Raw genomic sequence first — 111,175 nt, forward strand, 5'->3', positions numbered from 1 at the left:
TTGACCGAACCCTTCCACTTGTCGATCTCGGCGGCCTTGTAGCCGTAGAGCGTGGTCAGGGCGTGGTCGGCGGCGGCCTTGACCTCGTCGGTGGCCGCGTTGTCGACATAGGCGAGATTGCCGGAGCCGGAGTTGGGCTTGCTCACCCAGTGATTCACCGCACCGACGATCGCGAAGGCCAGCAGCAGGGCCGACAGCGCCGCACAGACGGTCGCGATGCCCCAGTTGGGCCAAAACCCGCCCTGCCCGGTCAGCTTGGAATACTGTTGCGAGGCACGGTCTTTGGCCGGGCCCCGGCCGCGGATACCGGCCCGGACCCGACCGCGCGGGGTGGCGCGCGAGGCGGTGCTGTCGGAACGCTCGGTGGTGGACCGGGCGTTCACATCCGCGGCGGTGGTCCGCGACGCGGTGCCGCGCTGAGCGGCCGGGCGGCGCGGGGTGACGCGATTGACGGGTCGTTTCCGGTTGGCCATGGTCACTCCCTCCTAGTTGCCCGGCTTGGGCGCCGTGGTCGGCTGCTGGGCGGGCTGTCCGGAGCCCAGCGGCACCGGTTCGCCCAGGTTCTGCGCCTTCTCGGCCTTCCAGGTGCTGCCCTGCTTGACCAGATCGAGGGTCCACAGCTGGCGGAACGAGGCGGGCTGGCCGCCGGGCCAGCTGCGGGTGATCTTCAGGACCGCGAAGGCCGAGGCGTGGTCGCGTTCACTGTTGAGCGAGGTGAGCGTGATGCCCTCGACCGCGGACTCGATCCGGGTCTTGGACTCCTGGGCGGTCTGCTTGAGCTGTTCCTGCCCGTCCTCCTGCTGCTTGAGCAGGTCCCCCGTCATCGATGACCGGATGTTCGCCAGCGACCCGTCGATATCGTCGGGATTGATCGACATGAGGTTGACCGCGGCCTGGCGGGCGTCGGTGAGGGCGGCGTCGCGGGCCTCGGCCCGGGACTCGTCCTTGCTGTCACCGATCCACAGGAACCCGATCACACCGGCGGCGACGACCGAGACGGCCAGCAGACCGGCCGCGCCGATCCGGGCCAGTTTCCGGGGGTCGCGAGGTTCGGTGGTGACGGCGTCGGCCTGGGACGCGTCCGGGGTCGTGTCGGGAACCGGCTCGACCGCCGGCTTCTCGAGGTTCGCCCCCGATTCGCTGTCCTTGTCCTGGCTCACGCCGCCACCATACTTTCCTCTCTTGCCGGTCAGTGCTTGGGAGTGATGCCCATGAGGGTGGACAGCTGGGTGGCCACCGGGTTCAGGTTGAGCTTCTCCGGGTCGTACTTGGGCTTGTCGTCCCACGGCTGCGCGACATTGGGGTCGGCCAGTTCGGCACGGGCCCCGCCACGCACGGTGGTCTCGCTGCCCTGCGGCACCGCGCAGGTGGCCGCGGTATTGAGCGGGAAGTCGTCGCGGGTGTCGTCGAAGTTGGGGTTCTGGGCCTTCATCTGGTCCAGGATCCGTTGCGTGCCTTCGTATCCCAGCGTGCAGGCGGGCGGGTTGTTGGTCTCGAGCACCAGGCCGAAGTGGGTGGTGCCGTCACCGGGCGCGGTGGAGGAACCGCCGAGCGGCAGCAGCGGCAGCATGGCCAGCACCGGGCCGAGGGCGTAGAACTTCGGCGAGATGGCGTGCAGCAGGACCCGCAGGTTGGTGAGGTCCTTGGTGAGGGCCGGGCCGCTCTCCTGCAGCAGGCGGTTGATCGAGGAGCCCGCGTCGGTGCCGGTGCCGATGAGGCGGCGGATGTCCGGGTCGCTGGACTTCAGCTGCGCGGTGAGCTTGTCCAGGCCGTCGCTGAACTGCAGGATCGCCGGGGACTGTTCGGCCTGGGTGCCCAGCACGGTGTGGGCGGACCGGATCAGGGCCAGGGTCTGCTGCAGGTTGTCGCCGCTCGCGGTGGCGGTGAACTTGTTGAGCGAGTCGATCAGGATCTTGAGATCGTCGCCCTTGCCGTCGAAGGCCTTGCCGAGTTCGGTGATGGTGGTGGACAACGCCTTCAGGTCGGTGGTGCCGGCGAAGGTGTCGACGCTGGTGAGCAGGTCCTCCACGTGGATGGGCAGCTGCGCGCCGGTGATGACCGAGCCGTCCTTCAGATACGGCCCGCCGTCGCTGGAGGGCAGCAGGTCCACGAACTGCTCGCCGATGGCGGAGCGGTCGGCGACCACGGCCTTGGCGTTGGCGGGGACCTTGGGCTTGGAGGAGTTCATCTCCAGGGTGATGAGCACGCCGTCCGGGGTGATGTCCAGGTCGCCGACCCGGCCGACCGGGACGCCGCGGTAGGTGACCTCGGCGCCCTTGGACAGGTTGCCGGTCTCGGTGGCCTGCACCTTCACCTTGTACAGCCCGAAGCCGAGCATATTGTCCAGCCGCACGTACTTGGCGCCGACGAAGACGACACCGAGCACGGCGATGATCGCGAAGGCGATCAGCTGATTACGCACCAGACGAGTCATCGCGGACCACCCACTCCCAGCTGCTCGAGGATCGATCCGAGCGGATCGGTCGGTCCCGGCTGCCCGGTGGGCCGCGCCACGGTGGCCGGCAGGGGCAGCAGCGAGACGGTCGGCCAGCCGCCGCGCGGCCCGTTGCCGTTGTAGTACGGGTTGGTCGGATCCACGTTGACCTGGCGGCCCGCGGGCGGCAGGTACTGCGGATCCGGCTTGCCCACACCGAGATTCGACAGCAGGCCGCCGATCTGCAGGTCCACCGAGAGCCAGGTGTTGACCTGGCCGCCGAACGCCGACTTGATGGCCTCGTCCGGGAACGGATAGGTGGGGATGAGCGGGAACGCCGTCACCAGGTCACCGGCCGACGCGCCCAGCGCCTGCAGCGTGGGCCGCAGCGAGGACAGGTCGGTGATCAGGTTCTCCTTGGACTTGTCCAGCACGTCGATCCCGGCCTGGCCGACCCGGTCCAGCTGGGTCAGCAGCTGGATCAGTTGCGGCCGTTGCTCGTTGAGGATCTTGATGCCGGCGGGCAGCTCGTCGAGGATCTTGGTGATCTGGGTGGTCTGGGTGCTCACCCGGCTGCTCAGCGTGTTCAGGCTGTCCAGTGCGCGGGTGATATTGCCGACCTGGTCGTCGAGGCCCTTGATCAGGGTGTTGGCCTGGTTCAACAGGTCTCGGACCTTGCCCTCGCGGCCGTCCAGAGTCTTGTTGAGCTCCACGATGATCGGCTGCAGCTGCGCCACGCCGCCGCCGTTGAGGAGCAGCGACAGCGCGCCGAGCACCTGCTCCACCTCGGTGGCGGTGCGGGTGTTCTCGACGGGGATGCGGGCCCCGTCCTTCAGACGCGCGGAGTCGGCGTCCTTGGCGGGCGCGGACAGCTCGATGTACTTCTCGCCCAGCAGGTTGGTCTGCTTGACCTCGGCGCGGGCATTGGCGGGCAGGTTCACGTCATCGTTGACCAGCACCTGCACGCTGGCTTCCCAGGCGTTGTCGGGGGCGATGCGGATCTTGTCGACCCGGCCCACGGCCACGCCGTCCACCTTCACCGTGGACTGCGGGACCAGGTCCAGCACGTCGGCGAAGCGGATGTCGAGGTGCAGCGGATGCTTGCCGATGTCCGGGCCGCCGGGCAGCGGGATGCTGTCCGCGCTACAGCCCGCCGCCACCAGCGTCACCGCGCCGAGCGAGGTGGCGACCAGCGCCGCGCGCCGGATCCGGTTGGCGCTCATCGCTGTCCACCTTCCTGCTGCGACGGCGGCAGCTGGTCGGACGGATTGCCGGGCACCGAGCCGGGCACCGCGTTGCGCTGTTCGTTCTCGCCGCTGAGGATGCCGAAGGGCAGCACCAGCGACGGCGTCTTCACGCCCGCGGTGAGCTGGTCGGTGATCAGCTTGCAGTTGTTCAGGATCGGGCCGAGCTGCCGCGAGATGGCCTCGAACTTGGGGTCGCCGGGACGCAGCTTGCCCAGGTCCAGCATCTTGCAGATGACGCCGAAAGGATCCTGCAGATCGGTGAAGTTGGGGCGCATGTCGAGCGTGCCGCTCTCACCGTTGTGCACGTTGATCAGGTTGCTCAGCGCGGTCGGGATGAGCGGCAGCGCCTTGGCCAGATCGTCGCGCTGATCGGCGAGGGTCTGGGTGAGCTTGGTCAGCGCGTCCGCGTTGGACTGCACCAGGTCCCGGTTGTTGTCGATGAACCGGGCCACGTCGCCGAGCGCGACCGAGAGCAGGCTCAGCGCGTCGCCGAGGGTCTGGCGCTCGTCGGACAGGAACCCGGCCAGCGAGGCCAGCTGGGTGTTGAAGGTCCGGACCTGCGCGTCGTTGTCGGCCAGGGTCTGCACGAAGGTCTGCAGGTTCTTGACCGTGTCGAAGATGTCGGTGCGCGAATCGGAGAGCGCGTGCGCGGCCTTGGACAGCTGGGTGAAGCTGTTGCCCAGCGCGTCGCCGTTGCCGGCCAGGTTCTCGGCGCCGGTGCGGGCCAGCTGGTTCAGCGCGCCGTCCTTGTTGGCGCCGTTGGGGCCGAGCGCCTCGGACAGTTCGGTGATGCTCTTGTAGAGGCGGTCCACCTCGACCGGGGTCGCGGTGCGCTCCTTCGGGATGGTGGCGTTGCGCCCCATCTTGGGTCCGCCCTTGTAGGCGGGCGCGAGCTGGATGTACCGGTCCGACACCACCGAGGGGGTGATCTGGGCGGCCTTGGCGTCGGCGGGGATGTCGTACTTGCGGTCGACCTTCATGACGACCTCGACCACGTCCCCCTTGGGGGTCACCGAGTCCACACGGCCCACCGGCACGCCCAGGACCCGGACGTCCGAGCCCTTGTAGATGCCAATCGACTTGTCGAAATACGCGGTGATCTTGGTGGTTTCGAGCCGGTCGTAGCTCCACCACGCGACACCCGCGAGCACGACCGCCAGGGCGGCCACCACGGCGATGATCTTGCTCTTACGGCTGGTGCCGCTCAACGCGGTCAGCGGATTCTTCGCCACGGGTTAACCTCCCAACTTGCGAATCGGATCGCGGTTGCCCGGAATATCGGGCAGCGCGGGCGGAATCAGGTTCGTGATGACCGCGTCGAACCAGCGGCCGGTGCCCAGCACGTTGGAGTACAGCCCGTAGAAGGGCGCCGCCAGCGTGAGGGTCTTGGACAGGTCGGCCTGATGGTCGTTGAGCAGGTCGATCGTCTTGTTGAGGTTGGTCAGCGCCGGGCCGATCTGCTCCTCGTTGTCCTTGACCAGCGCGGTCAGTTCCGCCGCAACGGTTTTCGCACCGGTCAGCAACTGGTGGATGGCCTGTTGGCGGACATTGAGCTCCGCGATCAGCTGGCCGCCGTTGGCGAGCAGCCGCTCGAACTCCTGATTGCGGTCGGCCAGCACCTTGGTGGTGGTCCGGGTCGCGGCGAACAGCTTCTTGAGCTGGTCGTCACGCTTGGCCAGCGACTCCGAGAGCCGGGCCACGCCGTCGATGGACCCGCGCAGCTGCGGCGGGGTCGCGGAGAAGGCGTCCGACAGCACCTGGAAGCTCTGCGCGAGCTGCCCGGTGTTGGTCTCCTCGATGTTCTTGGCGGCATCGCTGAAGGCGTCCACCACGTCGTAGGGAGACACGGTGCGCGACAACGGAATCCGGTCACGCGGATTCGCGGTGCGGTCACCCTTGGGGTCGAGCGCCAGGTACTTCTGGCCCAGCAGCGTCTTGATCTGGATGGACGCGCTGGTCTCGTTGCCGATCCAGGCGTCCTGGGTGCGGAAGTCCACCAGCACCTTGTCGCCGTCGAGGCGGACATCGGAGACCGCGCCGACCTTCACGCCGGCGATGCGGACCTCGTTGCCCTTCTTCAGGCCCGCGGCCTCGGAGAACTCGGCGGTGTACTTGGTGCCGGCCCCGATCAGCGGCAGCTTGTCCAGGTTGAACGCGGACAAGGTCACCAGCAGCACCAGGATCAGGCCCAGCCCGCCCATGAATGCCGGACTGCGCTTGCCCATGACAATGCGGTCATCCATCAGCGGCCTCCCTTCCCGTGGCAGCGCGGCGCCGGATTCGTGTAGATCGGCTGATTCACCGTCGGCATGTTCTGGAGCGCGGGCGGGAAGTTCAGCTGCGGCGCGTCCTTGATGCCCGGCCCCGCGACGATGTCGATGCCGCACAGATAGAACTGGAACCAGGAGCCGTAGGAGGCGGCGCGGCCCAGCTTCTCCATCTTGATGGGCAGGTTGGTCAGGCCCTCGTCGACCTCGTCCTTACGGTCGTTGAGGGTGCCGGTCAGCTGGTTCAGGCCGGCGATCGCGCCCTGCAGGTTCGGCCGGACCGGGACCAGCAGGTCGGCGGTGGCCTGGGCCAGACCGCCCAGCGAGGAGACCGCGGAACCGATGGTGCCGCGCTCGGCGTTCAGGCCGGAGACCAGCGCCTCGGTGTTCACGATCAACTGGTCGAGCTGGTCGCCGCGCGAATTGATGCTGTCCAGCACCAGATTCAGGTTCTTGATCAGCTCACCGATCACCGCGTCCTTGTCGGCGATCTTGTTGGTCAGCGAGGCGGTGTTGGCCACCAGGTCCGCGATGGTGCCGGACTCGCCCTGGAAGACCTGGATGATCTCGTAGGACAGCTTGTTGACGTCCTCGGGGGTGAGGGTCTGGAACAGCGGGCGGAAGCCGTTGAACAGCTCGGTCAGATTGACCGCGGGCTTGGTGCGCTCCAGCGGGATCGTCGCGCCCTTGTTCAGCTTGCGGCCCTGCTGCCCGGTCCCCTGCTCCAGCGCGATGTAGCGCTGGCCCACCAGGTTCCGGTACTTGATGGTCGCCGTGGTCGAGGCGGGCAGCCAATCCCGGTCGGTCAGTTCGAATTCCACATTGGCCAGGCGCTTGTCCACGATGGCCACATTGGTCACCTTGCCGACGCGGACACCCGCGACCCGGACCTCGTCACCCTTGTTCAGGGAGGTCACGTCGGTGAAGCGGGCATTGAACTTGGTGCCGCCGCCACCGTAGTTGGCGATGGTGAGCGCCAGCACGCCCGTCAGGAAGACCGTGACGAGAATGAAGGCGATCAGTTTGGTCAGCGTCGGCCCGAGACCGCGCAACAGATCCTTCACTTGACGCTCACCTCACTGCCGCGGAAGGCGGGCGCGGCGATCTTGGTGACCCAGCTGGGCACCTCCTCGGGCGAAACGCCGTGGGCGGCACCGTAGATCGTGCCCAGCGCCTGGGACTCCTGCGGCGAGTACGCGGTCGTCGGCGTCTGGGGCCCGTACACCTTGTACTGCGGCGCCTGCATCCGGCCGATGTTCTGGTCACCCGGGTTCCGGCTCGGCGGCTGGTAGGAGCCGTCATTGGCGGAACCGTTGGTGTACTGACCCGGATCGGTGAAGGGCGGGTACATCGGAACGCAGAGCGGGCCACGCTGATCGAACCACCGCGGCTCGTCCTGGTTGGGGACGTAGCGGCCGCGCGGATTCACGATCGAGACGCTCACCCGCGAACCCGGCAGGTCGGTGCCCTTGCCGAAGATCTGGTCGATGCGGGGCTTGAGCTCGGCGAAACCGGCCAGCGCGCAGCTGTAGCTGGGCGAGTACCTGGCCAACTCCACCAGCGCGGGCCGCGAGTCCGCGGCCACGTCGATGATGTTGTCGCGGTTGAGCAGCAGGAAGTCGGCGGTGGTGGTGGCGCTCGGGGTGAGCGTCGCCAGCAGGGTGTCGATCTGCGACTTCTTCTGCACCACGGTCGCGTTGGTGGTGCGCAGGTTGTCCAGCGCGGACACCAGCTGCGGCGCGGCGTCGGAGTAGGTGGTGGCCACGTCGGCCAGGCTCTTCAGATCGTCCTGCAGGGTCGGCATCACGCCGTTCACCTGTGTGACGATGTCGTCGAGCCGGTCGATGGTCTTGCCCAGCTCCTCGCCCTGACCCTGCAGCGCGTTGGACAGCGCGCCCAGCGTGGAGGACAGGTACTGCGGCGGAATCGCCTGCAGCAGCGGCAGGATGTGGTCCAGCAGCTGGCTCACCTCGACGGCGTTGCCGGAGGTGTCCTGGTGCAGGGTGAGGCCCTCGGTGAGTTTGCCCTGCGGGCTGTCCGGCCACACCAGGTCGATGTAGCGCTCACCGAACAGCGTCTTGGGCAGCAGCCGCGCGGTCACGTTGGACGGGATCTTGTCCGCCTTGGCCGGGTCGATGGCCAGGTCCAGGTGCACGTTCTTGCCGTCGTAGCTGCTCGAGCGCAGCTCGCCGACGGTCACGCCGCGGACCTTCACGTCCGCGTTGCGGGTCAGCGCGTTGCCGACCGTGTCGGTGATCAGGTTGACCCGCACGGTGTCCACGAACTGCTTGTTGTAGATGGCGATGGTGGTCCACAGGAACAGCGCGACGAGCGCGAAGAACAGCACGCCCAGGGTCCGCTTCTTGAGCGTCTGCCCGCGCTCCGGGTTGCTCATCCGGCCACCCGCACCGTCGTGGTCGTGCCCCAGATCGCCAGGGACAGGAAGAAGTCCAGCACGTTGATCAGCACGATCGCGGCGCGCACCGCGCGGCCCACGGCTACGCCGACGCCCGCGGGACCGCCGGTGGCGTTGTAGCCGTAGTAGCAGTGCACGAGGATGATCACGAACGCGAAGACCAGCACCTTCACGAACGAATAGAGCACGTCCTCGGGTGGCAGGAACAACGCGAAGTAGTGGTCGTAGGAGCCGCTCGACTGCCCGTTGAAGTAGATGCTGATCAACCGCGAGGCCAGGTAGGTGCCCAGCAGGCCGACCACGTACAGCGGGATCACCGCGAGGAAGCCCGCGATGGCGCGCGTGGTCACCAGGAACGGCACCGACGGCACCGCCATCACCTCGAGCGCGTCGATCTCCTCGGAGATCCGCATGGCGCCCAGCTGGGCGGTGAAACCACAGCCGACCGTCGCCGAAAGTGCCAGTGCCGCAACCAGGGGCGCGAGTTCACGGGTGTTGATGTACCCGGTGAGGAAGCCGGTGAGCACGCCCGAGCCCAGCGCGTCGAGCGCCTTGAAGCCCTGCAGGCCCACCACGACGCCGACCGAGGCCGACATGAACACGATGACGCCGATGGTGCCGCCGATGACCGCCAGCGCGCCCGACCCGAAGGTCACCTCGGCCAGCAGCCGGGTGACCTCCTTGCGGAAGTGCACGATGGTTCGCGGGATGGCGCCGATCGCCCGCGAGTAGAACGACATCTGGTCGCCGGCCTTGTCGACCATGTTGACCGGAGCCATGAGCGCGGGCTTGACCCGGCGCGCCGACCGGGAGAAAACGGTGGAGCGCTGCGAAACGACCATTGTCACGCGCCCTTTGCGGGTACGACCTGAAGATAGATCAGGGTGAGGATGAGGTTCAGGAAGAAGAGCACGAGGAACGTGATGACCACCGACTGGTTCACCGCGTCGCCCACGCCCTTGGGTCCGCCCTTGGGATGTAAGCCCTTGTAGGCGGCGATGACGCCCGCCACCACACCGAAGATCAGTGCCTTGATCTCACCGATCACCAGGTCGGGGATTTGCGCGAGGGCGGAGAAGGACGCCAGGTACGCGCCCGGGGTGCCGCCCTGCAGCCCCACGTTGAAGAAGTAGCCGCCGCAGATGCCGACGACCGAGACCAGGCCGTTGAGCAGGAAGGCGACCAGCATCATGCCAAGCACGCGTGGAACCACCAGGCGCTGAATGGGATCGATGCCGAGGACTTCCATGGCGTCGATCTCCTCGCGAATGGTGCGCGAGCCGAGATCGGCGGCCACGGCGGAGCCGGCGGCTCCGGCGATGATCAATGCGGTGACCACCGGTGCGGCCTGCTGGACCGTGGCCAGCACACTGGTCGCACCGGTGAAGTTCTCCGCCCCCAGCTGCTTGATGAGCGAGCCGGTCTGCAGGGCCACCACGGCGCCGAACGGGATTGCCACCAGGGCGGCGGGGAGGATCGAGACACTCGCGATGAACCACGATTGCTCGATGAACTCCCGCCACTGGAAAGGCCGGCGGAACGTCTTCCGGAGCACGTCGAGAAAGAGTCCGAAAACATTGCCGGCCTGGGCAAGTCCCGACTCGACCGAGGTGCGCAGTCGCGTCGAGGAGGGGTTCACGGGCCGTATGTTACCCGTTAGTTAGGTTCTGTCGAACCGTGGCGTCGTAGCCACCCTGATACGACGGCATCACCTGCGTGTCGTCATCGCCGTTGGCGGCCATGGACTCCCGGATCGCCTCCTGCGCGGTGGGCGGCAGGGTGTGCATGATCTGGCGAACGCGCTCACGGCGACGATGCACCGCGCCACGCACCGGCATACCGGGGGTGGCCACCATCTGCGGGATGATGCCCTCGATCTCCTCGGCGCCACCGGCGTGGTGACCCGAGTCGAACATGGCCTGCTCGCGGGCCATCTGGGCTTCGTCCTTCTCCTCGGACATACCGATCGGACCCTGCATGCGGCCGTTGAGGAACTGCTTGACCACCGGCTCGTCCGAGGTCAACAGCACCTCACGGGGACCGAACATGACCAGGTTGCGGCGGAACAGCATGCCGATGTTGTCCGGCACCGTGCGGGCCAGGTTGATGTTGTGCGTGACGATCAGGATCGTCGCGTCGATCTGCGCGTTGATATCGATCAACAGCTGCGAGAGGTAGGTCGTACGAACGGGATCCAGACCGGAGTCCGGCTCGTCGACGAGGATGATCTGCGGGTCCAGCACCAGCGCGCGGGCCAGGCCGGCACGCTTGCGCATACCACCGGAGATCTCGCCGGGGAGCTTGCCCTCGGCGCCGAGCAGACCGGTCAGCTCGAGCTTCTCCATGACGATCTTCTTGATCTCGGATTCGCTCTTCTTGGTGTGCTCGCGCAACGGGAAGGCCGTGTTGTCGAACAGGTTCATCGACCCGAACAGCGCGCCGTCCTGGAAGAGGACGCCGAACAGCTTGCGGATCTCGTAGAGCTCCTTGTTCGAGCAGGTGGTGATGTCGGTGCCATCGATGTAGATCGAGCCCTTCTCCGGACGGAGCAGACCGATCAACGACTTCAGGAAGACGGACTTACCGGTACCCGAAGGGCCGAGCAGAGCGCTTACTTCCCCCGACGGCAGCGTCAGCGTGACGTCCTGCCAAATACGCTGGGATCCGAACGACTTCGTGATGCCTTCGGTCCTGACCTCGACGCCCACGCCAACCTCCACTTTCTCCGACGAGCGCCCTACATGTGGGACGATCCGCCACAAATTTCGCGCGGTGTGGCGCGTCACAGTAGGTCCGGTCACTGTATCGCATGGAGACCGTCTCGGACACTGGGACCTGACCGGTCGGTAGCAATATCTGGAATACCCACCCGATCACGCGCCAATCACGGCAGCAGAATACGCGAAAAGGGCGGTACCACAATGGGTACCGCCCTTTTCACAATATCGACGCGGCCGGGGTGTGACCCCGGCACACCATCAAGTGAATTACTTGATGGTGATCTTGGCGCCGGCCTCTTCCAGCTTCGCCTTGGCAGCCTCGGCGGCGTCCTTGGCGACCTTCTCCAGGATCGGCTTCGGGGCGCCCTCGACCAGGTCCTTGGCTTCCTTCAGGCCCAGGCCGGAGACGATCTCACGCACGACCTTGATGACCTGGATCTTCTTGTCGCCGGCACCCTCGAGGATGACGTCGAACTCGTCCTGCTCCTCGGCGGCCTCGGCCGGGGCGCCAGCGGCACCCGCGACGGCGACGGCGACCGGAGCGGCAGCGGTGACCTCGAACTTGTCCTCGAACGCCTTCACGAACTCGGACAGCTCCAGCAGGGTCATGCCGGCGAAGGTCTCGAGCAGCTCATCAACGTTGGCCATTGATATTTCCTTTCGGTAGTTCCGTCACCGCGCGGCGGTGACGAATAGGTTTGGGGTAGTGACTTATTCGGCGTCGGCAGCAGCGTCGGCGGCCGGAGCGGCAGCGCCACCCTCGGCCTGCTTCTTCTCCTGCAGCGCGGCCATGAGGCGCGCGACCTGGTTGCCGGGGGCGGCGAACAGGCCGGCAGCCTTCGACAGGTTGCCCTTCATGGCGCCGGCCAGCTTGGCCAGCAGCACCTCGCGCGACTCGAGGTCGGCGATGCGCTCGACCTCGGCCACGGACAGCGCGGCGCCGTCCATGTAGCCGCCCTTGATGATGAGCGCCTTGTTGTCCTTGGCGAACGCCTTCAGCGCCTTGGCGGCCTCGACCGGCTCGCCGGTGATGAAGGTGATAGCGGTCGGACCGACGAACAAGTCATCCAGGCCAGCCACGCCCGCCTCGGCGGCAGCGCGCTTGACCAGGGTGTTCTTGGCGACGGAGTAAGTAGCGTTCGCGCCGAGCGCACGACGCAGCTCGGTGATCTTGCTGACCGACAGACCGCGGTACTCCGTGACAACCGTCGCGGTGGACGCCTTGAACTGCTCGGTGATCTCCGCGACCGCGGTGACCTTCTCAGAATTCGCCATACTTCGCCTCCTCTCTGGATGGTCGGTTCTCGTATGAACTACCGAGTTCCGCCAACAGGGGCCGGCGACAAAGCTAACGCCCCGGTCGCAGAGCGAACCCGGGGCGCACAAGAAACGATCGCGATCTCTCGCGGGTTTCCCGACCTCGGCTCTCCCTGCGTGGGTCGCCGGCAATATCGCCGGACCTTCAGCCGCCTGACGGCAGCAACCAACGGTCTTCGGTAGAACGATGTGGGGTGATCACCGAAACTCCGGAGAGCATGTCGATGACCGCCGTCCAATATAGCGGACCAGCATCGATACGCCAAAACGGGGTGCGGAGAGCAACGCAGGAGTCGGCGCGTGTCAGCGCACCCCGCTCAGGGTGCTACTGCCCGAGAAGAAGGCGTACATCAGCTGACATTGCGGTGTGGTGGAGCGAGGAGCGTCCCAGTATCCGCAGCCCAGCAGCTCGGCGGATCCCAAGAATGGAATCCCCACCAGCACCGCCCCCGGCAGCAGGTACAGCAGTGACCCGTCGCCCCAGTTCGTGGGGATGGCGGATCCGGAATCGGCGACCGGTGCCGGCACCAGCGTGACAGGCTCGGCCACGGCGGCTGGGGTGGCCGACAGTCCGGCGAGGAGGGCGGCTGCGGTGAGGGTCAGGGCGAAGCGGCGCATGTGGGCACCCTGTCATCGAATTTCCGGACGCGACAGACTGTAAAAATAGGGTATTTCAAACTGGCTGATCTCGGATAGTGTCGGCGCACATATTTCCAGGAGGAAGCTATGTCCCGATTGCTCACCAAAACCCTTGCCGCCATTACCCTTTCGACCGCCCTACTGGGCGCGGGTCTCGGCCCCGCTCAGGCCTCCCCCACCGCGGACACCCCCGCGACCCCCGTCGCCGACTCCGGATCCGCGTCCGGCTCGGGCGGATCCGGATCGTCACTGACGCCCCTGTTCACCTTCCCATTGGGCGCGCTCTACATCGTGCTCTGCAAGGCCGAGCCCACCACCAGCCCGCTCTGCGCCCTGATCTTCAAGATCGGCAGCGGCAGCGTCGAGCCGGATCCGGTGTAACCGCGATACCAGCGCGGTCCGCCGTCTCGGCGGGGTCGATCTGTCACCGTGGAAAAGCGAAGGGCCGGTACGAGATTCGTACCGGCCCTTCGGGCTTTCATGCGTTGCTACGCGTTACCGCGTCGAGGAATCAGTCTTCCTCGGCGAAGTTACGGGTGCGGTTCGGATCCACCGGGATGCCCGGTCCGGTGTTCGTCGAGAACGTCACCTTCTTGACGTAGCGGCCCTTCGCGGTGGAGGGCTTGACACGCAGGATCTCGTCGAGGGCGGCGCCGTAGTTCTCGGCCAGCTTCTTCTCGTCGAAGGAAGCCTTGCCGATCACGAAGTGCAGGTTGGCCTGCTTGTCGACGCGGAAGTTGATCTTACCGCCCTTGATGTCGTTGACAGCCTTGGTGACATCGGGGGTGACCGTGCCGGTCTTCGGGTTCGGCATCAGGCCACGCGGGCCCAGCACGCGAGCGATACGACCGACCTTGGCCATCTGGTCCGGGGTGGCGATCGCGGCGTCGAACTCCAGCCAGCCGCCCTGGATGCGCTCGATCAGGTCCTCGGCGCCCACGGCGTCGGCACCGGCGGCCTCGGCCTCGGCGGCCTTGTCACCGACGGCGAACACGATGACGCGGGCGGTCTTACCGGTGCCGTGCGGCAGGTTGACGGTGCCGCGGACCATCTGGTCGGCCTTACGCGGGTCGACACCCAGACGGACGGCAACCTCGACGGTCGCGTCGGTCTTGGTGGTGGCGGTCTCCTTCGCGAGCCGCACGGCGGCCAGCGGAGCGTAGAGAGCAGCGCGGTCGACCTTGGCGGCCGCCTCGAGATAAGCCTTGCTTCGTTTTGCCATGTTGATCTGTCCTTGTCTAAGTCAGAAGTGGTGCGGGACAGGCGGTCCCTCCCACCGAGCCGGAAGGCTCTTACTCCGCGATGGTGATACCCATCGAGCGGGCAGTACCAGCGATGATCTTCGCCGCGGCGTCGATGTCGTTGGCGTTCAGGTCTTCCTGCTTGGTCTTGGCGATCTCACGGACCTGGTCCATGGTGATCTGCGCGACCTTGGTGCGGTGCGGCTCGGCGGAGCCCTTCTGCACACCGGCGGCCTTCAGCAGCAGACGCGCGGCGGGCGGCGTCTTCAGCTTGAAGTCGAACGTGCGGTCTTCGTAGACCGTGATCTCGACCGGGATGACGTTGCCACGCTGCGACTCGGTCGCCGCGTTGTACGCCTTGCAGAACTCCATGATGTTGACGCCGTGCTGACCCAGCGCCGGACCCACCGGCGGAGCCGGGTTGGCCTGGCCGGCCTGGATCTGGAGCTTGATGAGCCCAGCGACCTTTTTCTTCTTCGGGGGCATCTTTCTTCCTTGGTTAGGTTCCTTACGGATCACCCGTAAGCCTTATCCGGGACTTGCGCGCCCAGGGCAGCTCGAGATCAGGCCCTAGGCACAACCCGGCAAGTCTACGTGAACGCGAAAAAGGCGGTGACACCGGGTGAAACCCGGGCCACCGCCTCCTTGCGACTAAATCTTGGCGACCTGCGTGAACGCCAGTTCGACCGGGGTCTCGCGGCCGAAGATCGAGACCAGCACCTTGAGCTTCTGCTGCTCGGCGTTGACCTCGGAGATGCTGGCCGGCAGGGTCGCGAACGGGCCGTCCATGACGGTCACCGACTCGCCGACCTCGAAGTCGACCTCGATGATCGGCTTCGCGACGGCGGTGTCGCCACCGGTCGTGGCGGCGGCAGCGGCGGTGGCCGGAGCGGCGGCCTTCTTCTGCTGCGCGGCCGGGACCAGGAACTTCACCACGTCCGGAATGGTCAGCGGCGAGGGACGCGAGGTGGCGCCGACGAAACCGGTGACACCGGGGGTGTTGCGCACCGCGCCCCACGACTCGTCGTTCAGCTCCATACGGACCAGGATGTAGCCCGGCAGCACCTTGCGGTTGACGTTCTTCTTCTGGCCGTTCTTGATCTCGGTGACCTCTTCGGTCGGCACCTCGACCTGGAAGATGTAGTCCTCGAGACCGAGGTTCTGCACGCGGGTCTCGAGATTGGTCTTCACCTTGTTCTCGTACCCGGCGTAGGAGTGCACGACGTACCAGTCACCGGGCGCGCGACGCAGCGCGGCGGTCATCTCGGCGACCGGGTCGGCGGGCTCGTCGGAGATCTGGGCCGCGGGCTGCGCGGGCTCGGCCTCTTCGGCGTCGGCCGCGAACTCGTCGGCGTCGGCGAAGCCCTCAGCGTCCTCGACGTCCGCGGTGGTCTCTTCGATCACCACGTCATCCACCGGGAATTCCTCGGTTGTGCCGTTCTCCGGGGTGCTCACTGGGGCACTCGCTTCCTTAGTCGTCACGTAATCCTCTGCGCGCCGGGGCAAGGCATAGCCCGGCGGATGTTCCCGCTCCCCGCCTCTGCCCGGGGGCCGGTCACCGGCCGCGACGGTCAGACGCGGTCACCGTGCCGCCTAGCCGAAGAGCCAGTTGACACCCTTGATGAACGCCACATCCAAACCGCTGATGTACGCGATGATGAAAATCACGAACACCAGGACAACGCTCGTATAGGTGACCATCTGCTTGCGGTTGGGCCAGATGACCTTGCGAAGTTCCGCGATGACTTCCTTGAGGAACTTCATCAGGCTCTTGAAGGGATTGCCCGAACCGCTCTGCCCGGCCTTCTTGCCTTTGCCGGACTGCTTGGTGGCTGCCTTGGCCGAATCCGACGGTCGTTCGATCGTCGCGACGGCGCCGGACGACGCGGCGCGGGTGCGCCGGGCGGACCGCTTGCCGCTCGGACGAGCCACCGCGGCGGTGTCGTCGCCATCTTCGTGGCGAGTGTCCCGCTCGTCGCTCACGTCGATCCTCTCTAAGTCGGCATCCAGGGCAGGGGCGACAGGACTTGAACCTGCAACCTGCGGTTTTGGAGACCGCTGCTCTGCCAGTTGAGCTACGCCCCTTCGGCTGGACGGGGTTGCTTCCAGCCTCTGTTCTTTTTCAGTTGTACTACAGGGTCATTTCATACAAACACGCGCCGCTCCTCGGAGCAGCGCGCATCGGCTGGTGACCCCAGATTTTCGAGTGTACGTTACCCCGACTGACGATCGCCAATCGGGGTGTCGCGGCCTATCCCGGTTTCCGGTCAGCCGAGCTGCACCGTCGCGGTGGCGCGACCGAAGATCTTGCGGCCCTCCGACTTCGCCACGATGGCGACCACCGCGGTGCGGGTCTCGGGGTCCACCGACTTCACCTTGCCGGTGTACTCGATCTCCGCGGGACGGTCGATCGGGACGTACACGGGGCTGGTGAAGCGGACGTTGTACTCCTTGACCGAACCCGGGTCGCCCAGCCACGAGGTGACGAAGCCGCCACCCAGGCCCATGGTCAGCATGCCGTGCGCGACAACGTTTTCCAGGCCGACCAGCTTCACGACGTCGTCGCTCCAGTGGATCGGGTTGGCGTCGCCGGAGACGCCGGCGTAGTTCACCAGGTCGCCGCGGGTGAGCTGCACGGTGCGGGAGGGCAGCTCGTCGCCGGCGGCGACATCCTCGAAGCGGCGGGTCTGCGCGCTCGCGATCACGGCGCCGGTCGACAGCGCCGCCACGGACTGGTCGGGGGTGTCGATCTCGATGGGCTCGCCCGCGTCGGCGGCGTCCGGGCCGACCCCGTGCATGAGCACATTGCGCACGGCGTCACCGATATTGGGGTCGATGTCACCGCCGCTGCGGCCGATCAGGGTGGTGTAGGTGGTGAGCACCAGTTCGTCGTTCTGGGCCAGCACGTCGTTGCGGGTGACGATGATGTCGCCGCCGAAGGCCTGGCGGAACGAGTGCAGGTAGACGACGCAGGACAGCTGGTCCCCGGCCCTGATCGGACGGTGGAACTCCAGGATCTGGTCCGTCTGCATGATCTGGCTCAGGTCATAGCCGGTGACGATCTGCTCGAAGAGCTTGCGCTGGGCCAGGATTCCGACCAGCGAGATGAAGGTGAGGGGGGCGACCAGGCCGTCGTGACCGTGCGCGGCGGCGGCGTCCTCGTCCCAGTGCACCGGGTGGTAGTCCTGCACCGCGCGGGCGTACTCGCGCACCTTCTCGCGGCCGACCTCGTAGTAGTCCTCCACGCGGTAGTGATGGCCGACCATGGCGGCGGCGTGCGCGGCGGGGTCGAAGAGCTCTGATTCGACCATGTCGGCCTCGATATCGATATCGGTGTTGATCGTCACGGCAGGAAGTCCCTATCTGCTCCCACGAAACGGGAACGGGGCGAGAGCGCAGAACCACCGCTATATACGCCAAGTGCCGGACCGGGTCCCTTGTCCCTTTCTAAGAGACGAAGTGACTTACCGATCCGGCACTCTGTCCACGCGGTTGTTCGCGCGGGTTTAAGTTAGCGAGACTCGCGATGCGCCCGGTGGGTACCGCAGTTCGGGCAGAACTTCTTCAGCTCGAGACGGTCCGGGTCGTTACGCCGATTCTTCTTGGTGATGTAGTTGCGGTGCTTGCACTGCTCGCAGGCCAAGGTGATCTTTGGCCGGATATCAGTGGACTTCGCGGCCACGATTGCCTTCTTTCCGGTCAGCCTGATTGGGATATCAGTATGTAGCGATGGCCGGACTTGAACCGGCGACACAACGATTATGAGTCGTTTGCTCTACCGACTGAGCTACACCGCCATCTGGTGTCGGTACTTGACGGCGGGGAGGTCCCGGGTCCTGCTAGGAGAAGCCGAGCCGTTCACCACCGGCAATCCGGCGAGCCCCCTAACGGAATCGAACCGTTGACCTTTTCCTTACCATGGAAACGCTCTGCCGACTGAGCTAAGGGGGCGTGTCTGTCTTGCTCCGGTCTGGACCGGGGCGCTGACGACTTGAACGAGATTACACACATCCCCGCGCACTCTCCAAACCGGCTGGTCATCGGCCGTTTTCGAGACCGGGTAGCTGCCGTGACACTCGGTGCCGGAGGGGCCATCCGGGGTTGCGCCGCGAACCCGCCCGATCACCACGCCCTGACCCCTGGAACGCAAAGAGCCCCTCAGACTCTCGTCTGAGGGGCTCCAGCTGTGGCGGATGAAGGATTTGAACCTCCGAAGCATTACGCGGCTGATTTACAGTCAGCTCCCTTTGGCCGCTCGGGCAATCCGCCAGGGTACGCCTTCCAGCGCTTCAGCAGAATACCCTGAACCCACGCCCGGAATGCAAACCGGCTGGATACAGCCATGCCGGAGCGGCTAGCGTCGGCGTTGGAACATCCCGAATATCCGATCTCGGACAGGAGAAGAGTGTGGCGGATTCGTCGTTCGATGTGGTCAGCAAGATCGATCGCCAGGAGGTGGACAACGCCCTGAACCAGGCTGCCAAGGAGCTGAGCCAGCGCTACGACTTCCGCGGCACCGGAGCGAGCATCGAATGGTCGGGCGAGGAGAAGATCATCCTCAGCGCCGAGTCCGAGGACCGCGTGAAGGCGGCTCTGGACGTGTTCAAGGAGAAGCTGATCCGCCGCGACATCTCGCTCAAGGCGTTCGACGCGGGCGATCCGCAGGCCTCCGGCAAGGTGTACAAAATCACAGGAAACCTGGTGCAGGGCATCACCACGGAGAACGCGAAGAAGATCGCCAAGAAGATCCGTGACGAGGGCCCCAAGAGCGTCAAGGCGCAGATCCAGGGCGAGGAGCTGCGCGTCAGCAGCAAGAACCGTGACGATCTCCAGGCCGTCATCGCGCTGCTCAAGGGCGGCGACTTCGATATCGCCCTGCAGTTCGTGAACTACCGCTAGCTAGTAGTTCCGGTTTCCACCGGCCAACTCCTCGAGGCGGGCGATGCGGTCCGCCATCGGGGGGTGGGTGGAGAACCAGCGGGCCATCTTGTCGCCGGCCCGGAAGGGGTTGGCGATCATCAGGTGGGACTGGGCGGTCAGCTGCGGTTCGGGGGGCAGCGGGGCGGCCTGGGTGCCGCGTTCCAGTTTGCGCAGGGCCGAGGCGAGCGCCAGGGGGTCGCCGGTGAGTTCCGCGCCGTCCTGGTCGGCCTGGTATTCGCGGGAGCGGGAGACGGCCAGTTTGATGAGCGAGGCCGCGATCGGCCCCAGCAGTGAGACCAGCAGCAGCGCAATGACATTCGGCCCCTCGCCATTGCGGTTGCCGCCGCCGAAGGCGCCAGCGAAGAAGGCCAGGTTGGCCAGGCCGGAGATGACCGAGGCGAGCGCGCCCGCGACCGACGAGATCAGGATGTCGCGGTTGTAGACGTGGGACAGCTCGTGTCCCAGCACCGCGCGCAGTTCCCGTTCGTCGAGGATCTGCAGGATGCCGGTGGTGCAGCAGACCGCGGCATTGCGCGGATTACGGCCGGTGGCAAAGGCATTGGGCGCGTTGGTGGGGCTGATGTACAGGCGCGGCATGGGCTGGCGTGCGGCCGTGGCCAATTCGCGCACGATGCGGTACATCGCGGGAGCCTCGAGCTCGGTGACCGGCTGCGCGTGCATGGCCTTCAACGCGAGCTTGTCGCTGTTGAAGTACGCGTAGGCGTTCATGCCCACCGCCAGCACGATCGACAGGATCAGGATCGTGGGATTGCGGAACAGCGCTCCCACGAACACGATCAGTGCCGACATCCCGACCAAGAGTCCGAACGTCTTCAACCCGTTCGCATACCCGTGACTGTGCAATTCTTGCCCTCCGCTTCGCTCCGGGCGGGTTCGCGGCCCTGGAGGTCTCGTTCTTCCCTCCCTCCGCTCCTCCGCTTCGCTCCCCCGCTCCGCTCAGTCCAGAACGAGACGGGCCGCGAACCACCAAGTGGTGCCCATACGGGTCGTTACACCTGGTCAACGATACGGGCCGGGAACAGGTTCCCCCGGGAGCGTCAGCCCACGCGTTCGATGGTGTAGCGGACCAGCTGCTCGAGCGCGTCGTTGGCCGGGCCGCCGGGCAGGGCCGAGAGTTCGGCGTGCGCGAGGTCGGCGTAGCCGTGCAGTTTCTCCTTGGCCAGCACCAGGCCGCGCGACCGCGACAGCAGGTACAGGGCCTCCTCCACGTCGGCGTCGGTCTGCGGCGGCGTGGCCAGCAGCTTGCGCAGGCGGTCGCCCTCGTCGCCCTCCTCGCGCAGCGCGTAGAGGACGGGCAGGGTGTGCACGCCCTCGCGCAGGTCGGTGCCGGGGGTCTTGCCGGACTGCTCGGACGCCGAGGAGATGTCGATGATGTCGTCGGCGATCTGGAAGGCGGTGCCCACGGCGTCGCCGAGGCGGGCCAGGCGTTCCACGTGGTCCAGGCTCGCGCCGGAGAAGGTGCCGCCGAAGCGTCCGGCCGCGGCGATCAGCGAGCCGGTCTTCTCCCACACCACGCGCAGGTAGTGCTCGACCGGGTCCTGGGACTGACGGGCGCCGATGGTCTCGCGCATCTGGCCGGTGACCAGCTCGGCGAAGGTCTCTGCGATGATCCGGACCGCGTCCGGGCCGAGGGTGGAGACCAGGCGGGAGGCGTGCGCGAACAGGTAGTCGCCCGCGAGGATGGCGACGGAGTTGCCCCAGCGGGAGTTCACGCTGGGGGCGCCGCGGCGCATGGAGGCCTCGTCCATGACGTCGTCGTGGTACAGGGTGGCCAGGTGCACCAGCTCCACCACGGTGCCGGCGACGACCAGGTCGGGGCTGGTCGGGTTGGGGCCGAGCTGACCGGTGAGGATGGTGAACAGCGGGCGGAAGCGCTTGCCGCCGGCCTTGGCCAGGTGCAGCGCCGCTTCCTGCAGGAATTCCTCGCCGTCGGACAGCTCGGTGATGAGCAGGTCCTCGACCTCGATCAGGCCCTTGCGCACTGTGGCGGCGAGCTCGGGATCGCCAAGATCCACCCCCGCGACCACGGTGCTCTCATCGCTCACAGCTGATGCGCTCATTTCTTCTCCCAGTGCCGCGTCCGACCCCACGCCAAAGAACCTAGCGTGTGCGTCGCTCACCCCCTATGGACACCACCGTAGTGCGACCAACGAAACACCCGCCACGCGAATCGAAACGCCTGGACGTGAACCCCGGGGCAAATATGCGCACGCGGTGATGTGCTGCGAGTATTGGTCGCATGGGTTCATCGGAAGTCGCGCCCGAGCAGGGGAAATCGTCGGATGTTCTGCCCGCGCACGCCGATATTCTGGTCGTCGGCGCTGGTCCCGCCGGGTCGGCCGCGGCCGCGTGGGCGGCGCGCGCGGGACGGGACGTGCTCCTGACCGATTCGGCGCTGTTCCCCCGCGACAAGACCTGCGGCGACGGGCTCACCCCGCGCGCCACGGCCGAGCTGGAGCATCTGGGGCTCGGCGACTGGGTGCGGGCGCACACCGTGAACCGGGGCCTGCGGATGGCCGGGTTCGGCCGCGAGGCCCTGCTGCCCTGGCCGAACGGGTCCTTCCCCACCTACGGAAGTGCCGTTCCGCGAACCGAACTCGACGACAAGCTGCGCGAGACCGCGGTGAAATCGGGGGCGCGGATGGTGGAGGGCGCCAAGGTGATCGAGGTGGCCCGCGAGGGCGACCGGGTCACCGGCGTGACCATCAAGACCGACAGTGGGCTGCGCGCGGTGTCCTGCAAGACGCTGATCGTGGCGGACGGGGTCCGCTCCCCCGTCGGCAAGATGCTGGGCCGTACCTGGCACCGGCAGTACGCGTACGGGACCGCGGCGCGGGCGTACATCAAATCCGAGCGCAGCGACGACGAGTGGATCACCTCACATCTCGAATTGCGTGATGCGAACAATGAATTGATTCCCGGCTACGGCTGGGTCTTCCCGCTCGGCAATGGCGAGGTGAATATCGGCGTCGGTTCGCTGGCCACCGAAAAGCGACCCTCGCATATCGCGTTGAAACCGTTGCTGCAGCACTATGTGTCGCAGCGGCGCGCGGAATGGGGTTTCGAGGGCGAGGCGCGGGCGGTGGCGTCGGCGCTGCTGCCGATGGGCGGCGCGGTGTCGAACCTGGCCGGGCGCAACTGGGCGCTGGTCGGCGACGCGGCGGGCTGCGTGAACCCGCTCAACGGCGAGGGCATCGACTACGGCCTGGAGGGCGGGCACATGCTGGCCGCGCTGCTGGACCAGCCGGACCTCACCCACATCTGGCCGGACCTGCTGCGCGAGCGCTACGGCCGCACCTATTCGGTGGCGCGGCGACTGGCCGGGCTGGCCACGCATCCGCGCACGGTGCCGCTGGGCGGGCCGCCGCTGATGCGGTCGAAGCTGTTGCAGCGCACCGCGGTCCGGGTGATGGGCAACCTGGTCACCGACGAGGACCTGGATCTGACCGCCCGCTTGTGGCGAGGCGCGGGCCGGGCCTCGATGCGGATCGACAAGCTGCGGCCGTTCTCGTGAACGCCCGGCCGGTTCCCGAGGAGCTGCTGCCGCATCTGCGGCGAGCGCGGGATCTGGCCGACCGGCAGTACGCGGAACCGCTGGACCTGGACAGTCTGGCGGCGGCCGCGGGGGTGTCGAAGTACCACTTCCTGCGATGTTTCGCGGCCACCTACGGCAAGACGCCCGCCCTGTATCTCGCCGAGCGGCGGATCGAGCGGGCGCAGGACCTGCTGCGCGCCACCAATGTGACGGTGACCGAGGCCTGCATGCTGGTGGGCTACTCCAGCCTCGGATCGTTCAGCCGGAAGTTCACCGACCTGGTCGGGATGTCGCCCTCGGAGTATCAAGCGAAGTTCGCGGCCGAGGGCGCACCCCATATCCCGGGCTGCTACGTCTTCATGCACGGGCTCTCGGATCGGAAGCGCGGGGACTGACGGGTCTCATCGAGACGGCAGCACGTGGATTCCGGTCTTGTCGGTGGAGAGGGCCAGCGAGCTGATGTACTGGATCTCGCCCTCCGGTCCCGCCACCGCCGAGGCGATCATGTCGGGGCGCTCGAACTCCATGCCGGTGACGACGCAGGTCAGCGTCTCCCCCGACGGGTTGCCGTGCTCGTCGAACATGGGCAGGTCGATGCCGTCGTGGTCGCGTCGCAGGTAGTACTTGCCCTTGGTCAGGACCGCGGTCAGCGGGGTGGCCAGGAACGAGACCACCACGGCCACGATCGGCGAGTACGGCTTCAGGGTCTCACCGAACAGGCCGAAGAAGGTCATGATCGACAGCACCGCCGACAGGCCGAAGCCGACCAGTCCGACCGGGTTGAAGTCGTAGAGCATGCCGCGGCGGAACTCCGGCTCCTTGGGCGAGAGCTTCAGCACGTATTTGTTGATCGCGATATCCGTTGCGACGGTGACGATCCAGGCGATACCGCAGTTGGCGTAGAAGCCGAGGATGTTGTTGAGGAAGTCGAACATGTTGGCTTCCATCAGGATCAGCGCGATGGCCAGGTTCAGGCCGAGGAACACGATCCGGCCCGGGTAGTTCTTGGTGACGCGGGTGAAGGAGTTGGTCCACGCCAGCGAACCCGAATACGCGTTGGTCACATTGATTTTGATCTGGCTGATCACGACCAGCACCACGGCCAGGGTCATGGCCAGCCAGGACGGCATCATGTCGCGGTAGATCTCGAGGAACTGGTGCACCGGCTGATTGGCGATGTCCTGCGCGCCGGGCAGGTTGGCGATCAGGTAGACCGCCAGGAACAGGCCGACGACCTGCTTGATGGCGCCGAACAGCACCCAGCCCGGTCCGGCCAGCAGCATCCAGCCCCACCACTTGCGGGCGTTGTCCGGGGTGCGGGGCGGCATGAAGCGCAGGTAGTCGATCTGCTCGGCGATCTGGGCGATGAGCGAGAGGCAGACGCCGGCGGCGAGCAGCGCGCCGGACAGGCTGACGCCCTTGCCGTCCTGGCCGCCGTAGGACAGGAAGGCGCCCACCGAGTCGGGGTGGCGGACCAGTAGGAAGCCGAACGGCAGCACCATCAGGATCAGCCACAGCGGGGTGGTCCACACCTGCAGTTTGGCGAGGGTGTTCATGCCGTAGATGACCAGCGGGAAGATCATCACCGTGGACACCAGGTAGCCGATCGGGAGCGGCACGTGCAGGCCGAGTTGCAGGCCCTGCGCCATGATCGAGCCCTCGAGCGCGAAGAAGATGAAGGTGAAGGAGGCGAACACGATGTTCGTGACCACCGACCCGTAGTACCCGAAGCCGCTGCCGCGGGTGATCAGGTCCAGGTCGACGTTGTAGCGGGCCGCGTAGTAGGCCAGCGGGAAGCCGGTGATCATGATGACGATCGCGAAGATGCCGATGCCCAGCAGCGCGTTGCCGGTGCCGTTGGCGATGCCGATGTTCGCGCCGATGGAGAAGTCGGCCAGGTAGGCGATGCCGCCGAGCGCCGAGACGCCGACCACCGCCGGACTCCATTTCCGGTAGCTGCGGGGCGCGAACCGCAGCGTGTAATCCTCCAGCGTCTCCTTGGACGCGGCCACCGCGTTCGCCGTGGGGGTTTCGACTTGAACCACCGGCACTCCTCGTTCGGGCTCGTCGCGAGCTGTTTTCCGATTCGAGGGTGCGCAGTGATTGTTGATCTTGGCTTTCCGGCCGATTGCGCGGCTGTTACGGCAGCCTCACTGAGGTTCCGAGTGTGTGAACTCAGCAATCCGGGCGTGAATCGCGCAATTTCGGAGAAGCCCGCGGCGGGGGCTCGTCCATAGCCTGGAAACCATGACGACCATTACCAATGTCTCGCTCGTGACCGTCTATGTGACCGACCAGTCGGCCGCCAAGGCCTGGTACATCGACAAGCTGGGTTTCGTGGAGGGCAGCGATGTCACCATGGGCGACAACGGCTTCCGCTGGGTGACGGTGGCGCATCCGGATCATCCGGAGCTGGAGGTGACGCTGATGATCCCGGGTCCCCCGCTCGACGACAATCTCGCCGAGGCCGTCCGCCGGTCGCTGGCCAACGGCACGCACGGCGCGCTCGGCCTGCGAACCGACAACTGCCAGAAGACTTTCGACGAGCTCACCGCCAAAGGCGTGGAGTTCGTGCAGCCGCCCGCGGAGCGCCCCTACGGCGTCGAGGCCATCATCCGCGACAACTCCGGCAACTGGCTCGTACTCACCGAGCCTCGCGAGTTCGATCCGAACTTCGGGCAGTAGCGACCGGGACCGTGGATGCGGGACCACCCCCGCATCCACGGATAACCGGGATCAGGCGTTCTGCGCGGCGAACCAGGTTTCGACGGACTTGCGTTCGCTGTTCATGACCTTCTTGAGCAGGTTCTCGACCAGGGGTTCGATGGCGCCGCCGACCAGCGGGACCTTCACGTCGACCGTGCCGGTGACCTCGATCTCGGAACCCTCTGCGGTGGGCCGCAATTCGAACGCGCCCGCCATCTCGGTGGTGATGCCGCCGGAGCGGCCGCTGAAGCTGCCCCGCGCGACACCGTCGGTCAGCGGACCCCAGGAGTCGGTGCGCTCGAGCATGAGCTCGCTCTTGAGGACCTTCTTGACGATGCCGGGAATCTGGTCCTCGGGCGCCTTCTCGGTCATGTGGATCTGGATGGTGCCGGGCCCGTCCGGGTGGGTGAGCTCCAGCTTGGCGGTGGGCGCCGCGGCGAAGCGGGCCTGCCACATCTCGTCATTGTTGAGTGCCCGGTGAAGCTCTTCGACCGGGATGCTGTACTGCACGGTGAAGCTGAATTTTCGGGACATGGCGAAGACCGTAGCCCAGCGATGGAATAGCCTGCTGAAGTGTCGGAAACTAGCCAGTCTCCCAGGACTGAACAGCGGCAGGCGGTTCGGTGGCGGCGGACTCGGCTCGGGATCGTCATCGCCGCGGCGACGGTCAGCTTCCTGGCCGTGCTGCTGGTGCTCGCGGCCTGGCGCGACGACCATCTCATCAATAGCGATCGGGGCGTGACCAGCGCCGAAGTGCTCTCCGCGGGCACCCTGCGGTCCGCGGTCATCTTCGTCACGCCCGACGGCGAGACCCACAATCCGAAGACCGGCGTGCTCTACCCGACCAAACTGACCGTCGGCGAGCGCATCAATGTCGAATATCGGCGCAGCGACCCCGATCTGGTTCGGGTGGCGGGTCGCGATGCGCGGGTCGCCGTCATCCCGGCGCTGTCGGTGATCGTGGTCGCCTGGGCCATCGCCATCCCCGCGCTCTGGCTGCTCGGCTCGCCCCCGACCCGCTGGTATCGCGCCGTGCGGGCGCGACTGCGCGGCGAGCGGACGCGATCGTCGCGCGACCACGTGGCCGGTTAGGGTGCGAAGGTGGCGAAAATCAGGCAGCGGGAGTCTTTTCGGGCCCAGCTGGACAAGCAGCCGAACGAAGTCGCGTCGATGTTCGATGGCGTGGCCAAGCGGTACGACATCACCAATACGGTGATGACCGGCGGCATCGACCGGTACTGGCGGATGGCGACCCGGAAAGCCCTGGCGCTGCGCCCCGGCGAGCGGGTGCTGGATCTGGCCGCCGGAACCGGTGTCTCGACGGTGGAGCTGGCCAAATCCGGGGCCTGGTGCCTGGCCGCCGACTTCTCCCAGGGCATGCTCGCGGCCGGACGCTGGCGCAATGTGCCCATGGTCGCCGGTGACGCCATGGCCCTGCCCTTCGCCGACGACTCCTTCGACGCCGTCACCATCTCCTACGGGCTGCGCAATGTGTCCGACCCGGACCTGGCGCTGCGCGAGATGCTGCGGGTGACCAAGCCCGGCGGGCGGCTCGTGGTGGCCGAGTTCTCCACCCCCACCCTGCCGCCGTTCCGGACCGCCTACATGGAGTACCTGATGAAGGCGCTGCCGCGGGTGGCCAGCGCGGTCAGCTCCAACCCGGACGCCTACGTGTACCTGGCCGAGTCCATCCGGGCCTGGCCCAACCAGCCGCAGCTGGCCCTGCGGATCGCGGACGCGGGCTGGTCGGCGGTGAAGTGGCGCAATCTCACCGGCGGCATCGTGGCGCTGCACCGCGGCTACAAGCTGGGCTGATACCCGCCGCCGGCCTGTGGCGTTGCTCACGGTAGCGTCCCGACCTGCGCCTCACAGCCGCGAAAAACGGCTGTGAGGTGGATTGTCATCTGCCGATAACGTTCGGTAAATCCCCCGCAACTCGGGGTGGCTTAACTCGGAACCATGCCCGAACAGCCGACGCCCCCGACGAGCACCCGGACCGCGTGCTCGTACTGCGGGGTGGGCTGCGGCATCACCGTCGAAACCAAGTCCGGCCCGCTCGGGCTGCCGGTGATCGCCAAGGTCAAGGGCGACAAGGACCACCCCGTCAATGCCGGGCGGCTGTGCACCAAGGGCAATACCCACGCCGAGCTGATGGCCGCGCCCGGCCGCATGGAGACCGCCTACCGCCGCCCCGAACGCGGCCAGCCGCCCGTGCCCATGCCGGTCGACGAGGCCGTTCACGAAGCCGCCCAACGGCTTCGCGTGATCCTCGACACGCACGGACCGGACGCCGTCGCGCTGTACGTATCCGGTCAGCTGTCGATCGAGGCCCAGTACCTGGCCACCAAACTCGCCAAGGGCCACCTGCGCACCGTGCACATGGAAGCCAATTCGCGGCTGTGCATGGCGAGCGCGGCCAGCGGCTACAAGCTGTCGCTGGGCGCGGACGGGCCGCCGGGCTCCTACGACGACCTCGACCACGCCGACCTGTTCTTCGTGATCGGCGCCAATATGGCCGACTGCCACCCGATCCTGTTCCTGCGCATGGCCGATCGGCTCAAGGCGGGCGCGAAGCTCATCGTGGTGGACCCGCGGCGCACCGACACCGCCGCGCGCGCCGACCTGTTCCTGCAGATCAAGCCGGGCACCGATCTGGCGCTGCTGAACGGGCTGCTGCACCTGCTGGTCGAGAACGGCGACATCGACGCCGACTTCATCGCCGAGCACACCGAGGGCTGGGAGGACCTGCCCGAATTCCTCTACGCCTACACCCCGGACCTGGTCGCCCAGGTCACCGGACTCGCCGAGGCCGACATCCGCACCGCCGCCGAGTGGATCGGCGCGGCCGGCGAATGGATGTCGCTGTGGACCATGGGGATCAACCAGTCCACGCACGGCACCTGGGCCACCAACGCCATCATCAACCTGCACCTGGCCACCGGCGCCATCTGCCGCACCGGCAGCGGGCCGTTCTCCCTCACCGGGCAGCCCAACGCCATGGGCGGACGCGAAATGGGTTACATGGGACCGGGACTGCCCGGCCAGCGCAGTGTGCTCGCCGACGCCGACCGGGCCTTCGTGGAAGCCGAATGGGGGCTGGAACCCGGCACCATTCGCGCCGAGCCCGGCCCCGGGTCGATCGAGATGTTCCGCGGTCTGGCCGACGGGCGGATCAAGGCCTGCTGGATCATGTGCAGCAATCCGGTCGCCTCCATGGCCAACCGGCGCACCGTGATCGCCGGGCTGGAAGCCGCCGACCTGGTGATCGCCCAGGACGTGTACACCGACACCGCCACCAACGCCTACGCCGACCTGCTGCTGCCCGCCACCCTGTGGGCGGAGGCCGATGGGGTGCAGGTGAATTCGGAACGCAACCTGACCCTGCTGCAGCGCTCGGTCGAGCCGATCGGCGACGCCCGGCCGGACTGGCAGCTCATCGCGCAGATGGCGACGGCGCTCGGCTTCCCCGGCTTCGACTACGCCTCCAGCGCCGAGATCTTCGACGAGATCCGCCGCTTCGCCAACCCGGCCACCGGATACGACCTGCGCGGCATCGACTACGACCTGCTGCGCGCCGGGCCCGTGCAGTGGCCGTGCCCCGATCCGGCCCGGCGGCGCAACCCGATTCGCTATGTGAACGACGGCGTCAGCCAGACCCGCTTCACCGACGCGGAGGGGAACACGCCGCGCCTGGCCTTCGCCACCGCGAGCCGCAAGGCCGTGTTCTGGCCGCGCCCGCACCTGCTGCCCGCCGAGATGCCGAACGAGGACCACCCGTTCGTCCTCAATACCGGCCGCCTGCAACACCAGTGGCACACCATGACCAAGACCGGGAAGGTGGCGAAACTGAACAAGCTCAACGGCAAGCCGTTCCTGGAACTGCATCCCGACGACGCCGCCCGCCTCGAGGTCCGCGACGGCGACCAGCTCGAGATCGCCTCCCGCCGCGGCCGCGCCGTACTGCCCGCCCTGCTCAGCGACCGCGTCCTGCCCGGCAGCTGCTTCGCGCCCTTCCACTGGAACGACGAACAGGGCGAATACCTGACCATCAATGCCGTCACCAATGACGCGGTGGACCCGATCTCGCTGCAACCGGAGTTCAAGGCCTGCGCGGTGCGCCTGCGCAAGGTCGCGGCGCTGAGCACGGCGACGACCGGCGACCCCGAGACGGAAACGGATGCCGCCGAACGGGTTCCGTCCGCACCCGAGAGCGGCGGCGCACCCGTGCCCGCGTCCGGCGTGGCCCTCGGCGGCCCGCATCCGCTGGCGGTCATGCTCGGACTGGAGACCGCCACCGCGCCCACGCTCAGCGAGGTCGAGCGCATCTACCTGGGCGGGTATCTCGCGGCGCTGCAGAGCCTGCCGGTCAGCGGGGTGCCGGTGCTGCCGGCGACCGCGCCGATCTCCGAACGCAGCCGGGCGTGGATCGACGGCCTGCTGGGCGGGATGTACTCCCGTGGCGCGCAGCCGCTCCCGGCCGGGTTCGCGGCGGATTCGATCGGCTTCGCGGCGGACGTGAGCACGGATTTCACCGGCCGGTCCGAGGGCGGCGAGAGCGCGGAGGCTCCGGCGCGGACCGTCACGATCCTGTGGGCCTCGCAGACCGGGACCGCGGAGGATCTGGCCGCGGCCCTGACGACTCATCTCGTGGAGTCGGGCTTCGCGCCGCGGCTCCTGGACATGGACTCGGCCGAATTGTCCGATCTCACCGGCGATGTGCTGGTCATCAGCAGCACCTTCGGCGACGGCGGGCCGCCGGACAATGGCGCGGACTTCTGGGAACGATTGAACGACAGCGCGATCCGGCTGACCGGGATGCGCTTCGCGGTGTTCGCACTCGGCGACTCCGCCTACGACGACTTCTGCGGCCACGGCCGGAAGCTGGACGAGCTGCTCGCCAAGCGCGGCGCGACCCGCTTGCTGCCCCGCGTGGACAACGAACCCGACCACGAGGACGCGTCCGCGGCCTGGTTCGACGCCGTGACCGGCGTGCTCGCGAACGCGGCGGGCGACACGGCCATCGATGCCGGGAACCGAGGCGGGTCCGGGGCGGGACCGCGAGGCGGAAATTCCACGCCGCCCTTCGGCGCTCCGGGCGGCCGAGGTTCCGGCGGGACGTCCGTTGGCGACACACCTACCTGGAACGCCGCCGGTAGTTACGACGTGCGTGGCGGTGTGGGCGCCTCGAGTCCGCTCGGACGCGGTGCCGGCGGGCCCGGAAGCGCCCGGGGCGCAACGGCTGTCGCTCCGGGTCGGGCACGCGCCGCGGCGCCTTTCACCCGGAATTCTCCGGTGCTCTCGAAACTGGTTCGCAATGAATTGCTTTCCCGCGAAAGCTCCGGGAAAGAGGTGCGGCAGTTCGGATTCGATCTGAGCGATCCGGAGACCACCTACGAGGTCGGGGATTCGCTGGGCATTCGGCCCGCGAATTGCGAGTCGCTGGTGCGGGAATGGCTGGCGGCGACCGGTCTCGAGGGGCACCGGCTGATCGAGATCGACAATGGCGAGGTTCCGCTGGCCGAGGCGCTGCGCACGCATTACGACATCACGCGGGTGAGCGCGGATCTGTTGTCGTTCGTGGCCGAGCACAATGCCAATCCGCGGCTGGCCAAGCTCTTGCGGCGCGACAATCGCAATGAGCTGGACGGATATCTGTGGGATCGGCAGGCGGTGGACGTACTGCGCGATTTCCCGGTGCGGGCCGATCTGGTGGAGTGGCTGGGCACGCTGAAGAAGCTGCAGCCGCGCCAGTATTCGATCTCGTCGAGTCCGCTGGTGAGCCCGGACGAGGTGCAGCTGACGGTCGGCGTGGTGCGCTACGGCGATCCGGCGGCGATCGGGTCGGCGGCCCGGCGCGGCGGCGTGAGCTCGACCTTCCTGGCCGATCGCGCGGACGCCGAGGTGCCGATCTTCCTGCAGCGGGCCCCGCACTTCCGGCCGCCGCTGGACCCGACCGCGCCGATGATCATGGTGGGCCCGGGCACCGGCATCGCGCCGTTCCGCGGCTTCCTGCAGGAGCGCCGGGCGCTGGGGTGCACGGGCCGCAACTGGCTGTTCTTCGGCGATCAGCACGCGAAGGACAATTTCTATTACCGGGCCGAGCTGGAGGACATGTTCCGCTCCGGTTTCCTGACCCGGCTGGATCTGGCGTTCTCGCGCGATCAGCGGGAGCGGATCTACGTGCAGCACCGCATGATCGAGCACGGCGCGGAGTTGTGGGCGTGGCTGCGCGAGGGCGGGCATTTCTACGTGTGCGGTGACGCGGCGCGAATGGCGAAGGATGTGGACGACACCCTGCTGAAGATCGCGCGCATTCACGGCAAGCTGAGCGAGGACGGCGCGCTGGCGTTCAAGAAGCAGCTGGTGGCGGAGAAGCGGTACGTGCGCGACGTGTACTGACTGGTTCGATTCCGGCACCCGGAATGTGAAACTGTGGTATTTGTAACTCGCCCGTCCAGTCTCACAGGCGGGCGAGCCGTCCCCGCGACGGCTGCCAGCAGCACGAAGGGCCGGGAGCGTGAACGGTCGGATCAGTCGAATCACCGGACGAATCGCGGTGGCGGCCCTCGCGGCCGCCGCGACCCTGAGCCTGGGCGGCGTGCCCGCCGGCGCGGAACCCACCACCCCCGCCGCCCCGGTCGCCCCCGGCGCCAGCGTCCCCGACTTCAAGACCGAGGACGGCTCCTACATCAAGAGCGTCGCGGCCACCGACAGCCGCCACGTCGTCTTCACCGTCTACTCCGCGGCCATGAACCAGACCTTCCCGGTCGACGTGCAGCGCCCCGAGAACATCGACGACGCCCGCCCCACCCTGTACCTGCTCAATGGCGCGGGCGGCGGCGTGGACGCCGCCACCTGGCAATTGCGCACCGACGCACTGGATTTCCTGGCCGACAAGAACATCAATGTCGTGCAGATCATCGGCGGCGCGTTCACCTGGTACACCGACTGGGCGCAGGCCGACAAGTCGCTCGGCGTCAACAAGTGGTCCACCTACCTCGGCAAGGAACTGCCGCCGCTGATGGACGCGGCGCTGGGCAGTAATGGCAACAACGCCATCGCCGGGATCTCCATGGCCGGTCTGCCCGTGCTGAACTCGGTCATCTTCAATCCCGGCCTGTTCAAGAGCGCGGCCGTGTACAGCGGCTTCTTCCAGACCATGACGCCGATGGGCCGCGAGGCCATCAAGATGGTCACCGAGATGTACGGCGGCGGCAAGGTCGAGAACATGTGGGGCCCCGAGGGCAGCGCCCAGTGGGCGGCCAACGACCCCACCCTCAATGCCGAGAAGCTGCGCGGCACCAACCTTTTCATCTCCACCGGCAACGGCATCCCGGGCGCGTTCGACATGCCCGGGGCGCGCGGCCGCATGGAGAAGCCCGAGGACACCGCCAAGACCGTCGCGCTGGGCTCGCTCATCGAGGCCAATTGCGAACTGTCCACGGTGATCCTGCAGAAGCGCCTGGAATCCATGCGCATTCCCGCGACCTTCGAATTCCGCAGCAGCGGCACCCACATCTGGGGCTACTGGCAGGACGACCTGAAGGCGTCGTGGCCGGTGCTCGCGCAGGGTCTGTTCCCGCCCGCGTAACCGCCTACACGACAGGCGGATTGACGCGCGCGAAGTCCCCCAGCCGGTAGTACGGGTAGTAGGGGTAGGGCGGCGTCACCGCGCTCGCCTTGTCCAGCCGGGCGATCTGCTCGGCGTCGAGGCTCCAGCCCACCGCGCCCAGGTTCTGGCGCAACTGCTCCTCGTCGCGCGCGCCGACGATGACGGTGGCCACGGTCGGGCGGCGCAACAGCCAGTTCAGGGCGATCTGCGGGACGGTGCGGCCGGTTTCGGCGGCGATCTCGTCGAGCACGTCGACCACGTCGTAGAGCAGCTCGTCGTCGACGGGCGGCCCGGCCTCGGCGGTCTTGTGCAGGCGGCTGCCGGGCGGAAGCGGTTGGCCGCGACGGATCTTCCCGGTGAGCCGCCCCCAGCCGAGCGGGCTCCAGACCACCGCGCCGACACCCTGGTCCAGGCCCAGCGGCATGAGCTCCCATTCGTAGTCGCGCCCGGCGAGCGAGTAGTAGACCTGGTGCGCGACATAGCGCGGGAAGCCGTGCCGGTCCGCGGCGGCCAGGGATTTCATCAGCTGCCAGCCCGCGAAGTTGGAGGCGCCCACGTAACGGATCTTGCCGGAGCGCACCAGCGAGTCGAGGGCCGAGAGCACCTCCTCGACGGGGGTGCCCGCGTCGAAGGCGTGCAGCTGGAACAGGTCGATGTGCTCGACGCCGAGCCGGCGCAGCGACCCCTCGACCGCCGAGATCAGCCGGGTGCGACCGGATCCCGCGTCGGCCGGGCCCGGTCCGGTGGGCAGGGTGGCCTTGGTCGAGATCAGCACGCGGTCGCGGCGGCCCCGGATCGCCTCGCCCAGTACCTCTTCCGAGGCGCCGTCCGAGTAGACGTCGGCGGTGTCGAACAGGGTGACGCCCGCGTCCAGGCTGATGTCCACCAGGCGGCGGGCCTGGGCCGCGTCGGTGTCGCCCCAGGCCGAGAAGAGTTCGCCGCGGCCGCCGAAGGTGCCCGCGCCGAAACTCAGGGCCGGGACCAGCAGGCCGGATGCGCCGAGCCGACGGTATTCCATGATCACCACTCCTAACGGAACCACAGTTTCATTAACACCGAGGACGCTACACTCGTCTCGCCGCAAACGGAACTGGAGACCCGTTATGAATCAGGACACAACGAGCCCCGGCTCGGTCCGCCCCGGTGGACGCACCGCGCGCGTCCGCGAATCCGTGCTGCGCGCCGCGGGCGACCTGCTGGCCGAATACGGCTACGCCACCCTCGATCTGGCCGAGGTCGCGGCCCGCGCCGAGGTCGGCAAGACCACCGTCTACCGTCGCTGGCGCAGCCCCGCCGGACTGGTCGCGGACCTGCTCGCCGATATGGCCGAAACCTCACTCCCCCACAGCGATACCGGCACCCTGCGCGGCGACCTGCTCGCCAATGCGCGGCTGGTCGGGAAGACCCTCACCGACCCCCGGCAGGGCCGCCTGTTCCGGGCCGTCATCGCGGCCGCCACCAGCGACGACACCGCCGCCGCGGCGCTGCGCGCCTTCTACGACACCCGGCTCACCGAATGGTCGCCGTGCGTCGAAGCCGCCGCCGCCCGCGGCGAGGTTCCGGCCGGAACCGACCCGCGCGCAGTGCTTTCCGCCGTCTCCGCCCCGCTCTACTACCGCCTGCTGGCCAGCGGCGACCCGGTCGACGAGGCCACCGTCACCGCCGCGGCGACGGCCGCCGCCCTCGCCGCCGAACAGGGCGTATTCGTCTCCGGCACCGGGCGATCCGCGCCCTGAGTCTGCCGTCTCGGATCGTGGGCGCGACCCCTCGCCGCGCCCACGCCCCGGCTCCGAGCCCCGATCAGTCCCGGGTCCAGGCCGGATCGCGGCCGGTCAGTCCCAGGACGCGGTCCAGCAGCGGCGCCTCGGCCGGAATATCGACCACCGGCCCGAAGAGTCCCGGGATGCCCTCCCGCGGGGTGTCGCGCAGCATGCCCAGCAGCACCGCGAGATCCGCGGCGGCCGGGTCGTAGGGACGCGCCGCCGCGCGGGCCAGATCCCAGCCGTGCACGATCAGTTCGTCCAGCGCGAACTCGGCCATCGTCCGAGCCGGGGCGAGGACGCCGCCGACCTCGGTCTCCCCCGACCACGCGGCCGGTTCGCGCCAGGCCGCCACCAGCGCCTTCAACTGCGCGGGAACGCGGTCACGCCAGTCCTCGGGCAGGGTCCCGACACCGGGCTCGGGCGGCTGCGAGCGGCCGATCATCTCCTTGGTGGCGCCCTGCCGGAAGCCCTCGGTGAAGCCGAGCACGTGGACCAGCATGTCGCGAACGCTGATGCCGGACGGCGTGCGGCGCTCGAGGTCGGCGTCGGAGACGGCGGCGACCACCGCCTCCAGCCCACCCGCGGCGGCTTCCAGATCGAATTCCGGAGTGGTCATGGTTCCTCCCGGAGGCATGCCGAACCGCCGGTGCGGCCCGGTCGGTCATAAGGACGGCGCGGGGCCGCGGAATTCATCGCCGGCCGCGCGAATGTGCTTGCACCGCCGCGTCGCAACCGGTTCGTTAGGTGCGATCAGCGGCGAAAAGCGCTGGTGGGGAGGAGAATTGATAGATGAAGGGTGATCGTGTGGAGATCGTCGTCGACACCGGCGACGGGTCTCGGAACTACGAAATCGTGGCCACCAGAGCGGGCCGCCGCATCGAAACCCGCATCGCGCGCGGGATTGTCGAAGTCAGTGAGGTGACCAGAACCGGGGGGCCGGTACGTACTGCCCGCTTCATGGCCGGGCGGGTGCTCGCCCTCGTGGAGCATCCCGCCGACGACGGCCCGCAACCCGGCGAGTGACGCCCGGCGGCGGTTGCCGAACGCGGTGAGCAGGGGCATTCTCGAAGGTGGCCGCCTGCACGACCCCACCGGCAGAGAGGAGCCAGCGATGATCGATCGAATCGACGCGGTGCCCGAGGCCGACTACGTCGAACAGCACATCCCCGCCTTCCCGGCGGACGAGCCCTACCCCGATACCGACGCCTACCCGGACCGCGACGTCCTCGCCGACCGGGTCCTCCAATCCGACTCCGAGATCACCCCGCTGCCCGCCGACGACAACGGCTGGACCGCGTCCGAAGGCGACCTCGTCGAGCAGGCGATCCCCGTCCCCATGGGTGACGACTGGGACCTGCCCGGCTAGTTCGACACTCCCGCGCGCACGGTGGCGTGCAGTTCCCGCAGGCTCGACCGCTCGGTCGCGACCTCGAGCACCCGGATGCCGTGCGCGCGCCCGGTCAGCTCGTCGGCCAGCTGGGACGGGTCGACCTGGCGGTGCGGAATCCGATAGGCGGCGCACAACGCCGCCAGATCCATGCCGTGCGGGGTGCCGAAGACCCGCTCGAACACGCCCGCGTACTGCGGGTCGCCCTGTTCGAGCAGTTCGAAGATGCCACCGCCGTCGTCATTGGCGACCACGATGGTGAGATCCTCCGGCCGCGGCTCGCCCGGGCCGATGAGCAGGCCGGACGCGTCGTGCAGGAAGGTCAGGTCGCCCATCAGCGCGATGGTGCGGCCGGGATGGGTGAGTGCCGCGCCGACCGCCGCCGAGACGGTGCCGTCGATGCCGGCCACGCCGCGATTGGACAGCACCCGGATGCCGGGGCGCGGGTGCGCGACCAGGGCCGCGTCGCGCACCGGATTGGACGCGCCGAGCAGCAGCTGGTCGCCGTCGTGCAGGGCGCCGAGCACCACCGCCGCGACGTGCAGACCGGTCGGCTTCGGGTGCCCGGCCAGCTCGGCCCGCACCACCGACACGGCCTTCTCGTTCAGATCCCGGCACAGCTCCAGCCATTCCGGCCGGGGCGCGCCGTGCGTCACCGCGCGGGTGCCGGTGCCCACCACATTGCCGGAGACATCGGGCCAGCGCGGGCCCGTGGTCAGCGCGAACACCGTGACCTCCGGATCGGCGAGGACCTTGGACACCTGCCGGTGCAGGGTCGGCCGCCCGGTGATGATGGCCTGCTTCGGCCGCAGCAGCGGCAGGGCCAGCGGGTGCAGGGCGGGGCCGTGCATGGGCGCGGTCGGCTCGGCCACGGTCGGCAGCGCCGCGAGTTCGGGACGATGGCCCGCGCCGTGACCGGAGATGACCACGGTGTCCTGGGTCAGGTCGATGTCGAGCGGCACGTCCAGGGTCGCGTATTGGGTTGCGGTCCAGGGCTGTTCGCCCGCCCGGCCGGCGGGCAGCGAGTCGCCGGCGGCCAGATCCGGGACCAGCGGTTCGCGCAGCGGGATGTCGAAGTGCACGGGTCCGGCATTGCCGGAGCGGGTGCCGCGGGCGGCGGCCAGCACCCGGCACACCGCCGAGCGCCACACGCTGTTCTGCTTCGGGTAGAGCTCGGCGCCGGGTTCGTCCTCGGCCAGGCCGAGGCTGATGGCGGCGCGCACCTGGCTACCGAACAGACCGAACTGCTCGACCGTCTGGTTCGCGCCGGTGCCGAGCATCTCGTAGGGCCGGTTGGCGCTGAGCACGATCAGCGGGACGCGAGCGTAGTTGGCCTCGAGCACGGCGGGCCCGAGATTGGCGACGGCGGTGCCGGAGGTCATGACGACGGGCACCGGGCGACCGCTCGCCACGGCCAGGCCGACGGCGAGGAATCCGGCGCTGCGCTCGTCGATGCGCATGTGCAGCCGGATCTTCCCGGCCTGGTCAGCGGCCTGTAAGGCGAAGGCCAGCGGTGCGTTTCGCGATCCCGGGCACAGGACCACGTCTCGCACTCCGCCGCGCGCGAGCTCGTCGACGACGACGTGCGCCTGTGCTGTCGATGGATTCACGCCTCCAGCCTCTCAGACAGCCCGGCCCGGCGCTGCGTCGGCCCGATCACACCTATACCGAAAAGTTAGGGTTTGCTAACCTAATCGAATGGCGAAGCGCAGCAAGCATGTCAAGCCCGAACACCGGGAAATCCTCACCGCCGAAGTTCTGGCCAGCAAACGGATCAGCCCGCACTTCGTGCGGGTCACCCTGGGCGGACCGGGCCTGGCGAGCTTCACCGCCATGGGCTTCGACCAGTGGTTCCGGCTCTTCATGCCCGGCCGCGACGGCGACCTGCGCCTGCCCACCTCGGCCACCAATCTCGGCTGGTACGCGCAGTACCTGATGATGGGCAAGGAACACCGGCCGCTGGCCCGCAACTACACCGTCCGCGACTACCGGGCCGCCGGATTCGGCGAATTCGGCAGTACCGCAGAGATCGACGTCGACTTCGCCATCCACGGCGACGACACCCCCGCCTCGGTGTGGGCGAACACCGTCACCCCGGGCTGCAAGGCCGGACTGCTGGACGAGGGCATCACCTTCCAGGCCCCCGATCACTGCGAGTGGACGCTGCTGGTCGGCGACGAGAGCGCGCTGCCCGGCATCGCGGGGGTGCTGCGCTCGCTGCCGCGCGAGGCGAAGGGCGCGGCCTACATCGAGATCCCGTCCGACGAGGACAAGCAGGAACTGGGCGAACCCGCGGGCGTCACCGTGAACTGGCTGGTCCGCACCGACGCGCACGGCGAGGTCGGGGTGCTGGCCGCGGAGGCCGTGCGGCAGGCCGAGATTCCCGGCGCCGGCGTCTACGCCTTCGTGGCGGGCGAGCAGAAGTTGGCCGCCGGCGTGCGGCGGCATCTCGCGCAGGAACGCGCGATCCCGAAGGCGGACATCACCTTCACCGGCTACTGGCGGGTCGGCAAGTCCCAGGGATGAATCGGTCGCGAGTGCCCCCGAACCACCTCGCGGGCATTCGCACATGACCTCGATACGGACCCCGTTCGCGGCCCCTCGTCGGGCCGCGAACCGGTCAGTTTTTAGCCAGCGTGACGCTGAACCAGCTCACCCAGACGCGGAAGCGCCTCGGCGACATGCTTCTTCGCCGACGACCGCATCGAGTTGTAGACCTTGGTCAGCGCCGGACGCGACGACGACTCGGCCCGCGCGTCGGTGACCGACAGGAGCGCGTCGGCGACCTCGTCCTGCTTGGACACCAGCAGGTCCGCGAACGAACCCGTGCCGCCGTTCTGGTACTCGGCCCAGTACGGCTCGAGCTGCTCGACGAACTTGGGCACGAAGGACTCCAGCGCGTCACCCACGATCGAGGGGCTGACCTTCTTGATCGCGGCGTAGCCGCCCTTGACGACCAGGCCCGACGCGCCGCCCTTGTCCGACACCTCCTCGTCCAGAACCTTCTCCGCATCCGCGATGAAGGCGGGACGCTTGGCGTCATCGAGCAGGGATTCAGACAGTGCTGCAACCACTTTCAGGTTCCTCCGGATAGTTTTTCGATGAACGAGCGCACGCAACTATACGCACCGGTGTCCCCGCACACACGATGCCAATGCGCTGCTACTGCCACAGCAGCAACAGCACTGTAAAGCACCCGCAATCGATTGGCAGCGTTTCACTTTCGGCGACTGTTCCCCGGTCGTTCATTTCCCCGCTGGTAACAAGTGACCGCTTTGGCCTTCGGATGGTCCATCGGCTAATGATCAGCGCCCTTGCCGGATGGCCGAATTCCGCTGCCGCAATTCCGGGCGACCTGCGAAACACCGCGCCGAACTGCGGTGGGTCTTCACCACGGCGAGAGCCGGAACAGTATGTTCACTCCCGTGACCTTCAATGCGACGCTGTGGCGGCCCGTTCCGGGATTCGAGAACCTCACCGACATCACGTACCACCGGCACGTCGAGCAGGGCACGGTCCGGATCGCCTTCGATCGCCCCGAAGTCCGCAACGCCTTCCGGCCGCACACCGTCGACGAGCTCTACCGCGCCCTCGACCACGCCCGGATGACCTCCGACGTCGGCGCGGTCCTGCTCACCGGCAACGGCCCCAGCCCCAAGGACGGCGGCTGGGCCTTCTGCTCCGGCGGCGACCAGCGCATCCGCGGCCGCAGCGGCTACCAGTACGCCTCCGGCGAGACCGCCGACACCGTGGACGCCGCCCGCGCCGGACGCCTGCACATCCTCGAGGTGCAGCGGCTCATCCGCTTCATGCCCAAGGTGGTCATCGCCCTGGTCAACGGCTGGGCCGCGGGCGGCGGGCACAGCCTGCACGTGGTCTGCGACCTCACCCTCGCCTCCCGCGAGCACGCCCGGTTCAAGCAGACCGACGCCGACGTGGGCAGCTTCGACGGCGGCTACGGCAGCGCCTACCTGGCGAAGATGGTGGGACAGAAGTTCGCTCGCGAGATCTTCTTCCTGGGGCGGCCGTACACCGCCGAGGAGATGCACGCCATGGGCGCGGTCAACGCGGTCGTGGATCACGAGCAGCTGGAGGACGTCGCGCTGGAGTGGACGGCCGACATCCTGGGCAAGTCGCCGCAGGCCATCCGGATGCTGAAGTACGCGTTCAACCTTCAGGACGACGGACTGGTCGGTCAGCAGCTGTTCGCGGGCGAGGCGACGCGCCTGGCCTACATGACCGACGAGGCGGTCGAGGGCCGTGACGCGTTCCTCGAGAAGCGCGACCCGGACTGGACGCCGTACCCCTACTACTTCTGACGCTCCGGAACTCGCGGGCCCCGCGCCCCCGAACCTTCGGGTGCGGCAAACGACAAGCTGTCATGCTGCACTCATGGAGATACTGAGCAGTCGGGTCATTCTCCGGCCGAGCGATTACGAGCGAACCCTGGCCTTCTATCGGGATGCGCTGGGGCTGGCCATCGCTCGCGAGTATCCGGGCGGGACGGTCTTCTTCGCCGGGCAGGGACTGCTCGAGGTGGCCGGGCACGGGCGCGCGGGCGACGCGCCGAGCGGGTTCGCGGGGGCGATCTGGTTGCAGGTGCGTGACTGCGACGACGCCGCCGCGGAACTCGCGCTGCGCGGGATCGCCATCGACCGCGCGCCCGTGCGCGAACCCTGGGGACTGATCGAGATGTGGCTGCGCGACCCGGACGGCGTGCCGCTGGTGCTCGTGGAGATCCCGGCGGATCATCCGATCCGGCGGGACATCCGGGGCGACGACTGAGGCTCCACGGGCCTTAGCACGAAGGTAACTGTGAAACACGTCCGGGGCACCGGTTAACAGACCGTAAAGACCATGACGCAAACTGATCGGTGTGTCTGCCGAACTGCTCGTTCTGCTGATCGTTGTTTGCACAGCCTTGGCGTTCGACTTCACCAACGGATTCCATGACACCGCGAACGCGATGGCTACCTCCATCGCCACCGGGGCGTTGCGGCCGCGTACCGCCGTACTCCTGTCCGGGGCGCTGAATCTCATCGGGGCCTTCCTCAGCGTGGCCGTCGCGGCGACGGTGGCCTCGGGCATCGTCGACCTGTCGGAGGTGAGCGGGCGGGCCCTGCTCGACATCGTCTTCGCGGGTCTGGTCGGCGGCATTCTGTGGAATCTGTTCACCTGGCTGTTGGGTTTGCCGTCCAGTTCCTCGCACGCCCTGTTCGGCGGCATCATCGGCTCGACCCTGGCGGCCCTGGGCCTGCACGGCGTGATCTGGACCGCGGGCAGCAAGGGCGTCATCGCCAAGATCATCATCCCGGCGGTGCTCTCCCCCGTCGTGGCCGCGCTGGTCGCCTCGGCCGCCTCCTGGCTGGTGTACCGGATCACCCGCGGCAGCAACGAGAACACCGTGTCCCGCGGCTTCCGCTGGGGACAGATCGGCACCTCCTCGCTGGTCTCGCTCGCGCACGGCACCAATGACGCGCAGAAGACCATGGGCATCATCTTCCTGGCGCTGATCGCGCACGGTTCGGCCAAGGCCACCGATCCACTGCCGCTGTGGGTCATCGTGTCGTGCGCCGTCGCCATGGCCGCGGGCACCTGCCTGGGCGGCTGGCGCATCATCCGCACGCTGGGCAAGGGCCTGGTCGACATCGCGCCGCCGCAGGGCTTCGCCGCCGAATCCACCAGTGCGGCGATCATTCTCACCTCGGCCCACTTCGGCCTGCCGCTGTCCACCACACAGGTGGTGACCGGATCCATCCTCGGCTCCGGCATCGGACGGCCCGGCGCGGAGGTGCGCTGGAACGTGCTCGGCCGCATGGTGGTCGCCTGGGTGCTTACCTTGCCGCTGGCCGGTGTGGTCGGCGCGATCTGCTGGGCCATCCTGCACGGCATCGGCGGCACGGTCGGCGTGCTGGTGGTGTTCGGGCTGCTGATCGCCATGGCCGCGCTCATCTGGTACCGCTCCAAGCGCGCGGTGGTCAACTCGCACAACGTCACCGCCGACTGGGAGGGCGCGCCCGCTCCGGCCGCCCCCGCGGCGCCCGCGTCCGCGCAGCCCGAGCGCAATGACGACACCGTCGGAATCGGCTAGGAGACCGCGATGCACACCCTGCTCTCCAACCTCTCCGACCTGTGGCGAGTCGTGCTGGCCGCCATGCTCTTCGGGGCCGGGCTGCCCACCGTCTTCGCCGTCGGCATCCGCTGCCGCGCCCGCGTCGACGACGGCGCGACCGGGGCCACCCGCACCGCCGCGCTGGTCGCCTCCACCCTCTGCTTCGCGGTGGTCATGATCGCGGTGGTGGTCGGTGTGCTCTTCATCGCACGCGGCTTCCTCGCCACCCGACTCGGAATTCACCTGCTCGGCGCGTGACGCCGCCTCATCGAAAGGCACGCTCGTGAGTACCCCCGAACAGCCGACCCCGCCCGTCGCCGACCCGGCCCCCGCCGCGCCGCCGCGGCAGAACGTGCTGCAGAAGGTGCTGGACTGGCTCAAAGCCGGATATCCACAGGGCATCCCGCAGTCCGATTACGTGGCGTTGCTGGCCGTCCTGCACCGGCGGCTCACCGACTACGAAGTGCACCTGGTGGTGGAGCGACTGGTCCGGGACCGGGTCGCGACCCCGGATATGGATCGCGAGGACATCGAGCGCGCCGACATCGAGGCGGCCATCGCCCGAGTTGCCAAGGAGCAGCCCGGCGAGGACGATATCGCTCGGGTGGCCTCCCGGCTCGCAGCCGGTGGTTGGCCGCTGGCGACACCGACGTCCGACTGACCGCACTAGACGGAATGACACGATCGCGACTGTGAGCAATACCCTCCGAATCCTTCCCATGCCCACCGGCGCAGCGGTGGGCGAAGTATTGCCGCATCTGCGAGAAGCCTTGGAGGGCAACGGCCCGGCCTGGCTGCCCGTCCCCACCGCCGACCGCCGCGAGACCCAGCGCCTGAGTTCCAGCCTGCGGCCCGGCGAGGCCATCGACGAGGAAGTGGCCCTGGTGGTCACCACCTCCGGCACCACCGGAAACCCCAAGGGCGCCATGCTCAGCGCCGCGAATCTGCGGGCCAGCGGCGACGCCACCCACGAGCGTCTGGGCGGTCCCGGGCAGTGGCTGCTGGCGCTGCCCACCCATCACATCGCGGGGATCCAGGTGCTGCTGCGCAGCATTCTGGCCGGAACCGAACCGACCGTGCTCGACGTCTCCGGCGGCTTCCTGCCCGAGGCCCTGGTCGGCGCGATCGCCGGCATGCGCGGCCCGCGCCGCTACACCTCCCTGGTCCCCACCCAGCTGATCAAGGCCCTCGACGAGCCCGCCGCCACCGCCGCCCTGGCCGGACTCGACGGCGTACTGGTCGGCGGAGCCGCCACCCCGAAACCCGTGCTGGACCGGGCCCGCGCCGCCGGCATCACCGTCTTCCGCACCTACGGTATGAGCGAGACCTGCGGCGGGTGCGTGTACGAGGGAGTACCGCTGACGGGCACCGAAGTACGCATCGAGGACGGGCGGGTGCTGCTCGGCGGCGACATGATCGCCAAGGGCTACCGCAATATCTCCGACCACCCCGCCTTCGCCGAACCCGGCTGGTTCCGCACCGAGGACGCGGGGTTCGTCGAGGACGGCGTGCTCACCATCACCGGCCGCCTCGACGAGGCCATCATGACCGGCGGGCTGCTGGTCATCCCGCAGGTCGTCGAGGCCGTGCTGATCACCCACCCCGCGGTCTCCGAATGCGTGGTCCTCGGCCTGCCCGACGACCGGCTCGGCCAGCGGGTGGCCACCGCCATCGTCCCGGCCCCGGGCGCGATCGCCCCCACCCTCGACGAACTGCGCGACCACGTGGTCGCCGAACTCGACGCCATCGCCGCCCCGCGCGAGCTGGCGGTGCTCGACGAACTGCCGCTGCGCGGGCCCGGCAAGCCCGACCGCGCCGCGCTCCGCCAGCTCCTGCTGGCCGCCTCACCCAACTGACGCTCGACCGATCCGGGCCCGCCCATCCGCCGATGGACGGGCCTTTTCGCTGCTCAGGGCCCTCGCGACACCCCATGCAAGCGGCGCTTGCGTCGGCTCGCGACGCCCTTGCGTGCGCGTGCAATCGCCGTGCAAGCGGGGTGCAAGGCGCGGTCCGCAAGGTGTAGCCATGACTTCTTACACACCTGCTGAGACGCTCGCCATCGAGGCGGACGGCCTGGTCAAGGTCTTCGGGGAGCAGCGGGCCGTCGACGGCGTCAGTCTCGCGGTGCCGCGGGGGGCCGTCTACGGCGTGCTGGGCCCGAACGGGGCCGGCAAGACCACCACCATCCGCATGCTCGCCACCCTGCTCCGGCCCGACGGCGGCAGCGCCCGCATCTTCGGCCGCGACGTGCTGACCGAACCGACCGCGGTCCGCTCCCTGATCGGCGTGACCGGCCAGTACGCGTCCGTCGACGAAAAGCTCACGGCCACCGAGAATCTGGTGATCTTCTCGCGCCTGCTCGGCCTGTCCCGGGCCGACTCGCGGCGCAAGTCGGCCGAACTGCTCGAAGAGTTCGGACTGACCGAGGCCGCTGACAAGCCGCTCGAGAACTTCTCCGGTGGCATGCGGCGGCGCCTGGATCTGGCCGCCAGCCTGATCTCCCGCCCGCCGCTGCTGTTCCTCGACGAGCCGACCACCGGCCTGGACCCGCGCACCCGCGCCCAGATGTGGGACACCATCCGGCGGCTGGTGCGCGACGGTTCCACGGTGCTGCTCACCACGCAGTACCTGGACGAGGCCGATCAGCTCGCCGACCGGATCGCGGTCATCGACCGCGGCAAGGTCATCGCCGACGGCACCTCCGACCAGCTCAAGTCCTCGGTCGGACTGTCCACGCTGCAGCTGACCCTCGCCGACCGCGACCGCATCGACGAGGCCCGGATCCTGGTGGGCGAGTACCTCTCCCGCGCCGCCGGCCGCACCGTCGACGCCACCATCACCCCCGAGGCGGGCCGCATCACCGCACCCCTGCCCGACCCGTCCATCACCACCGACATCCTGATCCGGTTGCGCGAGAACGACATCCGGATCGACGAGATCAATGTCGCCAAGCCCAGCCTGGACGAAGTGTTCTTCGCGCTCACCGGGCACAGCGCCGAGGACGACGACAACACCGACACCGAACGGAGCGCGGCATGACCACGACTCTCACCGCCCCCACCGGGCGGCACGCGGCCACGGCCGCGCCCATTCCCGAAGCCTCCAACCACATCCCGTTCAAGCAGACCGTGGCGAATTCGCTCACCATGGCCTACCGCGGGATCGTCAAGATCAAGCACAATCCCGAGCAGCTGTTCGACGTCACCGTGCAGCCGATCCTGTTCACCGCCCTGTTCGCCTACATCTTCGGCGGCGCCATCGGCGGCAACGTGCACGACTACCTGCCCATCCTGATCCCCGGCATCCTGGTCCAGACCGTCGTGCTGACCTCCGTCGTCACCGGCACCCAGCTGCGCGAGGACATGGACAAGGGCGTGTTCGACCGCTTCAAATCCCTGCCCATCGCCCGCATCTCGGCGCTGGCCGGCGCGCTCATCGCCGATATGGTCCGCTACGGGCTGGCCACCACGCTGACCATCGGCATGGGCCTGATCCTCGGCTACCGTCCCGCCGGCGGCGTGGCCGGTGTCGTGGTCGCCGGACTGGTCGTGGTGTTCTGCTCCTTCGCGATCAGCTGGATCTGGGCGCTGATCGGCATCACCGGCAAGAGCGCACCCGCGGTCCAGGGCATGTCCATGATGATCATGTTCCCGCTGACCTTCATGTCCGGCGCCTTCGCCCAGGTGTCCACCATGCCGGGCTGGCTGCAGGGCATCAACAAGGCCAACCCGGTCTACTACATGGTCGAGTCCGCCCGTGAACTGATGAACGGCAACGTCTACAGCGCCAACCTGGCCTGGTCGCTCATCGGCTCGGTCGTGGTCATCCTGATCTTCGCGCCGCTCGCGGTGCGGGCCTACATGCGCCGCGCCTGACCCGCTCGAAAAACACGCCCGCCCACCGGATTCCGGTGGGCGGGCGTTGTCGTGTGTCCGGGTTCAGAGCACACCGTCGAGCTCGCCCAGGAGCTCGATGATGCGCTCGGCGGCCTTGCGGCGGCCCAGCCCCGTGACCGAGTGCAGCGCGGCGTCCAGCCGCTCGGCGCCCAGTGTCGAGCGGTGCAGGTCGAGGTGCCGGGTCCAGCGCATGGATGGATAGTCCTGGCGACCGAAGACCCGCTGCGACAACGCCAGCAGCTCCAGACCACGATCGACCTCCGAGCCGGTGGCCAGCAGGCAACTGCCGACCGCGCACGCCACCGAACCCAGCTGCGGCAGATCCCAGTACTGGCCCAGCTTGCGGACCGCGATGTCGGACAACTCGGCGGCCATCCGGCGAACCAGGTCCGCGCGGCCGTGCAGGACATGTGCGTCGATGGTCACCGAGGCCAGGATCATGTCGCCGGGGCCGGGCACGGTGACGCTCTCCGGCCAGTCCAGCAAGGGCAGCACCTGCCGGAACCGGCGTAACCCGGTGTCGGTGTCGCCTTCGACGAGTTCGATTTCCGCGAGCGCGGCCGCCACCACCGCCAGCCGGTGATTCGGCTGGGTCACGGGGGCATCGACCGCGGGAATCCCGCCGTAGGAGCCCAGCACCGGCTCCAATGCCCGCCGCGCCGCCGCCGGTTCGCCCGAACCCGCCAGCGCCACGGCCAGATAGCTGCGCATCTCGACGCTCTCGTCCCAGGCCCGGAACTCCTCCATGAGCTCGACGGTCCGGCGGTAGTAGCCGACCGCCGCCGGGTACCGGCCCGACTGGCCGTGCAAGCTGCCCAGGTGCTGGGAGGTCATCGCCGAGTTCCAGATGTCACGATCGGCATTGATGCGCATGGCGGTCTCGGCGTCGCGGATCGAGCCGTACACGATGCCGCTGTTCTCACACAGGTTGGCGCGCAACAACAATGCCGTGACCTGGATCTGCTGATCGCTCGACCGCGTGCCGTAGGCCAGCCGCCTGGCCAGGTGCATCGTGGTGTACGAGCGCGTCACCAGTTCGCCGAGAAAACGGAACACCGGGCTCATCGGAGCGCCGGAGCTCAGGGTGCGGCGGATCCAACTGCGGACCGTCGCCACCTCGCGCAGCTCGGGATTGCCGAACAGCATGTGCAGGCCCAGCATCAGATTGCCCAGCACCTGCAGATCGGTCTCCGCGGCGACCGGCGGGCGAACGCGGGGCGGCACCGTCATGATCCGCCGCGACCAGCTGATCAACTCCATGTGCGCGCCGCGCAGCACCCACAATCCGGCCAGCACCGGGAACACCGTGTGCACCACGGCCGCGTCCCGGCGCTCGACGGCGTGCCGCAGCACCGCGACCAGGTTGTCCTGTTCATCGGACAGGGTCAGCACGGTGGAGATCTGTTCGGGCGATTGATAACCGGCCACCGCCTCCACCGCGAAAGCCCTGGCCCACTCCGACATCCGGTCCATCAGCGGACCGGCCTCACCGGTGAGGGCGAGCTGCTCGTCGCCGAATTCCCGAACCGTTTCCAGCATCCGGTAGCGGGTGCCGCCCTGTTCGTCCTCCAGCACCGTCAGCAGGGACTGGCTCACCAGACCGTCGACCGCCGTGGGGACATCGCCGATCTGGGGTCCGGACAGCACTGTCTCGGCCGCGGCGAGGGTGAACCCCGCGGGAAATCGGCACAGCCGGCGCAGGGCGATGCGCTGCGGCTCGTCGAGCAGGTTCCAGCTCCACTCGATCACCGCGTACAGGGTGCGGTGCCGCTGCGGCGAGCTGCGATCACCGCTGCGCAGCAGGGTGAATCGGTGATCGAGGCGGGAGTCGATCTCCTCCACGCTCATGGTGCGCACCCGCGCCGCCGCCAGTTCGATGGCCAGCGGCAGACCGTCCAGGGTGCGGCACAGTCGGGCCACCACCTCCGGGTCCAACCGCACCGACGGCCGCACCGAGCGGGCTCGTGCCTCGAACAGTTCGGTGGCGGGCGAGCCGGCGGAGTCGATTGTCAACGGCGGCAACGGGTAGACGGCCTCGGCCGTGATCTCCAGCGGCGCGCGGCTGGTGGTGAGCACGGTCAGCTGCTCGCTGGCGCCGACGAGGTCGGCCACCAGTTCGGCCACCGGCTCGATCAGGTGCTCGCAGTTGTCGAGTATGAGCAGGGTCGGCCGCACCGCCAGCGCGTCCCGCAGCCGCTGGCCGATATCACGGCGGCGCTGCTGGAGCAGCATGTTCGTCTCCCAGTCGGCGACGCCGAGGGTGGCCGCGATGGCGACCTCGATCTCGGCACGGGTGTCGGCCGCGTCCGCCGCGTCGGCGCGCAGCGACGCCAACTCCACCAGCGCCACCGCGGTGTCGTGGGACAGACGCGCGCCCAGCTCATTGGCGACGCGAGTCTTGCCGGTGCCGCCCGGGCCGAGCACCGTGGTCACCCGGGAGGTTCGGACCAGCTGCTCGAGCCGCTCCAGATCGGACTCGCGGCCCAGCAAGGGATTCGGCGCGACTCGCAGGCCGATGGCGGTCTCCCCCACCGGTTCCCGCGCGCCCGCGGCGTGCTGTGCGCTCAGCACCCGGCGCAGGGAACGCACCTGTCCGGCGGTCACCGGCGTGTCGGCGAAGGCCGAGCCCGAGTCCTCCTGCGCGCGAACCGCGATCAGCCCGGAGCCTTTGCCGTTCCGGCGACCGAGGCGGTCGTGGCCCGCCGGGCCGGGCGCCCCGCCCTGGACCGACGGATCACCGTCATCGTCCGAATAGCCGGGGACCGCAATGATTCTCGTGTCCGGTCCACCGGGGAGTGGTTCGCCGCGCAGGATGGCGGTGTTCAGCGCCACCAACGCGGGGCCCGGGTCCGCGCCGAGCTGGTCGACCAGGCGGGTGCGGAGCGTCGCGAAGACGTCGAGGGCCTCGTTGACGCGGCCCGCCGTCGCCAGCAAGCGCATGAGGGTGGCGTGCGCGGGCTCGTCGAACGGGTCGGCGGCCACGGCGTGCTGGGCCAGCTCGATGGCGGCGGGCAGGTCGCCGATGGCCTCGCGGGCGGTCAGTTCCAGGGTGTCCAGGGCGCGGCGGCGGGTCGCGGCCTGGGCGGCCAGGTCCTCGGCGACCGGTCCGGGCGGCAGGTCCGCGCCGGGTTCGCCGCGCCACAGGGCGCGGGCGGCGGCCAGCAGTTCCAGGCAGGCGGCGTGGTCACCGGCGGTATGGGCTTGGCGGGCTTGCCTTTCGAGGGACTGCGCCAGGCTCAGGTCGACCTGGTCGGCGGTCAGCATGAGCCGGTAGCCGGCCGGGCCGATCTCGAGCACGCCGTCGGGCAGCGCCGAACGCAGCCGCGAGACCTGGGTGTGCAGGGCGTTCATCGGCGCGCGCGGCGGATCCTCGCCCCACACCTCGTCGATCAGGGCTTGGGCGCTGCGGCTGCGCCCGGGGTGCACGGCCAGGGCCGCCACCAGCAGCCGGGCCCGGGCTCCGGGTACAGCGGTGAGCGCGCCGTCGCGGCGCAGGGCGATCTCACCCAGCAGTGCCACCAGGATCGAGTCGCCCACATCCGCCACCCGCGCGCTGCCCGCGCTGCTCGAACTGCCTTTTTCCGAATTCATTCCCAACCAATCGTAGGTGAGCGATCCCGCCGCCGCCGGACGCGCCGGGCCGCGAACGCGGGTACCGGCTTACCCGAGCGACCGGACTCGCGGCCACCGGTTTTGCCGAGGGTCGGCCGTCGGCGGGCGGCAGCACCTAGGCTCTGGGCATGGCCGAATTCGACATACAGCGGGAAACGGTCATCAAGGCCGATCCCGCTCAGGTTCAGGCGCTCGTCGACGACTTCCACCAGTGGCGCACCTGGTCGCCATGGGAGGACGCCGACCCCGCCATGGAACGCACCTACAGCGGGGCCGACCGCGGTATCGGGGCCCGCTACTTCTGGAACGGCAACCGCAAGGCCGGGCGCGGCGACATGGAGATCACCTCCGCCACCGCCGACGCCATCGGCATCAGACTGCACTTCGAGAAGCCGTTCAAGGCCACCAACCAGGTCACCTTCGAATTCCGCCCGCAGGGCGACACCACCGCCGTGACCTGGCGCATGCGCGGCGAGCAGAACGGCCTGATGGCTCTCGTCGGCAAACTCATGCCGATGGATCGCCTGGTGGGCAAGGACTTCGAGAAGGGTCTGGCCCAGCTCAAGGCCGCCGCCGAGGCCTGAGCCACACCACTGTCGAACTGGGCGGGCACGGCCCGCGCCCCTCGCATTAGGCTGCGGTGCATGGCTACAGCAGCACAGTGGATCGAGGGCGCGCGGCCGCGCACCCTTCCGAACGCCATCGCCCCGGTGCTGGCGGGCACCGGCGCCGCGGCCTCGATCGGCGGGTTCGTGTGGTGGAAAGCGGTGCTGTGCCTGCTGCTTTCGGTGGCGCTCATCATCGGCGTCAACTACGCCAACGACTACTCCGACGGCATTCGCGGCACCGATGACGAGCGGGTCGGCCCGCTGCGGCTGGTCGGCTCCAAGCTCGCCGGCCCGGCCGCGGTGCGCAATGCCGCCATCGCCTGCCTCACGATCGGCGCGATCATCGGGCTGGTGCTGGTGTTCACCACCGCCTGGTGGCTGATCCTGGTCGGCGCGGCCTGCCTGGCCGGGGCCTGGTTCTACACCGGCGGCCGGAACCCGTACGGGTACAGCGGCTTCGGTGAGATCGCGGTATTCGTGTTCTTCGGCCTGGTGGCGGTGCTGGGCACCGAGTTCGTGCAGGCCGGGCGGGTCGACTGGGCGGGGCTGGTGTGCGCGGTGTCGGTCGGCGCGTTCTCCAGCGCGGTGCTGGTCACCAATAATCTGCGCGACATCCCCACCGACACCGAGTCGGGCAAGCTCACCCTGGCCGTGCGGCTGGGCGACGCCCGCACCCGCACCCTGCACCAGGTGCTGATCCTGGTCCCGTTCCTGGCGCTGGCCCTGCTGGCCTGGCGTAGTCCGTGGACACTGGCCGCGCTGGTCGCGCTGCCGCTGGCGGTGAAGGCCAATGAGCCGGTCCGGTCCGGCGCGAACGGGCCGGGTCTGATTCCCGCCCTCGCCGGAACCGGTCAGGCGATGCTGGTCTGGTCGATCGTGGTGGGCGCCGCGCTGGCCATCGGCTGACCCGCGCGGACGCTCCGCGGTGCTCAGTCCTCGTCGGGGACCAGGACGCCCAGCACCCAGTTCACCAGCGTGATGATGAGCCCGCCGAGCACCGCGGCCCAGAAGCCGTCCACTCGCAGGCCGTACTCCGTGGTCTCGGTGATCTTCGCGGTCAGCCACAGCATGAGCGCGTTGATCACCAGCAGGAACAGACCCAGCGAGACCACGATGAACGGGAACGAGAGCAGCTTGACGATCGGTTTCACGAACGTGTTCACGATCGCGAATACCACCGTGATGGCTGCGATCACCAGGATCTTGCTCTGCGTGGTGTCCTCTGGGGTCTTGATCTGAATATCGGTCACCCAGACGGAGGCCAGCCAGATGGCCACCCCGTTGATCAGCAGACGTATCAGTAGCGTCATGCCCCGATCGTAGGGCGAGATCGGCGCGGCGGCCGGATATCGCGTACCGGCCGGACGCCGACACCGGTCAGGCCGCGCGATCCAGGTACCCGGTCACCGCGTCCCGCAGGGTGCGGACCGCGTCCTCGTCACCGAGCAGGCGGCGGGTCACCGGGTTGGGCGCGCGCAGCACGGCCAGCACCATGTGCCCGGCCTCGATGCGGTCGGCCTTGCGGGCCAACGCCTCCCGCAGGGACAGCTCCACGATCTTCTTCGAGTCCGAGGTGAAGGGAATGTGGCCGCGCGGGCCGCCTTCCGCCCCCCAGTACTTGCGCCAGCGCGATCCCTCGGCGGGAACGGCCGCCTCGTCGAGGGCGTTCTCGCCGAAGGTCGCCTCGAGGCTCTCCCGGACGGCGTCGAGATCGATGCCGATGGAGCGCAGGGCCTCCGCGTCCTCGGCGCCGAGCGGTTCCCCGGTCCGCTTGCGGGCCAGCGCCTCTCGCACGTCGTCGGCGGTGAGGCCGTGCGCCGCAAGGATTTCCCGCAGGCCGCCGTCCGGGCAGACCAGCAGTCCGAGCAGCATGTGCTCGACCTCGATGGTCGAGGAGCACAGGTCGCGCGCTTCCTCCTGGGCCAGGACGACCGCGGTGCGGGCGGGTTTGGCGAATCGTTCGAACATCAGCGGATACCGCCCTTCCGGTTGTACTTCTGGTGGACCGCCTGTCGGCTGACCTCGAGCGCGTCGGCGATGGCCTGCCAGGACCAGCCCTGGGTGCGGGCATTGGTGACCTGGATGGCCTCGAGTCGCTCGAGCAACCGGCGCAGTGCGAGCACCGCGCGGAGCCCGACCTGGGGGTCGGGGCTGCCGGCGGCGGCCGCCAGAGTCGTTGCTTCACTCATGAATGTCAATTTACGTTGACATCCACCGCGCGTCAACGAAAATTGACATCAGGAAGGGAGTGTTCGCCGTCAGAGGAAGGGAACGAAGGGGGCGTAGTCGCGCACGCAGCCGTCGGTCCAGTCCCACAGCTCGTCGGGGTCGGTCGGGATGCCGTTCTGCAGCCGCAGCCGCCAGCCGCCGGGCACCTTCTCCCACAGATCGCCGTCCCGGTCCTTGTAGAGACCGAACGCGGACGGCTCCCAGGCGTTGATCCTCGTGCCGTGCTGCGTGGTGACGGCGCTGCCGCGCGCCGATGAGATCACCCATGGCCCGAATGTGACATTCACATCTCCGGCCGACCGCGGTTGCTGCCCCAACTCGACTCCCCATTTGTTGTTGTTTCAAACTATTGGAGCAGAACGGACTGCCCGAGCCCCCGTCCAGCGGGGACCACACGGGTATCCGTCGGCAACCGCGCGAGTAACTGACGGCCATACAAGTAAGGTCTGCCTAAGTAAATGGATGGAGTACCTACGTTCGGCGAGTACATTCGCCAGCGCCGCACCACCGCGAATCTCACGCGCCCCCAACTGGCCTGGCTGGCCAACCTCTCGGTGCCCTACCTGACCAAGATCGAAGGCGGCGCCAACCCCTCCCGACGAGTCATCGAATCCCTGGCGACCGCGCTCAAAATGACGCCGGTCGACTTCGAGTACGCGCTCGTGCTCGCCGAGGGCCCGCTGCCGAGCATCGAACCCGACCTGCCGACCGCGACCGACCAGGAATATCTGAATCTGCTCAACCCCGCGATCGGCGCGTACATCAGCGGGCTGTGGGACATCGTCGCCGTCAACGCCGCGCACCAGGAGTTCTTCCCGGAACTGGCGGCCGGATCCAACTACCTGGAATGGCTGCTCTTCAATCCGATCTCCCGGACCGTCATGGTGAACTGGGACAACGAGGTTCGCATGGCGGTCGGCCGCTTCCGCATGCAGCTCGCCCGCACCGGCGAGGAGGAGCGCGGCGCCGAGATCCTCGAGCAGTGCCTGGCCGATCCGGACTTCGCGCTGCTGTGGCATTCCGACACGGTCGCGGTCGACCGTGGCGATCTCACCAAGTTGGTACGGGATCCGCGCACACTGGCCATTACCGAGATGCGGATCAATATGTGGCGCACCCAATCCACGTTGCATTCGTGGCTGCTGGTGCTCGGCACGGTGGTCGATCGACCCACCGCGGTGACTCGTCCGGTCATGCGGCAGCGCCCCGAAACGTCAAGGGCTATTAACGCTTCCGAGGGGGGTGTTACCCCGTCGAGACGCGCGAAAAACGTTGCGCCGGGTAAGGATCCGATGCCCACAACCCCATTGCAGCAACTCAATAGCAAACTTACCGATGGGTGACCAACCGATATCACCCGACCCGTCGTGCCGTGCGAAAACTAGCCCGACCAAGTACCGGTGGCGATGAATTCGGTCAGCACCGCGGTCGGCTCGGCCAAGCTCAGCCCCTGGTCGGCAACCCATTCGTCATTGAAATAGGTTCCGGCATAACGGTCTCCGCCGTCACAGAGCAGCGTCACCACACTGCCGGTACGGTTCGCGGCGATCATCTCGGCAATCAGGGCAAAGGCCCCCCACAGATTGGTGCCCGTGGAGCCGCCCACCCGCCGGCCCAGCACCGTGCTCGCGTGCCGCGTGGTCGCCACCGATGCCGCGTCGGGCACCTCGATCATGCAGTCCACCACCGTCGGAATGAACGACGGTTCCACCCGCGGCCGCCCGATGCCCTCGATCCGGGACGGCATGCCGGTCTGATAGCCCAGGTCATCGAGCTCGTAACCGCCGTAGAACGCCGAGTTCTCCGGATCCACCACGGCCAGCCGGGTCTCGTGCCGCCTGTAGCGCAGGTAGCGGCCGATGGTCGCGCCGGTACCGCCGGTCCCCGCGCCCACCACCACCCACTCCGGCACCGGATGGGTCTCCAGGGTCATCTGCTGGAAGATGGATTCCGCGATGTTGTTGTTGCCGCGCCAGTCGGTGGCGCGTTCGGCATTGGTGAACTGGTCCATGTAGTGGCCGCCGGTCTCGGCCGCCAATCGCGCCGCCTCGGCGTAGATGTCGGGGGCGTGTTCGACCAGGTGACAGCGTCCGCCCTGGGCCTCGATCAGGGCCAGCTTCTCCGGAGACGTCTTCGCCGGGACCACGGCCACGAAGTCCAGGCCCAGCATCTTGGCGAAGTAGGCCTCGCTGATCGCGGTCGATCCTGACGAAGCCTCCACCACCGTGGTGCCCTCGGTGACCCAGCCGTTGCAGATGGCGTAGAGGAACAGCGATCTCGCCAGCCGGTGCTTGAGACTGCCCGTCGGATGAGTGGATTCGTCCTTCAGGTACAGCTGAACGCCCCACTCCGGAGGCAGCGGGTAGCGCAGCAAATGCGTGTCCGCGCTGCGCTGGGAGTCCGCGTCGATGAGCCGGACGGCATTGTCCACCCAGTCCCGGGGTGCGCTGCGATCGCAGCGTTTCACTGCTCGCCCTTGCCCTGCAGCCTCGAGCGCAGCTGGTCGCGGTCCGCGCGGCGCTTGGCGTCCACGGCGGCGATGTCCCGGTTCACCTGGGTCCGCAGCTTCTTGAACAGCACCAGCGACAGCGGCATGGCGATGAGCAGCGCGAACAGCAGGGCGACGATGAGGGGAATGGACACCTTCACCGCGGCGGCGACGCCCACGATGATCGCGGTGATGACGGCGACCAGCCCGAGCCGGGCCACCGTGTAGAGGGCCAGATTGCGCGCCAGGCTACGGCCCGCACCGTCGGGTCGGGTTGCTTCACTCACGCGGTCCAGACTAGGGGACGGCGGATCGGGAAACGGCCGCGACCCTCGTCCGCCCAGGTCAGACAGGCCAACCGGTCTGTATGTCGCTGGCCGTTCGCTGTGGCGCGGCCAAACGTGACCGTAAACACATAACGGATATCCGTTTTGTCTATTACTTCCTCTTTACCAAAGCGAGACCGTTCGAACACCCGGGGGGTGCAGTGCAACGATGTCGCTACTGATGAGGGATCTGTCGAAACGGAAAGGTTTGCGAATGACTGCGTTCACCGCGGCGAGCCGCGCATTGGGTTCCGTCACCGGTCAGGACACCCTGCTCACCCCAGGCCAAGTCGCTGCCATGTTCCATGTCGATCCGAAGACCGTGACCCGGTGGGCTCACGCGGGTCGGCTCGGCTCCCTTCGGACTCCGGGCGGTCACCGCCGGTTCCGGGAGTCGGAAGTTCTGCAACTCCTGCGGTCCCTCACCACCGAGGCCCGCGTGTAGCACCGATTTTCACGGATTACCGCCCGCTTCACGTGCCTCGGGTACGCGCTCGGATTACCCTCGAAGTCAGGAGGTGAGCGACGTGGCGTACCTGTTGGCACTCATCGCGGTAGTGACCGTCGCGATGCTGTGCTGGAAGGCCTTCGGACCCCAGCGATCGGCCGGCATCGGCCCAGCACCAGCTCGGCGCAACCGCATTATCGGTCCCGAAGACGATCCGGATTTCCTAGCCAGGCTCTCCCGAGAGCATCGCGACGGCGAATCCACCTGATTCACCGAAGTTCCGCCAATGAAGTAGCCATAGCGATATATGTGACCGTCCCCCGTGGAACCGCTTCGGCGCAGCCCACGGGGGATCGTCGTTTTTTCCGGGCTTCGTCCGCGCCCGACACGCGGCGCATACTGGGGCAGTCCGGTTCCACAGCGGGGCCCATCCGGAGGTGCCTGATGGAGCGTGAACAGAACCTGTCGCAGGACGCCCGGCGCAAAGCCGGGGACGAACGAGCCGCCGCACGGCGGGCCGAGCGGCACGGGCAACTATCGGACATGCACCTGATCCGTGAGGAATCGGGCGCGGACTACGAGCCGCTGACCCGGGGTCAGGTGCGTATGACCGACGTCGAACTAGGCGAGTACGAGCCCGGCTGAGCAAACCCTCAGTGGCTGAGGGCGTCCTCCTCCGCCTTGCGGCGCAGGTTCTCGGCGACCTCGGCCTCCCAGGCCTCGTTCGCCTTGGTGGTGTCGACCTCGAACTCGAAGCGCTGCACCGACTTCGGGTCGATATCGGCGACATCCACGTAGAACTGGTCGTACCAGCGGCGCAACTGGTAGACCGGGCCGTCCTCCTCGGTCAGCAGCGGGTTCTCGATCTTGGACTTGTGCTTCCAGATCTCGACGTCCTGCAGGAAGCCGTCGCCGATGCCCTTGGTCATCTTCTTGGCGATCTTGTCCGCCTGGGCGTCGTCCACACCCTGCGGCTTGCGCACCGACATGCCGTACTGCAGCACGAAGGCGTCCTGCGAGATCGGGTAGTGGCAGTTGATCAGCACGGTCTCGAGCTCGAAGCCGCTGTAGTTGTTGATCAGCGGGTTGACCATGTACGACGGGCCGAAGTACGAGGCCACCGACTTCAGGGTGGAGTCGCCGCCGTACTGGGTGGCCATGCCCTTGTCCGGGCGGGCCGTGGAGTCCAGGTACTGGGTCGCGACGTGGCCCTCGAAGACGTTCTTGAAGTACGTCGGGTAGGCGTAGTGGATGTAGAAGAAGTGGGCCATGTCGACCACGTTGTCGATGATCTCGCGGCAGTTGGAGCCCTCGATGATCATGGACTCCCAGGTCCAGTCGGTCCAGCCGTCGCCGATCGTCTCCAGGCCGTTGCCCTCGGCGTCGGTGAACGGGCCCTCGATGTAGGGGATCGTCACCTCGTCGGTGGGCGGGTTGCCCTCGTGGTCGTGCCACACGAACAGCTGTCCGTTGCGCTCCAAGGTGATCCACGAGCGCGTGCGGGCCAGCGGCGGCACCCGGCGGGCATACGGGATGCCGGTGCACTTGCCGTTGCCGCCCCAGCGCCAGTCGTGGAACGGGCAGGCGATGGAATCGCCCTTGACCTCACCCATGCTCAGATCGCCGCCGAGGTGGCGGCAGTACGAGTCGAGCACGTGCAGTTCGTTCTTGCTGTCGGCGAAGATCACCAGCTTGGTCCCGAAGGCCGAAACCTGGTGCGGCTTACCGTCGCGGAACGTGCCGGCCAGTCCGAGGCAGTGCCATCCCCGCGCGTATCGCGAGGGCGCCTCGCCCACATCGATCTCGCGCACCTTACGAACCCGGGCCTCCGGCGTCACTGCCATCTCGAGCTCCCCTTCACTGAAAACTAGAACGTGTTCTAATCACTGTCGCTTAATACCGTACAGCGCAACAGCACTCAGGGGTAGTGCCAGCACGAAGAAGGCCCCGGCACGGATGCGCCGGGGCCTTCGAGAACAGCTGGATCAGTTCAGTCCGGCATACGAGTGCAGGCCGCTGACCACGATATTGATGATGAAGAGGTTGAAGAGCATCGCGACGAAACCGGCGATGTTGATCCAGGCGGCCTTGGTGTCGCGCCAGCCGGAGGTGGCACGGGCGTGCAGATAGGCGGCGTAGAGAACCCAGGCGATGAAGGAGCAGGTCTCCTTCGGGTCCCAGCCCCAGAAGCGGCCCCAGGCGGCCTCGGCCCAGATCGCGCCCAGGATGACGCCCGAGCCGAAGATGGGGAAGCCGATGATGGTGGTGCGGTAGGCCAGGCGGTCCAGGAGCTGGGCGTCGGGGAGGCGGCGGGCCAGCTGGCCCCAGATGTTGTCGGCCTCCGCGCCCGCGGGCTGCCAGATGCGGAACAGGAACAGCAGGCTCGCGATACCCGAGACCAGGAAGACGCCCGAACCGATCGAGATCACGGTGACGTGAATCGGCAGCCAGTAGGACTTCAGGGCGGGGACGACGGGGGCCGCGTCCACGTGCAGCTTGGTGCCCGCCAGGAACAGCAGGATCAGGACCGGGGTCAGCAGGAAGGACCACATGCCGCGGTAGCGCTGGTCGTTCAGCAGAACCAGGCCGAGCAGGACCGCGGCGGCACAGGCCATCGAGATGAACTCGAACATATTGCCCAGCGGGAAACGGTGGGTCGCGAAGCCGCGCAGGACGATCGAGGCAACGTGGACGCCGAAGCCGACGAACACGACCGCGAAGCCCATATTGCCGAGACGCTCCGAGAAGGGGCGACCGACTCCGCGGGACTCCACCTTGCCGGGCACGTTCGGCGCGGGCCGCTCGGCGACCGGCTCGGAACCGCCACCGGCGGTGACCAATTCGCGGGTGGTGGTCGGCACCGTACGGGTGAGGGCGAACTGCCAGACCAGCATGATCCAGACCAGCGCGTAGATCACGATGGCCGATTTGAATCCGAGATCGCTGTAGGAGGCGAGATTCTCGTCGATCGGCATTACTTCTCTCCCGTCAGCAGCCGCTCACGCAGGCGGTCGAACTCGCCGCCCCAGCCGGCCTGGTCGGTGCGGGCCAAACCACCCATTTCTACTACGGTACGTCGTACACCGTCGGACGCCTCGCCGGGGTACACCCGCAACCAGATGCGACGACGCTTCACCAGCAGCGACACGAGCAGGCCCGCCATCATGGTCAACGCCGACACCAGCACCCACTGCTGCGCCGGATCGTGCGAGACCTGCAGGTTCACGAACTCTTCCGCGCCGTCGAAGGTCACCTTGGTGCCGTCGGGCAGGGTCGCGGTCTCCCCCGGCTTCAGGTTCACCCGCTGTTCCTTCACCAGGCGGCCCTGCTTGATCATCTCCGGATCCAGCGCGAACAGCGACTGCGCGCGGCCGGTGTCCAGGCCCGTGTCGCCCTTGTAGATGTCGATCGCCACCGCGGGATCGGTCATCGCCGGATACCGGGAGGTGAGCAGCTGGCCGTGCATGAGCGCGGTCGGCGCGAACAGGCCCTGGATCGCCACCTGATGCTTGCGGCGCTCCTCCTCGCTGGGATACATGCCACCCGGCGGATCGACGCGCAGCACACCCGAGGACAGGAAGGTGGAGGCGTCGTCCGGCTTCCACTGGATGGCCTCGGTGCGGGTCTGCCCGTTCGGGAAGGTCACCGTGAACTTGGGCGCGAAGCCGTGGCCCTGCAGGTACACCCGGTCACCGGCGACGCGCAGCGGATGGTTCACCTGGAGGGTGGTGTCGTTCCACGTCCCGGAGGCCAGGTCGGTGCCGGTCTGGTACTGGATGTTCGAGGTGAACATCGCCGCCTGACCGTTCTTCAGGTAGTCGGCCTTGAAGTCCTTGACCCGCACGCACATCGGGGTCAGCCCGGTGCCGTCGTTGACATTGCCCGCGCGGAACGAGTCGAACACCGCGGGCGAGGTGGTGCAGAAGCCGGGGCCGTCATTGGCGAGCACCACGACATTGCCCTCGTAGCCGAACAGCTTGCCGATCGCGATCGCCGCCAGCAGGCCCACCAACGCGAGATGGAAGACCAGGTTGCCGAGCTCGCGGGTGTAGCCCTTCTCCGCGGACAGGGTCAGCTCCCCGTCGCGATCGCCCGGCTGCACCACCGTGCGCCAGCCGCGCATCTGGCCGCGGGCCCGGTCCAGCACCTGCTCCGGGGTCTCCGCGTCGGTGCCGGACCAGTGGTGCGGCAGGCGGGACAGGTTGCGCGGAGCCCTGGTCAGCGGCGCACGCAAGGCCCGGTAGTGGTCCACGCAGCGCGGCAGGATGCAGCCCACCAGCGAGACGAACAGCAGCACGTAGACGGCCGTGAACCAGAAGCTGGAGAACACGTCGAACAGCTGCAGCCGGTCCATCCACGGACCCAGGGTCGCGCGATTGCGGATGTAGTCGTCGACCTTGCCCGCGTTGAGGCTGCGCTGCGGCAGCAGCGCGCCCGGAATGGCGGCCAGGGCCAGCAGGAACAGCAGCATGAGCGCGGTGCGCATGCTGGTCAGGCCACGCCAGGTGTTGCGGAGCAGACCGAGGACGCGGCGCGGCGGCGACTGACGCGGCGGACGGGCGGGGGCGCTGGGGGTTTCGATGGTGGCAGTCATGTCAGATCGGCAGGGTCACATTCGAGACGAAGGCGTCGCGGACCCAGGAGACGAACACGTCCCACGATCCGGTCACCAGGGCGATGCCGACGGCCACCAACAGCAGCCCGCCGGTCACCTGGATGGTGCGGGAATTACGGCGCAGCCAGCCGACGGCCCGCAACGCGGTCGCCGAACCGAACGCCAGGATGATGAACGGCAGCCCCAGGCCGAGGCAGTAGGCCACGATCAGCGCCACGCCGCGCACCGCGGTGGTGCCCTCGGTGCCCGCCGACACCGCCATCACACCCGACAGCGTCGGGCCCAGGCACGGGGTCCAGCCGAGCGCGAACACCGCGCCCAGCAGCGGGGCCCCGATGAGGCCGGTGAAACGACGCGGCTCCATGCGGGTGTCGCGCTGCAGCATCGGGATCAGGCCGATGAAGGCCAGACCCATCACGATGGTCACCACGCCGCCGACCCGTTGCAGCAGTTCACGATTGAGGGTCAGCGCCTGCATGGTGCCGAACACGGTGGTGGCGGCCAGCACGAACACGACGGTGAAGCCCGCCACGAACAGCGCCGCCGCGCCCGCCACCCGCAGGCGCGCCGAATTGCGGCCCGCCACGGCGGTTTTCGCGGTCCGCGCCGACTCCACCGTCACCGGCGGGGCCTCCGCGCCGACCACGCCCGCCAGATACGACAGGTAGCCGGGAACCAAGGGCACCACGCACGGCGAGGCGAACGACACCAGGCCCGCCAGCAGGCACGCGCCCAGCGCGAGCAGCAGCGGTCCGGAGGCGGCGGTCTGCTGGAACGAATCTCCCACGCTCGCCAGGTAGGTCACGTGATTCACTGCTCGGCCGCCAGTCGATCCACCACCGGCCGCAGGTCCTCGGCCAGCAGGCTGCGCAGGAACACCGCCGCCACCCGATGCTGCTTGTCCAGCACGATGGTGGTGGGGATGACGCTGGTCGGGAACTTGCCGCCGAGCGCGAGCAGGCTGCGCATGGCCGGGTCGTAGATGGAGGGGTAACCGACCTTGTTGTCGGTCACGAAATCCTGGGCCTTGTCCTTCTGGTTGTCGCGCACGTTGATGCCCAGGAAGGCGACGCCATTGTCCTTGGTCGCCTCGTAAACCTGTTCCAGCGCACCGACTTCCGCGCGGCACGGGCCACACCACTGGCCCCAGATGTTGAGCACCACGACCTTGCCGGGGAAATCGTCCACCGATGTGGTCTTGCCGTCGTGCATCAGATCCGGGCCGGACAGCTTGCCGATGGTGCCGCGCGCGGACGGCGGATCGTAGAAGATCTCCGTCTTGCCGCCCGGCGAGACGAAATCGAAGGTGCCGCCCTGGGCCACCGCGTCCTTGCCCGCCGTCGTGCACCCGGCGAGCAGGGCCACCACGGTCAGCCCCGCCAGCAGGCCCGGCACCCGCCGCAGCGGGTGTCGGACGAACGCGGACCGGGACGCGATGGCGCGGCTCATGCCCCGGTCACCGTGGGGTCGGAGGCGCCGGCGGGCTCCGAGTAGACGATGTCGATCAACGTATCGCCCTGGTAGACCAGGGAAGTCAGCGATGCCAGCGAGCACTGCCGGTTCCGCGGGTCGTGCCACAGGCGCTGCCCCTGCAGGAAGCGGCGCAGCGTCCACACCGGCAGCTGATGCGACACCAGCACGGCCTCTCGACCGGCGGCCTCCACCCGCGCCTTGTTCACCGCGGCCAGCATGCGGTGCGCGATCTGCAGGTACGGCTCACCCCAGGACGGGGTGAACGGGTCGCGCAGCTTCCACCAGTGGCGGGGCTTGCGCAGCGCGCCGTCGCTCGCCGAGACCCGCAGGCCCTCGAAGGTGTTGCCCGCCTCGATCAGATTGTCGTCGGTGCGGATGATCAGGCCGTGGCCCTTGGCGATCGGATCCGCGGTCTCCTGCGCGCGCTGCAGCGGCGAGGCCACCACCAGCGCGATGTCGTGATCGGACAGTGAACGCGCCACGGCCTGGGCCTGCGCGCGGCCGGTCACCGACAGCTGGAAACCGGGCAGGCGGCCGTAAAGGACACCGTTCGGATTGTGGACCTCGCCGTGGCGCATGACATGGACGATCGTCTCCACGTCGCTGGCCACATCACCGGGGAGGATCAGGCCGCCGCCGGTGCCGGAGGCCGGGGCGGGAACCTCGGTGTCGGCGACGGCGAAGTCGGCTTCCTCGACGACGGACTCGTCGGTCTGGGGATCGACCTCGACGACGATCTCGGACGAGAACGCGACGGGGGCGGGCTCCGCGGCCTCGGTGGGGGCGGATTCCACAGCCTCCGCGGGGGCGGATTCCACAGCCTCGGTGGTCGCGGGCTCCACGGCCTCCGTGATCGCGGGCTCGACAACCTCGGCGGTCGCGGGCTCGACAACCTCGGGGGTCGCGGGCTCGACGACCTCGGGGGTCGCGGGCTTCGAAGCCTCGGCGGGCGCCTCGGCCCGGGCGGGAGCGGCGGCGAACTGCTCGGCGGCGGCGATCGCGGCCTCGAAGACCGGCTCGGGGTCGTCGGCCACGACCACGCCGGAATCATCGGATTCCGTTGCGGCGGGCCGGGGTTCGGCCACCGGGGCGGTCACGTCGCCCACCGGGGCGACAGCGATGTTCTCGCCGGTCTCGGCGAGTTCGTCCTCGGCTTGGCGGATGGAGTCCAGGAGGCGGGTGGCCTCTTCGGCGGAGAGAGGAGCCTCGTGCTGGGCGGGGGCGGGTACGCCCGAGTCGGGGTGGACGGAGCTCACGCGGCGGATCCTTCGGGAGTGGCGGCCGCCGCGGCGCGCGCGGCGGCGGGGAGGGCGGCGGCGATGCGGTCGAACGCGTCCTCGTCGAGAGCGGCCGAGACGAACCACGCTTCGAAGGCGCTCGGGGGCGCGTACACACCGGCATCCAGCAGCGCGTGGAAGAAGGCTGGGAAACGCCAGGTCTCGGCGGCCTTGGCGGCGGCGTAGTCGGTGACCGGGTTCTCGGCGAAGAACACGCTCACCATATTGCCCGCGAATTGCACCCGGTGCGCGACGCCTTCGGCGGTCAGCGCCTCGGTGAGCAGCCCGCCCAGGCGCTCGGAGTTCTTGTTCAGGGTGGCGTACACCGACTCGTCGGCGGTGCGCAGCGTGGCCAGGCCCGCGGCCACCGCGACCGGGTTCCCGGACAGGGTGCCCGCCTGGTAGACCGGGCCGAGCGGGGCCAGGTGGTTCATGATGTCGGCGCGCCCGCCGAACGCGGCGGCGGGCAGGCCGCCGCTCATCACCTTGCCGAAGGTGTACAGGTCGCCGGCCACGCCGTCGATGCCGAACCAGCCCGAGTGGCTGACCCGGAAACCGGTCATGACCTCGTCCATGATCAGCAGCGCGCCGTGCTCGGTGGTGAGCCGGCGCAGTCCCTCGTTGAAACCGGGGACCGGCGCGACCGCGCCCATATTGCCCGCGGCGGCCTCGGTGATGACGCACGCGATCTCGCCCGGGTGGGCGGCGAAGGCGGCGGCCACGGCCTCGAGGTCGTTGTAGGGCAGCACCAGGGTGTCGGCGGCCTGAGCGCCGGTGACGCCGGGCGAGGTGGGCAGGCCCAGGGTGGCGACGCCGGAGCCCGCGTCGGCCAGCAGCGCGTCCACGTGCCCGTGGTAGCAGCCGCTGAACTTCACGATCTTGGTGCGGCCGGTGAAGCCGCGGGCCAGCCGGACCGCGCTCATGGTGGCCTCGGTGCCCGAGTTCACCAGGCGGACCCGGTCGACCGGAGCGACCCGGGCCGCGATGGCCTCGGCGAGTTCGATTTCGGCCTCGGTCGGCGCGCCGAAGGACAGACCGCCGGTGGCGGCCCGCTGCACGGCCTCGACGACCGCCGGGTGCGCGTGCCCGAGGATCATCGGACCCCACGAGCACACCAGGTCCACGTAGTCGTTGCCGTCGGCGTCGGTCAGCGTGCACCCGCGCGCGGAGGCGATGAACCGCGGCGTGCCGCCCACGGAATTGAACGCCCGCACCGGCGAATTCACGCCGCCGGGAATGACCGCCGCGGCGCGTTCGAAAAGGTGGGCTGAGACCGGGACCGACGCCTGGCTCACACGCGGAGAAGAACTCACGGCACCCAGTCTCTCAGCCGCCCCCGCCCCCGTCGACGACAGGGTGTAGTCGAGTGGCTCTTCCCACAGCCAACCCGACATCTTCGCACCCCGGATCGAAGCGCGCATCTCGACGGCCGACGGCTGAGATCATGGGAGCCGGCGAGCGGGTCCTCGATGACGCGGATCCGAGCAACACGCCGAAATGAGATTCGGACAACGTAATTCGCTACTAGATAGCTGATGCGTAATGTCTCGACGTAGGAAACGGCTTCGGAGAGAGGGCGGGACGTATGCGGGTCGTTCGGTTCGGGGTAGGGATCATCGCGGTGGCGGCCGGTCTGGCCGCCGCGCCCGGGGTGGCGCAGGCCGCGGTGCCGCTGGTGCAGATCGACCAGGGGCGAGTGGGGGTGGCGCTGTCGCATCAAGAGACGGCCGCGATCGCCGATGGGCCCTTACCCGCGGTGGTCAGCATGTTCGTCCCGTTGAGCCGGATGGGCGCGGGCCTGGAGCCCGACACCACCATCTACAAGGACGACAAGGGCGGCGTACACGCCTCCCTGCGTCAGGTGATGATGGAGGCCGCCGATCATCCCGACGGCACGGTGACCCTGTTCGTGAACCTGCCCGGCACCAAGGGCGGTCGCGTGCTGGATGTTTACCAGAACTGGAACTGAGGCGGAGACGGCGGCGCGGTCTGCGGTCGCGCCGCCGCACCCTCCGCTACGGGAGCGGAATCCCCAGGCAGAACGCCGCCCATCCGGTGGACAGCAGGCAGTTCAGCGGGGACGGTAGTAGGTCTTGCCAGGACATCACCAGCAGTGGTGACCCGTAATCCGGGACGGTATCGACCGGGGCCGCGGCGGCCGGAGCCACGACCACAGCGCCGACGAGCCCCGCGGCCAGCACCGCGGGGGCGATGCGTTTCACGAGTTCTGTGCGCTTCATGCCGATGATTCTCCGCGCCAGCCCGAGGCCGACCGAGGCGAAAACCGACTTCGCACCCCTCAATACGGCGTGTCGGACCAGGCTCGCCGAGCGCGAACCGCCCGCGCAGCCCCATCGATCAGCGACAGTCCGGCCATGATCACCAGCGCCGCGGACCCCGCCAGCCACGGCCCGACGTAGCGGGTCGCACCGAACGACGGCGCCTCTCCCTGCGCCTTGAACACCGTGGTCTGCACCCCGTGCCGCCAGCACCACACCGCCGCGACGGCCAGCACCGGCACCAGCACGATCTCGGCCGCTATCGTCAGCCACCGCATCACAGCGCCTCCCGAGGCTCGTCGTCGGTCCCGCGCGGGTGGCCCAAGGCCTCGGTCAGCGCCGCGCGCAGCGTGACATGGTCACGCGCCCACGCCTGCACCAGCCGACCGTCGGTCAGTTTCAGGCCGATTCCCTTGCGCCGCCGCGGTACTCCGGTCAGCTCGCCCAGCGCCCGCGCGGACTGCCAGTCCTCATAATCCCAGGACTCCTCGTCGTCTTCGGGCAGCACCTCGGCGATGTCGCGCAATGGCACCACCTCGGTGCCCTCGCGCAACTGCTCGGGGGTCAGCTCGACACTGATGTGCCGCTTGCCCGCGATCACCTGCAACCAGACGAACCCGGCCAGCAGCACAGCGCAGAAGACGAGCCCGAACCAGTGGATGTCGCCGCCGCGGATCAGCTCGATGCCCAGGATGATCGCGCACATCGCGGGTCCGTAGGCGATGGTCCGCCAGCGCGCGCCGGGTTCGGAGAACAGCACGGCCCCGGGGGCGTTGATGGCCTCACTCATAGGTCGAGCGTAAAGATCGCGGAACGACTCAGTGGGCCAGGCCCGGAATCAGGAGTACGGCGAGGGTCAGCAGACCGAAGAGGAACAACAAGCTCAGCACCGCGACATCGCGCCGCAGGCTGTGCGGCTGCTGGATCACCACTCGCATCGTTGCCTCCGCCTTCCCGGCGCCGCACGCCCACGCTCAACGCCTGGGGCCCGGCTTCCGGTTCCCGAAATACCTGTGACTGCCCTCACCATAACGCGTTGACACCCGCGTAACAAACTCGGCGGTAACCTAGCGCGGTCCGGGCCGGAAGTAGGCCTCGGATTCGCTTCGGTAGCAGAGGAATACGGCCCCGCCGGCGAGTACCGCCTGGACGATGCCCGCGCCGCCCGCGACCAGCGCGGCCACCCCGCCCTCCTTGGCGCCGACACCGAACAGCGTCCCCGCCGCGCCGAGCACCAGGAAGATGCCGAAACCGGTGAGAACCGCACGGGCCCAGTTCTTTCCGCGCCCCAGCTGCCACACCACCGCCACCCCGGCTCCGGACAGCACCAGCCAGAACACCGCGACCAGCACGAACACGACGGCGGCCCAGACCTCCACCTGTGCCAGGGTGATCGCCGGTTGCTGCTCCTTCACCTGGTCGAACATCTGCTGCGCCAATTCGTTCCGCTGCCCGAACTGCGCGATCAGCGAGGCGATCAACTGCACCAGCCCGACCCCGAGCGCGGCGTACCAGAGCTGACAGGCGGTACCGACGTCCTCGGGCGCCGGACGCGCCGGATCGTTCGGCGGGACCATGGGATTCACGATCAGAGCTACTCGTTCCGGTTCAGGCCAGCCAGTGCGCGGCCTCGGTGGCCCAGTAGGTGAGCACCATGTCCGCGCCCGCCCGCCGGATCCCGAGCAGCGATTCCAGGATCGCGCCCTTGCGGTCGATCCAGCCGCGCTCGGCGGCCGCGGTGATCATCGCGTACTCGCCGGAGATCTGATAGGCCGCCACCGGCACCGTGGACCGGTCCGAGACCTCGCGCAGGATGTCCAGATACGACATGGCGGGCTTCACCATGACGATGTCCGCGCCCTCGAGCAGATCCAGTTCCAGCTCGCGGATCGCCTCCCGGCGGTTGGCCGGATCCTGCTGGTAGGTGCGCCGATCGCCCTGCAGCGAGGAGCCGACGGCCTCCCGGAACGGGCCGTAGAACGCGGAAGCGTACTTGGCCGCGTACGCGAGGATGGCGGTGTCGGTGTATCCGGCGGCGTCCAGGCCCGCGCGGATCGCACCCACCTGGCCGTCCATCATGCCGCTGGTGCCGAGCAGGTCGGCGCCGGTCGCGGCCTGCGCCAGCGCCATCTCGACGTAGCGGCTGAGGGTGGCGTCGTTGTCGACCGCGCCGTGCTCGTCGAGCACGCCGCAGTGGCCGTGGTCGGTGAATTCGTCCAGGCAGGTGTCGGCCATGACGACCGTCGAGTCGCCGACCTCGGACACCAGCGCGGACAGGCCGCGGTTCAGGATCCCGTCCGGGTCGCTGGCCCCGCTCCCCTGGGCGTCCTTGTCCTCGGGCTTCGGCACGCCGAAGAGCATGAGCCCGCCCACGCCCGCGGCCACGGCTTCGGCGGCCGCCTTGCGCAGCGAGTCCATCGAATGCTGGAAAACGCCTGGCATGGAGGAGATCTCACGCGGTTCGTCGATACCGTCGGCGACGAACATGGGCAGAATCAGGTGCCGCGGCTCCAGGCTGGTCTCGGCGACGAGCCGACGCATGGCGGGAGTGCGGCGCAACCGCCGAGGGCGGTCCATTCCGGTCATGCTCGCATGATATGCCCGGCTCGTGACCGGGGTGCGCGCGCCTCCGACGCCGGGCCCGGCCGGCTACCAAAGTCATTGTGAGCAGCCGTTTTTGTCGGTGGGTCCGAGTAGAATCGAAGATGTGTTCGAAGGGATCGCGCCGCGTTCGAAGGTGCGATCCCGGACCGCGACGGGAGGATTGGCCGTGCTCGCAGCCGTTACCAGCATGTCCGGCAAGGTGAACCGGGGCGCCGGGGTTCCGAAGAAGGGGGAGGTCATCGATCACGCGTGGCGGCCGCTGGCCAAGCAGCCGCTGCCGGCGGGGCGGCCGCGCACGTGGTACGTCTCGCACAATCGGCGATTGAAGGCCATGCGGCTGGCCATCGCGCTCCTGGATTCCGGGTCCTTCGGACCCGACCAGGCCACCAACGAGAAGATCAGGGAGACAGCCGAAGTCATCGGCGTGCATCAGCCCTCGGACGCGACCTGCCGCATGGTCCGCCGTCTGATGGCGGCCCAGCGCTGAGCGCCACGCGGCTCCGCTGAGCGCGGCGGAGGCCTGCCGACATCCCCACGACCGGACGTCGGAGAGCCTCCGCCGCACCCGCGGCACTAGGAGTTCAGGCAGCCGGTCTGGGTCGATCCCGGCGTGCCGGGATTACTCGAACCGCTGGCCAAGCACTTCAACAGGGTCTGCAGCACGGCCGCGGCGGGAATGCCGGACGAGCTGACCCCCGGCGCGTCGGCGACCGGCGCCGCCGCACTCGGGGCCTCGGCGAAAGCCGCCGCCGGGGACAGGCTCGCGCCCAGCGAGATTCCACACATCGCGATCAGGCCGACTGCTACACGCTTCATGAATGTTCACCTCTCGAAGATCGAATACCGAATGCAGCGTAGGCATTTCGCTTCCAGATGAAACGACGACATTTCCTTGGGCATCCACCCGGCGAATGCGAGAGACCCAGGGAGCCACCGAGATCGGAGGTGGCGATCTTGTCTCGCCTGGAGCCGATACGACACCGGCCCCGCGTCGCCGGGACGCGGGGCCGGGTGGCCGGATGTCGTGCCGAAGCTAGCGGCTGCGGCGGCTCTTCTTGCGCGGCGGGGGCAGCAGGCCCTCGGCGCGCAGGTGGGCGGCGTGCTCGGCGAGCGCCTCGACGAGCGGGCCGACCTGGGCCACCTCGGGCTGCACGTCCACGCGCAGGCCGAATTCGATGGCCGTCTCGGCGGTCTTGGGTCCGATGCAGGCCACGATGGTGCGGGCGTGCGGCTTGCCGGCGATGCCGACCAGGTTGCGGACCGTGGAGGACGAGGTGAACAGGACCGCGTCGAAACCGCCGGTCTTGATCATCTCGCGGGTCTCCGCGGGCGGCGGGGACGCGCGCACGGTGCGGTAGGCGGTGACGTCGTCGATCTCCCAGCCGCGGTCGCGCAGGCCCTCGGCGAGGGTCTCGGTGGCGATGTCCGCGCGCGGCAGCAGCACCCGGTTGACCGGGTCGAAAACGTCGTCGTACGGCGGGAAGTCGGCCAGCAGGCCCTCGGAGGACTGCTCACCGGACGGCACCAGCTCGGGGTTGATGCCGAAGGAGCGCACCTTCTCCGCGGTGGCCTCGCCGACGCAGGCGATCTTCACGCCGCTGAAAGCGCGGGCGTCCAGGCCGAATTCGCCGAACTTCTCCCACACCGCGCGCACCGCGTTGGTGGAGGTGAAGACCACCCACTGGTAGCGGCCGTCGACCAGGCCCTTGACCGCGCGCTCCATCTGGGCGGGGCTGCGCGGCGGCTCGACCGCGATGGTCGGGACCTCCATGGGGATGGCGCCGTGGTTGACGAGCTTCTCGCTCATCTCGCCGGCCTGCTCCTTGGTGCGCGGCACCAGCACGGTCCAGCCGTAGAGAGCACGGGACTCCCACCAGGAGGTCTTGGCGCGCTTGTCCACTTCCTTGCCGACCGTGACCACCAGCGGGCCGACCAGTTCGGAGGCCGCGTTGTTCAGGGTCGCCAGGGTGGCGTCGATGGTGCGCTGCTGGCGGGTGGTGCCGCGTACGGTCACCGCGACCGGGGTCTGCGGCGCCAGGCCGTGTTCCACCAGCGCCGACGCGGTCTCGGCCAGGTGGCCGGAGGTGGCGTGCAGCACCAGCGGGCCGGGCGCGGCCGCGACGGCCGCCCAGTCCACCTCGCCGCGGACGTCCACCACGGTGTGGCTGGAACCGAGTTCGATACCCGCGTAGGCGGGCACGGTGGTGCCGGCCGAGAGACCGGGCAGCACCTCGAAGCTCAGATGCGAACGGGTGACGGCGTTGATCTCCTGGATGACCGAGTCGGTGGTCATCGGGTCGCCGGAGACCAGGCGCACCACGTCGGAGCCGCCACGGGCCTCCGCGATCAGGGTCTTGGCCACCTCGGCGGCGTCGCCCAGGGCGGGGCGCACGTCCACCGGACGGGTCCCGTCGGCGCTCTCCTCGACCGCGATGCCGATCAGGGCGAGCACGCCCTTGTCGACGTCGGGGTCGGTGAAGGCCAGCGTCGCCCGGCCGAGCACCTCGCGGGCCCGCACGGTCAACAGCGCCGGGTCACCGGGCCCTGACCCCACGAAAAGGATCCGACCGGGATTCTTCTTCGTCACTCGGCTCATCGGCTGTTCTCCATTGGGCTGGGATTGCTGTCGTCGGTGAGCTCAGCGGATTCCTCTGTGACGCTGAGCAGTTCGCGCGCCCCCAGCTCCAAGAGCTCGCGCGCCAGTGCCCGCCCCAGGTCCGCGGCATCCGCGACCGGTCCGACCACTGAAGCCCGGATCACATCCGAGCCGTCGATCGCCGCCGCGCAGGCGCGCAGCGACAACTCCTCCACCACCCGGCCGTCGTCGTCGAGTGATTCGACGACCTCGGCCAGCGCACCGATCGGCGCGGTACAACCGGCCTCCAAGTCGGCCAGCAACGCCCGCTCCGCGGTGATCGCGGCACGGGTGCCGGGATCGTCGAGGGCGGACAGGATGGTCACGAGTTCGGTGTCCTCGCTGCGGCATTCGACGGCCAGCGCACCCTGTGACGGGGCGGGCAGCATCTGCACCGGTTCGAGCGATTCGGTGACGACGTCGAGGCGGCCGATGCGGGCCAGCCCGGCCCGCGCCACCACCACGGCATCCAGTTCACCGGAGGAGACCTTGCCGATCCGGGTGTCGAGATTGCCGCGCAGCGGCACGATCTCGATGCCCAGGCCCAGCGCCTTCAGCTGTGCGGCGCGCCGCGGCGCGGAGGTGCCGACCTTCGCACCCGCGGGCAGCTCGCCCAGCACCAGGCCGTCGCGCGCCACCAGCGCGTCGCGCGGATCCTGCCGGGGCGGGATGGCGGCGATGTCGAAGCGCGGATCCTGCGCGGTCGGCAGATCCTTGTACGAGTGGACGGCGATGTCGACCGTGCCCGCGGCCAATTCCTCGCGCAACGCGGCGGTGAACACGCCCACGCCGATCTTCTGCACGGGATCGGTGGCGTTCTGGTCGCCGGCGGTCTTCACGATGACCAGCTCGGCCTGCTGACCGTTGGCGATCAGGGCGTCACGCACGTGCCCGGCCTGGGTGAGGGCCAGCAGACTGCCGCGGGTGCCGATGCGCCACGGGGCGTCGACCGTTCCGCGAGCGGTTATGTCGTTCTCGTGCACCATTGCTCCGGTCATGCGATGTGCCCCTGTTCGTCCCCCGGGTGGGCGGCGGTGAAATCATCGGCCAGTTCGCCCTGCAGGGCGGAGATCTCCATCGGCGCGGCAACCGCTTGCGCCGCACCGGGTTTGAGCTCGAACAGCTCGCGCAATGCCTCGGCGTAGCTGTCCCCGCCGGGCGTGGAGGCCAGCTGCTTGACCCGCACCGTCGGCGCGTGCAGCAGTTTGTCGACCACCCGTCGCACGGTACGGGCCACCTCGTCGCGTTCGGTGGATTCGAGTCCCGGTAGTCGGGAGTCCAGGCGCAGCAGCTCGGCCTCGACCACGTCGGCGGCCATCTGGCGCAGCGCGGCCACGGTCGGCGTGACCTCGGCCATGCGCTGTCCGGCAAGGTATTTGGAGAGTTCGTCGGCGACGATGATGCGCGCGGCGGCGGTGTCGTCGGCGGCCGCGCCGGCCGACGGGTCGCGCTGCAGCGTCTCGATGTCGATGACGGTGACCCCGGGCAGTCCGGCGACCGCGTGGTCCACGTCGCGGGGCAGGCCCAGGTCGCAGATGACCAGTTCCTCGGCGCCCGGCTTGGCCGACAGCGCCCGGTGCACGTCCGCGAGGGTGACCACGGTGCCCACCGCGCCGGTACAGGTGATCACCACGTCGGCGGCGGCCATGGCCTCGGCCAGCCGGTCCATCTCGATGGCCTCGGCCTCGACGCCGTGCATGGTGGCGGCAGTGTTGGCCAGCCGCTGCGCCTTCTCCAGGGTCCGGTTCACCACGATGACCTTCGCGGCCCCGCCGCGCGCCAGCTGCGCCACCGCGAGCCCGCCCATCGCGCCGGCGCCCAGCACCAACGCGGTGCGCCCGGCCAGCGCGCCCTGCGCGGCGGCCGCGCGATCCAGCGCCACCGACACCACCGACGCGCCCGCGCGGTCGATGCCGGTCTCGGAGTGCACCCGCTTGCCGACCCGCAGCGCGTGCTGGGCCAGCTCGTGCAGGGTGCGCCCGGCGGCCTGCTGGGCGTCGGCCGCGGCATAGGCGGCCCGGATCTGGCTGAGGATCTGCTGCTCGCCGACCACCATGGAATCCAGGCCGGAGGACACCGCGAACAGGTGCTCGGCCGCAGCCTCCGCGTAGCGCACGTAAGCGTGCTTGGTGAGTTCGGGCAGCGGCAGCCCGGAATGCTTGGTGAGCAGTTCGCCGATCTCCCCGAGCGCGGGGTGGAAGGCGTCGACGACCGCGTAGACCTCGATGCGGTTGCAGGTGGAGACGATCATCGCCTCGGACACGTGCGTGGAGGCCAGCATCTTGTCGGTCAGCTTGGGCCGGTCGGTCTCGGTGATGGCGATCTTCTCCAGCACCGCCACCGGTGCGCTGCGATGTGAGATGCCGACGAGAAGCACGCTCATGGCTGGACCACCGCTCCCTTGCTGGTTGTGTCCGCGGTCTGGATCGTCGCCACCCGGCGGATCGGGGTGGACACCACGCTCGCGTCGGCGACCACCGTCGCCGTACCCGCCGCGGCCGCGCTCATCGCGTCCTCGGCGGCCGATTCCGCGTTGCGGGCCCGCTCGAACGACAACAGCTGCATCTCCACCGCCAGATCCACCCGTCGCACCTCGACGGTGGCCGGGGCCTCGAGGGCCAGGGCCGAGAAGCTCAGCACGCACTGCAGACCGGCCTCGACCAGCAGATCGCACACACCCTGCGCGGCGGCGTCGGGCACGGTGAGGACGGCGATGGTGGGTTCCAGCGTGGCCACGGCGTCGGTCAGCTCGGCCACGTCGCGGACCACGAGTCCGCCGACGGTGGTCCCGATGACCTCGGGATCGTTGTCGAACAGCCCGACCATGGCGAAACCGCGGCGGCGGAAACCGCCGTAGCCGACCAGCGCGCGGCCCAGGTGACCCGCTCCGACCAGCACCACCCGGTGCCCCTCGGACAGGCCGAGCACATCCTCGATGCGGTCGCGCAGCTTGATCACGTCGTAGCCGACGCCACGCACGCCGTTGGGTCCGAGGAAGGAGAGATCCTTGCGCAACTTGGCCGAACCGACACCCGCCGCGACAGCCAGTTCCTCACTCGATACGATGGCTACAGCGTCGTCGGCGAGTACGGCGAGCACCCGGAGGTAAGTGGCCAGCCGGGCCACCGTGGCCTGCGGGATGTCCTTCTGCAGAGCCTTGGAGACGCCAGTCGGCGGCGTCTCTTGCTGCTCTGTCACGTCGCTTGCGCTCCTCGTCCGGCCGGGGGTGAGTGTCCGGGTTCTTTTGTCGACCCGACGCCGGGAGACCGTCGCGGTCCTTACAGGCGAGGTCGAGTCAGGTTCAGGGGGTCGCTTCCGCTGCCCGAGAAGGCGGGTCGCGTGCCACCACCGTAACCGCTTGTGAAGCCCTGCACAAAGTCGGTGAATTCAGTCACTTTGCGGCGGGCTCCGGCCCCGGGTTCATTCAACCCTCATCAGCGCGAACCCGCTACGCAACACACCGGAGGGGACGGACGGAGGGGGACCCGCGCAGAAAGCCCGGAAAATCCCCAATCACGCCCGGTTTCGCGAGGTAGGTCCGGTTATTTCGCGAGGTCGGCGCGCAGCCGCGGCTCGTCCACGTCGAAATAGCTGTGCTCGCGGCCGTCCAGCAGCACCACCGGCAGCCGGTCCCCGTATTCGGCACGCAGGCCCGGATCAGTGGCGGCGGCCACATCCACGTCCACCGTGGTCACCTCGACGCCGAACTCGGCGCAGATCGGGCGCAATTGTTCGAGTGCGGTGTGGCACAGCCCGCAACCGTCCCGGGTCAACAGCGTCACAGCATGTGGCGAATCGCTCATGGCCACCATCTAACAACTTCCCGATATGTCGTTCACCGTCTACGTTGCGGCCACTCCCGGGCGTTACTGTTGAGTTGTTCGCGCTAACAGGCGGAGGTACTGGTGCCGGAACGTTCGAAAGAGCAGGGAACGGGCTTCATCGCGGGACGATTCGGTGAATTCCCGGCGCGCTGGGGTCAGGGACTGGCTGACCTGCAGGATCAGTTCACCCGTATCACCCGCAGCCCCTTCGGTCCCACCGAGGAAGAGGTCCGCGCCAACCTGGCCGGCGAGGCCAGCGCCGACGCCGCGATCGCCCTCCACGACGCCGAGCTGGCGCTGCGCGACCTCGGCGACACGCCGACGCCCACGATCGCCCGCGATCTGACCGCCGCGGCCTTCTTCGACGTCGACAACACCATGGTGCAGGGCGCGTCGATCGTGCACTTCGCGCGCGGGCTGGCCTCACGCAAGTACTTCAAGACCTCCGACCTGGTCGACATGGCCTGGAAGCAGGTCAAGTTCCGGGTCACCGGCAAGGAGAGCCACTCGGACATGGCGTCCGGCAAGGAGAAGGCGCTGTCCTTCATCGCGGGCCGCCCGACCGCCGAACTCGCCGCGCTCGGCGAGGAGATCTACGACGAGATCATCGCCGACAAGATCTGGCCCGGCACCCGGGCGCTGGCCCAGATGCACCTGGACGCGGGCCAGCAGGTCTGGCTGGTCACCGCCACGCCGGTGGAACTCGCGCAGGTCATCGCCAAGCGGCTGGGCTTGACCGGGGCGCTGGGCACGGTCGCCGAGAGCGAGGACGGCGTGTTCACCGGCCGCCTGGTCGGCGACATCCTGCACGGGCTCGGCAAGGCGCACGCGGTGCGCACCCTCGCCATTCGCGAGGGCCTGAACCTCAAGCGCTGCACCGCCTACTCCGACAGCCACAACGACGTGCCGATGCTCTCGCTGGTCGGCACCGCGGTGGCCATCAACCCCGACGCGGATCTGCGCGAGGTCGCCAAGAATCGCGGCTGGGAAGTGCGCGACTTCCGCACCGGGCGCAAAGCCGCGAAAGTCGGTGTGCCCACGGCCCTCGCGCTCGGCGCGGCGGGCGGCGCGGCCGCGGCCGTGCTGTCCCGGAAACGCGAAGCCAAGGCCAGCTAGTCCGGACGAAAATCGACCGGCCCGCTCCGAATCGGAGTGGGCCGGTCGCATGTCCGTACCAATTATCTAGCCGGTGAACGGATTCCGGCGCTTGATCAGATTCTTGTACAGCGAGCCCTGAATGGTTTCGCGGACCTGATCGGTGATTTCGAACATCGTCATCGGATCATCGGCGTCCGCGGGCTCGTATCCGGCCGTGGAAATCGGCTCGCCGAATTGGATGTACCACTTCGACGGGAACGGAATCGCGCCGAGCGGACCCAGATGCGGAAACAGCGGCGTCACAGGGAAATACGGAATACCGAGCAGCCGCGCCAAAGGCTTGATATCGGCCAGCTTCGGATAGATCTCCTCCGAACCCACGATCGAGCACGGAATGATCGGCACCCCGGTGCGCACCGCCGCCGACACGAAACCGCCACGGCCGAAACGCTGCAACTTGTAGCGGTCCGAATACGGCTTGCCGACGCCCTTGTAACCCTCGGGGAAAACACCCGCGACTTCGCCCGCGCGCAAAAGCCTTTCGGCGTCCGCGGGACAGGCCAGGGTGTGCCCGGCCTTGCGGGCCAGCCCGCCCAGCAGCGGCGTCTCGAAGATCAGGTCGGCGGCCAGCAGGCGCAGCGCGCGCTGCTTGGGGTGCCGGTCGTGGACGGCCAGCTGCAGCATCAGCCCGTCCAGCGGCACCGTGCCCGCGTGGTTGGCCACGATCAGCGCGCCGCCCGCCTCGGGGATGTTCTCGATACCCGACACCTCGACCCGGAACCACAGGTCCGACAGCGGCCGCAGCATCGGCAGGATCACCGATTCCAGCAGATGCTCGTCCAGGCCGAACTCGTCGACCTGGTAGTCGCCGGTGAGGCGGCGGCGGGCGAAGTCGGCCGTGTAGCGGACCCCGTCGGCCACGGTTCCCCGGATCATCTCCCCCAGCGACTTGGGCTGACGCGCTTCGACCTCGGCGAGCCGATCGGTCAGCGAGGTCACCGGGGTGAGCGCCGGTTCCCCCGCCGGCCACACCCGAGGCGACGGGCGACTGTGCCGCGCCTCGAAGTCCACGTCGTGAAGTCGAATCACCTTCGCTACATCACTCATTGGTGCGCTCCCGTCCCGGCCCCGAGCAGGCTGAGAAGTTTGTTCTCTGCGGCGTCGATCCACGCGGGATCGATCACGGGCCGCAACGCTGCGCCCCCTATGAAGTCGTCGAAGGCCTGCACCGTGGTCCAGCGTGGACCGAAGCCCAGTTCGGTCCGCATCCGGGTGGTGTCCAGGCCACAACCGAAGTGGAAATAGTCGATCTGCTCGGCGGTGAACTCCCGCATCACCGGGCCCATCACGGTGCGCCCGACACTGCGGAACACCGAGTACGGGACCGGGAGTTCGACCCGCCCGGCCCGTCGGATCGCCTGCGACAGCGCCATCGCGCCGTCCCCAGCCACATTGTAGGTGCCGCCGGGGGCCGTCATGGCCCCATGCACCAGGGCGGCGATGCCGTCCTCCTCGTGCAGCAGCTGCATACGCGGATCCCGGCCCAGAATGGTCGGCGTGATCGGCGAGCGGAAATACTGCACACCTCGCTTGGCCAGCTGCGGGCCCACGATAGGCGGGAACCGCAGGATTGCCGCCGAGATGTCGGGCCGCCGCCGGGCCAGCCCGCGCACGAAACCCTCCACCTCGATCATGTCCCGCGCGAACCAGCCGCGCGGCGGCGTGCGGGCGCTCATCTCCTCGGTGAACTTCACCGGGTCCTTGGCGCTGCACCCGTATACGGCGGAGGAGGAACGCACCACCACCCGCCGCACACTGGAAGCCTTGCGGCACACGGCGAACAGCTGCATGGCGCCCAGGACGTTCATGTCCTTCATCGCGGCGCGGCCGCCACCCGAGGGCGGGCGCGAGAGCGCGGCGGGATGCACCACCGTATCGACCTGATTGCCGTCGATAACCTTGCGGATCAACGGATTACGAATATCGGCGCGCACGAATTCGGCGCGGCCCATACGGCGCAGCAGCTCGCGGCTGGGCTGTTTGGCGTCCACGGCGATGATGCGTTCGACGGCCGGGTCGGCCGCCAACCGGGCCACCACATTGCCGCCGAAGAACCGGCTCGCGCCGGTCACCATCACTACCTTGGGCGGTTGCCCGTCCCGAGTCCCTGCCACTCCGGATCCCACCTAGCCCCCATGCCTTGAATTGTCATCGGGCGTTTTCCCGCTCCCAGGGTAACCGGCGAGTAGGGGGCATTCGAAGGGTATTAACCAGGATCTAACGATGAGTTCGATCACCCGTGACGAACGAAAGCCCGCCACCGACGGTGACGGGCTTCCAGCTACGACGCAGCGGCTTACTTGCCGAGTTTTCTGCGCTGCACGCGCGTGCGGCGAAGCAGCTTGCGGTGCTTCTTCTTCGACATGCGCTTGCGGCGCTTCTTGATCACAGAACCCATAGGGTTGTTCCTCGCGTTCTCTCGGGTCATCCCCGCTTCCGCGGGGTGCACACTGTCTGACCCTGCACAGTCCCTACCCGATACGGGCCGAGATGGACCCGGCGGCACCACCGGCACGTACAGGATGCCGGTCCATGCTACCGGGCCACTCTCGGGCGAACGAAACGGGTGGGGCCGATCGGTTATCGGGCCGTACTACCCCGCATCGAAGTAGGACGTCTCCAGATAGTCGTGCACCGCCTTGGCGTGCACCCGGAAGGAACGCCCCACCCGCACCGCGGGCAGCTCTCCCGAATGCACCAACCGGTACACCGTCATTTTGGAAACCCGCATCAGATTCGCGACCTCGGCAACGGTGAGGAACTGCGTTCCCCCTCCGATGACGGATCCCGCGGTGATTGGGCTGTTTCCGGACCTCGCTTGGCTGTTTCCAGACATCATTGCGCCACTGACCTCCGGCACGTCCGCGCCGCCGGCTTCCCCACCGGCGGAACAGACACGCACGTGCTCCTTGAAGCTTAGCGGGACCAGTGGGATTGCTGCGACGGGTGTGAGAAATCAGCCTTTGCTGTGGCGAGTCGGCCTACGGCAGCAAACTAGCAACCGAGCAGTATTGGAAAGTGGGGAGCACACTCACCCACTCTCAACGTTAGTCCGCGATCGCGCCGAGTTCGGCGGAACGGCGTTTTGCAGCGTGCAACGCATCGTGGAATGCCGATCGCACCGCACCCCGCTCCAACTCCCGCAGACCCGCCGCGGTGGTCCCCGCGGGCGAGGTGACGGCCGCGCGCAATTCCACGGCAGACTGACCCGACTCCTCCAGCAGCGCGGCCGAACCGAGCAGCGTCTGCGTCACCAACTGGGTGGCCACATCGCGGGTCAGGCCCAGGCCCACCGCGCCGTCGATCATCGCCTCGACGATCAGGAAGAAGTACGCCGGACCCGAACCGGACACCGCGGTGACGGCGTCCATCTGCGCCTCGGAGACGGTCACCGCCGTACCCACCGACTCCAGCATCTCGGTGACCAGGCCCAGCTGCTCCTTGCGGGCGTAGCGGCCGGGGGCGATCGCGCTCATGCCCTGGCCGACCAGCATCGGGGTGTTCGACATGACCCGCACGACCGGGAAGCCGGCGGGCAGCTTGGACTCCATGCGCGCGGTGGTCACCCCGGCCGCCAGCGACACCAGCACCTGATCGTGGTCGGCCGCGCCGAGCTCGGCCTTGCCCAGCTCGATCAGGACCGCGTCGACATCGTTGGGCTTCACCGCGATCACGATGAGGTCGGCCGACTTGCCGGCATCGGCGATGTCGTCGGTGGCGCGGATCCCGAACCGGGCCGCCAGCGCCTCGGCGCGCGCCCGCACCGGCTCGACCACCACCAGATCCTTGTTCGCCTGCCCGGACTCGAGCAGGCCCGCGATCAGCGCCTCCCCGATCCGACCCCCACCGATTACCGCAATCCTCGTCATAGCTCTCAAGGCTAGCGGGGCAGGCGATTACCTCGGCTGGGGGATCAAGGCCAGCTGGCGGCTCTGCGCCACGATCGCGCCCGTGGAGTCGATGACGAGCTGGTCCTCGTCGAACATGCGGTTGCCGACCTCGCGAGCCTTCGCGATGACACGCAGCCAGCCCGGCGCCGGGCGGCGGCGCAGGTACGTGGTGAGCTGGACCGTGGGGGCCCAGCCGAAGTGGCCGAGGTTCATCGGGACCGGCGGGCTCATGTCGGCGGACATGAGGGCGAAGAAGGCGGACACGTCCGGGTCCTGCTCGTCGCCCGCGAAGGGGCGGATCCACAGGCGCAGACGGGGTTCGGATTTCTCCCCGGCGAGGAAGCGGGCCCAGGTCGGATCGAGGGCGACCGAGGAGCCCCGGGCCACGTGCACGATCTTGCCCATGGGGTTGCGGTCGTCGTAGAAGAGCGCGTCGGCGGGCGGTTCGGCGGGCATGTCGCCGACGTGGTCGGCGGCGTACTGCGGATCCCCGTCGTCAAGGTGGCTGAACGTGAGGGCGGTGTGCACCAGGGTGCGGCCGTCCTGGATCAGGCTCGCGTCGACGAGGGCGATCTGGCGGCCCAGCTTGCGGGTGCGGACCTCGTACTCGACCGCGCCGGGGACGGGCGCGCCGAGGAAGTCGGTGCTGGCCGAGATCGGGAACATGGCGGCCTGTTCGGGGGCCGTGCGGCGCAGCCATTCGGTGGCCGCGGCGGCGCTGCCCGCGACCATGGTGCCGCCGTGCAGTTTGTCGCCGATGGTCCAGGTGGGCTCGATGGATCCCGCGAAGCGGCCGGCGCCGGGGGTGGTCGCGTCGAGTTCGGTCAGCGTGCAGACGCGACTGAACGGCGCGTCGGCCAATTCGCTCGTCGACGCCGGGTCGACGGTCAGCTCCGTGGTCATCCGCTGTCCTTCCGCTGGGTTTTGTACAGCGTAAACGGACCCGGTGAAAATTCCGGACGGGTCGTGGGATGAATCACCCCGGCAACCGGGCCGAATGAGAAACTCAGCCGCGATGCGCGGCCGTCGGCTCCGGCGTCGGCGCGGGCGAGAATCCGTTCAGATGCTCCCGGGCGAAGGACAGCGCCCGCTCCAGCATGGCCGCCCGATCCATCGTGGTACGGGCCATCTGGGTGTTGACCTCGACGACCGCCTGACCGTCGAAACCGTTGCGCATCAACATGTCACAGAGTTCGGCCACCGGCTGGGTGCCCTCCCCCGGGATCAGGTGCTCGTCGGTGGCGGCGCCGCGCCCGTCCGCGAGATGCAGATGGGTCAGGCCCGAGCCCATGCGCTGCGCCAGCGTCAGCGGATCCACGCCCGCGGTCGCGGTGTGCGAGGTGTCCAGGGTGTAGTGGCGGTAGCCGGTCTCGGTCGGGTCGTAGGAGGGGCTGAAGGTGGTGATGGACGGCCCCGGCCCGCCGCGGCGGCGCAGCCGGTCGATCGAACTGCCGCGCAGCAGGGTGTCGGCGCGCATCGGGAACATGTTCTCCACCGCGACCGCCACCGGCGACGAATTCTCCAGTTCCGCAACCTGTTTCGCGAAGCCCTCGGCGTAGCGGCGCTGCCAGCGGAAGGGCGGGTGCACCACCACGGTGGCCGCGCCCAGCGCCTCGGCGGTGTGCACGCTGCGGGTGAGTTTCGCGATCGGGTCCGACCCCCAGACCCGTTGCGAGATCAGCAGACACGGGGCGTGCACGGCCAGCACCGGCACGTCGTATTTGTGCGCGAAATGCTGCACGGTGGAAATGGACTGGCTGGCCGGTTCCGCCCAGACCATGAGTTCGACACCGTCGTAACCGAGTTCGGCCGCGTACCGGAACGCCGCCTCGGTGTTCTCCGGATACACCGACGCCGTCGACAGCCCGACCCGGACTTCCCCGCGCCCCGCCCGGCCCTCGGTGCTCGCCCCCTGCGCTTGCACGATATTCCCCACTGCCGCTCCCTGCTCAGTTCGTACTGAGTAGAAAGGCTAGCGGTCCGAGCGTCACGAAGACGCCTACGACGACGGCAATCACAGTGCTGAAAATGTCATCGGTGCGGCGCAGCACGCGCACCAATGCGACCAGGCCGAGGATCACGACCATGGCCAGGGCCAGGGCAACCCACGGGAGCACTTCCCACATGCGTTCGAAGCCCTTGAACAGCAACATGCCCGCGACCGCGGCGCCCACGCTCTGGCCCGCGATCACCAGCCACTGCCGGCGGTGCTCGTCCTCGTCGGACCGGCCCGCCGACCGCGCGCCCGCGGCCCGCGACCGTGCGGGCTCGGCGGCCTTGCCGCGACCGGCCTTGCGGGTGAGGGCGCCCGCCTTCCGGGTGAGCGCGGAGAACCGCGCGCCCATCGACGACTCGGGCTCGTCGTCGTAGTCGTCGTAGTCGTCCTCGTCGAGCGGCTCGTAGAAGTCGGTGAGGTGATCGTCGGGCTCGGGCTCCGGCGCGACCGCCCCGCGGCCCCGGGAACCGAAGCCGCGGCGTTTGCCCGCGTTTCGCGCATTTCGTTCGGCGCGCTCGTCCTCGCGCTGCTGGGCGTCACGCAGCAGATCTCCGGCGACCGACTGGCCCGACAGCAGCTGCTGATCGTCGTCGGCGAGCGAGGACCACGCGGCGGTCGGCACCGCGGCCTGATCGCCGCGGTCGGGTTCGGCGTCGGGTCCCGGCCGTCTTCGCGCCGACCACTCCGGCAGCCCGGTGGCCGCGCCGTGATCGACACCGCCGCGGCGATCCCCGAGCGGCGGGGCGGACTGCGGTTCGGGGACCCGCTGCGAGTGGGTCTCGGCGTGCCTGCGGGCCGAGCGCGACATCGGCGGGGCGCCGGCGGCCTGCGGCGGGTCAAAGGGACGGTCCTGGTGCGGAGCGCGCGGAAGCGGCTCGGGCGCCGGCGTCGGCGACCACGCGGGGGCGGCGGGGTTGAACTGGGTGTGGTCCTCGAACGGCGGGCGGGCCACCGCCGGGTTGAACTGGGTGCGCGAGTCGCGCCCGGCACGGGCGGCGATGTCGCGCATGGCGTCCGAGGCGGCGTCGCGGGTCGCGCCGTTGTCGCTCAGGAGGCCGCTGTCGCCCAGGAGGCCGCTGTCGCCCCGGGAGCCGTTGTCGCCGCGGAAGGGGCGCACCTCGTCGGTGGTGTCTTCCTCGGGGTCGTAGCGGCGGCGGCGACCGCCCTCGCGGGGTGCGGGCGGGGCGGGCGGTTCGGCGCCCAGGCCGTCGAGCGCGAAGTCGGAGTCCAGCGGATCGGGCTTGCGGCGGCGGCCGCCGGAGCGGGGCTCGACGGGGGCCGGGACCGGGGTCTCGGTGGGGGGCCAGTCCAGACCGGCGGACCAGCTCTGGCCGGACGGCTCGGGTAGGGACGGCGGCTGCGGGGCGGGGGCCAGCGGGTCGTAATACGAGATGGGCCCGGAGAGCGGCGAATAGGCGGGTTCGGGCTCGGCTACCGAATAGGACGAATAGTCCGGCGCGGGCGGGGCCGCGGGAGTGGAGAAGTCGGAGTAATTCGAGAAGTTCGAATAGTTGGAATAGTCCGATTCGGTGGCGGCGGGCTCGGGCTCGGCGGCGGCTTCCTCGTCCGGCGCGGCGTGGGAGGACGATCCGGGCACGATCGGAATGTCACCGGTCAGTTCGGCGACGGAAATGCCCCGACCGCTTCGTCGTCTGCGCCCCCCACCGCCGGCGGAGCCGCCACTTTGCTGCCCGTTCCGCGCCAGTAGCTCGGCGACGGACAGCTGACTTGAATCCTCGGTCATCGAGACACCGTTTCGATCGGGCCCGTCAGGCCGCTGTCGGGGCCGCCGGCTGTCGGTTCGCTATCAAGGTCGGTATCCAATTTGCGCAAGATCAATCCCTCTCGCAGCGCCCAGGGACAGATATCGAGCGTGTCCAGGGACAGTGCCCGCATACTCGCCTCCGCGACCAGCGCACCGGCCACGAGTTGTTGTGACCGATCAGAACTTACGCCTTCCAATTCTGCCCGGTCGGCGGCTGTCATTCTCGATATGAACGCAATCAGCTGCCGCAGGCCGGAACTGGTCAGGGTACGCCGCACACGCGGTCCCGCAACAGAGGGGGCGGCGCCGGTCAGGCGGGCCAGCGAGCGGAAGGTCTTGGAGGTGCCGACGGCCAGATCCGGGCGGCCCACCTCGAGCAGTTGCTTGCTGGGCAGCACCAGCTCGGCGTCGAGCCAGTCGCGCAGCACCGCGACCCGGCGCTTGCCCGGCGGGTCGTGGCGCAGCCAGTCCCGGGTGAGGCGGCCGGCGCCCAACTGCAGCGACAAGGCCATATCCGGGTCCTCGTCCGCGCCGTTGCTCATCTCGAGCGAGCCGCCGCCGATGTCGAGGTTCAGGATCCGGCCCGGGCTCCAGCCGTACCAGCGGCGGACGGCCAGGAAGGTGTGCCGGGCCTCGTCGACGCCGGAGAGCACCTGCAGCTTCACACCGGTCTCGGCGCGGACCCTGGCCAGCACCTCATCGGAGTTGGTGGCCTCACGGACCGCCGAGGTGGCGAACGCCATCAGCTCAACGCAACCGGAAGTCTTTGCGATACTTGCGAATTCGGCTACCGTAGCCGTCAGCCGGGACGCCCCCGCGGAAGTGATCCGCCCCAGGTCGTCCATGCTCTCGGACAGCCGCAGGGCCGACTTCGTCGAACTCATCGGCATCGGGTGCCCACCACGATGCGCGTCCACCACGAGCAGGTGGACGGTATTGCTTCCCACATCGAGTACTCCGAGACGCACATGAACACGGTACTGGGTGCGTCAGGACTTCTGGCCAGGCGACTGAGCTGTTAGCGTTCCGCATTGTGACGACAGGGGCATCGGCGAGCGGACCGACCGGGCTGCGACCAGCGGCGAAGATCGACCCGACGCCCGAAGTAGAACTCGACTTCCCACGCGAATGGATCGAATTCGTCGATCCAGCAAATGACGAGCATTTGATCGCGGCGGATCTGACCTGGCTGCTCTCGCGCTGGACCTGCGTTTTCGGCACGCCGGCATGCCAGGGCATCATCGACGGCCGCGAGAACGACGGCTGCTGCTCGCACGGCGCGTTCCTCTCCGACGAAGAGGACGGCAAGAAGCTGCACAGGGCTGTGAAAATGCTCACACCCGAGGACTGGCAGCTCATGGGCGAGGCGACCGACGACCAGGGCCGGGTCCGCAAGAAGCTGTACCTCGAGGAGGACGACCTCGACGACGAACCCGCGCTGCGCACCCGGCGCGTCGACGGCGCGTGCATCTTCCTCAACCGGCCCGGTTTCAGCGAGGGCATCGGCTGCGCGCTGCACACCATGGCGCTGCGCAAGGGCCTGGAGCCGCTCACCGTGAAGCCGGAAGTGTGCTGGCAATTGCCGATTCGCCGGACCCAGGAGTGGGTGGAGCGGCCCGACGGCGTGGAGATCCTGCGCACCGCGATCGGCGAGTACGACCGCCGCGGCTGGGGCCCGGGCGGCCTGGACCTGAACTGGTACTGCACCGGTTCCCCGGATGCGCACGTCGGCACCCGGCCGGTATGGGAGGCTTACGCGCCCGAGTTGATCGAGCTGATCGGCAAGCCCGCATACGACGAGCTGGCCGCGCACTGCCGCCGGAGACAGGGTCTGGGCATCGTCGCGGTGCACCCGGCGACGGCCATCGCGCAGGAGAAGGCGGCGGCAGCCGCCGCCGAGCCGGTGACCAGCGCGAACGGATCGAAGAAGGTCCGGTCCGCGAAGAAGTAGCGGAATACTTGCCAGTAGTTTTCTGAAAACACCTAATTTCACATCACTGCTCGCTTACTGTGCGTCGGACCCCTACCTACCTCGGGGGTCGCAGCACAGGAGTACGCATAGTGAGCACATTCCCCTTGGGCGGCCGCCACCTCGGCGCCGGACTGGCCGCACTGGCCATCGCGACCGGCGCCGTGGCGGTCCTCGCCACGCACGAGGCTCCCGAAGCCCACGCGACCGTCGACTCGATCACCATCTCGGGCTCGAACTGGACCGTCGGCCAGACCTACACCCTCAGCGCCGACCTCTCCGGCGCATCCTTCGGCCTCCTCGTCTACTGGGAAGACAACGGCAACCCCATCACCAGCCCGGCCTCCAAAGTGCCGTGGCCGCCGTACCACTCCAGCACCGACTGGACCCCCACCACCGCCGGCCAGCACAACATCACCCTCAAGCAGGGCAGCTCCACCAAGTCCCTGATCGTGAACGTCAGCACCGTCGCCACCACGACGACCGCGCCGCCGACCACCACGACCACCGTGCCGCCGACGACCACCACGACGGTCCCGCCGACCACCACCACGGATCCGACCACCACCACGACGGTCCCGCCGACCACCACCACGGTGCCGCCGACGACCACCACGGATCCCACGACCACGGTGCCGCCGACCACGACCACCACGGTCCCCCCGACCACCACCACGGATCCGACCACCACGACCACGGTCCCGCCGACCACGACGACGGATCCCACCACCACGACGGCGCCGCCGACCACCACCACGGCCCCGCCGACCACCACCACTCCCGCGCCCAGCGGCGGCGGCACCGGTAGCGCCAACGGCCTGCCCTTCGGTCTCTGACCCTCTCGGTCTCCGACCTTCTCCGAACCCCTTGTTGCACACAGGAGTACCCATGCGCACCACCACCGTCCGGCGCCTCGGCGCCGGGTTGGCGGGCCTCGCCGTCATCACCGGCGGCGCCCTGGCCATACAGACCCACGAGGCCCCCGCCGCGCACGCCACCGTCGACTCGATCACCATCTCGGGCTCGAACTGGACCGTCGGCCAGACCTACACCCTCAGCGCCGACCTCTCCGGCGCATCCTTCGGCCTGCTCGTCTACTGGGAAGACAACGGCAACCCCATCACCAGCCCGGCCTCCAAAGTGCCGTGGCCGCCGTACCACTCCAGCACCGACTGGACGCCCAACTCCCCCGGCCAGCACGTCATCACCCTGTCCCAGGGCAGCTCGACCAAGTCCCTGGTGGTGAACGTCAGCACCGTCGCCACCACGACGACCGCGCCGCCGACCACCACAACCACCGTGCCGCCGACCACCACCACGACGGTCCCGCCGACGACCACCACCACGGTGCCGCCGACCACGACCACCACCGACCCCACCACCACCACTCCGCCGACGACGACGGCTCCCCCGTCGACGACCACCCCGGCGCCGAGCGGTGGCGGTACCGGCAGCGCCAACGGCCTGCCCTTCGGTCTCTGACCGATCTCCCCCAGTTCCCTTGGGGCACAGCCAGACACAACAGAGGAGTAGTCATGCAGAGCAAGTATTCGGGCCGGTCGATCACAGCGGGGATGGCCGGTCTGACCGTCGCGTCCGCCGCCGCGGTCGCGGTCGCCCTGGCCCCAGGGGCGAACGCCACCGTCGACGTGATCACCGTGTCCGACAGCGCGCCGACGGTCGGGGGTACCTACACCCTCAGCGCTGATCTGTCCGGTGCGTCGATCGGGCTGCTGGTGAACTGGAACGACAACGGGGCGAGCCTGACCGACGGCGTCGGCATCATCCCGTGGCCGGTGGGCCACTCGAGCGTCACCTGGAAGCCCACCACGCCGGGCCAGCACATCATCACAGCCTCGCAGGGCAGCAGCACGCAGACCCTGATCGTGAACGTGGCGGGCGGCACCACCACCCCGCCGACCACCACGACCGCCCCGCCGACCACCACCACGGCGCCGACCACGACGGCTCCGACCACCACCAAGCCGTCGACCGGCGGCGGTGGCAGCATCGGCTCCGGCAGCGCGACCGGTAGCGCGGGCAAGCTGGTGGGCGGTCTGCTGAGCGGCCTGTTCGGCAGCAGCTAGCGAATCGCCTTACGCGATCGGGCGTGTCGGGTTCTCCGGAACCCGACACGCCCGATCGCGTTTGTGGCGTGGGTCTCGCCGGTGCGGCGCGCGTCATAGTGTCCGGAAGGTGAACAAACGGTGCTGGTCGGAGACAATCCAATCAGGCTGCACAGAAGTATATTTCGCATAACCGCCGGTCCGATGACCTCGCGTTGTGAATACCCGGAAGTGCCCAGGACATCGATCCGCTATTGCGAATTCACCGGAGCGTGTTAGACATCGTGGCCATGATCAAGAAAATCCTCGCCGTCTCCGCCCTGACCGCCGGTGCGGTTATCTCCATTGCCCCGCAGGCCTTCGCCGATAACACCGATCCGACCGCGTTCTCCGATCGCACCGCCGATTTCGTCGTGTACAACGACCCGGCCGTGCTGGGCGCCAAGGACGCCGGCAAGCAGATCGTGGTGAGCCCCTACGGCACCAGCCACACCATCGCCTGCCGCGGCAACGGCGCGGATGTCGCGTGGTACGACTGCATGCAGCAGGACAACCCCGGCCTGGGCTGGATCATCCTGGAGAAGCAGGAACTGCCCGGCCTCGGCCCGGCGTGGGTCTACACCATGAAGAACGACCCCAACGCGTAATTCGCCGGCCGCACGGGTAAGCCCGGAAACTGGTCGGGGAGTAAGACGAAACCCGCCCGCTTCGTGAATTCGAAGCGGGCGGGTTCTGCGTTCGGGACGGTTCTAGGCTTCCAGCTTGTAGCCCAGGCCGCGCACGGTGACCAGGTGCTCGGGCTTGGCCGGATCGGCTTCGATCTTCGAGCGCAGGCGCTTCACGTGCACGTCGAGGGTCTTGGTGTCACCGACGTAATCGGCGCCCCAGACGCGGTCGATGAGCTGTCCGCGGGTGAGCACGCGCCCGGAATTGCGCAGCAGGTATTCGAGCAGGTCGAATTCCTTGAGCGGCAGCGTCACCGCCTTGCCGTTCACCTGCACGGTGTGGCGGTCCACGTCCATGCGCACCGGGCCGGCCTCGAGCACCGCGGTCTCGCTGCCGTTGTCGGGCTCCTCACCGGCGCCGCGCCGCAGCACGGCCCGGATGCGGGCGATCAGCTCGCGCGAGGAGTAGGGCTTGGTGACGTAGTCGTCGGCGCCCAGTTCCAGGCCGACCACCTTGTCGATCTCGCTGTCGCGCGCGGTCACCATGATGACCGGGACGCTGCCGCGCACCCGTAGCTGCTTGCACACGTCGGTGCCGCTCATGCCGGGGAGCATGAGGTCGAGCAAGACGATGTCCGCGCCCGAGCGGTCGAACTCGGCCAGCGCGGACGGGCCGTCGCCCACCACGGTGACCTCGAACCCCTCCTTGCGCAGCAGGAACGCGAGCGGATCGGCCAGCGACTCCTCGTCCTCGACGATCAGCACACTCGTCATCGGGTTGCCTCCACACCGTTGGTTCTGGCCCGCCCGAGGGGGCGCGTGCCGTTTTCCTTCTTGGCCACCGGAACACCGGTGGCAAGTCTCTTGTCGACCTGCCCGTTGGAATCGGCAGGGTGGGCCGGGATGCGCAGGGTGAACGTCGATCCGGTGCCCAGTTTGCTCCACAGGGTGATCTCACCGTTGTGGTTGGCGGCCACATGCTTGACGATAGCCAGCCCGAGGCCGGTACCGCCGGTGGCACGCGAGCGCGCCTTGTCGGCCCGGAAGAAGCGTTCGAAGACGCGCTCCTGGTCTTCCTTGGAGATGCCGATGCCGCGGTCGGTGACGGCGATATTGATGTAGCCGCCACGCAGCGCCCGGCTCACCGACACGTGGGAGCCGCGCGGGGAGTACGCGATGGCGTTCTCGACCAGGTTGGACAACGCGGTCACCAGCAGGGTCTGGTCGCCGAGCACCTCGAGGCCGCTGCCCGCGTCGGTGGACACGGTGATGCCCGCGGCCTCGGCGGTGGTGCGGGAGCGTTCGATGGCCTGGGTGACCACGGTGTCGACGTCGACGGCCTCGAGCTCGGGCAGCCGTTCGGCGCCCTGCAGGCGCGACAGCGCGATCAGCTCGGTGACCATCTTGCCCATGCGGCGGGCCTCGCCGTGCAGGCGTTCACCGAAGTGCCGGACCGAGTCGGGATCGTCGGCGGATTCCAGCAACGCCTCGGCCAACAGGCTCATGGCCCCGACGGGGGTCTTGAGTTCGTGGCTCACATTGGCGACGAAGTCGCGGCGGGTGGCCTCCATGCGGGCCTGTTCGGAGTCGTCGTCCGCGAACAGGACCACGAAGTTCGGATTCTCCTGGGAGAGCGGCCGGGCAACTCCTCGGACAGCGAGGCGGGCGCGGCCGGGCATGGGGATCTTGGCGGTCAGCTCGAACTCGACGTCCTGGCCGCCGGCCAGCACCTGTTCGACCGCGGCCCACGCGCGCTCGTCGAGCAGGCGGTCGTGGACCACGCCCAGCTCCTCGGCCCGCGGGTTGACCAGGACCACGTCCCGGTACTGGTCGACGACGGCGATGCCGGATTCGGAGGCGAGCACGATCAGGTCCAGCACCTGGGACATGGTCAGCCCGGTGTCGGTGGCGGCACGCATCCGCTCCTGGCGAGCGTTCACATACGGAATGAGCAGTCCGCCGACGGCCAGTCCTACTACGGCCGCCAGGACTGCCAAAAGCACGGCCTGTGGAACGCTCACACTTTGAATCGTACGGTCGCCGACGCGGGGTCAAACCCCGGGTGCAGGAAGTTTCACGCAGGTCATGGGTCCTTCCACCTTCGTTAGCCCGGTGTTCACGCGATGTTCGGTCAGCGTGTCGCCGCCGGTGAGCGCCCTTGTGGCAACCGCTTTCGCGGCAGCGGTTCAGTCCTCGGGATCGCCGTAGAGGGCGGTGCGCACGGTGTCGCCGTGGCGGTCGGCCCACTCCCCCAGCGCGAAGATCGGAATCAGCAGATCACGGCCCGCGGGAGTCAGCGAATACTCAACGCGCGGTGGCGCTTCCGCGTATCGGCGATGTTCCAGCAACCCCATCGCCTGCATGCGCCGCAGGGTCTGAGTGAGCATCTTCTGACTGATGCCGCCGATGGCGCGGCGCAATTCCACCGGGCGCATCGGACCCTCGCGAAGTGTGTAAACGATCACTGTCAGCCATGAATTGCCGAATACGTCTACCGCCAGCCGCGCGGGGCAGTCCGATTCGCGGCCGCCGTATTCGGCGAACCGCACCGGTTCGGTGCTCTCGACCGTCATGACTCCACCCTGCCACCGCCATTGGGCACCCGGGAGTGCGCTTCGGAATTCCTAACGTCGTCGTCACACGCCACACCAAGGAGATGACATGCGAATCGGAATCATCGGGGCCGGGCAGATGGCCCGCGCTCTCGGCGGCGGCTGGGCCGCGGCCGGGCACGAAATCGTGGTCGGCGCACGGACTTCCACGCGGGCGGCGGAGGCCGCGGCCGCGATCGGGTCCGGCGCCCGGCCCGCCACCGTGGCCGAGGCGGCGAATGTCGGCGAAGCCACGCTGCTGGCCGTGCCGGTGGCCGCGTTGACGGACATCCTCACCGACCAGCGCGAGGCCCTCACCGGCCGCACCCTGATCGACTGCACGAATGCCTTCGCTCCGGACATCGGCGGCTTCGGTCTCTCCGAACCCGCGGTGGCCGAACGCATCTCGGCCGCGACGCCCGGCGCCAAGGTGGTGAAGGCGTTCAATCTGCTGGCCGCCGAGGTGTGGGCGGGCCCGGATCGCGAATTCGACGGCCGCCCTGTGACGGTGCCGCTGTGCGGCGATGACGAGGCGGCGATCGCGCTCGTGTCCGGCCTCGCCGAGGACCTGAAACTGCGCCCGATCCCCGCGGGCGGCCTGTCCCGGGCCCGATATCTGGAGGCCACCGCGGCTTTCGTGGTCGGCCTCTGGTTCACCGGTCACGATGCCCGCGCCCTGTTCCCGCCGCTGGAAGCGGCCTTCGCCGTTCCCGACGAGTCGGAGGGCTGGCGGAATTCCAGAGAGTGAGTGTACAGTCACTCACATGAGCAGACGCGGGATCGCACTCTCCACTTCGGACGTTCGACGGGATGCCGTGCTGGATGCGGCGATCACCGAGTTCGCCAAGACGGGATTCCATGGGACGCCGATCAATACGGTCGCCGTCGCGGCCGGAATCTCGCCCGCGTACGTGTTCAAGCTCTTCCCCAGCAAGGTGGAGTTGTTCGTCGCCGCCCTGGACCGCTGTTTCGAACGGGTCGAGGGCGCCCTGGCGACCGGCGCCGCCCGGACCCCGGGCGGCGATCCGGAGCAGGTGCTGCACGAGATGGGCGGGGCCTACGCCGAATTGATCGTGGACAAGAGCCTGCTCATGCTGCAGGTGCACGCCCTCTCGGCGGCCGATGTGCCCGATATCGCCGAGGCCGTGCGCCGCGGCCTGCGGCGGGTCACCGAGTTCGCCGAAACCCGTTCCGGCGCGACCAGCGAACAGGTCCAGCGGTTCATGGCCTACGGGCAGTTGTGCCACCTGATCACGACCCTCGGCCTGGACGCCGGCGAAGGCGCCTGGGCCGCCACCCTGACCGCGGGCATCCGCCACTTCGACTGACCTCTCACGCCCTCTCACGAGGGCGTTTTCTTCAACCCAAGAGTGATTGACCGATCACACACCCGGAAGGGATCGACCCATGTCGAACATCATCGCCACCGAAGTAGTGCTGCCCGGACGTGTCGAGCCGGAGGGCCTGACCGTCACCACACGCGAATTGCCGCAGCCCGGCCCCGGCGAGGCGCTGGTCCGTATGGAGGCGACCGGGGTGTCCTTCGCGGAGCAGCAGATGCGGCGCGGCAAATACTATGACCAGCCCGCGTTTCCGTTCGTGCCCGGCTACGACGTCGTCGGCGTGGTGGCGGCAGTCGGGGCCGGGGTCGATCCGGCCCTGGTCGGCCGCCGGGTCGCGGCGCTGACCAAGATCGGCGGCTGGAGCAGCCATCTCGCGGTGCCCGCGGGTGATCTGGTGCCGGTGCCCGAGGGCCTGGCCGCGGACGCCGCGGAGACCTTCGTGGTGAACGGCATCACCGCCTGGCAGATGCTGCACGGGAAGGCGAAAGCCCGTGTGGGGCAGACCATCCTGGTGCACGGCGCGAACGGCGGCGTCGGGTCGACGCTGGTGCAGCTGGCGCGGGCGGCGGGGATCCGGGTGATCGGGACCGCGTCGGCGCGCAACGCGGACGCGGTGGCCGAGCTCGGCGCCCTGCCGGTCGACTATCGCGGGGATGTGACGGCCCAGGTGCGGGCGCTGGCGCCGGACGGGGTGGACGCGGTCTTCGACCATGTCGGCGGGCCCGGCATCGTGGACTCGTTCGCGCTGCTCGCGCCCGGCGGCACCCTCGTCTCCTATGGCAGCGCCGCCACCAAGGACGAGGAGGGCAATTCCCGGCTGCCGGTGCTGAAGCTGTTCGCCCGCCTGCTGTGGTGGAATGCGCTGCCCAACAAGCGGAGCGCGTCCTTCTACAACATCTGGGCGGGCCGCCGCCGGCGTTCCCGGTTCCAGGCGCGCCTCGCGACCGACCTGGGCGCGGTCCTCGATCTGGCCGAGCGCGGCGCGCTGCACCCGCAGATCGCGGCCCGAATCCCGTTGCGGGAGGCCGCCCGGGCGCTCACCCTCGCCGAATCCGGCACCGTCACCGGCAAAGTCGTGATTGTCGCCGACCCCGAGTCCTGAGACGCCTGCCCGCATTGCGGCCGGAAAAGAAAAAACCCCGGGCGTGCACGCCGTTGTGCACGCTCGGGGATTCAATCCCGGTAGGGCGGTGTCACCAGCCGGTGTTGCCGCGGACCGGGATGTTCACGAAGCTCGGACGGGCCGGGTCGAGCTGCAGGTGCTGCGGCTTCAGACCGGTGTCGATGAGCATCGGGAGGATGGGCAGGCCCTTGGGGAAGTTGCCCGCGAACACGTCCACGCGCAGGCGGTGGCCCGGCTGCAGGACGGCCTGGGTGCCGCCGAGGGCGATGTCGAGGGTGGTGGCCTCGCCGGGCACGGTCTCCTGGCGCTTGTCCAGGGAGGTGAAGGCGCGCGGGTCGGTGTAGTCGCCGTTCGGGGAGCGGCTGCTGCGGTCCTCGTCGACCTGGCGCAGCGAGGCCATGAGCTCGCCGGAGGTCAGCACGGTGGACTGGCCGTCGGGGGCGACGTCGTTGACGGTGACGGTCCAGTAGCCGTCGGCGGCGTCCTGAACGGTGTTGAGGTGCACCGCGATCGGGCCCGAGATGGTGGTGGCCTCGGCGACCGGCGCGCTGGTGAAGGTGAGCGCGTTGGTCTCGGCGACCCGGGAGTCCTTGGAGCAGCCGTCGATCAGGTTCAGGATGCCCGCGCTGGCCTGGGCGGCGTCGTTGGAGCAGACGGTGGTCAGGCCGGGGGCGACGGTGAGCCGGTCGGCGTCGCCGTTGGCGGCCGCGGTGAGCGAGCCGTCGTGCAGGCTGTTCGCGGTGCCGGAGGACTGCGCGGAGAGGTACATGCGCCGGTAGTCGGCGGCCTCGGAAGCCGGTGCGGTGGGCCCGAATCCGCCCTGGGTGTCCCAGCCGCCGCCCTGGGTCTTGAGCGTCACCGGACCGTAGGCGTCGATGCCGTTGTCGATGCCCTTGAGCCACTTGTCGAACCAGGCGCGCTGCAGCACGTCCAGGCGCGGCGGGGCGCCGACGCGGTTGACGTCCGCACCGGAGGTGACGTGGTAGGTGTTGCCCATGAGCAGCTGCTTCTGGCCGGGCGGCAGCGGAATCTGGTTGTAGATCTTGGATTCCGAGTAGGTGAACAGGTCGTGCCAGCCGCCGGTCACGAAGGTCGGGATCTGGATGCGGCTGGGATCGCCGAGCCAGTCCTGGCGATCCTGGGTGAACCCGTTGAGCATGTCCTTCACGCGCGGGTCGAGGCTCTCCATGGTGGTGGAGGTATAGGCCGACATCAGCACGTCGAGGTAGCCGAAGGGATCGTTGACGCGATCCTGCAGCCATTTGAAGTCGAAGGTGCCCGCGGCGATCGAGGCCAGGTCCGGCACCCACTTGAGACCGTTGATGGCGCTGAGCCACAGCGGGATGAAGTTGAAGCCGAAGCCGCCGCCGGGCGCGAGCACGTCGTCGATGAGGTCGCTGCCGGGCACGATCGGGAAGATGGCCTTCAGCGCGGGCGGCTGCTTCTCGGCGGCCTGCACCTGGTTGATGGCGCTGTAGGACAGCCCGCTCATGCCGATGCGGCCGTTGGACCAGCTCTGCTTGGAGGCCCAGTCGATGGTCTCGACGGTGTCCTGCTGCTCGCGGCCGCGCAGCATGTCCCACTCGCCCTGCGAGAATCCGGTGCCGCGCACGTCCACGACGACCTGCGTGTACCCGGACTTGATGAGCTGGCGGTCGACGGAGAAGTTGCGGAGTTCGCCGTTGCCCGCCGCGTTCAGCAGTTCACCGAAGCCGGTGAGCGGAGTGCCGTCGAGGTGGATGTTGCGGAAGACGTTCAGGAGCGCGTCGGACAGGCCCGGAATGGAGAAGGCGCTGTCGGCGACGTTCGACACCAGCTTGGTGTAGGGCGTCATGTTCAGCACGGTCGGCGTCGGGGTGTCGATGGGACGGCCCGCGGCGTCGGCCGGGTGGTAGACGTTGCCCTTGAGGACGGTGCCGTCACTCATGGTGATCGGGACGTCCCATTCGATGAAGACGTTCGGGTACTGCTGCGGCCCGTCCTCGGCGGCGGTCCAGGCGGCGCCGGCGGCGCCGCCATCGGGTCCGGTCGGGGTGATGGCATCGGCGGTGATGCCGGTCAAAGGCAGGAGCAGAGCGGCCGTGGCGGCTAAAACCGTGGCCTGTAGCGCGTGCTTCATCGAACGTGATCTACCTCTCGCGGATATCGAACGACCAGCAGCATATCTACCGGGAAGTAAGTTGCAAACCCTGGTTACAGGTACTGATTTGAATGCACGAACCCCCGGCAAATTCTTTTGCGCGACACCGGAATACCCTACGGTCACGTAGCGTGACGGGTATCACAGTCGAATCCTGAGACAATAATGCCCCGGCCAATCCGATTGGCCGGGGCATTATTTCGAGTGTTTCAGGGCGAAACTATTTTCCGCCCTGGTTCGCGACGGCGGCGGCGCCGGCCGCGGCGGCCTCCGGATCGAGGTAGACACCGGCGCCGATCGGGCGCAGGTTCTCGTCGAGCTCGTACTTCAGCGGAATACCGGTCGGAATGTTCAGCCCGGCGATGTCCTCGTCGGAGATGTTCTCCAGGTGCTTCACCAGCGCGCGCAGCGAATTACCGTGCGCGGCAACCAGAACGGTCTTGCCGGCGCGCACATCGGTCGTGATGGTGTCCTCCCAGTACGGGACCATGCGGGCGACGACGTCCTTGAGGCACTCGGTCGCGGGGACCTCGATGCCCGCGTAGCGCGGGTCGCCGTCCTGGCTGTACTCGCTGTCGACCTCGATCGGCGGCGGCGGGGTGTCGTAGCTGCGGCGCCACAGCATGAACTGGTCCTCGCCGTACTGCTCCTTGATCTCCGCCTTGTTCTTGCCCTGCAGGGCGCCGTAGTGGCGCTCGTTCAGACGCCAGTCGCGGACCACCGGAATCCAGTGACGGTCGCAGGCGTCGAGGGCGTTGTTGGCGGTGCTGATCGCGCGGCGCAGCAGCGAGGTGTAGACGATATCCGGCAGAATCCCGTGCTCGGCGAGCAGTTCGCCGGCACGCTTGCCTTCCGCGACACCCTTGTCGGTGAGGCGAACATCCACCCAGCCGGTGAACAGGTTGAGGGCATTCCATTCGCTCTCGCCGTGGCGCAGCAAAACGAGGGTGTACGTCATGGGGTCATCCTCCCACGAGCAGCGCCGCACCCCGCAGGGTGGCCTGATCAGTGAGTTCGGAGGGAACGACCCGCAGATCCCGCAGGAAGCGCAGGCGGGCGTGGCCGAGCGCCGCCGCGCGCAGCGGCTGCCACAGCGGCTCCCCGGACTGCGCGAAGCCGCCGCCGATGACGACCAGATCGGTGTCGAGCAACGCGGCCGCGGAGGCGACGGCGGTCCCGATGGCGGTGCCGGCCCGGGCGAGCGCCTCCTTGGCGAGCGGCTCTCCATCGCGCGCGGCCTGGGCCAGTTCCACTCCGGTCGCGCCCTCCCACCCCTGCCGCCGGGCCCAGCGCACCGCGGACTTGCCGCTGCCGACGGCCTCCACGCAGCCGAATCCGCCGCAGGCGCAGGGCTCTTCGTTGCCGGGCACCACGATGTGGCCGACGTGCCCGGCATTGCCGGTGCGGCCCATGACGACCCGGCCGTCGCTGATGATCCCGCCGCCGATGCCCGAGGACACGGTCAGGCAGAGCGCGTTGTCCGCGCCGCGCGCCGCGCCGAGCCGGTGTTCGGCCAGCGCCAGGCAGGCCCCGTCGAGGGCGAAGCGAATCTCGGCCGTGGGGAACACTTTCCGCACCGCGTCCACGATGGGGAAGCCGTCCGCCCATTCCGGGATATTGAGCGGACCGCACACCCCGGCGGGGACGTCCACCGGCCCCGCGGACCCGATGCCGACCGCGGTCACCGTCTCCCCGGCGGCCACGGCGCCGAGTAATTCACGGCAGGCCGCCCACACCCCGGATTCGGGTACGTCTACGCGTTGGGGTTTTTCGGGCATTCCGGTCGAATCGACCAGGGCTGCCGCGAATTTGGTCGCTCCGATATCCAGCGCAAGCGCCACCATGGCTCCCCCGCCTCTCCGAGACTTCAGCGCACGGCTCAGATGCGTCCGAGTTGGCATTGCGTGCCTGCGGTGGTGAGCCGAACCTATTGTGGACGTCCCCGACAAGTTACCCCGACCGGCACGAAATCAGTTCTCACCCTGGCATACGGGGCAGCGTGTCGGCGTCCTCGATGAGGTGTTCGAAGGCGCGCAGATTCTTGAGCGATTCGCCGCGCGAGACCCGCCATTTCCATTCCTTGCGAATGGATTCGGCGAAGCCGAGTTCGAGCAGGGTATTGAAGTCGGCGTCGACGGCCTCGAGGATCTGGCCGAACCAACGGTCCAGTTCGTCGGAGGTGACGCGGTCGTTGGACATGCGCCCGACCAGGTAGATGTCGCCGACCCGGTCGATGGTGTACGCCACGCCGTACAGGCGGCGATTGCGGCGCAGCAGGAATTTGTAGACGCCCTCGAAGTTCTCGTCGGGCTTGCGGCAGACGAAGGACTCCATCCGCACGCCGTGCTTGCCGACGCCGACGCCGATGACGGTCTTGAGCTTGCGCTCGCCCGGCAGCACCACCGCGAACAGGTCGGGCGCCTCGCGCGAGTACTCGATCTCGCGGTCCCGGAGCGTGTCGTCGATGAGTTGTGCCGTGGCCCGGGCGGTTTCGTCGTTCAAACCACCGCTGCTGGCATGCGGGCGCGGCGTCCAGTCGCGCTCGACCTCACTCATCTGCGTACCGCTCCCGTCCGCCGCCGCCACAACGACTGCGATCTGGCCTGATTGCTGTCGGTATGCAGGCTACCGCGCGCCCGAGCGCCCCGAGCCTGCGACAACGCGGCCGAGTAGCTGTCCAGCAGCCCGTCGGCGGTGTGCGCCCAGGAGAAGTTGGCCGCGTGCTCGACGGCCGCCGCGCCCATGAGTTCGAGCCGCACCGGGTCCTCGAGCATGCCGCGCAGCGCGTCCGCCCAGTCCGGGGTGCGGTGGCCGGGAACCAGCAGACCGGAGACCCCGTCGCGGACGGCGGTGCCGAGCCCGCCCACGTCGGCGGCCAGCACCGGGGTGCCGCTGGCCTGCGCCTCGATGGCGACCAGGCCGAAAGACTCGTTGTAGCTGGGCACCGCGACCAGGTCGGCGGCGCGGTACACCTGCACCAGCCGGTGCGCGGGCTGCGGCGGCAGGAAGGTGACGCGATCCGAGATGCCCAGGGCCGCAGCGAGTTCGATGAGCGCGTTGGGCCGTTCCAGCCCGCTGCCGGAGGGTCCGCCCACGATCACCACGCGCAGCGGCCGGGCGGGCGGCACCGGCTGCGCGGCCTCCTCGGCGAGCAGGTGCGCGGCGGCGCGGACCAGCACGTCGGGGGCCTTGAGCGGCTGGATGCGGCCGATGAAGGCGACGATCCGCTCGTCGGCGCGCAGGCCGAGCTCGGCGCGGGCGGCGAGCTTGTCGCCGGGGAAGTAGCGGCTCAGGTCGGCGCCGGGCAGCACCACGTCGATGTGCTCGGGGTCGGCGCCGTACAGCTCCACGAGCTGGCGGGCCTCCTCGCCGGTATTGGCGACCAGCCGGTCGGCCTCGGCGACGATCTGCTTCTCGCCGATCTCGCGGACCGCGGGCTCGGGGCAGTCGCCCTCGGCCAGGAAGGCGTTCTTGACCGCGGCCAGGGTGTGCGCGGTATGCACCATCGGCACCCGCCAGCGGTCCCGCGCGAGCCATCCGACCTGGCCGGACAGCCAGTAGTGCGAGTGGATCAGGTCGTAGTGGCCGGGCAAGTTGCGCGCCTCGGTGCGCAGCACCTCCGCGGCGAAGGGGCACAGCTGGGTGGGCAGGTCGAACTTGTCGAGCCCCTCGAAGGGTCCGGCGACCACATTGCGGACCAGCACGCCGGGCGCGGCCTCGACGACGGGTTCGTCATTGGAGGAGGTGGCGCGGGTGAAGATCTCCACCTCGGTGCCGCGGCGGGCGAGTTCGAGGGCGGTCTGCAGGACGTAGACGTTCATGCCGCCCGCGTCGCCCGTTCCGGGCTGCGCCAAGGGTGACGTATGCACCGATAGCACGGCAATCCGATTGGGCCGTAGCTCCGGGCGTTGACTCACCACTCCAGTGTGCACGGGGGTTACAACGCCCCATGCACGGGTTACCTTCCCAAGTGACCTGACTCACAAGGATATTCGTCAGCGTGAATGCAATCCCGCTATCACCGCAGGTCTCGTGCGAAAGCGGCGATTTCGGCGGCGAATCGCTCCGGATCCTCGATGAACAGGCCGTGCTGGGCGCCCTCCCAATACGAGGTCCGCACGTCGGGCGCGGAGGCCGCGATGTGGCGGCCGTTCTCGATGGGAACCACCGGGTCGGCGGTGCCGTGCAGCACCAGGACGGGGATGTCGAGGCCGCGCAGGGTGTCGGTGTTGTCGACCGTCCGGTAGAACAGCGCCTTGCGGACCCGGGGCGGGGTGGCGATGCTGCCGCCGAACAGCCGCTGGGCGTCCACGCCCTTGTCCCGGCCGGGGCCGGTATTGGCATTGCCGAAGGCGGCGAAGCCGCGCATGGCCTTGCCCGCGCTCTCGTCGAACACGTCCGGAACGGCCTTGGCCATGCCGGGCCCGGTCTCCGCGCCGGGCACGCCGCGGCCGATATTGGCCTGCGAACCGGTGTAGACGACGCCCGCGAGGGCCGCGGTGCCGTGCGCGGTGAGGTAGTCGGAGGCGACGATGCCGCCGTAGGACCAGCCCAGCAGCAGCGCGCCGGAGGTGATGTCCTCGGCCGCGAATACGGCGGCGATATCGGCGGCCCAGTTCTTCGGGTCGTCGTAACCGGTCTCGGGGGCGTCGGAGTAGCCGTGCCCGCGCAGGTCCACCGCGATCACCCGGAACTGCTCGGCGAGCAGGTCGGCCGACCGCCCCCAGCAGCGCAGATTCCCGGACCAGCCGTGCAGCAGCACCAGCGGGCGCGCCCCTTCCGGACCCGTCACCCGGTAAACGATGGTCGTGCCGTCCGCGCTCACTGCTTCCCGAATCGCCATGCAGTGAGGCTAACCGGCAGCGCCGCCGGGATCTCGCGCCCGCCACGGCGCCCGCGGCGGGCGCGGGCCCGGAAGGCGCAGGCCAGGGTCCTTGCCTAAGCTCAGAACCATGAGCACTCGTACCGCCGTGGTGACCGGAGCCAGTTCGGGTATCGGCGAGGCAACCGCCCGCGAACTCGCCAAGCAGGGGTACCACGTGTACGTGGGCGCACGCCGGGTCGAACGGCTGGAGAAGCTGGCCGAGGAGATCGGCGGCACCCCGCTGGCCCTGGACGTGACCGACGAGGAGTCGGTGCGCGCCTTCACCGAAGCGGTCGAGCGGTGCGACGTGCTGGTCAACAATGCCGGTGGCGCGAAGGGCCTGGCCCCGGTGCTCGAGGCCGATCTGGACGACTGGCGCTGGATGTGGGAGACCAATGTGCTGGGCACGCTGCGGCTCACCAAGGCGCTGCTGCCCAAGCTGATCGCCTCCGGGGACGGCCTGATCGTCACCATCACCTCCATCGCCGCCTTCCACGCCTACGACAACGGGTCCGGGTACACCTCGGCCAAGCACGCGCAGGCGGTGCTGCACCGGACGCTGCGCGGTGAGCTGCTCGGGCAGCCGGTGCGGCTGACCGAGATCGCGCCGGGCGCGGTGGAGACGGAGTTCTCGCTGGTGCGGTTCGCGGGTGACGCCGAGCGCGCGGCGAGCGTGTACCAGGGCATCGATCCGCTGGTGGCGCAGGACATCGCGGAGGTGGTGGGTTTCGTGGCGTCCCGCCCGCCGCACGTCAATCTGGACACCATCACGGTGACGCCGCGGGATCAGGCCGGACCGGGCCGTTTCGCGCGTCGTTCCTGACCGGGGTGCGCGGCGCGGCGCAGTCACGTTGCGCCGCATCGCAGTTCACTGCCCCATGATCTGAATCACGGATTCTTCAAAATCGGAATCCGCGCGCCGGCCGCTGCTAGCGTCCCCCGCAATCGAGGGCGGCTTGGAGCGAACATGGTGAGATCACGCATCGAGGCGGTCGGGTCGTACCTGCCCGCCACCGAGATATCGACCGCGGAGCTGCTGGCCCAGCTGGCCGTCGACTCCCCCATCGACCTGGAGCGGATCAGCGGAGTGCGGCACCGCCGCCGCTGCGCCGAAGACGAGGATTCCTTCACCGTGGCGATGGCCGCGGCCCGGACCGCCCTCGACAATTCCCGCTACGACGCCGCCGATCTGGACGTCGTCATCTCCTGCTCCATCACGCGTATTCGCGGCGACGACTTCTGCGTGGAACCCTCGTTCGCGCTCATGCTGCGCAACGAACTCGGCGCGACCGGAGCCATCCATTTCGACGTCTCCAATGCCTGCGCGGGCATGATGAGCGGAGTTCTGGTGCTGGACCGGATGATTCGCGCGGGAATGGTGCGGCGCGGCCTGGTGGTCTCCGGCGAGTACATCACCCCGATCTCCGATACCGCGGTGCGCGAGATGTCGGAGAAATACGATCCGCAGTTCGCGTCCCTGACCGTCGGCGACGGCGCGGCCGCGGTGGTGCTGGACGGCGACGGCACCGCCGACGAGGGCATCGACTACGTCGAGCTCAATACCAGCGCCGGATTCGCACAGCTGTGCCTGGGCATGCCGAGCGACCGCAGTTCCGGAATCGCGCTCTACACCGACAATCGGGCCATGCACAACGAGGCCCGCTATCTGCTGTGGACCACCCGGCAGCGGGATTTCCTGGCCGCGCGGGGCAGCGATTTCGCGGCGGAGGGCTACGACCACGTGATCCACCATCAATTCAGCGCGCCCGCGGTGGAATTGGTGTCCAAGATCGCCGAACGCGAATTCGACGCCCCGATACCGCCCGCGCTCATGGTGCTGGACCGGTACGGCAACACCGCGTCCACCTCGCATTTCGTGGTTTTACACGACGCGCTCAAACAACAGCGGATAGCGTCCGGGGCGAAAGTACTGATGGTCCCCGCGGCTTCCGGCGTCGTGGCCGGGTTTCTGTCGGTGACGCTCGGCGATCTGCGGGTGTGATGCGGTATGGGAATCGTGATTTCTTCCATCGTCACCGAAATCGGTGGCGGCAGTTCGATCGAACAGGCGGCCGCGGCCGCGCGCCGCGCCATCGCGGAGGCGGGCAGCACGCCCGAGCGGATCGACGCGCTGATCAATACCGGCGTCTACCGCGACGCAAACATGGTGGAACCGGCCATGTCCGCGCTGATCCAGCAGCAGGTGGGCATCGGGCTGGAGTATCGCAGCGGCGATGTGCCGTGCCTGTCCTTCGACCTGATGAACGGGGCCTGCGGCATCCTCAATGCCATCCAGGTCAGTCAGGCGCTGCTGGAGGCGCCGACCGTGCACCGGGTGCTGCTGGTGTCCGGTGACGCGCACCCGTCGAAATCGCCGCGGCCGCAGCCGGGTTTCCCGATCAAGCCGGTGGGTGCGGCCATGCTGCTGGAGAAGGTGGCGGGCCCGGCCGGATTCGGTGCGCTGCACATCAGCGCCACCGACGGACGGCCCGCGGCGGAGGGTTTCGTGCGACTGCCGGAGATGGGGACGACCGGTCGGTCCTCCATCACTGTCCGCCGCCCCGCCGACGTCGAAGCGCTCCTGCGCCACGCGGTCTCGGCCGCGACCGAAGCCCTCGAAGTGGCGGACGCGCCGCTGGACCGCACGACGCTGATCTGCGGGCGACCCACCCCCGACTTCCCGGCCCGGCTCGCCGAGCGCCTGGGCATCGCCCCCGAGGCGGTCAGCGCCGACGACACCGAAGGCGACGCCCACACCTCGGCCCTGCCCGTCGCGTTCCTGGCGGCCCGCGACAGCGGCGGGCTCGACCGTGCCGACGTAGCCTTGTTCGTGGCCGCGGGGGCGGGTCCCTCGGCCGCCGCCATCGCGTACCGCCTGCCGAAACCGTAAGTCGCGGTACGTAATTCCGCCAGGAGGGCCATGAACGACCTGTGGGTGATCGTGCCCGCCTACAACGAGGAACACGGCATCACCGCCACCCTGGCGGCGCTCGCCCGGCAGCGGGACCGGGACTTCACCGTCCTGGTGGTGGACAACAACTCCACCGACGCCACCGTGAAGGTGGTGCGCGACTTCGCCCTCGCGCATCCCGAGCCGCGGATCGAGATCGTCACCGAGGAACGCAAGGGCACGGGCGCGGCCGCCGACACCGGCATGCGCCACGCCATCGCGGCCGGGGCCATCCGCCTGGCCCGCACCGACGCCGACTGCCTGCCCGCCCCCGACTGGACCGCGCGGATCCGGGCCGCCTTCGACTCCGGGCTGCGCCTGGTCAGCGGTCAGCTCATCCCCCGCACCGACGAGGGCGTGAGCCTGCTGGACCGCACCGTCATCCGGGTCGCCCTCGAGCTGGCCACGCAGTTCGGGAAACTCCGGCCCGGCAACCAGGACCCGCGCTACCTGGGCCCCTACGTCATGACGCCCGGCTGCAATATGGCCATCACCGCCGAACTGTACGAGGCCGCGGGCGGTTTCCCGCGCACCGCCATCGAGGAGCTGCACGAGGACCGGGCGCTGGTGAACGCCGTCCGCACGCTCACCACCGACTACGGGCTGCGGCGCGACGTGCGGGTGTACGGGTCGAATCGGCGCGTGAAAGCCTGGGGTGTGCGCAAGACCCTCGCCTGGTACGCCGACCACCGCTACAAACCGGAGCTGGTGGACATCCGGTGACGTCTGGATACCCGTCCGCGGGGGAGGATTTCGTCGCGCTGCTGCGTGAGCAGGTGCTGCGCACTCCGGACGCCCCCGCCCTCGGCATGATCGGCGAACAGCCGCTGAGTTTCGCCGAACTCGACGCCCGCATCCGCCTGGTGGTGAAACGCCTGCACAGCAAGGGCTTCGAGCCCGGCGACCGGATGCTGTTCTCCATCCGGCCCTGCGTGGACGCGGTGGTGCTGGTGTTCGGGACCATCGCGGCCGGCGGCAGCATCGTGTTCGTGGACCCCGGCGTCGGACCCGAATTGTTCGCGCGCCGACTGGAACTGGTGAAACCCGGCTGGGCCGCCACCGAATCACTGCTCTACCTGCTGAGCGGGCCGCTCCAGAAATACGGCCGCCGGCTCGGCCTCTCGCTACCGGAATTCGGACGGCTACCGGTGCGCCACATCCACAGCGGCCCGCGCCTACCCGGGACGCCGCGCGGCTCCATCCCGCTCGGCCACCTGATCGGCTCCGAACCCGGCTGGTCCGGCCCCGCCACCGGCGCCACCGTGGACGCGCCCGTCGAGGATCCCGACGCCGAGGCGCTCATCGTCTTCACCTCCGGCACCACAGCCGACCCGAAAGCCGTGGTGCACACCCGCGGTTCGCTGGGCGCGGGCCTGGCCGCCGTGGCGGGCGCCACCACCCTGATGCCCGGCTCGCACCTGCACACCGAGCAGCTGATGATGGGCTTACCCGCGGTGCTGGAGGGGGCGCGCTGGTCCATGCCGCGCTATCCCCGCTTCAGCACCCACGTCGATCCGCTCGGCTTCGCCCGCACCCTCGGCCCGGCGGGCAGCCCGGACAGCGCCACCCACGCCTTCCTCACCCCCGCCGACCTGGCGACCATCCTCGGCGCCGTCGAGGCCGGGCGGCTGCCCGCGCCGGCCCACCTCGAGGAGATCTCCCTCGGCGGCGCGCCCGTCACCACCGCGCTGCTGCGCCGCGCCCGCGCGGTCCTGCCCGGCACCGAATTGCTGGCGGTCTACGGCATGACCGAGATCCTGCCGGTGGCAATCACTTCCGGCGCCGACAAACTCGCCTTCGAGGGCGCGGGCGACCCGCTCGGCTTCCCGTGCGAGGGCGTGGACGCGCGCATCGCCGACGACGGCGAACTCATCCTCTCCGGCCCCAACCTGTGCCGCGGTTACCTCGGCGAACCCCCGCTGAAGGAGATCGCCACCGGCGACCTGGCCCGCTTCGACGGCGGCACCCTGGTCCTGATGGGCCGCAAGAAGGACATGATGATCCGCGGCAAGACCAATATCTATCCGGGCCTGTACGAACCGGCCATCGTGGGTGTCGAGGGCGTCCGCGAGGCCGTCATGATCGGCATCCCCGACGAGATCGGCGACGAGCGCATCGTGCTGGCCGTCGTCACCGAGCCGCACGCTACCGACGTCGAGACCCGCCTACGCCGCGAATTACCCGCCCTCATCGACGTTTCCGCGCTGCCCGACGACATCGTCGTGGTCGACGAGATCCCCGTGGCCGGCCGCACCAGCAAGCCCGACCGCGCCGAACTACGCGCCCGCCTGCAACGCCACTGACGGATCCGGCCGCCGCGCCAGCACGGTCAGTACCGCGTCCGCGAAAGCCTCCGCCCGCACCCGCGACAACACCGGATCCGCGTAACAGAACCCCAGGTGCGTTTCCTCGTGCGCGGTGGTGATCGCGACCGTCAGCACGCTCACGCACGAATTCGTGGCGGCCAGCCGCAACCCCGAAAGCCGCCACGCCCCCGCCCTTTCCGGAAACTCCACCCGCCCCAGATTCGTGACCGACACATTCCAGGGCGCGCGCCGATCCACCATTTCCGCCAGCCGCCCACCGGATTCCAGCCCCCGCGGCGTTCCGAACCGCATCCCCGCCACCGTCGCCAGATGCCGCCCCTGCCGCACCCCGCGCTCGAGCTGCCGCTTCGCCGACCGCGCCGCCTCCCACAGCGAAACCCCCGGCCCGAACGGCACGAACCCGACCAGCACCGGGGCGTACACACCCACCTCGTCCGCGTCGGGAGCCGGCCGCAGCGCGGCCCGGAAGTCGACCGGCGACCCCACCGCCGCGACCCCGGTCGCCGCGCGGCGGGCGCCGATCTGCTCGAGCGCCGCGCCGCCGACGGCCGCCGCGACGGCCGCCGCCAGCACGCCGTGGACGGTGACGCCGATTCGGCGGCAATCGGTCACCAAGGCCGCGGAGGTCTCCCGGTCGAGGACGCGGTGCACCACCCTGGTTCGCCGGTCGGTGATCGGCGCCGCGACTACCGGAAGTCGGTGCGGGCGCTGGACCAACGCGGTGACCTGGTCGGCGGCCGTGGTGTGCAGCCACCGCCAGAGACCGCGGGCCGCCGGGGGGATCAGGTCGTCCGCGGCCGGGGCCGGCGGGCGCTCCGGCCCGCCGACGCCGCCCGACTCCGCGTAGCCGATCAGCTTGCGCAGCAACGCCATCAAGGAGCGCCCGTCCGCGACGATGTGGGAGATCGTGAGCACGATGTCGTGGAATTCGCCGTCGGTGCCCACGCCGACGGCGATATCGGTGATGCGCGCCAGTCCCGCCGCGGTGTCGAAGGGCTCCGCCAATTCGGCGTCGAGCTCGCGCACCCACGCCTCGGCATCGCGGGATTCGATCCGTCGCACCGGAATTCGCGGCCGGGTCAGCGGCCGCCATCGCGGGTCGCTACCCGCGTCGTCCGCGATTCCCATGCGCAGCAGAGGATATTCCGCGACCAGCGCGGCGGCGGCCGATTCCAGCCGGGCGGCCGGAATCGGCCCGTGCACGCGAATGCGCGCGCCGCAATTCGCCGGGGACAACCGGTCGATGATCCAGAACCATCGCTCGGAGGGGCTGAGCGCGCGCACCCGCCGACCCTATCCGGGTCGGCAACCACGGCAAGGGTTTTCAGCGACCGCCGACCGGCTGGGGCGGGAGCGGGGTGGCCGAGATCTGGTTGTGCGGTTCGCCCTGCAGGGCGGACAGGCCCTTCCAGGTCTCCCAGTCGATGGTCCAGTCGTAGATGTCGCCGTCGGCCGCGGACAGCTGGATGCGGGTGCCGGTGACCTCGACCGGGTCGCCGTAGAGCGCGGTCGGGAAGTAGGCCTGGGCGTCGGCGGTGCTGAGGTTGATGCAGCCGTTGGTGACGTTCGAATTGCCCTGGGCGGACGCCGATTGCGGATTGGCGTGGATGAATTCGCCATTGTTGGAGATGCGCACGGCCCAGCGTTCCCGCACGTTCGTGTAGAACGGCGGATTCGACATCATGAAGTCCTCGTACTTCTCCGTCACCACGTGGATGCCGGAGCGGGTGACATTGCGGTCCTCGTTGCCCTCGCCGTAGCTGCACGCGAAGTCGAAGATGGTCGCGCCGTCCCGCACCACCTGGACGCGGTGGCTGGGCGCGGAGGCCTTCACGATCTGGGCGCGGCCGATCCGGAAGTCGGAGGTGAGATCGGAGTCGCCGTACAGGCCACCGCCCATGTCGAGGCCGTACAGCTTGGCGCCGAGGTGCACGGTGGTGCCGGGCTGCCAGTACTCGCGGGGCCGCCAGTGCGCGCGCGAGCCGCCGTTGTCGTCCTGCAGCCAGGCCCAGGAGCCCTCGGTGGCCGGGGTGGCGGTGACGGTGAGCGCCTTCTCGACGGCCGCCTTGTTCTCGACGTGCCCCTTGAACTGGAGCATGATCGACGCGGCGATGCCGACCTCCTGCCCGTCGCCGATATTGACGGTGGCGGGGGCGGTCTTCTTGGGGTTGACGGTGCTGAACTTGCCGTCGATGGCGACCGGCTTGTTGTCGGTGCCGATGGCGGTGCCCGACCAGGTGTAGGTGGCGCCGTAGCCGAGCGGCTCGTTCACCGTGAATTTGCTGCGAGTGGCATCGAATGTGCCGGTTACCTGTTTGCCGTTGGCGTTGGTCAGCGCCAGCTGGTCGATCCGCCCGTTGGTGACGGTGACGGTGGCCGACGTGGTCGGGTTGACCTGCTCGGCGCCGGCGGCCGGTTCCAATTTCACGGTGGCGACTGGTTCGGCAGGTTTGGCCGTGCCGCCGTTCTTGCCCGACGACGAGCAGGCCGCCGCGATGACCGCTGTCGACGCCACCAGTGCGGCACGCATGGCCGACCGGCGGGACAGTCCTCGATTACTCACTTGTTCGACCCTACCCCCGCAAACCGTGTATCCCGGACGCTGTTCTAGTGGTGGACACCACCCGCTACAGGCTCACTCCCACGGTCACGGGTTCGGGTTCCAGCTCGATGCCGAAGCGCTCGGCAACCCCTTCGCGAACCGTGCGGGCGAGGGTCACCAGATCGGTCGCGGTAGCCGCGCCCCGATTGGTCAGCGCCAGCGTGTGTTTGGTCGACAACCGCGCCGGAGACCCGTCGCCCGGAAAGCCCTTGGCGAAGCCGGCGCGCTCGATGAGCCAGCCCGCCGAGAATTTTACCCCGCCCTCGGCCGGGTAGGTGGGCACGGTTACATCCGCACCGAGATGTGAGGCGATCGCCGCGCGCACGGCCCCCACCCGCTCGTCCGGAATAACGGGGTTGGTGAAAAACGAACCGGCACTCCAGGTGTCGTGATCGGCCGGGTCCAGCACCATGCCCTTGCCCGCCCGCAACCGCAGCACCACCTCGCGCACATCGGCGGCGGGCCGGGACTCGCCCTCGGCCGCGCCCAGCGCGTTCGCCAGTTCCCGGTATCCCAGCGGCGCGCTGGAACCGTCCGCGCGCAGCCCGAATTCGACGGCCAGCACCACCGCGGCGGAACTGTGCTTGAGAATCGAAGTGCGGTACCCGAATCCGAGCTCCGCGGGCGCGACCCAGCGGATCTCCCCGGTGGCCCGGTCCAGCAAACGCACCCGGCGCAGCAAACTCGCCACCTCGACGCCGTACGCGCCGACATTCTGCACCGGCGTGGCGCCCGCGGAACCCGGAATGCCGGACAGGCATTCGAGGCCGCCGAGTCCGGCCGCCACCGTGGCCGCCACCACCGTGTCCCAGTTCGCGCCCGCCTCGGCGAGCACCGAGTCCGCGCCGATCTCCACGCCCTCGGTGGCGATCCGCACCACGACCCCGTCGAAGCCGTCGTCGCCGATGAGCAGGTTGGAGCCGCCCGCGACGAGCAGCACCGGAATCCCGGCCGCGTCCAGTTCCCGGACCGTCGCCACCAGCGCCTCGGTGGTCTCGCAGTCGGCCACCGTGGCCGGGCCGCCGACCCGCAGGGTCGTCAGCTCCGCCAGCGGGACCCCGGCACGCAGCCGCGCCCCGGTCGCCGCGAGCCGGTCCCGCAGGTCGTCGAACGACACCACCCGAGAAGTACGCACAGGCACAGACGGTAGCGTGTCCGACCATGGCGACACCTCTGGCCTTCACTGCGCACTCGACACATCCCCTGGCCGCGGTGCGCGCGGCGTTCGCCGACGAGCAGTACTGGAAGGACCGCATCGAGGCGGTCGGCGGGCCCAACGCCCGCATCGAGAGCATCGCGATCACCGGTGACCAGGTGCGCGTCGACATGGTCCAGACCATCCCGGCCGAGGAACTGCCCGCCCAGATCACCGCGATCAAGCCGGACGGTCTGACCATCCCGCGCACCGAGACCTGGCACGGCAACGGCGGCACCGTCGAGGCGTACGTGGACGGCGCGCCCGCGACCATCACCGGCAGCCTCACCGTCACCGAGGACGGCACCGGCTCCACCTTCGTGGTCGACGCGACCATCGAGGTGAAGATCCCGTTGTTCGGCAAGAAGATCGAGGCGGCCATCCAGCAGCACCTCACCGAACTGCTGGAGCGCGAGGCCGAGTTCACCGACAATTGGCTGAGTTCTCACTGACCGAGGTCGCCCGGCAGTAACCTGAGCGATCGTGGCCCGCCGACTCGACTATTCCGCGCGGTATTCGTTGCACACCACCCATCAGGTGTACGCGGCGATGACGAACCGTGAGCACTGGGACGCCCGCATCGAGGAACTGCGCAAGCACTCCCCGAACGACATCGTCAGCCTGGAGTCCGGCGACGACGGCATCAGGGTCGAACTACGTCACGTGCTGCCCCGCGACACCCTGCCCGAGATGGCGCAGATGGTGGTGCACAAGGACATGGTGATCACCCGCCGGGAGACCTACGGGCCGTACGGTCCCGAGGTGACCGGCGCCTATACCGCCGAAATCCCCGGCAGCCCGGGCACTCTCGGCGGCAGCATGCGGCTGTTCGCCACCGAGACCGGCTGCACCCTGCGCACGTCCTCGCGGGCCCAGGTCAATGTTCCGTTCTTCGGGCGCAGGCTCGAACAGCTCATGCTGGTGAATTTGGTGGACCTGTTCCGCGCCGAAGCCGAGGTGACGAAGGTTTGGCTGGATCAGCAGCACCCCGCCGGGTGACCAAACCCATCGGCACGATCACCCGCGGCACCACCGGGATCAACCGGTTGCGCCGCGGGGACCGGTGGATGACGCACGACCCGCTGGTCACCGGGAGATTGCTGGACGCCGCGGATCCGCTCGTCGTGGATCTCGGCTACGGAGCGAGCCCGGTCACCACCCTGGAGATGGCGGCCCGGCTGCGGACCGTGCGACCCGATCTGCGCGTGGTCGGCCTGGAGATCGATCCCGAACGGGTGGTCCCCGGCCGGGACGGCGTGGTGTTCGCCCGCGGCGGTTTCGAACTCGCGGGTCTGCGGCCGACCCTGGTGCGCGCCTTCAATGTGCTGCGCCAGTATCCGGAATCCGCTGTGCCCGAAGCCTGGTCGACCATCCAGTCCGGCCTGGCCCCCGACGGCCTGCTCCTGGACGGCACCTGCGACGAACTCGGCCGCCGCTGCGCCTGGGTCCTGCTGGATCGCACCCGGCCCCTGTCCCTCACCCTGGCCTGGGATCCCTTCACCGTCGACACGCCGTCCGACATCGCCGAACGCCTCCCCAAGGCCCTCATCCACCGCAATGTCCCCGGCGAACCCATCCACACCCTGCTGACCGCCGCCGACCGCGCCTGGTCCGTCGCCGCGCCGCTGGCCCCCTACGGCCCCCGCGTCCGCTGGCGCCACGCCGCGAACCTGCTGCGCGAGCAGGGTTTTCCGCTCCGCGCCTACCGCCGCCGCCTGCGCGACAACATCCTGACGGTGCCCTGGTCCGCCGTCGCTCCCCTGCCCTGAGCGGGTCCCGCGAGTTACCCTGTCCCCCTACGGTCCCCACACTCCGGCCCCCTGACGGGGCACCAGTGGCCGACCGCAGGCTGCACTGATCCGCGGGTACCCACGCGCGGA

120 protein-coding genes and 4 tRNA genes (1 of these 124 only partly in view) are annotated in these 111,175 nt (G+C 68.8%); 46 read left to right on the forward strand and 78 right to left on the reverse strand.

Going from position 1 to position 111,175, the window contains the following annotated elements; genetic code table 11:
• The 14 genes from ACWEOI_RS10955 to ACWEOI_RS11020 form a co-directional block, all read right to left on the reverse strand.
• Positions 1-473: the 5' portion of a hypothetical protein gene (locus ACWEOI_RS10955; protein WP_433668685.1), read on the reverse strand. It extends 271 nt beyond the left edge of the window; only the first 473 of its 744 coding nucleotides appear in the window; its start codon is at positions 471-473; its stop codon lies off the left edge, out of view.
• 12 nt (positions 474-485) lie between these two features.
• Positions 486-1,160: a hypothetical protein gene (locus tag ACWEOI_RS10960; RefSeq protein ID WP_357091097.1), complete on the reverse strand. Its 675-nt coding sequence runs from the start codon at positions 1,158-1,160 to the stop codon at positions 486-488.
• A gap of 29 nt (positions 1,161-1,189) precedes the next feature.
• Positions 1,190-2,434 carry an MCE family protein gene (locus ACWEOI_RS10965; RefSeq protein ID WP_433668689.1) on the reverse strand — a complete coding sequence of 415 codons (1,245 nt, stop codon included), beginning with the start codon at positions 2,432-2,434 and terminating at the stop codon, positions 1,190-1,192.
• Positions 2,431-3,657 carry an MCE family protein gene (locus ACWEOI_RS10970; RefSeq protein WP_433668690.1) on the reverse strand — a complete coding sequence of 409 codons (1,227 nt, stop codon included), beginning with the start codon at positions 3,655-3,657 and terminating at the stop codon, positions 2,431-2,433. Before ACWEOI_RS10970 ends, ACWEOI_RS10965 begins: the two co-directional genes overlap by 4 nt.
• The gene (locus tag ACWEOI_RS10975) at positions 3,654-4,913 is read right to left on the reverse strand and encodes an MCE family protein (protein WP_452359495.1); all 1,260 of its coding nucleotides are present in this window, start codon (positions 4,911-4,913) and stop codon (positions 3,654-3,656) included. Before ACWEOI_RS10975 ends, ACWEOI_RS10970 begins: the two co-directional genes overlap by 4 nt.
• A gap of 3 nt (positions 4,914-4,916) precedes the next feature.
• Positions 4,917-5,924: an MCE family protein gene (locus ACWEOI_RS10980; protein WP_452359496.1), complete on the reverse strand. Its 1,008-nt coding sequence runs from the start codon at positions 5,922-5,924 to the stop codon at positions 4,917-4,919.
• Entirely contained in the window at positions 5,924-7,000 is a 1,077-nt protein-coding gene (locus ACWEOI_RS10985) for an MCE family protein (RefSeq protein WP_357091365.1), read from the reverse strand. Before ACWEOI_RS10985 ends, ACWEOI_RS10980 begins: the two co-directional genes overlap by 1 nt.
• Positions 7,001-7,008: 8 nt before the next feature.
• Positions 7,009-8,343, reverse strand: a complete 1,335-nt coding sequence (locus tag ACWEOI_RS10990) for an MCE family protein (RefSeq protein ID WP_433668694.1) — start codon at positions 8,341-8,343, stop codon at positions 7,009-7,011.
• Positions 8,340-9,128 carry an ABC transporter permease gene (locus tag ACWEOI_RS10995; protein ID WP_379095702.1) on the reverse strand — a complete coding sequence of 263 codons (789 nt, stop codon included), beginning with the start codon at positions 9,126-9,128 and terminating at the stop codon, positions 8,340-8,342. Before ACWEOI_RS10995 ends, ACWEOI_RS10990 begins: the two co-directional genes overlap by 4 nt.
• 80 nt (positions 9,129-9,208) lie before the next feature.
• On the reverse strand, positions 9,209-10,003 hold the full coding sequence (locus tag ACWEOI_RS11000; RefSeq protein WP_433668696.1) for an ABC transporter permease: 795 nt from the start codon (positions 10,001-10,003) through the stop codon (positions 9,209-9,211).
• 10 nt (positions 10,004-10,013) lie between these two features.
• On the reverse strand, positions 10,014-11,072 hold the full coding sequence (locus ACWEOI_RS11005) for an ABC transporter ATP-binding protein (RefSeq protein WP_452359497.1): 1,059 nt from the start codon (positions 11,070-11,072) through the stop codon (positions 10,014-10,016).
• 279 nt (positions 11,073-11,351) lie between these two features.
• The gene (gene rplL, locus ACWEOI_RS11010) at positions 11,352-11,732 is read right to left on the reverse strand and encodes a 50S ribosomal protein L7/L12 (RefSeq protein ID WP_357091083.1); all 381 of its coding nucleotides are present in this window, start codon (positions 11,730-11,732) and stop codon (positions 11,352-11,354) included.
• 63 nt (positions 11,733-11,795) lie between these two features.
• Positions 11,796-12,359 carry a 50S ribosomal protein L10 gene (gene rplJ / locus ACWEOI_RS11015; RefSeq protein ID WP_357091081.1) on the reverse strand — a complete coding sequence of 188 codons (564 nt, stop codon included), beginning with the start codon at positions 12,357-12,359 and terminating at the stop codon, positions 11,796-11,798.
• Positions 12,360-12,704: 345 nt separating this feature from the next.
• The gene (locus ACWEOI_RS11020; protein ID WP_433668700.1) at positions 12,705-13,019 is read right to left on the reverse strand and encodes a hypothetical protein; all 315 of its coding nucleotides are present in this window, start codon (positions 13,017-13,019) and stop codon (positions 12,705-12,707) included.
• Positions 13,020-13,127: 108 nt separating this feature from the next.
• Here ACWEOI_RS11020 and ACWEOI_RS11025 point away from each other — a divergent pair, with 108 nt between their 5' ends.
• A complete protein-coding gene (locus ACWEOI_RS11025; RefSeq protein ID WP_433668702.1) occupies positions 13,128-13,421 on the forward strand; it encodes a hypothetical protein in 294 nt (97 codons plus the stop codon).
• Between the two features lie 130 nt (positions 13,422-13,551).
• Here the strand turns inward: ACWEOI_RS11025 and rplA are convergent, their stop codons facing one another.
• The 10 genes from rplA to ACWEOI_RS11075 all read right to left on the reverse strand — a co-directional run bounded on the left by rplA (position 13,552) and on the right by ACWEOI_RS11075 (position 18,550).
• Positions 13,552-14,262, reverse strand: a complete 711-nt coding sequence (gene rplA / locus ACWEOI_RS11030) for a 50S ribosomal protein L1 (protein ID WP_433668704.1) — start codon at positions 14,260-14,262, stop codon at positions 13,552-13,554.
• Positions 14,263-14,332: 70 nt separating this feature from the next.
• Positions 14,333-14,767: a 50S ribosomal protein L11 gene (gene rplK / locus ACWEOI_RS11035; protein WP_357091071.1), complete on the reverse strand. Its 435-nt coding sequence runs from the start codon at positions 14,765-14,767 to the stop codon at positions 14,333-14,335.
• A gap of 165 nt (positions 14,768-14,932) precedes the next feature.
• Positions 14,933-15,736: a transcription termination/antitermination protein NusG gene (nusG, locus tag ACWEOI_RS11040; protein WP_433668706.1), complete on the reverse strand. Its 804-nt coding sequence runs from the start codon at positions 15,734-15,736 to the stop codon at positions 14,933-14,935.
• A gap of 138 nt (positions 15,737-15,874) precedes the next feature.
• Positions 15,875-16,264 carry a preprotein translocase subunit SecE gene (gene secE / locus ACWEOI_RS11045; RefSeq protein WP_433668707.1) on the reverse strand — a complete coding sequence of 130 codons (390 nt, stop codon included), beginning with the start codon at positions 16,262-16,264 and terminating at the stop codon, positions 15,875-15,877.
• 29 nt (positions 16,265-16,293) lie between these two features.
• Positions 16,294-16,366 (reverse strand) — tRNA-Trp (locus ACWEOI_RS11050).
• 182 nt (positions 16,367-16,548) lie between these two features.
• Positions 16,549-17,592 carry a fused (3R)-hydroxyacyl-ACP dehydratase subunits HadA/HadB gene (locus tag ACWEOI_RS11055; protein WP_433673496.1) on the reverse strand — a complete coding sequence of 348 codons (1,044 nt, stop codon included), beginning with the start codon at positions 17,590-17,592 and terminating at the stop codon, positions 16,549-16,551.
• Positions 17,593-17,792: 200 nt separating this feature from the next.
• On the reverse strand, positions 17,793-17,963 hold the full coding sequence (gene rpmG / locus ACWEOI_RS11060) for a 50S ribosomal protein L33 (protein ID WP_029925945.1): 171 nt from the start codon (positions 17,961-17,963) through the stop codon (positions 17,793-17,795).
• 42 nt (positions 17,964-18,005) lie between these two features.
• Positions 18,006-18,078, reverse strand: a tRNA-Met gene (locus tag ACWEOI_RS11065).
• A gap of 81 nt (positions 18,079-18,159) precedes the next feature.
• Positions 18,160-18,232: transfer RNA gene (locus ACWEOI_RS11070), tRNA-Thr, on the reverse strand.
• Between the two features lie 236 nt (positions 18,233-18,468).
• Positions 18,469-18,550: transfer RNA gene (locus ACWEOI_RS11075), tRNA-Tyr, on the reverse strand.
• A 138-nt stretch (positions 18,551-18,688) separates the two neighbouring features.
• Here ACWEOI_RS11075 and ACWEOI_RS11080 point away from each other — a divergent pair.
• Positions 18,689-19,180, forward strand: a complete 492-nt coding sequence (locus tag ACWEOI_RS11080) for a YajQ family cyclic di-GMP-binding protein (RefSeq protein ID WP_357091065.1) — start codon at positions 18,689-18,691, stop codon at positions 19,178-19,180.
• Here the strand turns inward: ACWEOI_RS11080 and htpX are convergent, their stop codons facing one another.
• Entirely contained in the window at positions 19,181-20,065 is an 885-nt protein-coding gene (gene htpX, locus ACWEOI_RS11085; RefSeq protein ID WP_433668709.1) for a zinc metalloprotease HtpX, read from the reverse strand.
• 194 nt (positions 20,066-20,259) lie between these two features.
• A complete protein-coding gene (locus ACWEOI_RS11090) occupies positions 20,260-21,282 on the reverse strand; it encodes a polyprenyl synthetase family protein (protein ID WP_433668711.1) in 1,023 nt (340 codons plus the stop codon).
• 179 nt (positions 21,283-21,461) lie between these two features.
• Here ACWEOI_RS11090 and ACWEOI_RS11095 point away from each other — a divergent pair, with 179 nt between their 5' ends.
• Both ACWEOI_RS11095 and ACWEOI_RS11100 read left to right on the forward strand, forming a co-directional pair.
• On the forward strand, positions 21,462-22,736 hold the full coding sequence (locus ACWEOI_RS11095; RefSeq protein WP_433668713.1) for a geranylgeranyl reductase family protein: 1,275 nt from the start codon (positions 21,462-21,464) through the stop codon (positions 22,734-22,736).
• The gene (locus ACWEOI_RS11100; RefSeq protein WP_452359498.1) at positions 22,733-23,152 is read left to right on the forward strand and encodes a helix-turn-helix transcriptional regulator; all 420 of its coding nucleotides are present in this window, start codon (positions 22,733-22,735) and stop codon (positions 23,150-23,152) included. Before ACWEOI_RS11095 ends, ACWEOI_RS11100 begins: the two co-directional genes overlap by 4 nt.
• A gap of 6 nt (positions 23,153-23,158) precedes the next feature.
• Here the strand turns inward: ACWEOI_RS11100 and ACWEOI_RS11105 are convergent, their stop codons facing one another.
• Positions 23,159-24,808: a purine-cytosine permease family protein gene (locus ACWEOI_RS11105; protein WP_433668717.1), complete on the reverse strand. Its 1,650-nt coding sequence runs from the start codon at positions 24,806-24,808 to the stop codon at positions 23,159-23,161.
• A 196-nt stretch (positions 24,809-25,004) separates the two neighbouring features.
• Between ACWEOI_RS11105 and ACWEOI_RS11110 the strand changes: the two genes are divergently transcribed.
• Positions 25,005-25,442, forward strand: a complete 438-nt coding sequence (locus ACWEOI_RS11110) for a VOC family protein (RefSeq protein WP_433668718.1) — start codon at positions 25,005-25,007, stop codon at positions 25,440-25,442.
• 51 nt (positions 25,443-25,493) lie between these two features.
• On the opposite strand, the gene ACWEOI_RS11115 is transcribed toward ACWEOI_RS11110, so the two are convergent.
• A complete protein-coding gene (locus tag ACWEOI_RS11115; protein ID WP_433668719.1) occupies positions 25,494-25,997 on the reverse strand; it encodes a DUF2505 domain-containing protein in 504 nt (167 codons plus the stop codon).
• A 39-nt stretch (positions 25,998-26,036) separates the two neighbouring features.
• On the opposite strand from ACWEOI_RS11115, the gene ACWEOI_RS11120 reads away from it, so the two are divergent.
• From ACWEOI_RS11120 to ACWEOI_RS11135, 4 genes are all read left to right on the forward strand, one after another.
• Positions 26,037-26,555, forward strand: a complete 519-nt coding sequence (locus ACWEOI_RS11120) for a DUF3592 domain-containing protein (RefSeq protein ID WP_433668721.1) — start codon at positions 26,037-26,039, stop codon at positions 26,553-26,555.
• Positions 26,556-26,564: 9 nt separating this feature from the next.
• Positions 26,565-27,278: a demethylmenaquinone methyltransferase gene (locus ACWEOI_RS11125; RefSeq protein WP_433668722.1), complete on the forward strand. Its 714-nt coding sequence runs from the start codon at positions 26,565-26,567 to the stop codon at positions 27,276-27,278.
• 144 nt (positions 27,279-27,422) lie between these two features.
• Positions 27,423-31,862 carry a molybdopterin-dependent oxidoreductase gene (locus ACWEOI_RS11130; protein ID WP_452359499.1) on the forward strand — a complete coding sequence of 1,480 codons (4,440 nt, stop codon included), beginning with the start codon at positions 27,423-27,425 and terminating at the stop codon, positions 31,860-31,862.
• 118 nt (positions 31,863-31,980) lie between these two features.
• Complete coding sequence (locus ACWEOI_RS11135) at positions 31,981-33,054, forward strand: alpha/beta hydrolase (RefSeq protein ID WP_452359500.1); 1,074 nt, start codon at positions 31,981-31,983, stop codon at positions 33,052-33,054.
• A gap of 4 nt (positions 33,055-33,058) precedes the next feature.
• On the opposite strand, the gene ACWEOI_RS11140 is transcribed toward ACWEOI_RS11135, so the two are convergent.
• Positions 33,059-34,093: an aldo/keto reductase gene (locus ACWEOI_RS11140; protein ID WP_433668726.1), complete on the reverse strand. Its 1,035-nt coding sequence runs from the start codon at positions 34,091-34,093 to the stop codon at positions 33,059-33,061.
• Between the two features lie 85 nt (positions 34,094-34,178).
• Between ACWEOI_RS11140 and ACWEOI_RS11145 the strand changes: the two genes are divergently transcribed.
• On the forward strand, positions 34,179-34,811 hold the full coding sequence (locus tag ACWEOI_RS11145) for a TetR/AcrR family transcriptional regulator (protein WP_452359501.1): 633 nt from the start codon (positions 34,179-34,181) through the stop codon (positions 34,809-34,811).
• 64 nt (positions 34,812-34,875) lie between these two features.
• Here the strand turns inward: ACWEOI_RS11145 and ACWEOI_RS11150 are convergent, their stop codons facing one another.
• Positions 34,876-35,454, reverse strand: coding sequence for a TIGR03086 family metal-binding protein (locus tag ACWEOI_RS11150; RefSeq protein ID WP_433668729.1), 579 nt, complete (start codon positions 35,452-35,454; stop codon positions 34,876-34,878).
• A 173-nt stretch (positions 35,455-35,627) separates the two neighbouring features.
• On the opposite strand from ACWEOI_RS11150, the gene ACWEOI_RS11155 reads away from it, so the two are divergent.
• Positions 35,628-35,861, forward strand: coding sequence for a hypothetical protein (locus ACWEOI_RS11155; protein WP_433668731.1), 234 nt, complete (start codon positions 35,628-35,630; stop codon positions 35,859-35,861).
• An 88-nt stretch (positions 35,862-35,949) separates the two neighbouring features.
• Positions 35,950-36,204 (forward strand): hypothetical protein, encoded by a 255-nt coding sequence (locus tag ACWEOI_RS11160; protein ID WP_433668733.1) that lies wholly within the window; start codon positions 35,950-35,952, stop codon positions 36,202-36,204.
• On the opposite strand, the gene menD is transcribed toward ACWEOI_RS11160, so the two are convergent.
• Entirely contained in the window at positions 36,201-37,835 is a 1,635-nt protein-coding gene (gene menD / locus ACWEOI_RS11165; protein ID WP_433668735.1) for a 2-succinyl-5-enolpyruvyl-6-hydroxy-3-cyclohexene-1-carboxylic-acid synthase, read from the reverse strand. The genes ACWEOI_RS11160 and menD overlap by 4 nt on opposite strands.
• 88 nt (positions 37,836-37,923) lie before the next feature.
• Here menD and ACWEOI_RS11170 point away from each other — a divergent pair, with 88 nt between their 5' ends.
• Positions 37,924-38,751 (forward strand): siderophore-interacting protein, encoded by an 828-nt coding sequence (locus ACWEOI_RS11170; protein WP_452359502.1) that lies wholly within the window; start codon positions 37,924-37,926, stop codon positions 38,749-38,751.
• Positions 38,752-38,852: 101 nt separating this feature from the next.
• Here the strand turns inward: ACWEOI_RS11170 and ACWEOI_RS11175 are convergent, their stop codons facing one another.
• Positions 38,853-39,299: a DUF6918 family protein gene (locus tag ACWEOI_RS11175; RefSeq protein WP_379275930.1), complete on the reverse strand. Its 447-nt coding sequence runs from the start codon at positions 39,297-39,299 to the stop codon at positions 38,853-38,855.
• A 351-nt stretch (positions 39,300-39,650) separates the two neighbouring features.
• Here ACWEOI_RS11175 and ACWEOI_RS11180 point away from each other — a divergent pair, with 351 nt between their 5' ends.
• The 8 genes from ACWEOI_RS11180 (at position 39,651) to ACWEOI_RS11215 (ending at position 46,212) form a co-directional block, all read left to right on the forward strand.
• Positions 39,651-40,544 carry a 1,4-dihydroxy-2-naphthoyl-CoA synthase gene (locus tag ACWEOI_RS11180; RefSeq protein ID WP_357281816.1) on the forward strand — a complete coding sequence of 298 codons (894 nt, stop codon included), beginning with the start codon at positions 39,651-39,653 and terminating at the stop codon, positions 40,542-40,544.
• 73 nt (positions 40,545-40,617) lie between these two features.
• Positions 40,618-41,010, forward strand: coding sequence for a VOC family protein (locus ACWEOI_RS11185; RefSeq protein ID WP_433668740.1), 393 nt, complete (start codon positions 40,618-40,620; stop codon positions 41,008-41,010).
• 91 nt (positions 41,011-41,101) lie between these two features.
• On the forward strand, positions 41,102-42,316 hold the full coding sequence (locus ACWEOI_RS11190; RefSeq protein WP_433668742.1) for an inorganic phosphate transporter: 1,215 nt from the start codon (positions 41,102-41,104) through the stop codon (positions 42,314-42,316).
• Positions 42,317-42,325: 9 nt separating this feature from the next.
• On the forward strand, positions 42,326-42,595 hold the full coding sequence (locus tag ACWEOI_RS11195; RefSeq protein ID WP_379275923.1) for a hypothetical protein: 270 nt from the start codon (positions 42,326-42,328) through the stop codon (positions 42,593-42,595).
• A gap of 94 nt (positions 42,596-42,689) precedes the next feature.
• Positions 42,690-42,998: a DUF3349 domain-containing protein gene (locus tag ACWEOI_RS11200; RefSeq protein WP_433594772.1), complete on the forward strand. Its 309-nt coding sequence runs from the start codon at positions 42,690-42,692 to the stop codon at positions 42,996-42,998.
• A gap of 58 nt (positions 42,999-43,056) precedes the next feature.
• The gene (menE, locus tag ACWEOI_RS11205; protein WP_433673497.1) at positions 43,057-44,193 is read left to right on the forward strand and encodes an o-succinylbenzoate--CoA ligase; all 1,137 of its coding nucleotides are present in this window, start codon (positions 43,057-43,059) and stop codon (positions 44,191-44,193) included.
• Between the two features lie 169 nt (positions 44,194-44,362).
• Positions 44,363-45,376: an ATP-binding cassette domain-containing protein gene (locus tag ACWEOI_RS11210; RefSeq protein WP_452359503.1), complete on the forward strand. Its 1,014-nt coding sequence runs from the start codon at positions 44,363-44,365 to the stop codon at positions 45,374-45,376.
• Positions 45,373-46,212 carry an ABC transporter permease gene (locus ACWEOI_RS11215; RefSeq protein ID WP_433668745.1) on the forward strand — a complete coding sequence of 280 codons (840 nt, stop codon included), beginning with the start codon at positions 45,373-45,375 and terminating at the stop codon, positions 46,210-46,212. The genes ACWEOI_RS11210 and ACWEOI_RS11215 overlap by 4 nt, the downstream gene beginning before the upstream one ends.
• 63 nt (positions 46,213-46,275) lie before the next feature.
• Here the strand turns inward: ACWEOI_RS11215 and ACWEOI_RS11220 are convergent, their stop codons facing one another.
• Positions 46,276-49,824: an AfsR/SARP family transcriptional regulator gene (locus ACWEOI_RS11220; protein WP_452359504.1), complete on the reverse strand. Its 3,549-nt coding sequence runs from the start codon at positions 49,822-49,824 to the stop codon at positions 46,276-46,278.
• A 149-nt stretch (positions 49,825-49,973) separates the two neighbouring features.
• On the opposite strand from ACWEOI_RS11220, the gene ACWEOI_RS11225 reads away from it, so the two are divergent.
• Both ACWEOI_RS11225 and ACWEOI_RS11230 read left to right on the forward strand, forming a co-directional pair.
• Positions 49,974-50,429 (forward strand): SRPBCC family protein, encoded by a 456-nt coding sequence (locus ACWEOI_RS11225; RefSeq protein WP_433668749.1) that lies wholly within the window; start codon positions 49,974-49,976, stop codon positions 50,427-50,429.
• Positions 50,430-50,489: 60 nt separating this feature from the next.
• Positions 50,490-51,359: a 1,4-dihydroxy-2-naphthoate polyprenyltransferase gene (locus ACWEOI_RS11230; RefSeq protein WP_452359505.1), complete on the forward strand. Its 870-nt coding sequence runs from the start codon at positions 50,490-50,492 to the stop codon at positions 51,357-51,359.
• Between the two features lie 23 nt (positions 51,360-51,382).
• Here ACWEOI_RS11230 and ACWEOI_RS11235 read toward each other — a convergent pair whose 3' ends face one another.
• From ACWEOI_RS11235 to ACWEOI_RS11250, 4 genes are all read right to left on the reverse strand, one after another.
• Complete coding sequence (locus ACWEOI_RS11235) at positions 51,383-51,763, reverse strand: phage holin family protein (protein ID WP_379275911.1); 381 nt, start codon at positions 51,761-51,763, stop codon at positions 51,383-51,385.
• A 67-nt stretch (positions 51,764-51,830) separates the two neighbouring features.
• Positions 51,831-52,421, reverse strand: a complete 591-nt coding sequence (locus tag ACWEOI_RS11240) for a Clp protease N-terminal domain-containing protein (RefSeq protein ID WP_433668752.1) — start codon at positions 52,419-52,421, stop codon at positions 51,831-51,833.
• Positions 52,421-52,642 (reverse strand): helix-turn-helix domain-containing protein, encoded by a 222-nt coding sequence (locus ACWEOI_RS11245; protein WP_147207290.1) that lies wholly within the window; start codon positions 52,640-52,642, stop codon positions 52,421-52,423. The genes ACWEOI_RS11240 and ACWEOI_RS11245 overlap by 1 nt, the downstream gene beginning before the upstream one ends.
• 69 nt (positions 52,643-52,711) lie before the next feature.
• Positions 52,712-52,945, reverse strand: coding sequence for a hypothetical protein (locus ACWEOI_RS11250; RefSeq protein WP_433668754.1), 234 nt, complete (start codon positions 52,943-52,945; stop codon positions 52,712-52,714).
• A 195-nt stretch (positions 52,946-53,140) separates the two neighbouring features.
• Here ACWEOI_RS11250 and ACWEOI_RS11255 point away from each other — a divergent pair, with 195 nt between their 5' ends.
• Entirely contained in the window at positions 53,141-54,025 is an 885-nt protein-coding gene (locus ACWEOI_RS11255) for an MmyB family transcriptional regulator (RefSeq protein ID WP_433668756.1), read from the forward strand.
• A gap of 38 nt (positions 54,026-54,063) precedes the next feature.
• Here ACWEOI_RS11255 and ACWEOI_RS11260 read toward each other — a convergent pair whose 3' ends face one another.
• Positions 54,064-55,149 carry a PLP-dependent cysteine synthase family protein gene (locus ACWEOI_RS11260; RefSeq protein ID WP_452359506.1) on the reverse strand — a complete coding sequence of 362 codons (1,086 nt, stop codon included), beginning with the start codon at positions 55,147-55,149 and terminating at the stop codon, positions 54,064-54,066.
• Entirely contained in the window at positions 55,146-55,457 is a 312-nt protein-coding gene (locus ACWEOI_RS11265) for a DUF4229 domain-containing protein (RefSeq protein ID WP_357091000.1), read from the reverse strand. The genes ACWEOI_RS11260 and ACWEOI_RS11265 overlap by 4 nt, the downstream gene beginning before the upstream one ends.
• 253 nt (positions 55,458-55,710) lie before the next feature.
• Here ACWEOI_RS11265 and ACWEOI_RS11270 point away from each other — a divergent pair, with 253 nt between their 5' ends.
• The 3 genes from ACWEOI_RS11270 (at position 55,711) to ACWEOI_RS11280 (ending at position 56,589) form a co-directional block, all read left to right on the forward strand.
• On the forward strand, positions 55,711-55,941 hold the full coding sequence (locus ACWEOI_RS11270) for a BldC family transcriptional regulator (protein WP_213559159.1): 231 nt from the start codon (positions 55,711-55,713) through the stop codon (positions 55,939-55,941).
• 82 nt (positions 55,942-56,023) lie between these two features.
• Positions 56,024-56,212, forward strand: coding sequence for a hypothetical protein (locus tag ACWEOI_RS11275; RefSeq protein WP_433668759.1), 189 nt, complete (start codon positions 56,024-56,026; stop codon positions 56,210-56,212).
• Positions 56,213-56,388: 176 nt separating this feature from the next.
• Positions 56,389-56,589: a hypothetical protein gene (locus ACWEOI_RS11280; RefSeq protein WP_357090996.1), complete on the forward strand. Its 201-nt coding sequence runs from the start codon at positions 56,389-56,391 to the stop codon at positions 56,587-56,589.
• Positions 56,590-56,597: 8 nt separating this feature from the next.
• Here ACWEOI_RS11280 and ACWEOI_RS11285 read toward each other — a convergent pair whose 3' ends face one another.
• The 7 genes from ACWEOI_RS11285 to hemL all read right to left on the reverse strand — a co-directional run bounded on the left by ACWEOI_RS11285 (position 56,598) and on the right by hemL (position 64,622).
• Entirely contained in the window at positions 56,598-57,788 is a 1,191-nt protein-coding gene (locus ACWEOI_RS11285; RefSeq protein WP_433668762.1) for a Rieske 2Fe-2S domain-containing protein, read from the reverse strand.
• 141 nt (positions 57,789-57,929) lie between these two features.
• On the reverse strand, positions 57,930-58,919 hold the full coding sequence (gene ccsB / locus ACWEOI_RS11290; protein WP_433668770.1) for a c-type cytochrome biogenesis protein CcsB: 990 nt from the start codon (positions 58,917-58,919) through the stop codon (positions 57,930-57,932).
• On the reverse strand, positions 58,919-60,538 hold the full coding sequence (gene resB, locus ACWEOI_RS11295) for a cytochrome c biogenesis protein ResB (RefSeq protein ID WP_452359507.1): 1,620 nt from the start codon (positions 60,536-60,538) through the stop codon (positions 58,919-58,921). The genes ccsB and resB overlap by 1 nt, the downstream gene beginning before the upstream one ends.
• A gap of 1 nt (position 60,539) precedes the next feature.
• Complete coding sequence (locus ACWEOI_RS11300) at positions 60,540-61,364, reverse strand: cytochrome c biogenesis CcdA family protein (RefSeq protein WP_433668773.1); 825 nt, start codon at positions 61,362-61,364, stop codon at positions 60,540-60,542.
• A gap of 5 nt (positions 61,365-61,369) precedes the next feature.
• On the reverse strand, positions 61,370-62,008 hold the full coding sequence (locus ACWEOI_RS11305) for a TlpA family protein disulfide reductase (protein WP_452359508.1): 639 nt from the start codon (positions 62,006-62,008) through the stop codon (positions 61,370-61,372).
• Positions 62,005-62,610 carry a histidine phosphatase family protein gene (locus tag ACWEOI_RS11310; protein WP_357091356.1) on the reverse strand — a complete coding sequence of 202 codons (606 nt, stop codon included), beginning with the start codon at positions 62,608-62,610 and terminating at the stop codon, positions 62,005-62,007. Before ACWEOI_RS11310 ends, ACWEOI_RS11305 begins: the two co-directional genes overlap by 4 nt.
• Before the next feature lie 674 nt (positions 62,611-63,284).
• Positions 63,285-64,622, reverse strand: a complete 1,338-nt coding sequence (gene hemL / locus ACWEOI_RS11315; protein WP_357090985.1) for a glutamate-1-semialdehyde 2,1-aminomutase — start codon at positions 64,620-64,622, stop codon at positions 63,285-63,287.
• Between the two features lie 272 nt (positions 64,623-64,894).
• On the opposite strand from hemL, the gene ACWEOI_RS11320 reads away from it, so the two are divergent.
• The gene (locus tag ACWEOI_RS11320; RefSeq protein ID WP_379092207.1) at positions 64,895-65,278 is read left to right on the forward strand and encodes a hypothetical protein; all 384 of its coding nucleotides are present in this window, start codon (positions 64,895-64,897) and stop codon (positions 65,276-65,278) included.
• Positions 65,279-65,324: 46 nt separating this feature from the next.
• Here the strand turns inward: ACWEOI_RS11320 and ACWEOI_RS11325 are convergent, their stop codons facing one another.
• From ACWEOI_RS11325 to hemB, 5 genes are all read right to left on the reverse strand, one after another.
• Positions 65,325-65,549 (reverse strand): hypothetical protein, encoded by a 225-nt coding sequence (locus ACWEOI_RS11325; protein ID WP_433668779.1) that lies wholly within the window; start codon positions 65,547-65,549, stop codon positions 65,325-65,327.
• Positions 65,550-65,608: 59 nt separating this feature from the next.
• A complete protein-coding gene (locus ACWEOI_RS11330; protein WP_357090980.1) occupies positions 65,609-65,866 on the reverse strand; it encodes a hypothetical protein in 258 nt (85 codons plus the stop codon).
• Positions 65,866-66,378: a hypothetical protein gene (locus ACWEOI_RS11335; RefSeq protein WP_433668780.1), complete on the reverse strand. Its 513-nt coding sequence runs from the start codon at positions 66,376-66,378 to the stop codon at positions 65,866-65,868. Before ACWEOI_RS11335 ends, ACWEOI_RS11330 begins: the two co-directional genes overlap by 1 nt.
• A 277-nt stretch (positions 66,379-66,655) precedes the next feature.
• Complete coding sequence (locus ACWEOI_RS11340) at positions 66,656-67,165, reverse strand: hypothetical protein (protein WP_452359509.1); 510 nt, start codon at positions 67,163-67,165, stop codon at positions 66,656-66,658.
• 31 nt (positions 67,166-67,196) lie between these two features.
• Positions 67,197-68,174 carry a porphobilinogen synthase gene (gene hemB / locus ACWEOI_RS11345; RefSeq protein ID WP_452359510.1) on the reverse strand — a complete coding sequence of 326 codons (978 nt, stop codon included), beginning with the start codon at positions 68,172-68,174 and terminating at the stop codon, positions 67,197-67,199.
• A 184-nt stretch (positions 68,175-68,358) separates the two neighbouring features.
• Here hemB and ACWEOI_RS11350 point away from each other — a divergent pair, with 184 nt between their 5' ends.
• Entirely contained in the window at positions 68,359-68,679 is a 321-nt protein-coding gene (locus ACWEOI_RS11350) for a hypothetical protein (RefSeq protein ID WP_357090974.1), read from the forward strand.
• 86 nt (positions 68,680-68,765) lie between these two features.
• On the opposite strand, the gene ACWEOI_RS11355 is transcribed toward ACWEOI_RS11350, so the two are convergent.
• The 6 genes from ACWEOI_RS11355 to ACWEOI_RS11380 form a co-directional block, all read right to left on the reverse strand.
• Entirely contained in the window at positions 68,766-69,008 is a 243-nt protein-coding gene (locus ACWEOI_RS11355) for a hypothetical protein (RefSeq protein ID WP_452359511.1), read from the reverse strand.
• Between the two features lie 217 nt (positions 69,009-69,225).
• Positions 69,226-70,788 (reverse strand): bifunctional uroporphyrinogen-III C-methyltransferase/uroporphyrinogen-III synthase, encoded by a 1,563-nt coding sequence (locus ACWEOI_RS11360; protein WP_357090970.1) that lies wholly within the window; start codon positions 70,786-70,788, stop codon positions 69,226-69,228.
• A complete protein-coding gene (gene hemC / locus ACWEOI_RS11365; RefSeq protein ID WP_433673498.1) occupies positions 70,785-71,813 on the reverse strand; it encodes a hydroxymethylbilane synthase in 1,029 nt (342 codons plus the stop codon). Before hemC ends, ACWEOI_RS11360 begins: the two co-directional genes overlap by 4 nt.
• Positions 71,814-71,821: 8 nt before the next feature.
• On the reverse strand, positions 71,822-73,210 hold the full coding sequence (locus ACWEOI_RS11370; RefSeq protein ID WP_433668785.1) for a glutamyl-tRNA reductase: 1,389 nt from the start codon (positions 73,208-73,210) through the stop codon (positions 71,822-71,824).
• On the reverse strand, positions 73,207-74,025 hold the full coding sequence (locus ACWEOI_RS11375) for a redox-sensing transcriptional repressor Rex (protein ID WP_433668787.1): 819 nt from the start codon (positions 74,023-74,025) through the stop codon (positions 73,207-73,209). Before ACWEOI_RS11375 ends, ACWEOI_RS11370 begins: the two co-directional genes overlap by 4 nt.
• Before the next feature lie 344 nt (positions 74,026-74,369).
• The gene (locus ACWEOI_RS11380) at positions 74,370-74,630 is read right to left on the reverse strand and encodes a glutaredoxin family protein (protein ID WP_357090964.1); all 261 of its coding nucleotides are present in this window, start codon (positions 74,628-74,630) and stop codon (positions 74,370-74,372) included.
• Positions 74,631-74,732: 102 nt separating this feature from the next.
• Here ACWEOI_RS11380 and ACWEOI_RS11385 point away from each other — a divergent pair, with 102 nt between their 5' ends.
• On the forward strand, positions 74,733-75,767 hold the full coding sequence (locus tag ACWEOI_RS11385; protein WP_379092174.1) for an HAD family hydrolase: 1,035 nt from the start codon (positions 74,733-74,735) through the stop codon (positions 75,765-75,767).
• 66 nt (positions 75,768-75,833) lie between these two features.
• Here the strand turns inward: ACWEOI_RS11385 and ACWEOI_RS11390 are convergent, their stop codons facing one another.
• From ACWEOI_RS11390 to ACWEOI_RS11430, 9 genes are all read right to left on the reverse strand, one after another.
• Complete coding sequence (locus tag ACWEOI_RS11390) at positions 75,834-76,856, reverse strand: 1-acyl-sn-glycerol-3-phosphate acyltransferase (RefSeq protein ID WP_433668790.1); 1,023 nt, start codon at positions 76,854-76,856, stop codon at positions 75,834-75,836.
• A complete protein-coding gene (locus ACWEOI_RS11395) occupies positions 76,853-77,884 on the reverse strand; it encodes an NAD-dependent epimerase/dehydratase family protein (protein WP_433673499.1) in 1,032 nt (343 codons plus the stop codon). Before ACWEOI_RS11395 ends, ACWEOI_RS11390 begins: the two co-directional genes overlap by 4 nt.
• 221 nt (positions 77,885-78,105) lie before the next feature.
• Complete coding sequence (locus tag ACWEOI_RS11400; protein ID WP_003402602.1) at positions 78,106-78,207, reverse strand: 30S ribosomal protein bS22; 102 nt, start codon at positions 78,205-78,207, stop codon at positions 78,106-78,108.
• Between the two features lie 195 nt (positions 78,208-78,402).
• Positions 78,403-78,648, reverse strand: a complete 246-nt coding sequence (locus ACWEOI_RS11405; protein ID WP_154790969.1) for a helix-turn-helix domain-containing protein — start codon at positions 78,646-78,648, stop codon at positions 78,403-78,405.
• A 208-nt stretch (positions 78,649-78,856) separates the two neighbouring features.
• Complete coding sequence (gene proC, locus ACWEOI_RS11410) at positions 78,857-79,678, reverse strand: pyrroline-5-carboxylate reductase (protein WP_452359512.1); 822 nt, start codon at positions 79,676-79,678, stop codon at positions 78,857-78,859.
• A gap of 27 nt (positions 79,679-79,705) precedes the next feature.
• A complete protein-coding gene (locus ACWEOI_RS11415; RefSeq protein ID WP_433668793.1) occupies positions 79,706-80,602 on the reverse strand; it encodes an acyl-CoA thioesterase domain-containing protein in 897 nt (298 codons plus the stop codon).
• Positions 80,603-80,705: 103 nt separating this feature from the next.
• Positions 80,706-81,626: a sugar phosphate isomerase/epimerase family protein gene (locus ACWEOI_RS11420; RefSeq protein ID WP_452359584.1), complete on the reverse strand. Its 921-nt coding sequence runs from the start codon at positions 81,624-81,626 to the stop codon at positions 80,706-80,708.
• Positions 81,627-81,648: 22 nt separating this feature from the next.
• A complete protein-coding gene (locus ACWEOI_RS11425) occupies positions 81,649-83,439 on the reverse strand; it encodes a hypothetical protein (protein WP_452359513.1) in 1,791 nt (596 codons plus the stop codon).
• Positions 83,436-84,428 carry a Ppx/GppA phosphatase family protein gene (locus ACWEOI_RS11430; protein ID WP_433668794.1) on the reverse strand — a complete coding sequence of 331 codons (993 nt, stop codon included), beginning with the start codon at positions 84,426-84,428 and terminating at the stop codon, positions 83,436-83,438. Before ACWEOI_RS11430 ends, ACWEOI_RS11425 begins: the two co-directional genes overlap by 4 nt.
• 65 nt (positions 84,429-84,493) lie before the next feature.
• Here ACWEOI_RS11430 and ACWEOI_RS11435 point away from each other — a divergent pair, with 65 nt between their 5' ends.
• The 5 genes from ACWEOI_RS11435 (at position 84,494) to ACWEOI_RS11455 (ending at position 88,142) form a co-directional block, all read left to right on the forward strand.
• Positions 84,494-85,411, forward strand: a complete 918-nt coding sequence (locus tag ACWEOI_RS11435; protein ID WP_433668795.1) for a hypothetical protein — start codon at positions 84,494-84,496, stop codon at positions 85,409-85,411.
• Positions 85,412-85,521: 110 nt separating this feature from the next.
• On the forward strand, positions 85,522-86,265 hold the full coding sequence (locus ACWEOI_RS11440; RefSeq protein ID WP_452359514.1) for a hypothetical protein: 744 nt from the start codon (positions 85,522-85,524) through the stop codon (positions 86,263-86,265).
• A 52-nt stretch (positions 86,266-86,317) separates the two neighbouring features.
• Positions 86,318-86,911 (forward strand): hypothetical protein, encoded by a 594-nt coding sequence (locus ACWEOI_RS11445; RefSeq protein WP_452359515.1) that lies wholly within the window; start codon positions 86,318-86,320, stop codon positions 86,909-86,911.
• A 53-nt stretch (positions 86,912-86,964) separates the two neighbouring features.
• Entirely contained in the window at positions 86,965-87,516 is a 552-nt protein-coding gene (locus tag ACWEOI_RS11450) for a hypothetical protein (protein WP_433668800.1), read from the forward strand.
• A 269-nt stretch (positions 87,517-87,785) separates the two neighbouring features.
• Entirely contained in the window at positions 87,786-88,142 is a 357-nt protein-coding gene (locus ACWEOI_RS11455) for a hypothetical protein (protein WP_433668801.1), read from the forward strand.
• A gap of 102 nt (positions 88,143-88,244) precedes the next feature.
• Here the strand turns inward: ACWEOI_RS11455 and ACWEOI_RS11460 are convergent, their stop codons facing one another.
• From ACWEOI_RS11460 to ACWEOI_RS11470, 3 genes are all read right to left on the reverse strand, one after another.
• Positions 88,245-88,934: a response regulator transcription factor gene (locus ACWEOI_RS11460; protein WP_357090946.1), complete on the reverse strand. Its 690-nt coding sequence runs from the start codon at positions 88,932-88,934 to the stop codon at positions 88,245-88,247.
• Positions 88,931-90,181, reverse strand: coding sequence for an ATP-binding protein (locus ACWEOI_RS11465; RefSeq protein ID WP_433668803.1), 1,251 nt, complete (start codon positions 90,179-90,181; stop codon positions 88,931-88,933). Before ACWEOI_RS11465 ends, ACWEOI_RS11460 begins: the two co-directional genes overlap by 4 nt.
• A gap of 165 nt (positions 90,182-90,346) precedes the next feature.
• On the reverse strand, positions 90,347-90,733 hold the full coding sequence (locus tag ACWEOI_RS11470; protein WP_379092138.1) for a winged helix-turn-helix transcriptional regulator: 387 nt from the start codon (positions 90,731-90,733) through the stop codon (positions 90,347-90,349).
• A gap of 88 nt (positions 90,734-90,821) precedes the next feature.
• On the opposite strand from ACWEOI_RS11470, the gene ACWEOI_RS11475 reads away from it, so the two are divergent.
• The 3 genes from ACWEOI_RS11475 (at position 90,822) to ACWEOI_RS11485 (ending at position 93,196) form a co-directional block, all read left to right on the forward strand.
• Positions 90,822-91,499 carry an NAD(P)-binding domain-containing protein gene (locus ACWEOI_RS11475; protein ID WP_433668805.1) on the forward strand — a complete coding sequence of 226 codons (678 nt, stop codon included), beginning with the start codon at positions 90,822-90,824 and terminating at the stop codon, positions 91,497-91,499.
• A gap of 16 nt (positions 91,500-91,515) precedes the next feature.
• Positions 91,516-92,079 carry a TetR/AcrR family transcriptional regulator gene (locus ACWEOI_RS11480; RefSeq protein ID WP_452359516.1) on the forward strand — a complete coding sequence of 188 codons (564 nt, stop codon included), beginning with the start codon at positions 91,516-91,518 and terminating at the stop codon, positions 92,077-92,079.
• Positions 92,080-92,158: 79 nt separating this feature from the next.
• Positions 92,159-93,196, forward strand: coding sequence for a medium chain dehydrogenase/reductase family protein (locus ACWEOI_RS11485; protein ID WP_452359517.1), 1,038 nt, complete (start codon positions 92,159-92,161; stop codon positions 93,194-93,196).
• A gap of 91 nt (positions 93,197-93,287) precedes the next feature.
• Here ACWEOI_RS11485 and ACWEOI_RS11490 read toward each other — a convergent pair whose 3' ends face one another.
• The 6 genes from ACWEOI_RS11490 to ACWEOI_RS11515 form a co-directional block, all read right to left on the reverse strand.
• Entirely contained in the window at positions 93,288-95,336 is a 2,049-nt protein-coding gene (locus ACWEOI_RS11490; RefSeq protein WP_452359518.1) for a CocE/NonD family hydrolase, read from the reverse strand.
• Positions 95,337-95,577: 241 nt separating this feature from the next.
• Positions 95,578-96,315 (reverse strand): phosphoglyceromutase, encoded by a 738-nt coding sequence (locus tag ACWEOI_RS11495; RefSeq protein WP_452359519.1) that lies wholly within the window; start codon positions 96,313-96,315, stop codon positions 95,578-95,580.
• A 4-nt stretch (positions 96,316-96,319) separates the two neighbouring features.
• A complete protein-coding gene (locus ACWEOI_RS11500; protein WP_433668814.1) occupies positions 96,320-97,258 on the reverse strand; it encodes an ROK family protein in 939 nt (312 codons plus the stop codon).
• Positions 97,259-97,334: 76 nt separating this feature from the next.
• On the reverse strand, positions 97,335-97,913 hold the full coding sequence (locus ACWEOI_RS11505) for a YbjN domain-containing protein (protein ID WP_433668815.1): 579 nt from the start codon (positions 97,911-97,913) through the stop codon (positions 97,335-97,337).
• Complete coding sequence (mshA, locus tag ACWEOI_RS11510) at positions 97,910-99,277, reverse strand: D-inositol-3-phosphate glycosyltransferase (protein ID WP_452359585.1); 1,368 nt, start codon at positions 99,275-99,277, stop codon at positions 97,910-97,912. The genes ACWEOI_RS11505 and mshA overlap by 4 nt, the downstream gene beginning before the upstream one ends.
• 98 nt (positions 99,278-99,375) lie before the next feature.
• A complete protein-coding gene (locus ACWEOI_RS11515; protein ID WP_452359520.1) occupies positions 99,376-100,200 on the reverse strand; it encodes an alpha/beta fold hydrolase in 825 nt (274 codons plus the stop codon).
• 109 nt (positions 100,201-100,309) lie between these two features.
• On the opposite strand from ACWEOI_RS11515, the gene ACWEOI_RS11520 reads away from it, so the two are divergent.
• From ACWEOI_RS11520 to ACWEOI_RS11540, 5 genes are all read left to right on the forward strand, one after another.
• Positions 100,310-101,044, forward strand: a complete 735-nt coding sequence (locus ACWEOI_RS11520) for an SDR family NAD(P)-dependent oxidoreductase (protein ID WP_357281898.1) — start codon at positions 100,310-100,312, stop codon at positions 101,042-101,044.
• A 144-nt stretch (positions 101,045-101,188) separates the two neighbouring features.
• Complete coding sequence (locus tag ACWEOI_RS11525; RefSeq protein ID WP_433668819.1) at positions 101,189-102,223, forward strand: 3-oxoacyl-[acyl-carrier-protein] synthase III C-terminal domain-containing protein; 1,035 nt, start codon at positions 101,189-101,191, stop codon at positions 102,221-102,223.
• A gap of 6 nt (positions 102,224-102,229) precedes the next feature.
• Positions 102,230-103,111: a hypothetical protein gene (locus tag ACWEOI_RS11530; RefSeq protein ID WP_452359521.1), complete on the forward strand. Its 882-nt coding sequence runs from the start codon at positions 102,230-102,232 to the stop codon at positions 103,109-103,111.
• Between the two features lie 30 nt (positions 103,112-103,141).
• Positions 103,142-103,894 (forward strand): glycosyltransferase, encoded by a 753-nt coding sequence (locus ACWEOI_RS11535; protein ID WP_433668823.1) that lies wholly within the window; start codon positions 103,142-103,144, stop codon positions 103,892-103,894.
• Positions 103,891-105,474: a class I adenylate-forming enzyme family protein gene (locus ACWEOI_RS11540; RefSeq protein ID WP_452359522.1), complete on the forward strand. Its 1,584-nt coding sequence runs from the start codon at positions 103,891-103,893 to the stop codon at positions 105,472-105,474. The genes ACWEOI_RS11535 and ACWEOI_RS11540 overlap by 4 nt, the downstream gene beginning before the upstream one ends.
• Here the strand turns inward: ACWEOI_RS11540 and ACWEOI_RS11545 are convergent.
• The 3 genes from ACWEOI_RS11545 to ACWEOI_RS11555 all read right to left on the reverse strand — a co-directional run bounded on the left by ACWEOI_RS11545 (position 105,448) and on the right by ACWEOI_RS11555 (position 109,217).
• Complete coding sequence (locus ACWEOI_RS11545) at positions 105,448-106,782, reverse strand: phthiocerol/phthiodiolone dimycocerosyl transferase family protein (RefSeq protein ID WP_452359523.1); 1,335 nt, start codon at positions 106,780-106,782, stop codon at positions 105,448-105,450. The two genes, ACWEOI_RS11540 and ACWEOI_RS11545, sit on opposite strands and share 27 nt — an antisense overlap.
• 40 nt (positions 106,783-106,822) lie before the next feature.
• Positions 106,823-108,028, reverse strand: coding sequence for an Ig-like domain-containing protein (locus tag ACWEOI_RS11550; RefSeq protein WP_433673502.1), 1,206 nt, complete (start codon positions 108,026-108,028; stop codon positions 106,823-106,825).
• 97 nt (positions 108,029-108,125) lie between these two features.
• The gene (locus ACWEOI_RS11555; RefSeq protein WP_379277017.1) at positions 108,126-109,217 is read right to left on the reverse strand and encodes a UDP-N-acetylmuramate dehydrogenase; all 1,092 of its coding nucleotides are present in this window, start codon (positions 109,215-109,217) and stop codon (positions 108,126-108,128) included.
• 44 nt (positions 109,218-109,261) lie between these two features.
• Here ACWEOI_RS11555 and ACWEOI_RS11560 point away from each other — a divergent pair, with 44 nt between their 5' ends.
• From ACWEOI_RS11560 to ACWEOI_RS11570, 3 genes are read left to right on the forward strand one after another with little or no spacing between them, the layout of a single operon-like run.
• On the forward strand, positions 109,262-109,747 hold the full coding sequence (locus tag ACWEOI_RS11560; RefSeq protein ID WP_433668827.1) for a DUF2505 domain-containing protein: 486 nt from the start codon (positions 109,262-109,264) through the stop codon (positions 109,745-109,747).
• Positions 109,748-109,778: 31 nt separating this feature from the next.
• Positions 109,779-110,294 carry a DUF2505 domain-containing protein gene (locus tag ACWEOI_RS11565; protein WP_433668829.1) on the forward strand — a complete coding sequence of 172 codons (516 nt, stop codon included), beginning with the start codon at positions 109,779-109,781 and terminating at the stop codon, positions 110,292-110,294.
• On the forward strand, positions 110,291-111,064 hold the full coding sequence (locus ACWEOI_RS11570) for a class I SAM-dependent methyltransferase (RefSeq protein WP_433668831.1): 774 nt from the start codon (positions 110,291-110,293) through the stop codon (positions 111,062-111,064). Before ACWEOI_RS11565 ends, ACWEOI_RS11570 begins: the two co-directional genes overlap by 4 nt.
• Positions 111,065-111,175 lie beyond the last annotated feature (111 nt).

This window comes from Nocardia sp. NPDC004340, from assembly GCF_053602575.1.

Coding starts and splice junctions, on each gene's coding strand:
- ACWEOI_RS10965 (WP_433668689.1), bottom strand. CDS start 2,434: ATGACTCGTCTGGTGCGTAATCAGCTGATCGCCTTCGCGATCATCGCC.
- ACWEOI_RS10970 (WP_433668690.1), bottom strand. CDS start 3,657: ATGAGCGCCAACCGGATCCGGCGCGCGGCGCTGGTCGCCACCTCGCTC.
- ACWEOI_RS10980 (WP_452359496.1), bottom strand. CDS start 5,924: ATGGATGACCGCATTGTCATGGGCAAGCGCAGTCCGGCATTCATGGGC.
- ACWEOI_RS10990 (WP_433668694.1), bottom strand. CDS start 8,343: ATGAGCAACCCGGAGCGCGGGCAGACGCTCAAGAAGCGGACCCTGGGC.
- ACWEOI_RS10995 (WP_379095702.1), bottom strand. CDS start 9,128: ATGGTCGACAAGGCCGGCGACCAGATGTCGTTCTACTCGCGGGCGATC.
- rplL (WP_357091083.1), bottom strand. CDS start 11,732: ATGGCCAACGTTGATGAGCTGCTCGAGACCTTCGCCGGCATGACCCTG.
- rplJ (WP_357091081.1), bottom strand. CDS start 12,359: ATGGCGAATTCTGAGAAGGTCACCGCGGTCGCGGAGATCACCGAGCAG.
- ACWEOI_RS11020 (WP_433668700.1), bottom strand. CDS start 13,019: ATGCGCCGCTTCGCCCTGACCCTCACCGCAGCCGCCCTCCTCGCCGGA.
- ACWEOI_RS11025 (WP_433668702.1), top strand. CDS start 13,128: ATGTCCCGATTGCTCACCAAAACCCTTGCCGCCATTACCCTTTCGACC.
- rplA (WP_433668704.1), bottom strand. CDS start 14,262: ATGGCAAAACGAAGCAAGGCTTATCTCGAGGCGGCCGCCAAGGTCGAC.
- rplK (WP_357091071.1), bottom strand. CDS start 14,767: ATGCCCCCGAAGAAGAAAAAGGTCGCTGGGCTCATCAAGCTCCAGATC.
- ACWEOI_RS11055 (WP_433673496.1), bottom strand. CDS start 17,592: ATGGTCGAATCAGAGCTCTTCGACCCCGCCGCGCACGCCGCCGCCATG.
- ACWEOI_RS11090 (WP_433668711.1), bottom strand. CDS start 21,282: ATGAGCGCATCAGCTGTGAGCGATGAGAGCACCGTGGTCGCGGGGGTG.
- ACWEOI_RS11095 (WP_433668713.1), top strand. CDS start 21,462: ATGGGTTCATCGGAAGTCGCGCCCGAGCAGGGGAAATCGTCGGATGTT.
- ACWEOI_RS11110 (WP_433668718.1), top strand. CDS start 25,005: ATGACGACCATTACCAATGTCTCGCTCGTGACCGTCTATGTGACCGAC.
- ACWEOI_RS11115 (WP_433668719.1), bottom strand. CDS start 25,997: ATGTCCCGAAAATTCAGCTTCACCGTGCAGTACAGCATCCCGGTCGAA.
- ACWEOI_RS11130 (WP_452359499.1), top strand. CDS start 27,423: ATGCCCGAACAGCCGACGCCCCCGACGAGCACCCGGACCGCGTGCTCG.
- ACWEOI_RS11140 (WP_433668726.1), bottom strand. CDS start 34,093: ATGGAATACCGTCGGCTCGGCGCATCCGGCCTGCTGGTCCCGGCCCTG.
- ACWEOI_RS11145 (WP_452359501.1), top strand. CDS start 34,179: ATGAATCAGGACACAACGAGCCCCGGCTCGGTCCGCCCCGGTGGACGC.
- ACWEOI_RS11150 (WP_433668729.1), bottom strand. CDS start 35,454: ATGACCACTCCGGAATTCGATCTGGAAGCCGCCGCGGGTGGGCTGGAG.
- ACWEOI_RS11155 (WP_433668731.1), top strand. CDS start 35,628: ATGAAGGGTGATCGTGTGGAGATCGTCGTCGACACCGGCGACGGGTCT.
- ACWEOI_RS11160 (WP_433668733.1), top strand. CDS start 35,950: ATGATCGATCGAATCGACGCGGTGCCCGAGGCCGACTACGTCGAACAG.
- ACWEOI_RS11170 (WP_452359502.1), top strand. CDS start 37,924: ATGGCGAAGCGCAGCAAGCATGTCAAGCCCGAACACCGGGAAATCCTC.
- ACWEOI_RS11185 (WP_433668740.1), top strand. CDS start 40,618: ATGGAGATACTGAGCAGTCGGGTCATTCTCCGGCCGAGCGATTACGAG.
- ACWEOI_RS11195 (WP_379275923.1), top strand. CDS start 42,326: ATGCACACCCTGCTCTCCAACCTCTCCGACCTGTGGCGAGTCGTGCTG.
- menE (WP_433673497.1), top strand. CDS start 43,057: ATGCCCACCGGCGCAGCGGTGGGCGAAGTATTGCCGCATCTGCGAGAA.
- ACWEOI_RS11210 (WP_452359503.1), top strand. CDS start 44,363: ATGACTTCTTACACACCTGCTGAGACGCTCGCCATCGAGGCGGACGGC.
- ACWEOI_RS11215 (WP_433668745.1), top strand. CDS start 45,373: ATGACCACGACTCTCACCGCCCCCACCGGGCGGCACGCGGCCACGGCC.
- ACWEOI_RS11220 (WP_452359504.1), bottom strand. CDS start 49,824: ATGAATTCGGAAAAAGGCAGTTCGAGCAGCGCGGGCAGCGCGCGGGTG.
- ACWEOI_RS11225 (WP_433668749.1), top strand. CDS start 49,974: ATGGCCGAATTCGACATACAGCGGGAAACGGTCATCAAGGCCGATCCC.
- ACWEOI_RS11230 (WP_452359505.1), top strand. CDS start 50,490: ATGGCTACAGCAGCACAGTGGATCGAGGGCGCGCGGCCGCGCACCCTT.
- ACWEOI_RS11235 (WP_379275911.1), bottom strand. CDS start 51,763: ATGACGCTACTGATACGTCTGCTGATCAACGGGGTGGCCATCTGGCTG.
- ACWEOI_RS11240 (WP_433668752.1), bottom strand. CDS start 52,421: ATGTTCGAACGATTCGCCAAACCCGCCCGCACCGCGGTCGTCCTGGCC.
- ACWEOI_RS11245 (WP_147207290.1), bottom strand. CDS start 52,642: ATGAGTGAAGCAACGACTCTGGCGGCCGCCGCCGGCAGCCCCGACCCC.
- ACWEOI_RS11255 (WP_433668756.1), top strand. CDS start 53,141: ATGGATGGAGTACCTACGTTCGGCGAGTACATTCGCCAGCGCCGCACC.
- ACWEOI_RS11270 (WP_213559159.1), top strand. CDS start 55,711: ATGACTGCGTTCACCGCGGCGAGCCGCGCATTGGGTTCCGTCACCGGT.
- ACWEOI_RS11280 (WP_357090996.1), top strand. CDS start 56,389: ATGGAGCGTGAACAGAACCTGTCGCAGGACGCCCGGCGCAAAGCCGGG.
- ACWEOI_RS11285 (WP_433668762.1), bottom strand. CDS start 57,788: ATGGCAGTGACGCCGGAGGCCCGGGTTCGTAAGGTGCGCGAGATCGAT.
- ccsB (WP_433668770.1), bottom strand. CDS start 58,919: ATGCCGATCGACGAGAATCTCGCCTCCTACAGCGATCTCGGATTCAAA.
- resB (WP_452359507.1), bottom strand. CDS start 60,538: ATGACTGCCACCATCGAAACCCCCAGCGCCCCCGCCCGTCCGCCGCGT.
- ACWEOI_RS11305 (WP_452359508.1), bottom strand. CDS start 62,008: ATGAGCCGCGCCATCGCGTCCCGGTCCGCGTTCGTCCGACACCCGCTG.
- ACWEOI_RS11310 (WP_357091356.1), bottom strand. CDS start 62,610: ATGCGCCACGGCGAGGTCCACAATCCGAACGGTGTCCTTTACGGCCGC.
- ACWEOI_RS11320 (WP_379092207.1), top strand. CDS start 64,895: ATGCGGGTCGTTCGGTTCGGGGTAGGGATCATCGCGGTGGCGGCCGGT.
- ACWEOI_RS11325 (WP_433668779.1), bottom strand. CDS start 65,549: ATGAAGCGCACAGAACTCGTGAAACGCATCGCCCCCGCGGTGCTGGCC.
- ACWEOI_RS11330 (WP_357090980.1), bottom strand. CDS start 65,866: ATGCGGTGGCTGACGATAGCGGCCGAGATCGTGCTGGTGCCGGTGCTG.
- ACWEOI_RS11335 (WP_433668780.1), bottom strand. CDS start 66,378: ATGAGTGAGGCCATCAACGCCCCCGGGGCCGTGCTGTTCTCCGAACCC.
- ACWEOI_RS11340 (WP_452359509.1), bottom strand. CDS start 67,165: ATGGTCCCGCCGAACGATCCGGCGCGTCCGGCGCCCGAGGACGTCGGT.
- hemB (WP_452359510.1), bottom strand. CDS start 68,174: ATGACCGGAATGGACCGCCCTCGGCGGTTGCGCCGCACTCCCGCCATG.
- ACWEOI_RS11355 (WP_452359511.1), bottom strand. CDS start 69,008: ATGAAGCGTGTAGCAGTCGGCCTGATCGCGATGTGTGGAATCTCGCTG.
- ACWEOI_RS11360 (WP_357090970.1), bottom strand. CDS start 70,788: ATGAGCCGAGTGACGAAGAAGAATCCCGGTCGGATCCTTTTCGTGGGG.
- hemC (WP_433673498.1), bottom strand. CDS start 71,813: ATGGTGCACGAGAACGACATAACCGCTCGCGGAACGGTCGACGCCCCG.
- ACWEOI_RS11370 (WP_433668785.1), bottom strand. CDS start 73,210: ATGAGCGTGCTTCTCGTCGGCATCTCACATCGCAGCGCACCGGTGGCG.
- ACWEOI_RS11380 (WP_357090964.1), bottom strand. CDS start 74,630: ATGAGCGATTCGCCACATGCTGTGACGCTGTTGACCCGGGACGGTTGC.
- ACWEOI_RS11390 (WP_433668790.1), bottom strand. CDS start 76,856: ATGAGTGATGTAGCGAAGGTGATTCGACTTCACGACGTGGACTTCGAG.
- ACWEOI_RS11395 (WP_433673499.1), bottom strand. CDS start 77,884: ATGGTGACCGGCGCGAGCCGGTTCTTCGGCGGCAATGTGGTGGCCCGG.
- ACWEOI_RS11400 (WP_003402602.1), bottom strand. CDS start 78,207: ATGGGTTCTGTGATCAAGAAGCGCCGCAAGCGCATGTCGAAGAAGAAG.
- ACWEOI_RS11405 (WP_154790969.1), bottom strand. CDS start 78,648: ATGATGTCTGGAAACAGCCAAGCGAGGTCCGGAAACAGCCCAATCACC.
- proC (WP_452359512.1), bottom strand. CDS start 79,678: ATGACGAGGATTGCGGTAATCGGTGGGGGTCGGATCGGGGAGGCGCTG.
- ACWEOI_RS11415 (WP_433668793.1), bottom strand. CDS start 80,602: ATGACCACGGAGCTGACCGTCGACCCGGCGTCGACGAGCGAATTGGCC.
- ACWEOI_RS11425 (WP_452359513.1), bottom strand. CDS start 83,439: ATGACCGAGGATTCAAGTCAGCTGTCCGTCGCCGAGCTACTGGCGCGG.
- ACWEOI_RS11445 (WP_452359515.1), top strand. CDS start 86,318: ATGCGCACCACCACCGTCCGGCGCCTCGGCGCCGGGTTGGCGGGCCTC.
- ACWEOI_RS11450 (WP_433668800.1), top strand. CDS start 86,965: ATGCAGAGCAAGTATTCGGGCCGGTCGATCACAGCGGGGATGGCCGGT.
- ACWEOI_RS11455 (WP_433668801.1), top strand. CDS start 87,786: ATGATCAAGAAAATCCTCGCCGTCTCCGCCCTGACCGCCGGTGCGGTT.
- ACWEOI_RS11460 (WP_357090946.1), bottom strand. CDS start 88,934: ATGACGAGTGTGCTGATCGTCGAGGACGAGGAGTCGCTGGCCGATCCG.
- ACWEOI_RS11470 (WP_379092138.1), bottom strand. CDS start 90,733: ATGACGGTCGAGAGCACCGAACCGGTGCGGTTCGCCGAATACGGCGGC.
- ACWEOI_RS11475 (WP_433668805.1), top strand. CDS start 90,822: ATGCGAATCGGAATCATCGGGGCCGGGCAGATGGCCCGCGCTCTCGGC.
- ACWEOI_RS11480 (WP_452359516.1), top strand. CDS start 91,516: ATGAGCAGACGCGGGATCGCACTCTCCACTTCGGACGTTCGACGGGAT.
- ACWEOI_RS11485 (WP_452359517.1), top strand. CDS start 92,159: ATGTCGAACATCATCGCCACCGAAGTAGTGCTGCCCGGACGTGTCGAG.
- ACWEOI_RS11490 (WP_452359518.1), bottom strand. CDS start 95,336: ATGAAGCACGCGCTACAGGCCACGGTTTTAGCCGCCACGGCCGCTCTG.
- ACWEOI_RS11495 (WP_452359519.1), bottom strand. CDS start 96,315: ATGACGTACACCCTCGTTTTGCTGCGCCACGGCGAGAGCGAATGGAAT.
- ACWEOI_RS11500 (WP_433668814.1), bottom strand. CDS start 97,258: ATGCCAACTCGGACGCATCTGAGCCGTGCGCTGAAGTCTCGGAGAGGC.
- ACWEOI_RS11505 (WP_433668815.1), bottom strand. CDS start 97,913: ATGAGTGAGGTCGAGCGCGACTGGACGCCGCGCCCGCATGCCAGCAGC.
- ACWEOI_RS11515 (WP_452359520.1), bottom strand. CDS start 100,200: ATGGCGATTCGGGAAGCAGTGAGCGCGGACGGCACGACCATCGTTTAC.
- ACWEOI_RS11520 (WP_357281898.1), top strand. CDS start 100,310: ATGAGCACTCGTACCGCCGTGGTGACCGGAGCCAGTTCGGGTATCGGC.
- ACWEOI_RS11525 (WP_433668819.1), top strand. CDS start 101,189: ATGGTGAGATCACGCATCGAGGCGGTCGGGTCGTACCTGCCCGCCACC.
- ACWEOI_RS11530 (WP_452359521.1), top strand. CDS start 102,230: ATGGGAATCGTGATTTCTTCCATCGTCACCGAAATCGGTGGCGGCAGT.
- ACWEOI_RS11535 (WP_433668823.1), top strand. CDS start 103,142: ATGAACGACCTGTGGGTGATCGTGCCCGCCTACAACGAGGAACACGGC.
- ACWEOI_RS11550 (WP_433673502.1), bottom strand. CDS start 108,028: ATGCGTGCCGCACTGGTGGCGTCGACAGCGGTCATCGCGGCGGCCTGC.
- ACWEOI_RS11560 (WP_433668827.1), top strand. CDS start 109,262: ATGGCGACACCTCTGGCCTTCACTGCGCACTCGACACATCCCCTGGCC.